The sequence below is a fragment of the Aquitalea sp. genome, from assembly GCF_030150775.1.
GTDB lineage: Bacteria > Pseudomonadota > Gammaproteobacteria > Burkholderiales > Chromobacteriaceae > Aquitalea > Aquitalea denitrificans.
Genome location: NZ_JASLFG010000030.1, coordinates 1 through 112,575 on the forward strand (window position 1 = coordinate 1; position 112,575 = coordinate 112,575).

The window sequence follows — 112,575 nt, forward strand, 5'->3', positions numbered from 1 at the left end:
GGCCATCTTCATGTACCAGTTTGCCTTTACCCGTGGCCAGCTGGGGCTGGGGGCGGCATCGGCCATGATGATGCTGATGACCATCGTCGCCGTACTGGTGCCGCTGATGTATATGGAAACAAGGAGCGCCAAACGTGGCTAAACACCTGACTCCCGGCCGCATCGTGCTGTATGCCGCACTGCTGCTGATGGCCATTTACTACCTGCTGCCCTTGTACGTGATGCTGTCCACCTCGGTAAAAACCCTGGACGACATCCGTGGCGGCAACCTGATTGCCCTGCCGCAATCCATCACCTTTGATGCCTGGAGCAAGGCCTGGTCCAGCGCCTGCACCGGCGTGGAATGTGGCGGCATGAAGGGCTTTTTCTGGAACTCGGTGAAGATGGCGGTGCCGTCGGTGCTGATTTCCACCCTGATTGGTGCGGTCAACGGCTATGTGGTGTCCATGTGGCGCTTCCGTGGCTCGGACGTGCTGTTCACCCTGCTGCTGGTGGGCTGCTTCATCCCCTTCCAGGTGGTATTGCTGCCGATGGCGCGCCTGTTGGGTGAGCTGGGCATTGCCAATACCACCAGCGGGCTGGTGCTGGTGCACGTGATTTACGGCCTGGCCTTTACCACGCTGTTCTTCCGCAACTTCTTCGTCACCATTCCGGATGAGCTGGTAAAAGCCGCACGCATTGACGGTGCCGGTTTCTGGACAATTTTTATCCGCATCCTGCTGCCCATTTCCGGCCCCATCTTCATGGTGTGCGTGATCTGGCAGTTCACCCAGATCTGGAACGACTTCCTGTTCGGCGTGGTATTTGCCGCCGGCGAAGCCCAGCCCATCACCGTGGCGCTGAACAATCTGGTGAACACCTCTACCGGGGTGAAGGAATACAACGTGGACATGGCAGCGGCCATCATTGCCGCCCTGCCCACCCTGTTCGTTTACATGGTTGCCGGCCGCTACTTCGTGCGTGGCCTGACAGCCGGTGCTGTGAAAGGTTGAACGATGGCTGCTCTCTCCATCAATAATGTGTGCAAGACTTACGCCAACGGCACCGAGGTGCTCAAGGGCATCGACATCGCCATCGAAGACGGTCAGTTCCTGATTCTGGTTGGCCCCTCCGGCTGCGGCAAATCCACGCTGCTGAACATGATTGCCGGGCTGGATGACATTTCCAGCGGCGATATCGAAATCGGCGGCAAACGGGTGAACGAGCTGTCGCCCAAGGACCGCGACATTGCCATGGTGTTCCAGAGCTATGCGCTCTACCCGTCGATGAGCGTGCGCAAGAACATCAGCTTCGGCCTGGAAATCCGCAAGATGCCGCAGGGCGAAATCGACGCCACCGTCGAACGCGTGGCACAGATGCTGCAAATGACCCACCTCTTGGACCGCAAGCCCTCGCAGCTGTCCGGTGGCCAGCGTCAGCGCGTGGCCATGGGCCGTGCGCTGGCACGCAACCCGTCCATCTTCCTGTTTGACGAGCCGCTGTCCAATCTGGACGCCAAGCTGCGGGTGGAAATGCGTACCGAAATCAAGCTGATGCACCAGCGGCTGAAATCCACCATCGTCTATGTCACCCACGACCAGATCGAGGCCATGACGCTGGGCGACCGCATTGCGGTGATGAAGGACGGCATCGTGCAGCAGTTCGGCAGCCCGCAGGATATCTACGACAATCCGGCCAATCTGTTTGTGGCGAGCTTTATCGGCTCGCCGTCGATGAACTTCATTCCGGCGCAGGTGGTGGAATCCGCCGGCGTGCTGGGGGTGAAAATCTGCGACGACCAGGGTTGCGTCATCCTGCCGCTGCCGCATGCCCAGGACAAGATGCAGCCGTGGCTGGGCCGCGAAGTCATCTTCGGCATCCGCCCGGAGCAAATCACCGATGCCCGCACCGCCTACCGCGAAGGGCTGCCGGTGATGGCCTGCCATATCGACGTGATCGAACCCACCGGGCCGGACACCCTGGTGTTTGTCTCGCTCAACAACACCAAGGTATGCTGCCGTACCCACCCGACAGAAGCCAAACTGCCGGGCCACAGCATGGAACTGGTGTTCGACGTATCCAAGGCCGTGCTGTTCGACCCGACCACAGAACAACGGATTGCCTGATGAGTCCTTTGCACGCAACACAACTGGCCCCCGAGGGGCCAGTTTTTTCTCCGGTAGCTGCCGGCCTGTGGCGGCTGCACGACTGGAATTTCTCCCCTGCCGAACTGGCAGCCTGGGTGGAGCACGCCATCAGCCTTGGCATCACCACTTTCGACCATGCCGACCTGTACGGCGGCTTTCGCTGCGAAGCGCTGTTCGGCCAGTGGCTGAAGGCCAACCCCGGCCAGCGCCAACACATCCAGCTGGTGAGTAAATGCGGCATCAAGCCGGCAGATGCCAGCCGTGGCTGGCAGGTAAAGCACTACGACAGCAGCCGCGCGCATATCCTGGCCTCGGTGGATGCTTCCTTGCAAAACCTGGGCACGGACTATCTGGACCTGCTGCTGATTCACCGCCCGGACCCGCTGCTCGACCCGGACGAAGTGGCCGAAGCCTTTGCCAGCCTCAAGCAAAGTGGCAAGGTGCGGCATTTTGGCGTATCCAACTTCAGTCCCAGCCAGTTTGCCCTGCTCGCCTCCCGCACAGCCTTGCTCACCAATCAGGTGGAAGCCTCGCTGCTGCATAACGCGCCCTTGTTCGACGGTACCTTTGACCAGTGCCTGCAGGCCGGCATCCGCCCCATGGTGTGGTCGCCGCTGGCGGGAGGCCGTCTGTTACAACCTGCTGCCCACCCGGCACTGCACGCTGCCCTGCAGCAGATGGCCGCCGAGTTGGCGGTCACTCCCGCCACGCTGGCACTGGCCTGGCTGATGCGCCACCCGGCCCGCCCCATCCCCATTTCAGGCTCGCGCCGCCTGGCTGCGCTGGATGAAGCGGCCGCCGCCTGCCGCCTGCAACTGGACCGCCAGCACTGGTTTGCCCTGCTGGCAGCGGCACAGGGCCAAGCGGTAGCCTGAGCGCTAATGCGCCATCGCTGTTTTAAACCTTTTTTTCTGCCTCACTTCACCTAAGCTCAATAAGCAGGACAATGACAAAGGGGATAAGACATGCAAGTGGCGGATATTTTTGAGCAAGCCTCGGGGCGACTGCCGATGGTGCCCAAGGTGGTACAGGAGCTGATTGAGAGCTTTCACAAGACCGATATCAATATTGATGAGATCAGCGACAAGGTAGGCCACGATCAGGTGCTCACCGCGCGGGTGCTGCGGCTGGCCAATACCGCCCGCTTTGGTGGCAGCCGCCGCGTGGGTTCGCTGGACGATGCGGTGGTGCTGCTGGGCTTTGATAACCTGCGCATTCTGGTGATTGCCTCCGGCATTACCGGTGCCACTGCCGGCATACCGGGCTTTGACATGAAAGGCTTCTGGCAGCGCAGCTTTGCCATGGCCAATACCGCCAAGCGGCTGGCCAAGCTGGCCAAGCTGGACGCGCAACTGGGTTATACCTGTGGCCTGCTGTCCAATATCGGCGAGCTGGTACTGCATGTGGCACTGCCGGAACAGGCGGTGCAGATCGACAAGATTGTGGCGGGCGGTGCCGACCGGGTAGCCACCGAGCGCATGCTGCTGGGCGTGGACCTGACCGAGGTGGGAGCCGAGCTGGCCCGGCGCTGGAACTTCCCGGACGACATCCAGCAAGCCATCCGCGATCAGCACGACCTGCTGGGCGACGTTTCTCGCTTTGCCATCGTGATCGGCCTGTCGGCCTATCTGGTGGCGGGCTTCAATCACGATATGAGCGAGGGCGACATGCTGACCACCCTGCCCTGGGCGGTGGTGGATAAACTGGGCATCGCGCGCGATGCACTGACCGGTAGCATCAGCGAGCTGAAAGAAGCCTGCAACGGCATTGACGACATGTTCTGAGCTGCCGTAGCAATACGAAAAAGGCTGCCCGCAGGCAGCCTTTTGCTTTCACGTCCAACAGGGCAGGCCTCAGCCTTCTTCTTCCTCGCTGGCAGCCTCGGCATGGCCCACCACGCCGACAAAGCGGAATTCGATCTCGGCCATCAGCTCGTCGATGCGGATCACGCTCAGCTGGATGCGGTCGCCACGCGCCAGTTCCGGCAGGCCCGGAATGCGCACCCGCATTGGCAGGCCGTCGATACGCACCAGGTCTTCCTTGATGAAGGTGGCCGTAACGTTGCTGACACCTTCCTGCGTAAACCAGCGCAGGCACCAGAAGTGTTCCAGCTTGTCCTGGAAACCCAGATAGGCGGAATAGGTGGTGTCAAAATCGCGCAGCAGGGCAAACAACATGGCATTGCCTTGCTCGAACTGCGGCTTTTCGCCACGAATCATCGCGGTGAGCTGGCGCTGGTTGACGAAGTCGGTGGCACGGCGCAGCGGCGAGGTGGCCCAGGCATATTGCGCCACGCCCAGGCCGATATGCGGCTCGGGGCGGGTGGTCATGCGCACCTTGCCCATGCTCTGGGCGCGATACATGGCCGGGATATCCGCTTCGGCCAGCATGCGGCCCCATTCGCTATTGGCCAGAATCATCAGTTCCGACACCAGCTTGTCCATCGGCGCACCACGCTTGCGCAGGGTGATCAGCACCTTGCCATCGACGACATCAAAGTTGTAGTCCATCTGCACCGGACGGGTGGGGTCGTACTTGCCACGGCGCTTTTCCAGCGCATTGGCAAAGTGCCACAGCCAGGTCAGCTCGCGCTTGAACGGGTAATCCACGCCCGGGTCGTTCAGCAGGGTGTCTTCGTTGAACTGCTGTTCCAGCTCGGCATGACGCAGGTTGGCGGCAATGCGCACCCGCTCGATGCGGCTTTCGTAGGCCACCGGTTCGAAGTCCGGCGTGACGTCCACATACAGGCTGAGTGCCGGGCAGTCCTGCCCTTCCTGCAAGGTAAAGGCCTGCACCACGTCGTCCGGCAACATGGTGATCTTGCCACCGGGGAAATACACGGTGGACAGGCGGCCCCATACCAGCTTTTCGATGTCCGAATCCACCGGCACGCCCAGCGTGGGGGCGGCAATGTGAATGCCCACACGCTTGTTGCCATCCGGCAGATCCACCACCGACAGCGCATCGTCGATTTCGGTGGTATTGGCGTCATCGATGGAGAACGCTGCCACCTCGGACAGCGGCAGTTCTTCCGGCAACTGCGGCGGGGCGTATTTGCCAAAGCCGCTGCCCTTGGGGAAGTACTCCATCAGGAAACCGGCCATCAGGTAGTCCGGCACCGAGCTGATGCCGCCCACGCTTTGCGCCAGTTTTAGCGGCGGCTGGTTCAGCTCGCGCGCGGCCTGATCAAAGGCCTTGAATTCCAGGGTGTTCTTGTCCGGCTTCCACAGCAAGGTCATCAACTGGCTGCGGATGGCCTCCGGCAGAGTGCCGGCTTTCAGCTCGGCCACCCAGCCGTCAATCTGCTCCTGCTCGCGCTTCTTGCGCTCAATGCCGGCCAGGGCTGCTTTCAGTGCTTCTTCCGGGGCTTTCTTGTAACGACCCTTGCCCTTTTTGTAAAAGTACATGGGTGCGCCGAATACGCGCAGGATGATGGCGGCGCTTTCCAGCGCAGAAGGCACATGCCCCCAGTAGTCGGCTGCCAACACATCGTGATCGAACTCTTCTTCCGGGCTGCACTCCCACAGGAAGTCCAGATCAATCTCATCAGCCATTTTTTCTGCAGTAGGAAGAAAATCTGCCAGAGTCGAGCTAAACTCGAGAAAAACATTGCTTGATTTGATCTTGGCCCGCTTGCCATGCTGCGTATCGACCTGCAAGCTGGCATCAGCACGGGAAACAATCGTGCCCACCTTGAAGGATCCGCTTTCTTCGTAAAATACGTTCATTTGCGCGCCAACTGATTCATCAAGCCCAAATTATAACATTTCGCATTCGGGCCCTGCGCTCCTTTGCGACACCCTGCGTCTCATTCATGTTCACGCAGCACTGCTGCAGCGCCATGCTGTCACACCAGACCATGTGCATGTCTGCAGAAACCGGATAACCACTATGAAGCTGGCAAGCAATGCTCACTTTTCGGCAAGAGAACATGCCGCCCGTGAAATCGACCGCATCGGCCACATGCTGGTCACCCGCTGGGATCGCTCGCTGGCCACGCACTTGCTTTCACTGGTGTGCAATCTGGAGCGCCATGTCGATGACCGCCAGGCCGGTCAGTTGCAGACCGAATGCATAACCCTGCGCGAGCTGCTGCAGCAATGGCTGCTACAAAACGACAGCATGCCCAGCGAGCCGGAACGCTACGACGAACTGCGCCATCACCTGGGCATTGTCAGCCAGTTGGCCATGATGGAAGACCGCCAGCAACAACCGGATCAGTTGCACGCCGGCCTGGCCCAAGCCGGCCCGCACATGATTTATCTGTGGATGCCAGATAGCGAAGCTGCTGCCAATCTGGCCGAGCAGCTATCCTGCTTCGGCTTCATTGTCCGCAGCATGTATCAGGCGTCCAAACTGGCACAGGCCCTGACTGAAGCTACCCCTGTTGCTGTGCTTGCCTATACCGACTTCAACGTTGCCGACCCCATTTTTACCCTGGCGCAGACCATCTGCGGACTCTGTCCGCTGCTGTTCTGCTCGCCGCGCCACGATTTCGAGGCCAGATTGCAAGCCGTACGCGCTGGAGCCGACGGCTTTCTGGGCTGGCCGCTATTGGCACACGAGTTGATCGATAACCTGAATTTTGGCGATCTGGGAGAAAAGCGCGATCCGCTACGGGTGATGATCGTGGAAGACATGGTATCGCTGGCCGATCTGTATGCCAGCGTCCTGCAGCACCATGGCGTCGATACCCTGCAATTGACCGAGCCGGCAGGCGTGCTGGACAACATTGTGCAATTCCGCCCGGACCTGATCCTGATGGATATGTACATGCCGGACTGCAATGGCGTGGAGCTGGCACAGATCATCCGCCAGCAGCGACTGCTGGACGGCATCCCCATCCTGTTCCTGTCGGTGGAAAAGCGGCAGTCCATCCAGCTGGATACGCTGACACTGGGCATTGACGGCTTCCTGACCAAACCGGTGGCACCGGAAGAGCTGGTGGTGACGGTGATCAACCGCGCCAGACGTTACCGCAAGCTGCGTTCCTACATTATCAATGACAGCCTTACCGGCCTGCTGAACCACTCGCATTTGTATGCCCAGCTGGAGTACGAGGTGCTACGGGCCAAACGCGACCAACGCGCACTATCGCTGGTGATGCTGGATCTGGACCACTTCAAGACCATCAACGATACCTACGGCCACCCGGCGGGCGACGAAGTACTGGTGAATCTGGCCCGTTTTCTGAAAGAGCGGCTGCGCCGATCCGATCTGATCAGCCGTTACGGTGGGGAAGAGTTTGCCATTGTGCTGCCCGGCACCAGCCAGGAGGATACTGCCCGCATCATGGATGCCTTGCGCCAATCTTTTGTACTGATCGAGCAACCGGGCAATCAGCGCACCTTCCGCCAGACCTTCAGTGCGGGCATCAGCTCACTGGCCACCGCCGGCGACACCACAGAACTGGTGCAGCAGGCCGATGACATGCTGTACCAGGCCAAACACAAGGGACGCAACCGTATCGAGGCCTATTCCTTCACCAGATGAGAACATGCCTGGCACCAGAGGAGTGGCAGCAGGGACTGTCGGCAGTATCAGACTGCGTCGGCCAGAATCAGCCGCACATTGTGTTCTTCCAGCAGCTTGGCTAGCGACTCCGGTGGCTCGGCATCAGTGAACACGGTGTGGAATTCACTGATATGGCCCATGCGCACCAGAGCATTGCGACCAAATTTGCTGTGATCAGCTGCCAGATAGCGGTGACGGGCATTGGCCATCATCGCCTGCGCCACCCGCACTTCGCGGTAGTCGAAATCCAGCAGCGAACCATCGGTTTCAATGCCGGAAACGCCGATGATGGCGTAATCCACCTTGAACTGGTTGATGAAATCCAGCGTGGCCACCCCGGTAATGCCACCATCGCTGGCCCGTACCACGCCGGAGGTGATCATCACGGTGAAATCCGGATTGGCCGACATGATGGAAGCCACGTGGATATTGTTGGTGATGACACGCAAACCCTTGTGGGTGATGGTCAGCGCCTGCGCTACCGCTTCAATGGTGGTGCCGATACTCATGAACAGAGAGGCATGGTCGGGAATGCTGCCGGCAATCATGTCGGCAATATGTGCCTTTTCGCTCTGGAATTTTCCTTTGCGCGCAAAGTAATCCTCGTTCTCCACGCTGCTGCCCAGGGCAGCACCTCCATGGTAACGGCGCAGCAAATTGTCTTCACACAGCTGATTGATATCGCGCCGGATGGTTTGCGGCGTTACATCGAGCAGTCTGGCCAGCTCCTCGATCGGCATGAAGCCGTTTTCGCGGACCAGTTGCAGAATCTTGTCATGACGGGGAGAGCGGCTCATAGGGATTCGATTCCGAAAATCATGTTTAGTTACTAACATATTTTTCGGTCAAAGCGCAAATGCTAGTACCTATCCACCCTTGACCCGTAGCAAACCGCCAGCAAAACCCACCCGGCCAGCAACAGGACCATGCCGGCACATCGCTAGCGCAACACCGCCTCCATGGCAGCAGCGGCCAGTACTGCCGTGGTATCCACAGCCACCATGCCGCAATTGACAGCATCCAGCACCAGCGGTAGCTCGGTGCATGCCAGGGCCACGCCATCACAGCCCTGCCCGCGCAGCGTGTCCACCACCTGTAGCAACTGCTGCAGGCTGTCGGCCCCCACCTTGCCTGCAGGTACCAGCTCCTCAAAAATCACCCGCTGGACAATGGTCTGACCGGCCTCGTCGGGAATGTATTCTTCCACCCCGACCGCCGCCAGCGGCGCACGGTAAAGATGCGACTGCATGGTCCAGCGGGTTCCCAGTACACCAACCCGACGCAAGCCCTGCTGCCGGCATTGTTCCGCCACCACGTCCAGCATGCTGATGACCGGCAAGGGTGCACGCTGGCGGATACCATCAATGCAGCAATGCACGGTATTGGCCGGAATCACGGCCACTTGCGCACCGGCAGCCGCCAGTCGCTGCAGGGATGCCACGATGGAATCCTCGACAATATCCCAGCGTGCCTGCAACTGGGCGGCATGCACCACGCCGAAGTCAGGCTGGTCCAGCACGAAGCGCGGATGATGGTGATGGCCACCGCACAAGCTGGCTGACAAGCGGTGCATTTTCGCCAGGCAATCCAGCGCACCGGGAACGGTGACGCCGGCAATACCGATGACTGTGTTATTCATGGGGGATGTGTCTCTTCAGGAATGGGCATCAGTCATGGTCTTGCTGACTGCTTGCGAGGTGACATTATGCCATTCAGGACACGACAGGAAATCGGTAATCGACATCGGCCTGGCATAGCGGTAGCCCTGCAACAAATGGGCACCGTGCCGGCATAGATAGTCCTCCTGCTGCAGGGTTTCCACACCTTCGGCCACCACGGCCAGGCCCAGCTTGGCCGCCAGTTGCAGAATACTGTCCAGGATATCTGCCGACAGGCTGTCACTGCCGATACCGGCCACAAAGCTGCGGTCGACTTTCAGCTCATCAACATCCAGTTTCTGCAAATAGGACAAGCTGGAATGCCCGGTGCCGAAATCATCGATGGCAATGCGCACACCCAGATCATGCAGTTGCTGTAACTGGGCATCGGTTTGCGGACCGGTAGTAATCAGCTCGCGCTCGGTCAACTCCAGGGTCAGCAGGATGTTGCCAGGCGGGAATGCCGACAGGAAGGCAGCGCAGTCGGCCGGCAAGGAGCCATCCGCCACATAGGCGGCACTGACATTGATGCTGATCTGAAAACCAGCGGGCAAGGAGAGCATGCCCAGTTGCGCGGCAGTCTGCTGCATCAGCGAGCGAGTCATGGCCACGATATGGCCAGTGCTTTCGGCAAAGGGGATGAACAGCTCCGGCAGCACCATGCCATCAACCGGATGCTGCCAGCGCATCAGCACCTCCACCCCGCACCACTGCAGATGCTGGGTATCAACCAGTGGTTGCAGATAAGGAATGAACTCCTGCTGGCGCACCGCCCGTTGCAATTCGCGGCTGGGTGCGCCGCTGCGCAGCAGCAGGCGATGAAAGCTCCAACTGAAGGTAGCACTGAACAGTAGCAGCAAAATGAGCTGATCCGGTTCCTGACTCAGCCGTTCCATCAACAAGTTGGTCATGGAGTAGTCCATGACAATGGCCAGCGGATAATTCGCCGAGTTCAGACTGCGCTGCTGCCAGTAAGGGCGGTCCGGCGGCGAAGTCATGCCGCCTTCTTCATCCAGCCAGCGGTCGCCAACATGCAGGTAAAACCAGGTTTCCTGCTCCAGATGCGCCAGTCTGTCCTTGAGATAATCACTATCCACCACGACCTGGATGCCGTTTACATCGCCACGCTTTGCCTCCAGCCACAACATCAGCAAGGGATGCCAGGGCGATAGCCGGTTACCGCGCCATAATTGCAGCCGCTCCTCACGCGGGTACTCCTGTGAATACACCGGTGCATGCCAGCCAATCACCGAATCGCAATACACCCTGCCCTCGTGATCAATCAGCCGCATCGAACGGACATAGGGCTGGATGGTGACCATGCGGCGTATTTCCGGGTAGATAGCATGACAGTCCAGATTGGGCTGCTGCAACATGGTCTCGCCGGTTTTCTGTGCCTGTTCCAGTATGTACTCGATCTTTTTCAGCTTGAAGGCATGTTGGGTCTCCAGCGTGTGCTGTATACCCGAATAAAACTGGTAAAGCATCAACAGGCCGCCCAGCATGAACAAGGCCAGCCCGGGCAGCATGGTGAGTATGATGCGCTGGCTGCGCCCCAGCGGCTCGAGGGAAGGTAATTGCACGGCATCTCCAATGGCAAACCATTTCAGGTCCCACTGTAGGCCAATAAAAAACCGCCGATAGCGGCGGTTTGGTTTGAAAGTGTATTAACTGATCAACTTGCCAGTCTTGCCTTGTGGCGGGCAATCTGGGCGCGTACCTGATTTGGCGCAGTTCCACCGACATGGTCACGCTGGGCCAGGCTGCCCTCAGGTGTCAGCACCTGATAGATGTCCTGCTCGATCAGCTTGCTGAACTGTTGCAGCTCTGCCAGCGACAGGTCGGCCAGATCCACGCCACGGCCTTCGGCGTAGCGCACACTCAGGGCAACGACTTCGTGGCTGTCGCGGAAAGGCAGGCCTTTTTTCACCAGGTAGTCGGCCAGGTCGGTGGCGGTGGCAAAGCCCTGCAGCACGGCAGCGCGCATGGCTTCCGGCTTCACGGTAACGCCACGCATCATGTCGGCGTAGATGCGCAGGGTGTCGATCAGGGTGTCCACGGTGTCAAACAAGGGTTCCTTGTCTTCCTGGTTGTCCTTGTTGTAGGCCAGCGGCTGTGCCTTCATCAGGGTGACCAGCGCAATCAGGTGGCCCACCACGCGGCCGGATTTGCCGCGTACCAGTTCCGGCACGTCCGGGTTTTTCTTCTGCGGCATGATGGAGCTGCCGGTGCAGAAGCGGTCGGCGATGTCGATGAAGCCGACGCGCGGGCTCATCCACAGGATCAGCTCTTCGGACAGGCGGCTCAGGTGCACCATCACCAGGCTGGCGGCGGCGGTGAATTCAATGGCGAAGTCACGGTCGGACACGGCGTCCAGCGAGTTGTGGCACACATCGTCAAAACCCAGCAGCTGGGCGGTGTAATGACGGTCGATGGGGAAGGTGGTGCCGGCCAGCGCTGCTGCGCCCAGCGGCAGGCGGTTGACGCGCTTGCGGCAGTCGGTCATGCGCTCGGCGTCGCGCGCCAGCATTTCCACATAGGCCAGCATGTGGTGGCCAAAGGTCACCGGCTGGGCCACTTGCAGGTGGGTGAAGCCCGGCATCACGGTGTCGGCGTGCTGCTCGGCCAGTTCCAGCAGGCTGGTTTGCAGTTCGGCAATGAAGCCGACGATGGCGTCGATCTGCGCACGCAGCCACAGGCGGATGTCGGTGGCCACCTGGTCGTTACGCGAACGACCGGTGTGCAGGCGCTTGCCGGCATCGCCGATCTTGTCGGTCAGGCGACGTTCCACATTCATGTGTACGTCTTCCAGATCCACACTCCACTCCAGACGACCGGCGCGGATGTCGTCCAGGATTTCAGCCATGCCACGTCGGATTGCCGCCACATCGTCGTCGGACAGCACGCCAGCCTTGTTCAGCATGGCGGCGTGAGCCAGCGAGCCTTCGATGTCGAATTCGGCCAGGCGTTTGTCGAAATCGATGGAGGCGGTGTATTTCTTGACGAGTTCGGAAACCGGTTCGCTGAAGCGACCGGACCAGGCATGGCTTTCTTGCATCTCGATGATTCCCTGCGGTGATTGTTCTGGGCTACCCCAAGGCAGCAGCGGCAATTATAGGGAAACCATCCCCGCAGAGCGAGTCGGGTCTTGCCCGGCTGTGGCATTACCGTGTCATGGCTGCTGCCTGCGGCCCAGACAGGCCACCAGATAATCGATCAGCACCCGCACCTTGAGCGGCAGATGACGATTGGATGGATACAACAGCCAGGCCATGCCACGGTAGGCGGTGGTGAATTCCCAGTCGTCCAGCACGGTGACAATCTGCCCGGCGTCCAGCGCCGCCCGGGCGGTAAATTGCGGCAGCGGCGCAATACCCAGGTGGGCCAGCACGCCCTGCAGGCGCAATTCGCTGTGATTGGTGGCATAGCGTCCACTCACCGCCACCGTCAGCTGTTCGCTGCCCCGCCGCAGCTGCCAGCGCTTGTCGCCCTCATGTTCGGCCAGATACAGGCACTGGTGCTGCGCCAGATCGCGCGGATGGTCGGGCAGGCCATGCTGCGCCAGATAGGACGGCGAGGCGCACAGCAACTGGCGGATGGGCAGCAGCGGGCGGCCCGCCATGCCGGGTGGCGGGTTGTCACCCACCCGCACGGTGAGGTCCAGCCCGTCGGACAGCGGGTCGACATCCCGGTCGCTGATGAACAGTTCCACATTCACCTGTGGATAAGCCGCCAGGAAGGCCGGTATCAGCGGTGCCACCACAAAGCGGCCAAAGGCCTTGGGCATGCTGACCCGCACCGTACCCTGCGGCTGGGCATGCTGTTGCTGGGCCAGCTGCACCGCCTCATCGGCGGCATCCAGCATGCTGCGGCAGCGCTGCAATGTGGCGTGGCCCACCTCGGTCAGCCGCAGCTGCCGCGTGGTGCGCTCCAGCAGGCGCACGCCCAGTGCCGCTTCCAGCCTGGCCACCTGGCGGCTGAGTGCCGACGGCGTCATGCCCAGTTGCCGCGCGGCAGCGGAAAAACTGCCACGCTCCACCACCAGTACGAAGGCCGCCATGTCTGGCAGCAGTGCGATCAGTCCATTTGTTCCCATGGCGCAAAATTCCTGTTCCAGCAGCACGGATTATCAAACACAAACAAGGCAATGATAATCCAGCCATTGCCCTCCCGTGAAAGTCCGTCATGTCTGCTCCGCACGCCCTGCATCAACGTTATCCCTTCCTGCCGGATCTGGTCCTGCTGCTGGTGGCCATGGTGTGGGGCAGCAGCTATGGCCTGGCCAAGCAGGCGCTGCTGTTCTACCCCGTCCTCGGCCTGCTGGCGCTGCGCTTCGGGCTTACCTTCATCCTGCTGCTGCCCGCTCAGCGGGCACTGGCCGATGCCGCCACCCGGCGCGCCACCGTGCTGGCTTCCCTGCCGCTGGGGGTGGGCCTGCTGGGCATTTTCCTGTGCGAAACCTATGGCGTGGCCCACACCAGCGCCGCCAATGCGGCGTTTCTGATCAGCCTGTGCCTGGTGCTGACACCTTTTGCCGAATGGCTGCTACTGGGGCAAAAGCCCGAAACCGATGCGCTGCTGGCTGCGGCGGTTTCGCTGTTTGGGGCCTGGCTGCTGAGTGGCGCGGCACATTTACAACTGAATGGCGGCGATCTGCTGATGCTGCTGGCAGCGGTATTACGTGCCCTGGTCACCAGCCTGACCCGCCGCCTGACACACGCCAGACCGGTAGCCACGCTGGCGCTGACCGGCTTGCAAAGTCTGGTGATCTGTCTGGGCTGCCTGCTACTGGCCGCCGCGCAGGGCGGCCTGCCCACCTTGCCCAGCCAGCCGGCCTTCTGGGGCAATGTCCTTTATCTGGTGCTGTTCTGCACCCTGTTTGCCTTCTTCGCCATGAATTACGCACTACGCCACAGCAGCGCCACCAGAGTTGCTCTGCTGACCGGCAGTGAACCGGTATTCGGTGCAGCCTTTGCCGTGTTGTGGCTGGGCGAATCATTACCGCCTGCCAGTTGGCTGGGGGGTGGGCTGATGGTAGTGGCCAGCCTGTGGGCGGTACGTCCGCGCCGCACGCTGCAATTGTCTAGGGCTTGATCCACGCTGCTTATGCTCGCGGGGTAGCCGGGCAGCTTGCTATGATGCAGGACACTACCCTGATTACCCTGCCCATGTACCAGCACCGTCAACCGCGCACCATTTTTGCCATCCCGGACTTCCGCAATCTGGGCGTGATGCTGCGCATTCTGCTATCGCTCAACCTGCTACTGCTGTGCTCAGCCTTATTCCAGAATGATGGCGATACCTTGCTGCCACGCATCCTGGGCCGGGCCAGCTGGGCGGAACCATCCATGCTGCTCAGCCTTGGGCTGCTGGGGCTGCTGTCGCCCTGGCTGGCGCGGCGACGCCACGCCAGCACGCTGGTTGCCGCCATCAGCATGCTGTGCGTGGTGGTGCAGGACCGGCTACTCAACCCGCAGGATCTGCCCCGGCTGGACCGCCCGCTACTGGCCGGCCTGCTGGCCCTGCTGCTGCTGCACTACTTCAGCCTGCGCCAGCGCGCGCTGTCCCCGGCACTGGGCGAGGCACGACTGGCTGCCCTGCAGGCACGCATTCGTCCGCACTTCCTGTTCAACAGCCTGAATGCGGCCATCGCGCTGATCCGCTCGCGGCCGGAAAAGGCGGAAATGGTGCTGGAAAACCTAGCCGACCTGTTCCGCGCACAAATGGCCGACCCCGGTCGCACCTCTACGCTGGAGCGGGAAATCGAGCTGGCCAGGATGTATCTGGCCATCGAGAGCGAAAGGCTGGGCGCACGCCTGCACGTCAGCTGGAATATCGATGCCGCCCTGGATGCCAGCCTGCCGCCGCTGCTACTGCAACCACTGGTGGAAAACGCCGTGCACCACGGTGTGGAACGCTGCGGCCTTGGCGGAGAAATCCGGGTGCGGGCGCAGATAAAGGGCGGGCAATTACTGCTGAGCGTCAGCAATCCACTATCCGCCAGCCCGGATGTGCCGCATCAGGGCAACCGCATGGCGCTGGACAATCTGCGCGAACGGCTGGCGCTGTTTTACGATGCCGAGGCCTCGCTGCAGGTGGCCGAGGCCGATGGCCAGTACCACACCATGATCCGCCTGCCCTACCAGCCGGCAGACCCGGCAGGGCAGTCCCCCTTTTTCCGCTAGCCACTCACGGAGCCAGACATGGGCAAAAACCGGCTGGAAGCCTTTAGTGACGGCGTCATCGCCATCATCATCACCATCATGGTGCTGGAGTTGAAAGTCCCGCACGACACCAGCCTGACGGCATTGACCGCCCTGTGGCCGGTGTTCCTGAGCTATGTGCTGAGCTTTGTCTATGTCGGCATCTATTGGAACAACCACCACCATTTCTATCATGTGGTGCGCCAGGTGGATGGACGCGTGTTGTGGGCCAATCTGCACCTGCTGTTCTGGCTGTCGCTGCTGCCGTTTGTCACCGGCTGGATGGGCGAGAACCACATGGCGGCGCTGCCGGTGGCACTGTACGGCGTGGTGCTGCTGATGGCCGCACTGGCCTGGTACCTGATGCAGCGGACCTTGCTATGCGTACCGGGCAATCGCGAGGTGCTCAGCCAGGCACTGGGTCGTGATATCAAGGGCCGCTTGTCACCACTGTTCTATCTGAGCGGCATTGCCCTGTCGTTTTATTCCACAACCCTGGCGGCCACGGTATATGCACTGATGGCCCTGTGGTGGCTGGTACCCGACCGGCGCATGGAGCACGCCGTCCGTCAGTAAATCTGACCTGCCGATCTGGCGGTGCTGCGACAGCTTTGCCGCAATCTCTCCGAAATCATCCCGGCTTGAATAAGCTGTCGCGGCAAGCAGAGGCTCGTCCGGCAGAACCCACCACCTGCCGGTGGTGGATTGCCGCAAGACGACTGGTCGGCTTATTTGAGCGTGGCCAGATAATTGACAATTGCTGCTCGCTGGCTGGCATCCGGCACCCCGGCAAACGGCATGGTATTACCGGGTACTGCTTGTTGCGGATTGGCCAGATAGGCAGCCAGATTAGTCTTGTCCCAGCTCTTGCCGTAAGTCTTCATCGCCCGGCTGTAGCGAAAACCGGGGAAACTCCCCGCCTTACGCCCCATGATGCCTTTCAGGCTGGGGCCGACGCCATTGCTGCCGGTTACGCTGTGACAGGCAGCGCACTGGGCAAACGCAGCAGGCGCAGTAGCCGGACTGGGCAAACGCAGCAGGCGCAGTAGCCGGACTGGCAGCAAATACCGACACCGGCAACAGGGCAGCAACAAACAGGATGGTACGCATGGGAATCTCCTTTGGAGTGGACAAAGGCCGCACCATGCGGGCGGCCTGATTGCATTACAGGCGGCCAGGACGCTGCAGATAGCGCAGCAGGTCATCCCCCAGCCGCAATGCCAGCGCGCCTAGCGGCCCGGTGGGGTTGTAACCGGAGTTATGCGGATAAACCGATGCCCCCACCACAAACAGGTTATGTGCATCCCAATGCTGCAGGTGGGGGGATACCACGCTGTTATGCGCAGATTCGCCCATGATGGTGCCGCCCACGATATGGGTGGTCTGGTAGATACGGCTGTCAAACGGTGTCACCAGCCCTTGCAGGCTACCAACCTTGTCCGCACCGCAATGCCGGGCGATTTCCATCATCTTGCCGCTGACGAAGCGGGCCATTTTCTGTTCGTTGTCGCGGTAATCAAAAGTCATGCGGATCAGCGGGCGGCCATAGACATCCCGATAGCTCGGATCCAGGCTCAGATAATTGCCACGGTGCGGATAACAACTACCCTCAATGCCCAGCGACATGGCGTGGGCATACCAGTCGGCATTGGCCTGTTTCCAAGCACTACCCCAGCGCGGTGTACCATCCGGCACCCGTCGCCCCTTGATGGGGCGGCCACTGAACTGGAAAGCCTGTATGGTGGCACCGCCAAGAAAGCCCAGGCCGGTATGGTCGAAATTGTCGTTATTGAAATCGTCGATGACGATCTGGGTGCTGCCACTGGCCAGGAAGGGATTGAACCATTTGTCCTTGAAGAACAGATTGACGCCGGCATTGACCTGGTAGCAGAAGTTTTTGCCCACCACCCCGGTATTGCTGACCGGATCGTATGGTTTGCCGATCTTGCTGTGCAGCAGCAACTGGGTATTGCTCATGGTGAAAGCCGCCAGCACCACTACATCGGCAGGCTGTTCGTACTCTTCGCCGGTCAGCAGATCCAGGCAGTGCACCGCAGTCGCCCGCTTGCCTGGTGCGTCATAGCGCAGTCCCAGCACCTGGGTATTGAGCCGGACTTCAAAGCTCTTGCGCTGGCGCAGCATGGGATAAAGCAAAATCTGTGGCGAGCCCTTGGCATTGGCTTCGCAGATAAAACGCTCGCAATGACCGCAATACTGGCATTGCCCCAGTTTTTGCCCATCCGGGTTGGTATACGCACCTGAAGAATTGGCAGCTGCCTGCGGGAAAGGGTGATAGCCCAGTTTGTCACAAGCCTGTTTGAACACCAGCCCGGACTCCAGCACATGCAAGGGGGCCTGTGGATATGTTCCGCTGCGCGGGGCTTCGAAGGGATTGCCGCCTGGCAGCTTCTGACCAGCGATATTCCCGGCCTGCCCGGATACCCCGAACAGTTTCTCGAACAAATCGTGGTACGGCTCCAGCTCGGCATAACTGACACCCCAGTCCTGCAAGGGCATGTCCGCCGGAATCGCCTGTTTGCCGTAGCGATGCAGATAATGGCTGCGCAGTTGCGGGTCGTACTCCGCCCAGCGCCACAAATGGCCGTTCCAATGATTGCCGGCACCACCCAGCCCCTGCCCCGGCAGGAAGGATTCCATCCAGCGTACCGGCAGCGCCGTCTGATCTTGCTGATGGCGCAAGGTATAGGTGTCGCGTGACCAATCCTGAATCAAGCCCTGGCGAACATCCCAGCGCAATTCGTCACGCTGGTTGGGCAGGCTGGATTCCGGTCCCTTGCTGTGGTCGCCACCGCGCTCCAGCACCAGTACATCCACTCCTTTGGCCGTCAGCTGGCGGGCAATCAGACCGGCGGTCAGTCCGCCCCCCACAATGACCACAGTTTTGCTTGCACGTATTTTCATGGCGACTCCCTAGCTGAAATCGGCAATGGATTTGGGGTTGGCAGCACCGGGATAGGGCTTGCCAAGATACTGGACCACATCCAGTGCATGGGTGGCCGGCAGGCCGGGGTAGCCAATCATTTTCCAGAACACCATGCCGACATTTCCGCCGTAGAGCGGATCGGCAAAACAGGCTTCGGTAAACAGCGGATACACCAGGCTGTTAAACCATAGCGCCAGGTCCAACTGCTCACCCGGCACCTGACCGGCAGCGAGCTGCTGCAGGAATTGTTCGCCCTGTACTGGAGTCAGCGCATCAAACAACTGGCCATAGGCTCGGTGGGCCGCACGATCTGCTTCTGCTAAGCCAGCCTTGAAATACTGTTCCGGCGTCAACGGCAACTGCGGGCCGCACTCGGGAGCCCCTTGCAGGAACGGGCCTTCCTGATAGCGTCGCGCACCCTGACCAAAACTGCCGGCCAGCTGCCGGTCGATATAGATGGCCAGCCCGCAATCGACACCATTTGGTGTATGAGCGTCCGCCGGACACATGAGGTTGAGCATGCTTTCAACAAACGCCGCTTCGTCCGGGCCAAAACTTTCATAGCCATATACGGTGTTGATGGCCGGCTTGCCGGATGTAGCGGCTGCAGCATCGGCTGATTGCAACAGCAAAGCGCCAGCCGTACCGCCGGCCAGTACCTGACCCAGTGGCAGGCTGCCGGATGCCGCCGCCAGCTGTTTGAGAAAATGCCGGCGGCTACTGCCGGCTAAATCGGGAGAGGGGGAATCGACAGAGTGGGTCATGGCATGCTCCTGTGGGGCTGTTGCGGAGTGTCATCTCTGCGGGCGCAAGGTACGCCCGGGCCGGCGGGCCACGTCGAACCATCGAGTTGACTGGCTGGAGCATGATTGCCCGGCAACGGCAAAAACAAGGGGCTGAAGGGGGCTGGCGATGGAAAAGGAAATTTCGCTGGCACAAGGGAAAAAAATGACGCGCAACAAATAATTCTTCAGCAGCCAACTCCAGAAAATGGGCAGGGACAGAACAGGCCGGCAGGGACAAAGATGCAAAACAGTAACTTCGGCTTGTAGCAAACAGCCAAGCATGCCGCTGGCCTGCTTGCTACGCAGCGCGGTTACCACAGTTACAGCACGCCTTCCGGCCAGCCCCCATCCATGGAGAAGCCCACTATGAGCCATCAGACTGTCGGTGAAGTCATCGTCGAAACCCTGCAACAAGCCGGGGTGAAAAACTGCTACGGCATTGTCGGTGACACCCTCAATCACATTACCGATGCCATCCGCGGCAGCAAGATCAAATGGGTACATGTGCGTCACGAAGAGGTCGCCGCCATGGCCGCCGGGGCGGAAAGCTATATGACCGGTGGGCTGAGTGCCTGCGCCGGCAGCTGCGGTCCGGGCAGCCTGCATACCATCAACGGCCTGCTGGAAGCACACCGCAATCGTGCCCCCGTCGTGATGATTGCCACTCAGGTGGCACTGACCGAGCTGGGCATGGAGTTTCCGCAGGAGGTGGATCTGGCAGCCATCTTCAAAAGCTGCAGCCATTTCTGCGCCACGCTCTATCACCCCTCGCAAGCCAGGCGCCTCACCGCACAGGCGGCGCAGGCCGCCATCAACCTGCGCGGCGTGGCCGTGCTGATCGTGCCGGGCGACCTTGCAGGCCAGCATGTGCCACCCGGCCTGCCCTTCTCTACCCATCATCCGCAGCCAGTCTGCACCCCATCCGATAGCGAGCTGGACCAGATGGCCGAGCTGTTGCTGTCTTCCGAGCGGCTGGCACTGTATTGCGGCTCGGGCTGCGCCGATGCCCATGACGAAATCGTGGAACTGGCGCGCCGGCTCAAAGCCCCGGTGGCGCACACCAGCCGGGCCAAGGATTTCATCGAACCGGACAATCCTTTCAATGTGGGCATGACCGGCATGCTGGGCATCGAATCGGGCTATCACGCCACGCAGGAGTGCGACACGCTGTTGCTGCTGGGGGCGGATTTTGCCTGGACATCGTTCTACCCGCACCGCGCCACCATCGTGCAGGTGGACAATCAAGCCACCCACCTGGGGCGGCGTCATCCGGTGAAGCTGGGCGTGGTCGGCGACATCCGCACCACCTTGCAAAAACTGCTGCCGCGTCTGCCGGAACGGCACGATGACAACTTCCTGCAGGAGTGCCAGAAGCTGCATCAGAAATCACTGCACTGGCTGGCGGAACAAGAAAAACCGGGGCACAACGGCCTGATTCACCCGCAATATCTGGTGAAACTGATTGACCAGATGGCCGCTGACGATGCCTTTCTGGTGGGCGATTCCGGCACCGCCATGGTCTGGCTGCTGCGCCACACCACCGCCAATGGCAAGCGCCGCACGCTGGCCAGCCTGATTCACGGCACCATGGCCAATGCCATGCCGGAGGCGCTGGGCATCAAGAATGCCTTCCCGCATCGGCAGGTGATTGCCATCTGCGGTGATGGCGGACTGTCCATGCTGATGGGGGATTTGCTCACCATTGTGCAAGAGGGGCTGGACATCAAGATCGTCATTCTCAACAACAGTGCGCTGGACTTTGTCGAGATCGAACAAAAAGTGGAAGGCCTGATGAACAGCTTTACCGACCTGCGCAACCCGGACTGGGTCAAGCTGGCCGAGGCGGTCGGCTTCAAGGGCCTGCGCGTGGAGCATGCAGACCAGCTGCCAGAGGCCGTGGCGCAATGGCTGGCCGAGCCCGGCCCCATGCTGCTGGACGTCAAGGTGAACCAGTATGAGCTGATCATGCCACCCACCGTCACCACGGAAGAAGTGCTGCACACCGCCCTGTATTCGGCCAAGGCCATCTTGTCCGGTCATGGCGGTGAGGTGGTAAAGCTGATCGAAAGCAATTTCCTGCGCCGTTAAGCCTTGGGCCCCGGTCGGCCTGGCCGGGGACTCTCCACACGGGCCGCCCACATCCGGTTGCCCGTTGCCTGATGGATCGCCAAGGAGCAGCCAATGACACCACCTCGCCCCTTATCCCCTGCCCGGCTGCTGTTACTGGCCTGGCTGTTGGGTGCCGTGTTTTACTTTCTGGACTATGTGGTACGCACCAGCCCGGCGGTCATGTTGCATCCGCTCAGCCAGCAGTTCGGCATCACGCCGCTGCAGGCGGGCAGCCTGCTGGGCAGCTATTTCATTACCTATTCCTTGTGCAGTCTGGTGGCCGGGCTGTCCATCGATCACCTTGGCCCGCGCACGCCGCTGGTGGCCGGCTGTGTGATTCTGGCCATCGGCTGCTTGTGTTTTCTGGCTGGCTCAGAAACCGGCGGCTATATCGGCCGCTTGCTGCAAGGCGCAGGCTGTGCCTTTGCCTGGCCGGGCTGCGTGTTCATTGCCACCCAGGGCTTCAGCCCGCAACGATTGGCCACCGTGCTGGGGATCACCCAGGCCAGTGGCAACCTGGGCGGCTATCTCGGCCAGTACGGGATTGGCCAGGCGCTGAGCAGCGGCCTGAGCATGAGCGCATACTGGACGGCACTGGCCGGCGCGATCTTGCTGCTGGCAATCGGGTTCATGGTGTTATTGCGGCCCGGCGCACACCCGCCGCCAAGTACTGCCGCGCCTGCGGCCACATCAACACTTGGTTTGCTGGAACCCTTCCGCATCATTCTGTCGAACCGACAATCGTGGCTGGCCGGGGTGATAGGTGGCCTGATGACCGTGCCTACCTCGGTGTTTGCCATGACCTGGGCGGTTGATCTGTTCCAGCACGACCGGCAGTTCAGCTATGCCGATGCGGTATTGGCCAGCTCGGTGGTGTCCTTGGGCTGGATTATCGGCAGCCCCTTGTTTGGCCTGTGGTCGGACCGGCTAGGCCAGCGCAAGCCGGTACTGTTGACCGGCGCGGTACTGATGCTGCTGGTGATGATGCAGCTGTTCCTGTTTCCGGACCTGTTACCCGGTGAAGCCAGCATGCTGCTGCTGGGTGTGGTATCCGGCGCCGAATTGCTGGTGGTGAGTATCAGCAAGGAGGTGAATCCGGACCGGGTGAAGGGCAGTGCCGCCGGCTGTGCCAATTTTCTGGTATTTGGCAGTGCCACCCTGGTGGGCATGGCCTACAACCTGTTCCTGCCCTTCAGCAACAGCAGGCCTGGCACCTTGCTGCAACACTTTCAGCAGTCCGGCCTGTTCTTCCTTGGCTGCACCCTGCTTGCCATCCTGCTGATTCCCGCCTTGCAGGAAACCGGCCACGGCCGGATGAGCGAATCCGGCCAGCCAGTGGCCTGAGCCAGCTGCAGGCAACAAAAAACCGCCACCCTCGGGTGACGGTTTTCCTGCCGGCAGGCTGGAGGCCGGATCAGCCGCTATTACGCAAACCAGCCGACGTACCGTTGATGGTGAGGTGAATGGCGTACAGGGCCTCGGCATCATCCGGATTGGCACGCAGGCGCTGCAGCAGGTCGGCCTGCAGCAGGTTGAGCGCATCCAGATACGGCAGGCGGGTTTCCAGGCTGCGGTGCAAGGTGGGGTTTTGTTCCAGCAGGCTGGTCTGGCCACTGATGGCAAAGAAAGCATCGTGGGTCTTCTGCCATTCCGCCTCAATCTGGCCAAACAGCTTGTCAGCCAGTGCCCGGTCCGACACCAGCGCGGCAAAACGGCGCGCAATGCCCAGGTCGGCCTTGGCCAGCACCTGTTCCATATTGGACAGAATCACCTGGAAGAAGGGCGATGTGCGATACAAGCCTTGCAGACGGGCCAGGCCTTCGTCGCCATGGCGGGCAATGAAACCGGCCACAGCCGAGCCGAAACCGAACCAGCCGGGCAGCATCACCCGCGATTGCGACCAGGAGAACACCCAGGGAATGGCGCGCAGGTCCTTGATGGATGCCAGGCTCTTGCGTGAAGCCGGGCGGCTGCCGATGTTGAGCTTGGCAATGGCGTTGATCGGCGTGGCTTCCAGGAAGTACTGCATGAAGCCTTCGGTTTCCACCAGCTGGCGATAGGCCTTGAACGCGGCTTCGGACAGCTCGTCAAACACCGGACCATCGGCCTCACAGCTGGGGTGGGTGGTGAGGCTGGCTTCCAGCGTGGCGGCCACCAGCGCTTCCAGGTTGCGGGTGCCGATGTCGGGGTCGGAATACTTGGAGGCAATCACCTCGCCCTGCTCGGTAATGCGGATGCGTCCGGCCACGCTGCCCGCCGGCTGCGACATGATGGCCTCGAAGGACGGGCCGCCACCACGGCCGACCGAACCGCCACGACCGTGGAACAGCCGCAGTTTGACCCCGGCTTTGTCAAAGCTCTGCACCAGGCGCTGTTCTGCCTTGTACAGCTCCCATTGGCTGGTGAGATAGCCGCCGTCCTTGTTGCTGTCGGAATAGCCCAGCATCACTTCTTGCAGCATGCCGCGGCTCTTGAGCAGCAACTGGTACCACGGCAGCGCAAACAGCGTGTCCATGATGTCGGTGGCGGCCACCAGGTCGGCAATGGTTTCGAACAGCGGCACCACATTGATGGTGGACACCGGCAGGCCGTTTTCCAGCCGGATCAGGCCGGTTTCCTTCAGGATCAGCGCCAGCGCCAGAATGTCGCTGACCGAAGCGCAATTGGAAATGATGCTCTGGCTGATGGCCTCGGTGCCGAACTGCTGCTGGATCCGCGCGGCTTCGCGGAAGATGGCCAGCTCTTTTTCGGTATCGGCGCTGTACTGCTGATACGGCGAGTACAACAGGCGCGGGGTGGCCAGTTCGCGCAGCAATACGCGGATGCGCGCGGCTTCGTCCAGCGCCGGGTAATGTTCCAGTCCGGCACTGGAAAACAGCTCGCTCACCACCGCTTCGTGCATGCCGGCAAACTGGCGCAGGTCCACCGGCATCAGGAAGAAGCCGAACACTTCCACCGCACGGCGCAGACGTGCCAGACGGCCATCGGCCAGCAAGTCGCTGCCATGGGCAATCAGTGAGTCGGCCACGGTGGCAAGGTCGGCCTGGAAGGCGGCGGTGTCACGATAGGCTTCGGCCACCGGCCAGCGGCCACGCACCGCCAGGCCCAGTTCGGCGGCCTTGCCCAACAGACGCGCTTCAATGGTGGCCAGCGCGCGGCGATAGGGTTCCTGCTCGCGGCTTTCCTTGTTGTCCGGGGTCTGGTCGGACAGGGCCTGCAAGGCCGGGCTCACGCTGACATGGCGCTCGGACAAGGACAGTTCGCGGTACAGCGATGCCAGCTCGGACAGGTAGTGCTCGAAGGCCTGGGTGGCTTGCAGGGTAAAGGCATGGCGCAACACGGTGGCGTTGACATTGGGGTTGCCGTCGCGGTCGCCACCAATCCAGCTGCCCACACGGATAAAGGGCGGCAACACCGGGCTTTGCCCCCAGGCGGCGGTCACTTCCTTGCCCAGACGGTCGTACAGCCGCGGCAGGGCGGAGAAGAAGGTCATCGGGTGGTAGGCCACACCGTTCTTGATTTCGTCTTCCACCGACAGCTTGAAATGGCGGATTTCCGAGGTCTGCCACAGCGACAGGATCACCCGCTTGAGCTTGCCATCCAGTTCGGTTTCTTCTTCCGGCGTAATGTCGGGCGAGCCGAGCTGGCTGAGGAATTTGTGCACCGCACGGTGGCCGTCCAGCACGCTCTGGCGCTGCACTTCGGTGGGGTGGGCGGTAAGGATAGCGCCGACATAGGCGTCCTGCAGGGTGTCGGACAGCTGGGCAAAGCTGACACCGTCTTCCTTCAGCCGTGCCAGCGCACGGTTCAGGCTGCCTTGTTGCGGGCGCGAGCCGGCAATCTGGTGGGCACGACGACGACGGGTGTGGTGCAGGTCTTCCGCAATATTGAACAACTGCGCATACAGGCCACAGGCGCGTACCAGGGCGGTGGTGGCCTTGGGCGACAAGGTGTCCGGCAGCGGCAATGCCCGCTGCTCGGGCGTGCGTGCCGCAATGGCCTTTACCTCCTGATATACCTGCGGTCCTTCCTGGGCATGCAACACTTCGCCCAAGAGGCGGTCCAGCCGCGCCAGGTCGGCACGTAGGGGAAGATCCTTGTCCAGCTCCGTCATGTCCTGTTTCCTTTGTCGAATCGTCTGGCCGACTTATCCGTTTGCGGTGGGTGTAGTACCGGAATCGCACAGACGACCTGTTTTTGATGGAAATGCAACCCGTTCAAGGCAGGCAAGTGCCTGGCTTCAACAGACTGCCGAGCAACCATCATAGGCAGCATTACAGCTGTAGTGTGTTCATTACCGAATTTTCCTGAATTTTTTCGCACATTTTGTGCACAACAGCAACGCGGGTTCACCCTTGCCTGCAACTGCCGCCGACAAATGGTTTTTCCTTGATCCCACTCCAGGCATAGCCATGACTGCATGCTAGAATCGGGCGAAAATTCATCGTCAGGACCGCAATTCATGGACAAGATCGTCATCGCCAGCCGCGAAAGCCGCCTGGCCATGTGGCAGGCCGAACACATCCAGGCCCGTCTGCAAGCGCTGTACCCGCACCTCACCGTCGAGATTCTGGGCATGACCACCCAGGGCGACCAGATCCTGGACAAGACCCTGTCCAAGATCGGCGGCAAGGGCCTGTTCGTGAAAGAGCTGGAAGTTGCCCTGGCCGAAGGCCGTGCCGACCTCGCCGTACACTCCATCAAGGACGTGCCGATGGTGCTGCCGGAGGGCTTTGCCCTGGCCGCCATCTGCGAACGCGAAGACCCGCGCGATGCCTTTGTCTCCAACACGTTTTCCAGCCTTGCCGAACTACCGGCAGGTGCCGTGGTGGGCACCTCCAGCCTGCGCCGCGAATCACAACTGCGCGCCCGCTATCCGCAACTGGTGATCAAACCGCTGCGCGGCAATGTGCAAACCCGCTTGCGCAAGCTGGACGAAGGCGAGTACGACGCCATCATTCTGGCCGCCGCCGGACTCAAACGCTTGGAACTACACGACCGGATTCGCGCAGAACTCGCCCCGTCCGAAAGCCTGCCGGCCGCCGGACAAGGTGCGCTGGGCATTGAAATCCGCGCCGACCGTGCCGACATGCTGGCCCTGTTGCAACCCTTGAACCACCCGGACACCCACGCCTGTGTCAGCGCAGAACGTGCACTGGCCCGCGAGCTGGGCGGCAGCTGCCAGGTACCGCTGGGCGCCTTTGCCACCCTGAGCGATGATGTGCTCACCCTGGGCGGTTTTGTGGCCCACCCGGATGGCTCGGTCATGCTGACCGCCACCGCCAGTGCGCCGCGCCAGTATGCCGACTCGCTGGGCCGCGCCGTGGCCAAGCGCCTGCTGGACGATGGCGCCAAGCCGCTGATCGACGCCGTACTGAAAGACCAGGCATGACAGCAGCCGGCCGCCGCATCCTGGTGGCCAGACCGTCCGCACAAAGCGGCCGTTTGCTGACCCTGCTGGCCGATGCCGGCTGGCAGGGGCAACCCTTCCCGGTCATGGACACCCAGCCTCGTCCTGATGCGCTGGCACACTTGCCACAACAAGCCGCACTGGCGGACTGGCTGTTTTTTGTCAGCCCCAGCGCCATCGACATCGCCTGGCCGGTACTGCAACAACAAGCTCTCAACGCCCGACTGGCTTGCGTGGGCCAGGCCAGCGCACGCCGCCTGGCCGGTCTCAGCGGGCAGGACATCCTGTTTCCCACCGCCGGCAGCGACAGCGAAGCCTTGCTGGCCCTGCCGCAGCTGGCTGATGTCAGCGGCCAGCACTGGCTGATCGTGCGTGGCCTTGGCGGTCGCGCCCTGCTGGCCGACACCCTGCGCGCACGCGGGGCCAGCGTCACCCTGGCCGAGGTCTACCAGCGGGTGGACGGCACGCCGGACTGGGCCTTGCTGGATAATGACCCGCCCGACGCCATGGTGATCACTTCCAGCGAAATGGTGGAGCAATTGTTCAGACTGGCTGGTCCGGCAAGAGCCGTGACGTTACAATGCCTTTTGTATTGCGTACCGCACCCGCGCATTGCCGAACGATTGCAGGCACTGGGCGCGACACGCATCGTGACAACCCGGGCCGATGACGAAGCGCTCGTCAACGGCCTCAGAGAATGGTTCTGCCGTCACCCATGAGCGAAACCCAGACTGTCGACACTCCCCGTCCCGCCCGCAAAAAACAGCTGAACCTGGCCCTGCTGGTGGCACTGGCCGCCCTTGGCCTGTCAGGATACCAGCTGTACAGCACCCAGCAGGAACTGGCTGCCGCACGCCAGGAACTGGCGGGCCGCATGGCCGAAGGCAATGGTGCCTCCAAGGAATTGCGTGGCCTGACCGAGCAGGCGCTCAGCGCCGCCCGCGCCACCGATGCCAAGCTGGCGGTGCTGGAAACCCGCGTGAATGAATCCGCCGGTCAGTACAACACCCTGAACGGCATGTATCAGGAGCTGACCAAAAACCGCTCCGACTGGCTGCTGTCCGAAGTGGAACACACGCTGGCCATTGCCAGCCAGCAGCTGCAACTGGCCGGCAATGTCACTGCGGCCATCTCCGCCCTGCAAATGGTGGACGCCCGCCTGTCCAAGTTCGACCAGCCACAGCTGATTGCCGTGAAAAAGGCAGTGGCCACCGACCTGGAAAAGCTCAAGGCCCTGCCTTATCTGGACAGCGTCGGCCTTACCGTCAAGCTGGACCGCCTGATGCTGTCCAGCAGCAGCATGCCGCTGGTGGTGGATGCCCATCATCTGCAAGACAAGCAAGCCGCCAAGCGCGTGCCCGCCACCGCGCCCTTCTGGGAACGCCTGGTGGCCGACATCAGCCAGAGCCTGGGCGAGCTGGTGCACATCCGCCGTATGGACAAGCCAGAAGCCTTGCTGCTGTCGCCGGAGCAGTCCTTCTTCCTGCGCGAGAACCTGAAAATGCGTCTGCTGGACGCACGCCTGGCCCTGCTGCAGCGTGACGGCACCACCTACACCGCCGACATCAATGCCGCCCAGGACTATGTACAGCGCTACTTCGACGGTGATGCCCCGGCCACGCGCCAGTGGCTGGCCACCTTGCAGGAGCTCAAGTCCGCTCCGCTGTCCGTCACCCTGCCCGACCTCAACGCCAGCCTGAAGGCGGTTCGTGACGCCCAAGGCAACAAGGGAGACTGAGCGGTGAAATTCGTCATCTGGATTACCGGCCTGTTTGCGCTGGCCGTACTGGTGGGGCTGGCCTCCACCCTGAATACCGGCTACGCCATCCTGTTCCTGCCGCCGTGGCGCATGGAAGTGTCGTTCAACCTGCTGCTGCTGGGCATCGTGGCCCTGATCGTGCTGGCTTATGCGGTGATGCGCGTCATCAGCATCACGGCCGGGCTGCCCGCGGAGGTCAAGCGCTTCCAGCGCCAGAAAAAGCTGAAAGCCGCCCGCCACGCGCTGCGCGAAGCGGGGATCGCCTTTTTTGAAGGCCGCTTCCAGAAAGCCGAACGTGAAGCGCTCAAGGCCATGGAGGACGAGTACGCGGCAGAAAACCGTGCGCTGGCCCTGCTGCTGGCCGCCCGCTCTGCCGGTGCTACCGGCGATCTGGACAAGCGCGATCAGTACTTGCAACAGCTGGATGCCCTGCCGGAACGCCTGCAACTGGCCCGCCACATGCTGGACGCCGAGCTGAAGCTGGAAGCCAAGGACGCACTGGGCGCACTGGCAGCCATCGAACGCGCCCGTGCGCTGTCGCCCAATCTCACCAATGCCCTGCGCCTGGAACTGAAAGTACGTTTGCTGCAACGCCAGCCGGATGCCGTACTGGCACTGACAGAAAAACTGCTCAAGGCCGAAGCACTGGAACCCTCGCAAGCGCGCCGTTATCGCCTGGCGGCTTACAGCCAGCAACTGACCGGTTTTGTCGGCAGCCGCGAAGTACGCGACTGGCTGCGCCGCATTCCGGAGGCCGAACGCCGCAACCCGGTGCTGGTGAGCGAGATCGTCAGTCGGCTGATTGCACTGGAAGACTTCGACTATGCCGCCACCCTGCTGGCCGAAGCACTGGCAGACGAAGATCAGGCCACGCCGGAACTGGCGCGCGAACTGGGCCAGTTGGCAGAACGCCTGTCGCCGGAAAAACGTCTGGAGCTGATGCGCAGTGCAGAAGGCTGGCTGAAAACCCGTCCGCGCGACTACATGCTGCTGCTGGCGCTGGGCCGTCTGGCAATGAACCAGCAACTATGGGGCAAGGCGCAGAGCTATCTGGAAGCCAGTAACTCTATCGAGCCCACCCTGTGTGCCAATGCCGAGCTGGCGCGTTTATTCGAAGCCACCGGCAAGGAAGAACAGGCCGCGCAGCATTATCATCGCAGCCTGGAACTGGCGCTGGCCAAGGGCGATTGACGCCCGCTCTCTCTCACAAAAAAGCCCGCAAACGCGGGCTTTTTTCTTGTTATCAGGCCACATGCTTACAGCCTGGAGCGCGTAATGGTTTCGCTGAACACCACCCGCTCAAGAACAGTCCGTACACGTGATGCATCTGCCGGCGGGTTTTTCACCGCCTCATAACGCAGCTTCAGGTAGTAGGCGGTATCCGGCTGCGGCTTGAAGCCTACGATTTCGCCATAGAACAGCTGCCAGGGCTGGTTTTCACTGCTGCGTACCTGCAGGCATTGCATCTGCCCGGCACCGGCACTGCAGTTCTTGCGCACGGCACTCACATACAGATACTGCGGCTGCTCCACCGCAGCCACCGGCTTGCTGACAACCGGAGCTGGCTGGCGAGTAAAGCGGTATTCCCCGCGGCTACCGTTCAGCACCAGCTCACCTGTTTTGCTATCCACTTTGTTGGTGAAGGGCTGGGACAAAAAGTCCAGATAAGCCTGCTCGGTCTGCATCATCGCCGGAGCACACATCATGCGGGTACTGGCCAACACCAGCTTGCCGACCGCATTGTGCTGGCCGCTAAAGCGGTTGCAACCGGCAAAGCCACTTACCCGGCCATCCCGCACCGACAGGGTAGGTAGTGGTGTGGCCACATTGGAGGATGCCAGTTGCCAGTCGCCAGTCGCCAGCAGGCAGATCAGCCTGTGCCCAGACCGGTGCAGACAGCAGCACAGCCAGAAGTAGCGTGGTGTGACGGAACATTGCAGTCTCCTTCAATTAACAAATACTAATATAAGAAGGCAATACGATGGCCAAAGTTCCCGATCAGCATGTGCGGATTGGTGTGGGCCGGTTTTGCCAGCCATGGAAAACCCGCTGCCGGCAAGCCAGGCCACACACGAAAAACCCCGCCGGGACGGCGGGGTTGCACGAGATGACACAGTGGGTGGCAGTGCTTAATGCACCACACCCTTCACCAGGTCTTCCACCACTTTCTTGGCATCGCCAAACACCATCATGGTCTTGTCCATGTAGAACAGTTCGTTGTCGAGGCCGGCATAACCCACGCTCATCGAACGCTTCACCACGATCACGGTACGCGCCTTGTGGGCTTCCAGAATCGGCATGCCGTAGATGGGGCTGGACTTATCCTTCTGCGCCGCCGGGTTCACCACGTCGTTGGCACCAATCACCAGCACCACGTCGGTATTGTTGAAGTCAGAGTTGATCTCTTCCATCTCCAGTACCTGTTCGTACGGCACTTCGGCTTCGGCCAGCAGCACGTTCATGTGGCCCGGCATACGGCCAGCCACCGGGTGAATGGCGTAGCGTACGGTGACGCCCTTCTCGTGCAGCAGCTCGGCAAACTCCTGCAAGGCATGCTGAGCGCGCGATACCGCCAGGCCATAACCCGGTACGATCACCACGCTGTCGGCATTGCTCATCAGGAAGGCTGCGTCTTCAGCGGAACCGGACTTGTAGTTCTTCGGGCCGCTATCACCAGCCGGGCCAGCACCACCCGACTCCGCACCAAAACCACCCAGCAACACCGAGACGATAGAACGGTTCATCGCCTTGCACATGATGTAGGACAGGATGGCACCGGACGAACCCACGCAGGCACCGGCAATGATCAGCACCGGGTTGTTAAGCGTGAAGCCGATACCCGCTGCCGCCCAGCCAGAGTAGGAGTTGAGCATGGACACCACCACCGGCATGTCGGCACCACCGATGGGGATGATCAGCGTCACACCCAGCACCAGCGCAATGGCCACCATCGCCAGGAAGGCCGCATGGCTGTCGGTGACGAAGTAGGCAATGCCGAAGCCCACCATGGCCAGCGCCAGCACCAGATTCAGCAGATGCTGACCACTGAAGTTGACGGCCTTGGAGCCAAAGCGGCCGGACAGCTTGCCATAGGCAATCACCGAGGCGGTGAAGGTAATGGCACCAATAAACGCGCCAATGAACAGTTCCACCTTCTGCACCGGGGTGTGTTCCACACCGCTATGGAAAATGGCAGCCACGGCAATCAGCACCGCGGACAGGCCCACCAGCGAGTGCATGGCGGCCACCAGCTCCGGCATGCCGGTCATTTCAACCGTCTTGGCCTTCCAGCCACCAATCACGGCACCAGCCACAATGGCCGCGGCAATCAGCCCCAGCACCGGCTTGTCCATGATGATGAAGGTGGTGCCCACGGCAATGATCATGCCGATGATGCCGAACTTGTTGCCGCGCAGCGCCGTCACCGGGCTGGACAGCCCCTTGAGCGCCATGATGAACAGCACGGCCGCCACCAGATAAAGTACTGCGGAAATATTAGCCATGGTTCTTCCTTACTTTTTCTTCTTCTTGAACATGTCCAGCATGCGCTGGGTGACCATGAAGCCGCCGAAGATGTTGATACTGGCCAGGAAGATGCCGATGGTACCCAGCACCGAGGTGAGGGTGATTTCGGAACCGTTGATGTCCACCACCTGCAGCATGGCGCCGACGATGATGATGCCGGAAATGGCATTGGTCACCGCCATCAGCGGGGTATGCAGCGCCGGGGTGACGTTCCATACCACGTGGTAGCCGACAAACACGGCCAGCACGAAGACGGTAAGGCTGGCGATAAAGGGATCGACCATCTTTGTTCTCCTTAGTTGGCCGCCGGGAAACGCACCTGGCCGTCGTGGGTCACCAGGGTGGCCGCCAGCAGGTCGTCTTCCAGATTGAGGGTGAAGCCTTCCTTGCTCAGCATCAGCGACAGGAAGGTCAGCAGGTTCTTGGCATACAGGCTGGAGGCATCCGCCGCCAGTTCGCCCGGCAGGTTGAACTGGCCCACCACGGTGACGTGGTTGTCAGTGACCACCACTTCACCGGGCTGGGTGCGTTCACAGTTGCCACCGGCTTCCGCGGCGATATCGATGATCACCGAGCCCGGCTTCATTGCGGCCACAATGTCGGCGCTGATCAGCGTCGGGGCCTTCTTGCCCGGAATCAGCGCGGTGGTGATGATGATGTCGGCGGCGCGGGCGTGCTTGCTCACCAGTTCGGCCTGACGACGTTTGTAGTCGTCCGACATTTCCTTGGCGTACACACCATCGCTGGCGGCTTTTTCTTCATCGGTCATCGGTACTTCGATGAACTTGCCGCCCAGCGATTCCACCTGCTCCTTGGTGGAAGGACGCACGTCGGTGGCTTCCACCACCGCACCCAGCCGCTTGGCGGTAGCAATGGCCTGCAAGCCGGCCACACCAACGCCCATGATCAGCACCTTGGCCGGTTTAACCGTACCGGCAGCCGTCATCAACATGGGCATGAAGCGCGGGTAGTAATGGGTGGCCAGCAGCACCGCCTTGTAACCGGCAATGTTGTTCTGGCTGGACAGCACGTCCATGCTCTGCGCGCGCGTGGTACGCGGCAGCAGTTCCATGGCAAAGGCGGATACCTTGCGCGCTGCCAGTTGCGGGAAGGTGCTGTTCTGGTACGGGGCCAGCTGGCCGATCAGCACCGCGCCGGTTTTCAGCTCGGCAATGCCGGCTTCGTCCAGCGGACGCACGGTCAGCACGATATCGGCCTGGGACAGCGCCTGGGCACGATCCGGGGCAATGCTGGCCCCGACATCAACGTAAGCCGCATCGGGAGCGGCGGCAAACTGCCCGGCTCCCTGCTCGACCACCACGGCGTGACCCATGGCAACCAGCTTTTTCACCGTTTCCGGCGTTGCGGCCACGCGTTTTTCACCAGCCAGCTTTTCAGCCGGAATAGCGATCTGCATGGTGTGAATCTCCTGCAATGTGAAATGACAAAAACAAAAAATAAAGATAGTGAACGCCCGTGCGAGGCAATTTCGAACGAGCGTTTGAATTATATTAAAACCATGAATGTTGATTTTGCGCAATGTTTTTACACAATTGCGACATTTGCCTACCATATACCGTCTGACAATCTGGTCAACACGGCAGGGTCTCCAGGCAGGATCACTGCAAAACAGGAGCAGGTACCGGCAGGGCGTCAGCATCACCATCTCCCGCCCTGCACCATCCGCCAGCCAGTTGGCAGACCGATATAAGTACAGGCAAGAGCAGTGCCGAGCATGGGAAAGCACCTCGTCGGAAGACACTAACGGTTCGCCAGCCAGCTTGTAAAGCAGGGTTAACCATTAACACCAAGGTGCTGTAAACAAAAATGAATTATCCGTGTAAGCAAAGGAGGATGCCAGGTGACAACCGGCTTATCGTGCATTGCACCATTGTGCAAAGCCGCTTGTCAGCTACCGCCAGAACAGCCTCGGCAGGCGACATGGGTGGACTTGGGGATCCACACACCCCGCCAAATATAAGAATATTATGAATTTCAATGCAGATAAAATGACAATCCCGCTGACCGTGATAGCCTGAGCAGCATCACGGTCAGCGGGAAAATATAGATGTGAAACTGCCGCATAAAAGCGACAGCTAGCGTACTCAAGCGTAATACACAACGATACCCAGCAGTAACAGTAGCGCATCCAGCAGCAACAGGTGCAGAGCTGAACACTCGCGCTGTAACAGCCGCCCCAGCCCGACCAGGCCAGCCAGCTGCAACAAGACAAAGCCCCACAGCAGAAGAGGAGACAGCGCATCGCTCTGCCACAAAAAGGCTGCGGCAACGACAGTCTGCAATACAAACTGCCAGAGTGCCGTCAGCATGGCCACACGTGTCAGCAGTGGGTTGTAACGCTTTCGTGCACGCTGCAAATCAAATGCAGGGCTGTTATCGCCAAGGCCATATGGCAACCAGCCCGGTGCCTTGAACCACACCTTCAATTTGTCCTGCCAACGCGGTGCACGCCGTGCCAACTGCCACAATGGTGCATAGCCGGAGGCTACTGCCCACAGTGGGTTCCAGCTGTTAAGCGGTGTGCGGGTGCCGTACACCGGGGCTTCATCCTCTTCAATGAAAGTGCCGAACAGGCGGTCCCAGATAATCAACATGCCACCGTAATTCTTGTCCAGATACTGGTCGTTCACCGCGTGATGCACCCGGTGGTTGGATGGCGAGGAAAACACCTTGTCGAACCAGCCCAGCTTGCCGATGTGCTCGGTATGAATCCAGAACTGATACAGCAGCACGATCAGCCCGGCCAGGGCAAACTGGGCCGGCGGCACCCCCAGCAAGGCCATGGGCAGATAGAAGGGCCAGCCCAGAAACGCCACCGTGCTTTCCTGCCGCAAGGCGGTGGACAGATTGAAATGCTGGCTCTGGTGATGCACGGCATGTGCCGCCCAGAACACCGCGCTTTCATGGCCGACACGGTGCAGCCAGTAATCACAGAAGTCGAACATGACAATGGCCAGCAGCCAGCCCCATGGCGTTGCCCACAGCGCAGCATGTGGAAGCAGGGCAAGATGTCGCCACACCAGCGCATACAGGCCGATCTGGAACAACATGCTGACACTGGCCACCAGCTGGCTGAGCAAACCCTGGCTCAGGCTGGCCAGCGCGTCACTCAGGCGATAGGTATTGCGGCCAATGGCCAGGCCGTAGCCGATTTCCACCAGCATCAGCAGCAGGAAAACCGGGAAGGCGTATACGGTGATTTGTTCCATCAGACTTGATCCGCAAGACATGGCAAAACGGCAGGAGAAGTGCCTGTACCCAACGGTACAGCAAAGCCAGGCGGAAGATTGTTGGAATTTTGTTGCGCCAAGCGCCAAGCTGCAGGCAGCCTGGCCGGGAGAAGCGGCTGGCAGGTGTTACTTGCCGATGCAGAAGCGGCTGAAGATCACACCCAGCAAGTCGTCCGGGGTGAACTGGCCGGTAATTTCCGACAGCGCGTTCTGTGCCAATCGCAGCTCTTCGGCGAAGATTTCCACCATTTCCCAGTCGGTATGCGCCAGCTCCATATGCTCGGCAGCACGGCGGATGGCATCCAGATGACGCTCGCGCGCCAGGAATACGCCTTCGCTGGCACCGCTATAGCCAATCAGCTCCAGCAGCCGCGCCTTCAGCAGGTCAACACCGGCATGGGTGCGGGCGGACAGGCGCAGCACGCTGCGGCCATCTTCTTCAGCCATGCCGATGCTTTCGCCGCTCAGATCGGCCTTGTTGTAGATGAACAGGCGCGGCAGTTGCGGCGGAATGCGCTCCAGAATGGCTTCCACTTCGGCAGTCACGCCTTCACGGCTGTCCACCAGCACCAGCGCCACATCGGCGCGCTCCACCGCCTGCCAGGTGCGTTCGATGCCGATCTTCTCCACCACGTCGTCGGTATCGCGCAGGCCGGCGGTGTCGATGATATGCACCGGCACGCCGTCGATGACGATTTCCTCCCGCACCGTGTCGCGGGTAGTGCCGGCGATATCGGTGACGATGGCAATATCGTCGCCCGCCAGCGCATTCATCAGGCTGGATTTACCCACATTGGGCTGGCCCACCAGCACCACGTGCATGCCTTCGCGCAGGATGGCACCTTGTCGTGCGGTGGCCTGCACCTGTTGCAGGCGCTGACGCAGTGTTTGCAGCTTGCCCAGCGCATCGGCCTGCTTGAGGAAGTCGATTTCTTCTTCCGGAAAGTCCAGCGTAGCTTCCACCAGCATGCGCAGGGTGATCAGCTCATCCACCAGCACGTGGATTTCATTGGAGAACGCGCCTTTCAGCGATTTGAGCGCGCTGCGGGCGGCGGTTTCGCTGGAAGCATCAATCAGGTCGGCCACGCTTTCGGCCTGGGCCAGGTCCATCTTGTCGTTCAGGAAAGCGCGCTTGGAAAACTCGCCCGGCTCGGCCAGCCGTGCGCCCAGTTGCAGGCAACGCGACAGCAACATATTGAGCACCACCGGCCCGCCATGGCCTTGCAGCTCCAGCACGTCTTCGCCGGTAAAACTGTTGGGGCCGGGGAAGTACAGCAGCAGGCCGTTGTCGATGGCCTCGCCATCTGCCGCGTAGAAATCGGTATAGGTGGCATAACGCGGCTTGGGTTGCTTGCCGCCGCTCAGTGCCGCAGCAAAGGGCAGCAGCTCACGCCCTGACACGCGGATGACCCCTACCCCGCCACGACCGGGTGCGGTGGCAATGGCACAAATGGTGACGGGAGCGTAGAGACTAGGCATGGCGGTTTCCTTGCTGCTGACAGGCTGACCGAAACAGCCGCTACATGGATGGCGACAGCGGCTTGGGTCAGCTTGCGTTGATTTTTTTACTGTATCAGAAAGAAAGCCCGGCCTTTATCTGGCCGGGCTTTGTCAGTCACTACCGTCCGTTTCAGGACTGCAGGGCGACTTTCTTGCTGTTTTCAATGCTCTTGTTGATGTACCACTGCTGGGCAATCGACAGGATGTTGTTGACTGCGTAGTACAGCACCAGACCAGCCGGGAAGAAGAAGAACATGGCCGAGAAGGCAACCGGCATGATCTTCATCATCTTCGCCTGCATCGGATCGGTCGGCGGCGGGTTCAGGAAGGTTTGCAGGAACATGGTGGCAGCCATGATTACCGGCAACACGTAGTACGGGTCTGGACGGGCCAGGTCGGTGTACCACAGGATCCACGGTGCCTGACGCAGCTCAACCGAAGCCAGCAGCGCCCAGTACAGGCCGATGAACACCGGAATCTGGATCAGCATGGGCAGACAGCCACCCAGCGGATTCACCTTCTCGCTCTTGTACATTTCCATCACGGCCTGCTGGAACTTCATGCGGTCGTCGCCGTATTGTTCCTTCATGCGTTCCAGACGCGGTGCCAGGGCCTTCATCTTGGCCATGGAGCGGTAGGACGCAGCGGTCAGCGGATAGAAGATGGCCTTCACGGTAAGGGTGAGCAGCACGATGGCCCAGCCCCAGTTCTGTACCAGACCGTGCAGCTTGGTCAGCAGCCAGAACAGCGGGGAAGCAAAGATGTGTACCCAGCCGTAGTCCTTGGAGTATTCCAGGCCGTCGGCAATCTTGGTCAGCACGCTGTAGTCTTCCGGGCCGGCATACAGCGGCACGGTGATGGAAGCGGTCTGGCCCGGATTGATGGTTTTCAGGTCAACCGTAGCGGCAGCAGAATACAGGCCGTTGTTGTCCTTCAGCTCGAAGTGGCAGGACTTGTCGTCCTTGCACACGCTGGCAGCATCCAGCGGCTTCAGGATCCAGGCGGTCATGAAGTAGTGCTGCAGCATACCCACCCAGCCATCGGTGGCGTTCTTGGTGTAATCGCCCTTGCCTTTGGCCAGGTCTTCGAAGGAAACCTTCTGGAACTTGTTGTCAGCGGTGTAAACAGCCGGGCCGGTAAAGGTGTGGGCAAAGCGGCCTTCGCCTTCCGGGGCCTGGCTATCACGCAGGAGACGATAATAGGCAGTCGGGGCAAGCGGCGTGCTGCCACCGTTGGTGATATCGAAGCGTACCGCGATATCGTAGCTACCCTTCTTGAAGGTATAGGTTTTCACCACCTGCACGCCATTGGCGGCCGGGGCGGTCAGCTTGACCTGCAGGCTGTCGCCGCTCAGGGTGTAGCTGGACTGCGTGGCAGTGTAAACCGTCTTGTGGGTGGGCAGGGCCGGATTGCTGGCAGCCACCAGGCCGGTCTGGGCCACGTACACGCGACCATTCTTGTCGGTGAGCAGCTCGAACGGCTTTTTGGCGTCCGTGGCGGAGTCGTGCTTCAGCAAATCCAGCTGACGCAGGTCACCACCTACGGTATCGATTTCGGCCTTGAGTACATCGGTGGTCACACGAATGCGCTGGCCAGCGATGAGCTTGGCTGCCTCAACAGGCTGGGCGCTGGCGGTATGGCTTGCCGGTGCGTCCGGCTGCGAAGCCGTTTGTGTCTGTGCCACCTGCTGCGGGGCAGGCTTGGGCGCAAAGTACTCCTGCCACAGCAGGAGGATGCCCATGGACAGAACGATGAAGATTATGAGTCGCTTGGAATCCATCTCTACGATACCGGAAAGTTCAGGGAACCGGGTCATAACCACTGCCACCCCAGGGGTGACAGCGCCCGATGCGTTTCATCGCCAGAAAGCCGCCCTTGCAGGCGCCATGCTTTCTCACCGCCTCGATCGCGTAACTGGAACAGGTAGGCACATAGCGGCACCGTGGTGCCAGCCATGGGCTGATGGCCAGTTGATAAAAACGGATCAGGAGGATGAGGAGGCGCGACATCGTGCCAGTTTAGCAAAGAGTGTAGACAAGGCGATGACAGCTTCTGCTCTGTCAGCGCGTGAAAAAGCCAGTTTGGCACGGACAATGTAGTCCTGTGCCGGCAAGCTTGCCTGATTCAGGCGAAACCACTCGCGCACGGTACGCTTGATGTAGTTGCGGCGTACCGCCCGTTTGTGGACTTTTCTGCCCACCACCAGGCCAACCCGGGCATGGCCCAGATCGTTGGGACGGGCATATACCTGAAACAAAGCCGTGCTGCGCGCTTGCCGCAAACTAAAAACGGATGAAAATTCATCCGTTTTTAATAGCCGGTGCACACGGCGAAAGCGATAAGTCATTACTGAACTTATACGGCCAGGCGCTTGCGACCCTTGGCGCGACGGGCGGCGATAACGGCGCGGCCACCGCGGGTCTTCATGCGAACGAGGAAGCCGTGAGTGCGCTTGCGACGGGTAGTGGAAGGCTGGTAAGTACGCTTCATGATAAAGAATTCCTGTTTCGAAACGGAAATAAACGCGTGATTTCACAAGAAAAACCGCCGCTTGTCAATGGCAAATTTTTAGCACACCTGTGGATAACTTTGCCGAAAACCGTTAGAATGTCGAAACTTAACGCACCCCACCCCCTGCGTAATTATTAAACGAAGCCGCCCGCCCAAGGGCAGCACGCGCGACAGGGGGATGGTGCAAGCCACTTGCCATGCATGAACACATGCCAGGGCTGCACCCGCGCCAGACACTATCGTCCGGCCATCCCACAGGGTGACAACCATGGCTCCTCCCGCCGCAACGCATATCGTCAACGGCGGGTTTTTGCTTTTACTTGCGTGTACTTAATGACCGAACTGGATCAATTCTGGCCTGCCTGCCTCGCGCGCCTTGAGGCCGAACTGTCTTCACAGCAGTTCAATACCTGGATCAAGCCGCTGGCGGCCGAAGCCAACGATGAAGGCATTGCGCTGTTTGCCCCCAACCGCTTCATCATGCAGTTCATCAAGGACCGTTTCCTTGGCCGCATCGAAGAACTGGCGGTAGAACTGGTGGGCGAAGCCCCGGTCGAGCTGCGCCTGGGCGCACCCAGCAACAAACCGCTGGCCGTGCCGGTAACCGTAGGCAGTGGTGAGCGCAAACCCGCCCCCGCACCTGCCGCCAACAGCATTCCCAGCCAGGCCAAGCAAGCGGCAGTAAAAGCCATTGGCGGCAGCCACGAAAGCACCCGGCTCAACCCCTCCTTCACCTTTGATACTCTGGTAACGGGTAAGGGCAACCAGCTGGCACGCGCTGCCGCGATGCAGATTGCCGAAAACCCGGGTGACCAGGCCTACAACCCGCTGTTTGTCTACGGTGGCGTGGGCCTGGGTAAGACCCACTTGATCCAGGCCATTGGCAACCACGTATTCCAGAAGAACCCGCAAGCCAAGATCCGCTACATCCACGCCGAACGCTATGTGGCCGACATCATGCGCGCCTACCAGCACAAAGCGTTTGACGAATTCAAGCGCTACTACCACTCGCTGGATTTGCTGCTGATTGACGACATCCAGTTTTTTGCCGGCAAAAACCGCACCCAGGAAGAATTCTTCTACGCCTTCAACGCACTGATCGAGGGCGGCAAGCAAGTCATCATGACCTGCGACACCTACCCCAAGCAGATAGAAGGCATGGAAGAGCGGCTGATTTCGCGCTTCTCCTGGGGCCTGACGGTGGAAATCCAGCCGCCGGAGCTGGAAATGCGCGTGGCCATTCTGATGAAAAAAGCCGAAGCCGACAGCATCAAGCTGGATCACCCGGTGGCTTTCTTCATTGCCCAGAACGTGCGCTCCAATGTGCGCGAACTGGAAGGCGCGCTCAAACGCGTGGTGGCCTATGCCCGCTTCACCAACCAGAGCATCTCGCTGGACCTGGTAAAAGAAGCGCTGAAGGACATCCTGGCCGCCGGCAACCGCCAGGTCACCGTGGACGCCATCCAGAAAACCGTGGCCGAGTACTACAAAATCAAGCTGTCCGACATGCACAGCAAAAAGCGCAGCCGTGACATTGCCCGGCCGCGCCAGGTGGCGATGGCACTGGCCAAGGAGCTGACCCAGCTTTCCCTGCCCAATATCGGCGACGCCTTTGGCGGCCGCGACCACACCACAGTGCTGCATGCCTGCAAGACCATTGCCGAAATGCGCAGTAATGACGCCGATATGGCGCACGATTACGATACGCTGCTATCCATGCTGCGTAACTGATATGTTGATTCAACCGATAACTGACTCTGGACACATTCGGGAGCCCGAAACATGCTGATCCTGCAAGCCGAACGCGATGCCCTTCTCAAGCCCCTGCTGGCCGTGACCGGTATTGTCGAACGCCGCCACACCCTGCCGATTCTTTCCAATGTCCTGATTGAAAAGAAGGGCGGACAGGTAGGCTTCCTGGCCACCGATCTGGAAATCCAGATCACCACCGCCAGCGCCGACGAACTGCCGGGCGAAGACTTCCGCCTGACCACCTCGGCCAAGAAGCTGCAGGATATCCTGCGTGCCATCCCGGACAAAACCACCGTCACCCTGGAACAACTGGATGGCCGCCTGACACTGAAAGCCGGCAAAAGCCGCTTCAACCTGCAAACCCTGCCGGCAGAAGACTTCCCGCTGCTGTCGGTGGGCAGCGCCAGCGAATCCAGCTTCAGCCTGAGCCAGCGCGAACTCAAACGCCTGATCTCCCAAGTGCAATTTGCCATGGCCGTGCAGGACATCCGTTACTACCTCAACGGCCTGTTGATGCAAACCGACGGCAACCAAGTAAAACTGATTGCCACCGACGGCCACCGCCTGGCCTTTGCCAGCGCCGACGTGGAAGCCACCCTGCCCAAGGCCGAAGTCATCCTGCCGCGCAAAACCATCCTGGAGCTGTACAAACTGCTGCAGGACAGCGACGACGAAATCAATATCGAAGTGCTGGCCAACCAGGTGCGCTTCAGCTTTGGCTCCACCGTCATCATCAGCAAGGTTGTCGACGGCAAGTTCCCCGACTACAACCGCGTGATTCCGCTGGATAACGACAAGATCTTCCTGATCGAACGCCTTACCTTCCTGCACGCGCTGCAACGCGCCGCCATTCTGGCCAACGAAAAATTCCGTGGCGTGCGACTGGTACTGGCAGCGGGTAAAATGTCCATTCTGTGTACCAACAGCGAACAGGAAGAAGCAGAAGAAGAACTGGAAATCGCCTATCAGGGCGGCGACCTGGAAATCGGCTTCAACATCAACTACCTGCTGGACGTGCTGACCAACCTGCCGGCCGATACCCTGCAGATGGCGTTTGGCGATGCCAACCGCAGCACGCTGGTGACCATTCCGGACTACAGCAACTTCAAGTACATCGTGATGCCGATGCGCATCTGATCAGCAAAAGCACAGCCAGAAGTGACTGCTGCCACAGGCAGCAGTTTTCGAGATTTTGAGTATAAGCGGCAAAGGGCGGTACAGCGCGGACGGGGACATCCTCCTCCGCCCCCTCCCCCACTGCAGGAAAGAAGCGGATGAGCGAACAGGAATACGGCGCGGATAGCATTAAAGTCCTCAAGGGTCTGGATGCGGTACGCAAACGCCCCGGCATGTACATTGGCGACACCTCGGACGGCACCGGTCTGCACCACATGGTGTTTGAAGTGCTGGACAACGCCATTGACGAAGCCCTGGCCGGCCATGCCGACACCATCAAGGTCATCATCAACCCCGACAACTCCATCACCGTATCGGACAATGGCCGGGGCATCCCCACCGACATCCACCCGGAAGAAGGACGTTCGGCGGCCGAAGTGATCATGACCATCCTGCACGCCGGCGGCAAATTCGACAGCAACAGCTACAAGATCTCCGGCGGCCTGCACGGCGTGGGTGTGTCCGTGGTAAATGCGCTGTCCGATTGGCTGAAGCTGAAGATCTGGCGTGATGGCAAGGTGCACGAAATGGAATTCCGCCGTGGCGACGCCGTGGCCCCGCTCACCGTCACCGGCCACAGCAACCACCGCGGCACCGAAGTCACCTTCCGCGCCAGCGAAGAAACCTTCGGCCTGGTGGAATTTCACTTCGACATCCTGGCCAAGCGCATCCGCGAACTGTCCTTCCTCAACCAGGGCGTAGGCATCAACCTGCTGGACAAGCGCAGCGGCAAGGAAGAAAACTTCGCCTTCTCCGGCGGCGTAGCCGGCTTTGTGGAATACATGAACCGCAACAAGACCGTGCTGCACCCCAAGGTGTTCCACGGCATTGGCGAAAAAGACGGCATGACGGTGGAAGTGGCCATGCAATGGAACGACTCCTACCAGGAAAGCGTCCAGTGCTTCACCAACAACATTCCGCAGCGTGACGGCGGCACCCACATGACCGCGCTGCGTCAGGTGATGACCCGCACGCTCAACCAGTACATCGAAGAACACGAAGTAGCCAAAAAGGCCAAGGTGGACACCACCGGCGACGACATGCGCGAAGGCCTTACCTGCGTACTGTCCGTCAAGCTGCCCGACCCCAAGTTCTCCAGCCAGACCAAGGACAAGCTGGTATCCGGCGAAATCGGCCCGGTGGTCAACGAAGTCATCAGCGAAGCGCTGAAAAGCTATCTGCTGGAAAACCCCAACGACGCCAAAACCATCTGCGGCAAGATCGTGGATGCCGCCCGCGCCCGTGAAGCCGCGCGCAAGGCCCGCGAAATCACCCGCCGCAAAGGCATCATGGACGGCCTGGGCCTGCCCGGCAAACTGGCCGACTGCCAGGAAAAAGACCCCAAGCTGTGCGAACTCTACCTGGTCGAGGGTGACTCCGCCGGCGGCTCCGCCAAACAAGGCCGTGACCGCAAATTCCAGGCCATCCTGCCGCTAAAGGGCAAGATCCTCAACGTGGAACGCGCCCGCTTCGACAAGATGCTGCAAAGCCAGGAAGTGGCCACCCTGATTACCGCCATGGGCTGCGGTATCGGCAAGGACGAATACAACCCGGACAAGCTGCGCTACCACCGCATCATCATCATGACTGACGCCGACGTCGACGGCGCACACATCCGCACCCTGCTGCTTACCTTCTTCTACCGCCAGATGCACGAACTGGTAGAACGCGGCCACATCTACATCGCCCAGCCGCCGCTGTACAAGGCCAAGCACGGCAAGCAAGAGCGCTACCTGAAGGACGACTACGAACTTAACCAGTACCTGCTGCAACTGGCACTGGAAAAAGCCGAACTCATCCCCGGCACCGACGCCGCCCCGCTGGCCGGCGACACCCTGGCCGAAGTAGCCCGCCAGTTCCTGCTGGCCCGCGCCGTGATCGAACGCGAAAGCCGCGTCATCGACCCGCTGGTGCTGGAAGCCATGCTCAAGTCCGGCCGCCTGTCACTGGAAAGCGAACAAGCCTCCAACAACACCATCGCCCGCCTGCGCGCACTGGTACCGGCGGAAGCCATCACGCTGGAACTGCTGCACGACGAAAAAAACGACGGCCACCTGATCAAGATCACCCGCAAACTGCACGGCAACGTGCTGGTAACCGTACTGGACCAGGACTTCCTGGAAACCGGCGACTACGCGGAACTCGCCAAAACCGGCGACCTGCTCAGCGGCCTGCTGCGTGACGGTGCCAGCGTACGCCGCGGCGAAACCGTGAAACCGATCAACGAATTTGGCCAGGCACTGGACTGGCTGCTGGCCGAAGTGAAAAAGGGCATGAACATCCAGCGCTACAAAGGCCTGGGCGAAATGAACCCGGAACAGCTGTGGGAAACCACCATGGATCCGAACGTGCGCCGCCTGCTGAAGGTACGCATCGAGGACGTGATGGGTGCCGACGACGTGTTCACCACCCTGATGGGCGACGACGTAGAACCCCGCCGCGCCTTTATCGAAGGCAATGCCCTGATTGCGCGGAATATTGATGTGTGATTTTGTCGGCTGACACCAAAAGTGAAATTTGTGTCAGATTAGTGAAAAAGTGCTGACGCAGATAATGAAAAGCCTACCGTAACCGGTAGGCTTTTATTTTTGATGAACTGGTTCGATGTGACAGAGATAATGAAATACAGCTGTTTTTTTAACGGCCGACGTCCCCCCGCTTTCAGTAGCAGAGCGCTTTAAAGTCCGACGTCACGGGCCCAGTGGAATGAAAGGGTAGATTTCACTTAGCTCATAATAATGGACATAGCCACTGCATTATCTTCAGCTTTTTGTATTTTTTCCTCTAACTCAGCAACTTTATTGGTCAACTCGGAACGCAAGGCTTCAATTTCCTCTGCTGCTTCTGTTACTTGATTTGCTTTATCTTGAATCGCCTTGGCATCGCGCGAAATGGCCTCAATAAAGGTCGCTGCATCTTCAGCAGAGCCGAACTCAAACGGTGAATAGAGAACGTATGGCTTAAACCACAGGATCGAGAAGAACGCTATGGCAACAGCGATGGGAAAGATAATGACAAATGAGGCAAGTGCAATCTGAATGCCTCCAGCGGTTTGAATTACTCCAACACCTAAAACCCCTTCTGTTAGCGACAGAAATAAAGATATAACCCAAAGGGGGGTCATGGAGCTCTTGTTTGACTGTTTAGAGGGTTTGTTATCCATGCAGATGGCCTAGTGAAATCTGATGCGAAATATACTGAATCCCCCCTGCTTCTCTACCTCTTCAGGGGGCATGACCGTTAAGTGAATACCGAAATTTCTAATATTCAGCAAAGATGATCCCTGCTCATTTCACGCTATCATTTTCACGTTTCTTCCCCCTCTGTGGAGAAAATAATTTATCCCGACTCAGCCCAAGACTCAAACCAGTCGGAAGTTTCTCAATAGCGATAAGTGCGACATTGTCGGTTATAATTCTATTATCGTTCAGAACAGCATATGACGGAAACCACAAAAGTGCTTCTTTGTCGAATTCATAGATTAATTGCCGCCCTATCATTCCCCGTGCTTTGAGATTCATAATTAATTTCGCTGCTTGAACTGCCGCAACTGGTAACGCATCGTGTGCCGCATAGTGCTGTTTTACATCCTTCCCTCTGAAAAGGAAGGACACCTGACAATCATCCTGATGCGTATGGATATCAAGCACCGGATTGCGCCGCTCAGCCAGCTTTGAGAGTAGCTTCCGAACCCATCCATGAATTGCTGCATAAGTGTTTTTGCCTGCCTCAGAAGCAATTGAGGTTATAAATGGATTCCAAACGATGGCCAGATAGACAAGGCTAAGCCTTATCAACTCTTGTGCGGATTCTGCTGCATTATGCGAAAGCTCTGTGTATTCGACCCGAAGTGGAGCATTGCTAATCACTTGCTCTAGCCACGCCACTTCTACTTCTCTTGGATCCGTCGCAAATTGAATCCAAGCATCAGCCGGTAATGCGGGGAGCATTCCTGGAGACGGTACTAATACTTTTGTATCGAGACCCAATCCTTGGAAGTTTAGTACCTCCCCCCCCACATAATACCCCATAACGGCAGCAATAAATTTTTTGCCGCCCTCAGCTACGAAGCTTGCACTTTCAAGAACTTGCCCTTTAGGCCTTCCTGGATCGTGATTGTGGAGAAGGATGTGTGGTGTCTTGTTGATTCGAGCTACCAGTTCTACTGGGTCGATGGGCACCAAAAGTTCACCGTCATCACCTCGAGTATCTGACCAGATCACCGCAGGCACAAGCTTTCCAAATACACCCTTCGAATGACGCCGAATTGCATCGTCTGCCCAATCACGAACAGCAGTTGTATCCAACAGATCAGACATAAGCACTTCCCGTGTCGTTCTTACTACTTTTCTAAGGAGGGAGCTTGATATGCAATCTACAACAGGACCGCTTCCAGCCTATATCGCGCTTTGGTGCTGAGTCGTACTCACTCCTAGCCTGAGAGATAGGTGCATTCTAGTGGCCACCGATCTGCCTTTAGTTTCAAAAGTCAGTATTTTCCGACAATTCACACCGGTGTCGAACAACGCTATGCTCCTCGGTGACAAAGTTAACTCCGCAGACATGGTGGACCTTCACGCTCGATGTGTCGAGACGCAAGGTTGGCTCCCGGTAATCGCGATCGGTGTTGACGTTGGAAAGGCTCATAAATGGAAAGTCCTCTTCCTGCTCCGCAGCCTTTTGTTTGGGGACCGCCTCCCATACCCAGTAATCAGTTTCGGGGCCATCCTCCGAATAATGACTTGTTTGTGCGGTGACCTGAGCACCCAATGGCAGATCAAGTTCCTCAACCCTAGCTGCGGAATGGAAGAGAACGACATTGCTGCCACCAGCGCGGCTTTGTGCGGATGGATAAATGATGCCGTCAATACGGGGAGAGGCTTTGCTAGCTAAATAATCAGCAATGGCTTGCGTGACTAAGTAGTCGAATACCTCATCGTCGGGCATGATTGGCATGGAAATGCGGTGGCTAAGCTGCTCTAAGAACTGGGCCTTCTCAAGTCTATTTTTGTATTCGGGGTCGAAGATGCTCCCGGGTACGATGATCGACCGTAACGCCTCAACATCAAGAAGGCTCACCGGCCGGATCAAGTCAAATCGCCCCATTACAACACGGCTTCCAACGGGGGGCCTGACCTCGGCCAGAGCCGCCCGAGGACGGGTGGCTCCATAGAATGCAGCAATACCCCGGGCATTCATCCGTCCTGCGGAGGCGGCTTGCGACGGTGGTGGGCCAACTTCCTTATCGGGCCGCGCGATTGCTTTCTCAAGGGCAGCATCGGACTGGAAAACGCGTGCTCGATGCAGTGCATTGATCTTCTCTCCAGGCCCCGCAACAATGACGATTCGCTTTTTCGATCGTGTTTTGAGATCACTTAATTCGTGGAACAGAACCTCAAACATGGCTTCGGCGTGCTGGTTGAAAAAACGGGTCTCTTGCTTGATGCTTCGCTCAAAGAACTCCCAGCCAGCTCTGAGCTCGGAAGGTTCAAGCTTACGCACCTCATAGTGAGCATCCGAGCAATAGGGGCTATCCTCACCAACTTGGTAGGCATTTGGATCACCGTACCGGTCATCGAGGACTGCTCGGATGTCTTCAGCTGGTTCCTCATCGATTATGGCAGCATCACCAATGACCGAGGCGAGGATATCTCCTCCTCTCTCCCAATCCCCCAAACCTTCTTTGCTCATCGCATAATCGTAGCCGGAAGGTTCGCTTGGGGTGAGTGAGTAGTGGTCCTCAATCACGCGTGAAAAGGTGTCAGCGAGATCACCAATGGTGATACAGGGTCCCTCTTGGCCGCAGTAATCACAGGTGGTAGCAACGCCATCACGGTGCACCTCACTCTGTAGGTAGCTTTCGCCAATACAGGCTGCACAGAGGTACTTACTTTCGGTTTCAAGTTCTTGATCAGTATCCATCGATACAGATGCTCCGAATAAGATCAAAGAGAAAAGCAAGGATTAACCTTGCATTTCTTATTTTAGCCAACTCAGACAGGATTCCGTACTGCACAGCAGTGTTGTTTTTCTGTCTTAGCCCCATCATTTTTGCAATTCTAGTATCAATAAACCGAACTAGTTTTACACGCCCCGACTTCCCTTTTTGACACAGCAGATGTTGCTTCATAACCTGACGATAGAACATCTATCTCCGGTAAAAATGAGCCCTTTTGCCCACCTCCTACATGAATTGAGGATGCGTTTTGGCATTCGTCAAGGAGACCTAGCTGAACTGGTGGGCTATGAGCAAAGCTATGTGTCTGCATTAGAAGTTGGTATCAAAGGACCACCACCACCCGCTTTCGTTAATAAGCTAATTAGTGCGCTTCATTTGGCCTCGCATGATCAGGAGCGTCTTCATGCTGCTGTGACAGCGTCGCAGCGCAAACTTGTGATTGATGTTGACGCGCCCCAAGAGGTGTATCACTTGGTAGCGGACTTGCACCAGCATCTAGCAACGCTACATCCGGCTCAAGTCCGCATGATTCGTGAAGTACTGTCGATGAGAGAGGTACTGGCTGAACCAGTGCCAGAGCCTGTACGCCGTTTGAAACGGCGCAAAAAGGAGGAAGCCAGAATGTAAAAACGGGACAAACCTTTCGGCTTGCCCCGCTGGTCCGATGTGGTGCACCGGTTTCGTCAACCATAGTATCTGTACCAATCCCGCCAGCGTCAAGCCACTTTCCACTTGCTGATACCGATTCGCTGCTGGTTGTTTTCCAGCGGCAGGGTGTTATTACGCCTGAAATCAGTAATACCGAAACCAAGATCCGGTACCGGTAGGGACGTTCACGTCTTCAGTCGATGCCGGCGGGAGTTGTTATGTCTAGTGTTTCTTGGAAACGTGAGTTATCAGGCCGCTTATTTGGCGGTTTGGAACATCAACGCGCTCGCGAAATTGTCCGGCCGACAGGAGGTATCCTTCGGGGTAAATTCCCCAGTCGTAAAACCGGTCGCATGGTGCATCACGAAGGCTTGTTAGAACGTGATGCCATCTACTTGTTTGAAACCTCTCCACTCATCGAAAGTTATAGCGAGCAACCTGCCACTATCTATTTTCCAGATGGGAAGCGGCTACGCCGCTATACGCCCGACTTTGCTCTTGATTTGAAAAATGGTGATCACGTTCTGGTTGAGGTCAAGTCGGTACGCAGCCTCAAACAAGTCAAAATTCGCCACAAGCTGGCGCAGGTCGAGATGTTTCTGCAGAAACAAGACCAAGTGTTTCTGATCCTGACAGATGCAGAGATTCGCCAGCAGCCTCGCCTGAATAATCTCAAGTGGCTCTATCAGCAAACACCAAAATCGATTCCTTCATTCGTCAAAAGTCGTATCGCCGTTGACCGTCTGGCAAAGCAGTTTCCGATGCCTATCCAACAGGCTCGTTCTCTCTTAGCAGACCAAGATTGTGATCCTTTCAGCTTGCTGTTGGGAGGTTGGTTGCACTGCGCGCTGACCGACACCGTGGACTACGAAACTTCTCTTCAATTGAGCATGGAGCATGATCATGACTGGTTTTACATTACGCAGCGGCATGGCTTTTGAGTGGAATGGGGTGGCTCATCGGATTGAGCGCCTTACACCTCAACAACAGGTGCTGGTACTACGGGAAATTGATGGACAGATCGGTATCTATGCTCGCGAAGAGCTGCTGACAGCCTACCGAGATGGGTGCATACAGATCGCCCAAACGGCTGTTCCTAAGCAAAAAGTGCGGGCCTTTAGCAGACCGTTGGCAGATTTACCGCCTCACATGAAAACCGAAGTATCTCGCCGTCTTGCTTACTTGCAGGCTCTTGAAGCAATGGGCTCATTTGTGACTACACCTCACTGCCTGAAACCTGTGATTGAGCAAGTTGCAAGCAGATTGCAGGATTCGAGCCCACCATCGACTACAACCCTCTATCGTTGGCATCGACGTTTCCAGATAGCCCAAGATGTTAGGGCATTGATCCCTCGCTATGACCGCAGGGGTAGTAGTGCCTTGCGCCAGCCAGACAAGGTTCTTGAGCTGTTTACCCAGGCTGTACAGGAAGCCTTCGACGCGAGTCCAGCGGCAAACGTCCGAAGCATCTATGACCGACTGAGAGGTAAGGTAGACCGTGAGAATCAGCTGCGGCAGGATGCATACAAGCTTGTCTTGCCAACACTTCGCACAGTTTATCGGATGCTGCGTCGTGTTGAGGCTTATGACTTCTCTGTTCTGAAAAACGGCCAAACTGCTGCCGACAAACGTTTCCAAATCTTCAAGAAGGGACCAAAGGTCGAACACATCCTGCAGCGTGTTGAAATTGACCACACCCCGCTCGACTATTTCCTGATCGATGATCTTTCCCGGCTGCCACTTGGACGGCCAACCTTGACTATTCTGATCGATGTTTATAGCCGCTTTCCAATTGGCTATTTCATCAGCTTCGGCACGCCATCCGTGGAGGCCGTCGTTGCAGCTCTTCGGCACGCCATCCTGCCCAAGAGGCCAGCAACTCCCGTCGTACCTGATGTCACGGTTGAACATGCCTGGCCTTGCTATGGCCTGATCGGAGAACTGGTGTGTGATAACGGACTGGAGTTTCATGGCCCCACGCTGGAAAGCATCGCGCTAGATCTTGGAATTGTTCTGTTGTTTTGTCCCAAGCACCAGCCGCGCTTCAAGGGTGTCGTCGAGCGTTTCCTCAAAACCGTCAACTATAACTTTGCCCACCAGCTACCAGGAACCAGCCTGGCTCGTTTTACCCAGCGCGGTGACTACGACCCGCAAAAGCATGCGGTGTTGACGCTAGGGGAGTTTACACACATGTTCGAAAAGTGGTTGCTAGACATATACGCACAGACCGTGCATCGCGGCATCCAAACCACTCCATGGGCCAAGTGGCACGAAGGGCTGGAACGCATGACGCCGGAGCTGCCTGGCAATATAGAAGACCTGCGCACTCGGATAGGTAAGGTAGATATCCGCAAGTTGCGGCAGGATGGTATCCATTTGCAGGGCATCCGCTACGCTGGCCCCACCTTGGAGCCGATTCTACGCTCCTGGGGTAGCGGCACCCCGGTTCGCATCGTCTATGACCCCAGTGATCTAGGCTCAATCCTGGTGTGGTCACCTGGAGAGGAAGATCCTGTCGTTGTCGAGGCGGTTGACCCCGGTTATGCCAAAGGTCTGACAGAGTATCAGCACAAGTTGATACGCGAGATGATTAAGGAAAAAGGTGAAACGGCCAGTAATGCCCAAGCTCTTGCAGAATCTCGCTTCCAACTCGCAACGGCAACCGATGAGCTTGTGCGCAGCCGCAAACTACGCCAGCGCAAGAAGGGTGCGCGAATCAACGGGGCCAGTAGTGCACAGCCTGAAGCTCGTATGTCAGCACCGCTGCCTGCGAGAAAAACGTCTCCTAAACCCCCAGTTATCAATCCAGAAAAATCATTCGCCCCTTCTAAATTGCCGACTTTCCATCTCGATCAGAAAAAGGATAGGCAATGATGCAAGACGAATTTTCGGCACTGACTCAGTTCAGCCAAGAATACTTGAGCTTCCCTCCATTCCTTGCCGCTTTTGAGGAGATTGAGCGATCCATCCAACTCTATCGCGCAGGCGCCATAACCCAGCATCTGCTGGTCACCGGGGAGTCCGGGACTGGCAAAACGACCTTGTGTCGTTTAATCAGCCAGAAATACCCACGTGTTGTCCTACCAGAACGCGACGTACAACCAGTGCTTTACATCTCTATCCCACCAGCAGCCACCATCGTCAGCGTGTCAGAAGCCATGCTGGCCAAGCTAGGGGACCCCAATCCGACGCTTGGTACCAGCTCCACCAAAACGGCCAGGGTTGTCCGGTTGGCACAGGCTTGCAGTGTTGAATTACTGCTTCTGGACGAGGCCAATCATATTCAGGACCGAGGGCAATCACCAACACAGTACCTAGTAGGCGACTGGATCAAGGGTTTAATGGATGGCCTACAGATCCCCGCCGTGCTACTGGGATTACCACGCGTGGAGAGCCTTCTCAGAGTAAATGAGCAGTTACGGCGGCGCTTCACGCGGCGAATGCGGATGGAGCTTGGACAAAGCCCTGAAAAGAGCATCGAACAGGAGTGCCTAGAGCTCTTTTATACACTGATACATAGCATGCCGATTCCATTTTCCATCGGTTCTGAAAGCTGGGATGCACTCGCTCATCGCTTGTATTTTGCAACCGATGGGCGAGTCGCTTACCTGAAAAAATTACTCACCGGTGCAATCCGGCTGAGTTTTGAATTAGACCTCAGTGAAATCAGGTGCCAAGAACTGGCTCAAGCATTTGAAGCAGAAATCTGGCCCCAGGGCATTGGCCCTCTCAATCCCTTCAGTCATGACTTCGCATTTCGCCGGCTTGATCGGCAGGGTGAGCCGTTTGAGCAAGGGGCAATAGCCTCTAGGCCAGGAACACGGAGGGCGTATGCTAAGCAGATCTAACTATCCGATTCGGCCTACGCCGCACCACGATGAAAGCATTGGTGGATATCTATGCCGTCATTTCGGCCTGAATGGGCACCGAGTACCCAGTGAACACAACAAGGTGCTTCGTGCTTTCTATCGTGCTCCGTTTGCCCAGGAACAAACTGGATACACAGTACGATTGATGCAGTTCCTAGCAGTACCAACTGACCAGCTCTGGATACAGCAACACCTCAATTGGTTACGAGAAGTACCCCTCCTGTCCCCTGTTCAGCGGCTTGGCATTCCAAAGGTCTGCCCTCTCTGTCTTCAGCAACAAGGGTACTACCATGCGCATTGGGACCTACCCTTTGTTAATGCATGCACGATCCATGGTTGTCGCCTTGAAAGCCAATGTACATGCGGGATGGCATGGACATGGCCTCGACTTGGGCCCGGATGGAGATGTTACTGTGGCCAATCTGCTGCTGAGTTACCTGTATGCAAAGCTCCTGCCTACCAACTGCAGCTAAGTACAAAAATCATCCGACAAGCACAGGACCAGCCAGCAGGGCTAGGCCCACTATACAAGCTACTTCACCAATTAGATCGACTACATTTTGCAGTAACACAAGTAACGGGAAAAGCGCATGGCGATCAGGATTATCGGCAAGCTGTCGTTTCACACTATATGTCTCACTGGCCAGATAGATTCGTCCACATGCTGCGGCAGCAATTGCGCGCAACATTTCGCTCCAGAAGGAATGAGCTCTTTGTATATGTAAAGGCTGACTCAGCTCTGCATCAGTTATACAAGCGACTAGAACGTACGCTGGCCCCGGATATCTGGATAGCGCTAGCTGAAAACTTGGCGTCACCTGTACCGCTGTTCATTCCACAAGTCATCGGTAACCCAGGCATTTCAACCACCGAGCGGAATCGCCGACTGCAAAAATTCTGCCGATGGTGGCGACTTGCAACTGATCTGATCACTCCGGCAACGAAATCTACTCTTCCGGCGCAGGATCACCTTAGTGTCAGGATTTCAGGCCCAGTACACACCACCCACTTGCTCGCCTTGCTTCATGCATGGATGGAGGCTGCTGATCGCGAGTTGCTGTCGTTCCCATTCCTACCTCTGATTAAACAGCTCTCACTAGACTCCATGCCTGACAAGGCATCCCCTATGGATTTGCTTTCTTGGCTATCCAGACAACTTGGAGCCTTCAACCGATCCACATTGGAAAAAATGAGCATGCAATCTACCGCGATTCTTGAGCAAGGTGCGACCTATGCTTCACTACAGATTGACTATTCGGCATCCGTCACATATCACCCTTGGCAAACGACACCGCAAATGGAAGCTGCCAGTACGCATCCGGCCAATCAGTGGAGAGTCTGGTGTTAGCTTCCTGACTAGGCTCGCTTGGGCCAATGGCTATGAATCGTTTAATCCCCTGCTGGGCAGACTGGTATCACTGATGGAACAACCTGCCCAGCTGCGGGCCTTGCTACATCTATCTCAGGAGGAATGGCAAAGATTGTATTTGCCTTGGCCCAAGCGTGTCCGGCCAACTGATGCGCAAGTACCAGATCAACGCGACCTAGCGATCAATTACGCCACGACGCGTTGGTGTCCCATCTGCATGCGTAGTAAGCCCCATCTAGATGCGCGCTGGAGCATTCGCCTGTACTGCATCTGTCCCAACCACCACAACCTGCTGATGGATGCCTGCCCAGAATGCGGAACCATGTTGTCTGCCGGGCAAGTCCTGAGTGGCCACTGCCACTACTGCGGACAATCTCTGGCCGAAAAAGTCTTTGAGGCGTCCGACGCCATCAAGATGGTCCAAAATACGTTTCAATGCTCGGTGGAGCGTGAAAACCAAATACCCATTTCGATCACGCCACAAGGCTGGGCGCGACTGATCCATCTTGTCGCCAATATCGAACTTAGAGCGCAAGGACAGAAAACCGGGCAACTGGCACAGCTGCATCGTATATCGGTACTGGCAGAGGTCTGTCACAAGCTCGGCTCATTGCTGGAAAACTGGCCCGACAACTTTCACCCTTGGCTAGACAAGATCAAAACCTCCGCGCCCAGCTCGTTCAGTCTGCGCCGCAGCTTCGGCCGCCTTTATCACTGGCTATACGTGGAACTGGACTCGCCCGAGTTTGACTTCCTACGCGAAGCATTCGAGGTATACCTGAAACAGCATTGGGAAGCCCCCATTACCCTACGCAATCATTGGCAAACGGAACTGCATGGGCAAGGCAACTGCATCACCATTCAGGAGGCTTGCCTGAAGCTACACGTGACACCGGCCGAGCTGAAACGGCTGCATGCTGCCGGCAGGTTGCAGGCCAACATCGTCACCAGCCGAAGCGGACGACAATTCTGGTCAATCCCCGAAGCACAGTTACCCCTTGTCAGGATAGAGCTAAGTGAAGGCCTTACCCTGGAAGCGACCGCCAAGTATCTCGGGCTCAGCAAAACCAGAATCCGACAGCTGGTTGCTTCACAGGTACTGCTCCCGCAATTCACTCCTGGCGAGCATGGCGCAAGCGTCTGGCGGTTTGCTTTGGACTCGCTGCGGGTACTGGTGGCGCACTGCCAGATACGGGGCATTGCGCCTTCATCTGCCCATCCCACCATCTCGCTGAACAATGCCCTGAAGACCATGCGGATTGACGGACGATGTTTTGCCGCTTTGCTACGCGCCATCATGAAACGCGAGGTATTGCTTGTAGAAGACATTACAGAAGCAAGCAAGCTCGGCCGCATCCTTCTCGACAAGCGAAGTCTTGATGACTGGTTATCGGCCTATCGGATCAAGCACGCGGGATTACTGACGATTCCAGAGGCGGCAAAACAGTTGGGAATCAAGGAGCAGGTTGCGTATCACTTGGTGCGACGACGATTACTGGCATCGACCATCCGCAATCAGACCCAACTCTGGATCACTGCGGAAGCTGTTGCGAATTTTGAACAGCAGTATGTGGCGCTCAGCACGCTGGCACGAGAAGCCAAAACATCACCGAAAGCGCTGCTTGCAAAGCTCGCCATCAAACCCATCACCGGGCCGACCGTAGACGGCTTCCGGCAGTACTTCTACCGGAAAGCAGACTTGCAAAAGTAGTCTCGGTTCTTCGGCTGACGGGGCTTATGGTGGGTTTGAGGATAGCAATCAGGATTTCTTGCCTAATCGATCTCAGGTTGGACAACATCCGGAACCGTAGGTGGAGCAATCTTGCTGATGAGTGTTTTCCAGCAATTTTGATCTTTTAGAACGCAACGATGCCTATGATGCATAAACCCATCTTTGACATGTCCGATAATTCCATTATCATATTGAATTTTCAATAAAAATTCTTACCGGGTTCCATCTTGATATGAAAGGTTGGCCACCCACGGGAGTGAATGCCATCCAATCATCTCCAGATGACCACCATACGTGGATTTTGTTAGGGCCGTTGCCTGCTCTCGGCCGTAGACCGCGCAGAATGTGAATAGAACACGTAGCAGCCAAAGGTGACCAGAGAACTACAGGTTCTGTTGTCATGGCTCGTTTGTCCCGCTGAGCACGATCACTCCCTACAGCACAGCTGTACCGCACCATGGCAAGTGTTGATATTTTGAAGAGATACGTCATCTGGGCATTCATTCGCACAGCCAAACACAAACTAAACACCCATCTTTACACATGGTGTAAAGATGGGTGTTGACCAGCAGGAAAACTGATTGTAGAGTACAACTATGGATGTTGAATTCGACGATAAAAACCTTGATCGCCTTGAGACCGATTCACAGTTTAGTGGTGGATTCTCTCAGGAGATCGTGCGTTCATACAGAAAACGAATGCAACAAATTCGAGCATTCAAAGATGAACGAGATTTCCTGGCTATTCGGTCCCTAGGATACGAAAAGCTGAAGGGTGATCGACTAGGACAATGTTCTATTCGACTTAACTTGCAATGGCGACTGATCGTTGAAATCAGAGGAGATCATCCTTGCAAAGTTGTCGGAATCATTGAGATCGTTGACTACCACTAGATGTTGGAGATTTACATGAACGCACGCGTACCTGCTGAAGTTTTCCCTCCAGGAGAATTCCTGCGGGAAGAGCTGGAGGCGCGAAACTGGCGGCAGCAAGAATTGGCCGAAATATTAGACCGTCCAGCTCGCCTAGTGAGTGAAATTATTGCGGGCAAGAGAGCTATTACGCCCGAAACAGCTAAAGGGCTTGCAGAAGCTTTTGGAACATCACCTGACTACTGGATGAATCTTGAAAGTCAATACCAATTATCCAAGGTTAGATCTCAAGATAATTCCGTTGCAAGACGAGCATTCTTGTACGAGCGCTTTCCAGTACGAGAAATGATTCGTAGAGGCTGGGTTCGTGCAAGTGATAGTATTGATGTACTAGAGAAGCAGTTCTGTGAGTTTTTTTGTGTACCTAGTATTGATATTGAGCCAGATCTTTGCCACAACGCAAAAAAGACTAACGCGTGGGATTCAGCCAGTCCATTGCAGGTTGCTTGGTTATTTCGTACAAAACAACTGGCATCGAAACAAATCATTCCTGTTTACTCAAAGAAAAAGCTTATTGATTCTCTAGATAAGCTGAAAAGCTTAACATTATCACCAGAAGAAGTACGGCACGTTCCTCGTATACTTGCCGAGGCCGGGGTTCATCTCATAATTGTTGAGCCTTTAGCTGGGTCAAAAATTGATGGCGCATGTTTCTGGATAGATGATAAAAAACCCGTTATTGGAATGACATTGCGATTCGATCGCATTGACAATTTTTGGTTTGTTCTCCGCCATGAGATAGAACACATTCTCAGAGAGGATGGCAAAAAGAACAACCATGTCATTGTTGATTCCGATATTGGGAATCATGAAGATAATCTTCCTGAAGAAGAAGTAATAGCAAATAAAGCTGCTGCTGAATTCTGCGTACAAGGGGAACAGTTAGACAACTTTATCGCACGTGTTCAGCCATATTTTTCTGAAGACAAAGTTTTACGATTTGCACAGAGAATTGAAGTTCATCCTGGCCTTGTTGTAGGCCAACTTCACCATAGACTAAACCGGCATGATTTTTTGAGAAAGTATTTAGTTAAAGTTCGTGCATTGATTCTTCCTACAGCAGACGTAGATGGCTGGGGAATGATTTCTGAATAGAAATGGAAAGGTCGGAGCGAAAATGACTGCGTATGCAAATCAGATGAAGGCTTATATTGAGAAATATATGGCAGAATCCGGTAATGAAGGTCTTCTAGATCCTCATGCAGTGGCTGAATGGGCCTATCATCGTGGTTTGCATAAGCCTAGTGTCAGAACAATTGTGGATGCAATTGCATCTGATATTGCAAGATTTTTTCGCGAAGAGTATAGAACAAGCCCAAATGGCCAACGCTATAGAGCAAAGCATGCCGTACGAGTCAAAACAGGAGACAAAACTATGTCTCTCTGGGCCGATATGGATGATCAAAGGGCCCCTCGAGAGCATTTTGTCAGATCTTTTGCTCAGAGGCGCCAACAAATCGTCGGTGACTGTTTTCAGCTAAAAACAGACGTGGATGTTTATAATGGAAAATTCCCGTCTCAAGCACCTATTCAAATTCCTTTAGATTTCACTTATGACGTTGAGGAACTACAACTTCCTATAAACGGAAAGAAAGCCGCGTAGCCTAGTTATCTTGGCAAGAGTGATATATGTCATTATTCTTGCCAATTAAAAAATCGTAGTAAAAATTATTGGATATCAAGGATTAATACCGTGTAGCGGCGCTGGTCCCTTATCAGCTTTCACTTGGCCATTACTGTTTGTAGTGGCCACGCATCTCAGGAGAGTGAATTAGGTTGCCGCTCGCATACTGCGGTCGATATCCCGTTCGACGTCCCCCAGATTTGGGAAGCACACACTGTTCCTGCCCGTACTGTAGTCTTCTATGTTGCCCTGACCGTGACTCCGAATCCAATTCCTAGCGACACCCCTCCAGGCAAACCGCTACGTAAACGCAAGTCCAACGCCGAGATATGGGCCGCCTCGTTGAAGGATTTGGCATCCCGTTTACTGGCCATAGCGCCCACTCAAGTGCCTGTGGTTATCGATCACTACTCGGCACGACTCTGTAAGCTATTGTCGGAACTGCGATCTCGGGAGTTTGCCGTCGATCGGGTGTGTAAACGGATGAACAAGGCTTTGTCTAAGGGGGATATCGGAAGTTATATCAACGACGCCTGCGAGCTGGCCGTAGTGAGCCACTTCTTGGATCGCTTTCCTGAGAATTTTCGCTATCAAGTGCCAGTGGAGGCTGGTAATCAGGGCACACCAAAGAATTTCGATTTCTCCTTCTCTGCAGAAGGCTTCGAGTTCAATGTCGAAGTGAAGTCCTTCACCCCGGAACCTATGGATCGACCAAGACGGCTTGTTAAGTCGTTCTTGCCGCGCAACTGGACCCATGAGCTTGTCAATCAAGGCGCCGAGTTCGAGGCCAACTGCATGCCAGCCATCACTCGCTTGATGACCACAGCTTCCGCGCAACTTCCGCGCAGCAACGGTGCACACAACGTGATGTTGCTGTGCTGCAACGATCTGGACGAGTTCGCAGATGTCTTGACGTGCCTTATCGGCCCACACGGCATATGCCACTCGACTGAATCGAATGGACTTCTGCCAGGCCTATCGAAGTTTCTACACATCGACACGGTCGTGATCTGCCACCTGGGATTTCAACATCTGTGTGTCTTGGAGCCTAACCGCCGAAGCAAGTTCTGCCCCAATGGCTCCGCCGATATGGATGGGGGCCAAGCTTGGACATACCCGAGTGCCCTTCCCATTTCTGTAAACTTGAGGCGCATACCGCTTGCCGATGCTCAGGCTTTGGCTCTGGGCCGGGCCTTCAACCTCCACGACGTCTACTTTTATTCCCGCCTTGATTCCATCGGCAGCAATTGCCAAGAGGCATTGTTCGACATCTTCAATACGCTGACACGTTCACTGGCCGTACAGCGGGAATGCTCATGACAGATTCACTGAGGGCGTCATCACGCAATCACACAGCTGCCATGACAGGCGGCAACTACTGCTCAGCCGTCATTTACGGCGTGCGGATGAATTTCCACTTTGAGTCGATTGTGGCGTCGAAAGGCTGCTTCGGGCTTGATCATCAACCGGCTGCTCTTTGCCGACCTCAAACAGAGTGTCAGCTTCAGACCTAGGTGCATATGTCACAGCTATTGTGTTTGGGTGGAATGACTGTCTGTCAGTGGTAACTATATACGGATGTTGGTGTCCATATAAAGTCTGTTAACCAATTAGGAGGGTAGATGAATTTAAAACCACCATTTCCAACTGATAATATTTATAAATTCTATGCGCTTTTTGGCTTAGCATTATTCATTACCTCTATTCTATCAATTTTGTACATAACAAACGTTACTAATGAAATAGTATTTCAAAACGCAGTTGAATATGAAAAAATAAAAAATGATCCACATCCGAATGCGGTAGATCTGATTAAGAAGAAGGTTATTGAAAGAAAAGTGGAAATAGCAAAATCTGATAAAGATTTTGAGAGTAGAGCAGTTGGAGTTCTTGCTGGAGTAGCGGTATTGTTAATGCTGTATGGATTTCATCGTTGGCATACCGTAATTCAACCAAAGCAAGATGAACTTTTAGAACTACAAATAAAAAAAGCAAAGCTTGAGTTGAGGCGGAGAAAGTAAAGACTTATTTTTTGTATGCTTTAGCTAGAGATATCACATGCTTTTGCTTCGCACTGGTTATTGATTTGTTTTTAACGCGATGCAATAAAGCAATAACATTCGTGCTGGCTGGAGACTGACACAGTAGTAGTAGGGGGAATAGTTAGGTTATGCATCCACGCTCGGCAGCATGGTGATGACCCACTGTGTCGTTTGTAGCCAGCGTTAGGCCCATTACCACTGAAACAGCCTCTCTGAAGATTTCACTCCTTTGGACATTTGGTGAGTTAGTAATAAATCCAATGAATGCTGATGTAGAACTGCGAGCGCTACAGTGAGAGCTTCGACTCTGATTTATTGTAGTCTACAAGGCTATCTGGTCGATATTTCATAACTATTTTCATTGCAATTTCTGACCATCTTTTGTTTTTTGCTAGTGCGCTTTCACTTTGATAATTTTTCTCTCTTCTTATTGTGTTAAAAAAATCATTGTTATAGTAAGAAATAGTTTTCCGATATATTACTTCCCCAAGTGGTTCTTTATGGTATCTGGCGATACACAGGGTGATTGTGTTTGGTTCGCCAGAGAGGTCGTTGCCTTTTCGGTGTTGAGGAAAGTAAAAGCGAATGCCCGACTTGAATGGGGCAAGCTGTGTGCTTTGGATTTTGCAGTCTGCATTTATTTTAAACCAGCCAAACTTATCATTGTTTATGGCTTCAATGAGTTTATTGTCATTGACTATTTGTCCCCATAAGTTTTGGTTTTCTGACCAGTAAATAACTGCATAAGGAAGATTGGCAGGTTGTACACCTTTGCTCTTGTAAGCCTCTCTTGATATAAACTCCTCAATTATTCTCTCAAAAAGCGTTTGGCCCACTGTTACCCCAATGCAAGTCGCAATGAGATCTCGCACAACCGCAGCCTGTTCAACAAGTAGACGAAGGATTTCTTTATTGAATTCATCGTTTCCACGATGCTCTCTCGTACCTATTGATATCTTTCCCCGAAGAGAGCAGGTTGAATAGCTAATCGGATTTGAAAGTGCGAGGCCGGGCACATCGAAAATATAGTGCTTCCCAAAAGGTCTTAGAGGGTAATTTTTGTTTTCGCCATCAATAGGTCCAAGATTGCGTATTTCAATTGGGTTGTTACATTCGGGACATACAGCTAAAAAGAGAGGCTTGCCGCTTTTTGTTTTTGCTGAATATGGGGGGCGCCGCTGAGTTCTAGTAAAGTAACTTACTTCCGTTAGTTCGAAATAATCTTGTCTACTGGGAGCTAGCTTGAATATGTCCATTCTGCTATCCTGTGGGATGCTGGCTTGTCAGTGCTTCAATAGAAGCTAACGTAAAATGGAATAATTAATCCAATGATAGTGCATTAAGGCTATAAATTAATCTGGAAAAGCTGGCTATTCAAATAGCATTTTAGCTATGCAAGGCCCAATATTCGTGCGAGACGTTCAAATTCAGAAAATTGATGCTGTCTTATGGCATCAATAAGCTGGGAAATTTGATTTTTTTGCATATTTTTAAATTCTGGACGCCTGCGACGGAGAATAGTCGTTAAAGCTCGAGTTTCTAACCTAGGGTGTGAGGTGACAACATGCATGATCGCGTCAAGAGGCTTGGTTGCAAAAAGCGCAGTTTGACCTGCGCGACGACGCTCAACTCCCATAAGGGTTGAAAGTTTGCATGTTTTGATTACCGCAAGCCCACGATTTCTATGAGCAATATCTCCGATGGCCTCGAAGATTAACCCTTCGTGGATTTGCAAATGATCTGAGTAGCGATGAAAGTAAGGGTGAACCCAAAGATAATCATGACCATTAGAAGGTAGTATGGTTTTTGTTATTAATGGACGAAGAAGAGGATTATGGTCTCCCTTATTTCGATTGCATCGTTTGCAGCAAGCAACCAAGTTCATTCGCTCATAGGTAAATTGCTTGAAGTCAGGGAGGCCTTTAGGCAAAATGTGATCTACTTCGTGGTGCCCTAATTCTTCAGAAATCTGTCTTCGACAGTAAGCACACGCTGAGTATTGTTCCCGCAACAACCACTTGCGCAATCGTTCTCTTGTCAACGCCAGCGTTTTCTTGGTCCAGTCACTGCTTTTGCCTTTGAAGTATTTCATGACCGCTGCTCTATCTTCAGCTGTCCACGCGCATGCAGGAAGTTGCTCGAATCCAGCCACCTAAATTACTCCACTTATCCCAGAAATCTTAATGATCGAATTAATAACCTGCCTGGCAAAATCTTCTTCTGGAAATGTTTTAAGAAGTGGAGTCAGCCGTTTCGCCAACGTAATGATCTGACTTTTATTACCTGAAACGCCTGCTGCGATTAGTGAGAGAGCGTTTTCGATATCCTCGACCACGGTGGTTGAGCGTGTGCTTTCTAGGCCAAAAATATCCTCAAGAACATCATTCGCTTGCCATCCCATTGGGATGTCAATCATTTCGCAATCGATCAGCCCTTCATTTCGAAGACGAAGCCCAACTAAGTCAGCTTCGCCCGTCATAAGACTGCTCACGATTAGAGGTGAATGCGTCGCTAGTACAACGTGACAGTTCTGATGTTCGGACAGTGCTTGTACTAGTTCATGAAGATATTCACGCTGCCACGCTGGATGCAATGCGCTCTCAGGCTCATCTACTAAAATAAGAGTTCGATCAGAGGCTGTAAGTGCTAGGGTTGTGAGCGATGAGAAGAGCCCCCATTGGCCGGCACTGAATGAGTCGATTGTGGCTTGTTTGTAATCTGTATGTAGGGGGTCGAACTGTAGTTGGCTAAGTGAAACATAGCCCACATTTAGAGCGAAACGGATTATTTTCGGATCAATTCCTAGGGACGTGTCTAAGCCGTTGACAAGATCAACAAAGACGTGAGGATTCTCGCGATTTGGTTTAGACAGCATTTTTGGGATCGTACGGTTCATGCCTTCCATTGCACGAAGTATGAACGAGTTTGACAATGCTTCTTCAATCTCTTCACGTCCATACTTTGATATCCGATTTGATGTCCGTGGATCATCGAGAAGTTTTTGCAGATACTCCAGGGGGCTGATATCTGCGCCAGAAGAGCCTGAAGAGAAAGCCCTCCGACGGAGAAATGCATTGAATCGGAGTGGTATGTGTGTTTTCTCAGAAAGCTTAGCCAGAAACTTTAATGTCTTATTAGAGATATTGGGATTAGCAAGAATACTGGCAAAAAGAACCTCTGCACTCTGGTGTCGGCTAACTATATTGCGTGCTGTGCGCGGGCCAATGTACTCGTATTCTGGAACGTCATACCGTGTTCGAAGGCCCACTGGACCAAAACGTTGCTTTGAAGGGAAGCGGTCGTTAGGGACTGAAGAAACTGCGATTACCCGTGAAGGAGGAGCATCACTCCATACAGCGTTGACACTGATAGTCTTGGAGTTGCGGGATCCAATAGAACTAGTGAGCGCATCATCCAATAACCCACGAAGGATCGTGCTTTTCTGCGTGCCGTTGATTCCAAGTAGAACAGTAATGCGATTTTTGTTTTTTGAATTGGGTGGTAAGGCAACGATCCGGTTTTGGTCGCGTGGCAAGTTGAATGAGCGCAAGAGCGTCATTTGTTTTCTAATTTAATCCTGTTAGGTTGTTCGGGATTGATTGGCCCCGGAATATCAAGGTAAGAGGCCTGCTGGTAAGTGTTAGCCCACTGGAGCATCTGTAGAATAGATGTCCGTTTCCTGCGAGCCTAGGATTTTAAAACGTCTATGATCGATATAGTTGACCAATATAAATAGCACTTCATTACTTCGTGTCCAAGTTCATGAGCCGGAGTAAACTGGGGTCACCTTTGTGATGCTAAGATGCTATTGTACTGAGTCGATGCTACATTCGCTTATGAGCTGTGTCAAAACCTTGGATCGTATACTTCCTCGTTCTCTAGCCCCTTCTGGCGCAGGCAGGGGAACAACCACACAGTCTTGTAGAAGCCCCCTGTTTGGCTATTTACTCTCGCTCTTGATTTCGAGTATCAGTCGTGATCGCCTCCATGACTGAAGCGAGTTCTTCCGACAGGTCTTTGTGATGGCGCTTCAGGTAGTCCGAAACGGCCTCGTTGCGCATCAGCCGTGAGATATAGCCTTTAGCAACGACCAGCACCAGCATGGTCTCACCCAGCGTCTCTTCCACAAGCTGGTAATCGTGGTGGAGCTTTTCCATCTCACGCTCCATGTGAGCGATGTCTTCCGATGTAACCTCTGAGTGTTTGGTCTTCTTCTTGTCGATCAACTGCTCTGGCCGGGTTGCCACCAGAATCATGTCGATATAGCTTTGGGTGTACCGGTTGGCCGAGAGCATCATCTCGGCCGCTTCTATCTGGCGCATCGGTTTCATTTTGCGTAGTACGCGAAACACATGCTGGCCGATCATCTTATCTTTGAGCAGCTCGACCACTTCCGGGGCGATGCCGTCCAACAGGTGCTGGCGTTCATGGATGCGATCGACATTGACATTGAGCACCTGAGCGATGCGTTCGGCCGGCACCCCTTTCTTGATCGCGGTGAGGATCATCCGGTGTTCCTGGACCGCACTGACCCGGTTGATCTGGCGGTTGTAGGTGAACCCTTCGTCGTCAGTGGATACCAGGCAAACGACTTCCTGATCACCCAGTTCCTTCAGCGCTTCCAACCGTAAATGGCCATCCAACAAGATGAAATGCTGGGCATCGCCGTTAACCCGCTTCTCCGGGTGGACAGCGAGCGGCTCGATGATGCCGAGTTCCCGGATCGAGGCCCGAATAGCTTGGTACTTGACCGACTTCAGCACGTCCTGGCTGACCAAGCGGGTCGGCAAGATATGCTGGATTGGCACCCGGATGGTTTCCGCCTCGAACCCCAAGCGCACCTGTGTCATGCTCGCCCCCCGCCACGTACCCGCTCCGCGAGCGGTTGCGGCATGTCCTGAATATTCTCGGCCCGGAGCAAGGTCAGGAAATGCTCGTCAGCCATCAGACGGCGCAAGGCGGTGGTGACGAACAGGAGGCGTTGGTCGTTGATCTCGGCCTTCTTGACCATCAGTCTTTGCCGCCGGACCTCCGCTTGGTAGGTTTTCACGAGCTTCTGCGGGGAAACATCCTTATTGCCGCGGCGGTGCCATCCTCTCCGATAGCCTTTACCGAATGCGTTCCGTTGCATGATCAGCCGCCGGACCCGCATCAACTGCTCCCCTTTGAGCATGCCTGTTTCGTAGGCCTGCATCATCGAGGTTTGAATTTCGGCGTCGCCCGACCTAGCAATCTGAGCCGCCATATGGATCGACAGCCAGCCGCTCTCGACGGCACCGATCAACCGTTCCTCCCCCTGGCGCAGCAGATAGATGATGGTGTTGATGTAGCTGGGGTCCAGACCGGTCTTTTGCGCGATCTGCAAGTTGGTATAGCCCCGGTCCTCCAGTATCCGGACGGCATCCAGCAGGTCGTGGTTGGAATGCTTACGCCGGGCCAGGTTCTCCACCAGGCTTATCAGGTAACGGTCGACTTCGGAGGCCTGAACCACGACACAGGGAATCTCCTTCTCCCCCAGCATCTGGTAGGCCTCGTAGCGCCCCTGTCCGCAGATCAGGTCGTAGTTCTGCCCGGTCTCGTCCGTCCTTCTTTCCGCAACGGTGATCGGCCGTTTCAGCCCCAGGGTGGCAATGTTCTCCACTAGGCGGGCAAAAATCTTCTTGTTGCGCACGCGCGGGTTGAGCACCCGGATCCGATCCAACTCGATCAGATGGATCTCCGATTCACTGTTTAGGTGGTGCAGGGCAGGTGGCAGGAGTGTCATGACAGCATCTCCCGCAGGGAAGTGCGCTGCGCCAGAGCGAACAGGGGCTCCAGTGTGTCGAACCGGTAGATCTCCAACCCGGCTTCGTTTTGCTGTGCCAGCCTCAGCTTCGGCAGGGTCATATCGATCGCCGGCAGCAGGTAGTAATCCAATGCTTCGGTACCATCCGGGGACATGCGCACCGCGACGGTGATGTCCGGGAACAACCCGGTGTCGAAGCGAATGATCCAGCGGCTCGAGCCGGCTGGGGTTTCCCGGCAGCGGCTGAGCACCAGGGAAACGGTAAATTCCTCGTTGATGGTGAGCAGATCGGTTTCCGGGTCTTTCACAACCCGCCCGCCCAAAGATTCGATGTGCTCGATGGTTTCCTCGACCAGGTGGGGGTAACGCTCCCGCAGGCTGCGATTGATCTCAAGGTAGCTGAAATCCCGGTCCGGGGTGTAGCCGATCAGGGCATAGCTGCGCAGCAGGCTGCCGAACCGGCTCTGGTAGGCGCTGCTGGACGGGCAGTTTTCTGCCTCGTCGATCACCAGGCCGGACAGGTAACCCTGCTGCCGGTATAGCGTGCGCAGCACATCCAGCATTTCTTCGTCCGACAGGCGATACGAGCGGGACAGGATGATGGCCTGGGCCGCATCGAACAGGGTTTTGTTGACGATGGGTTCAAACGCCCCGTCAGCCCGTACCCATTGCTCCGGGTTGTTCCGCACGCGTTGGTTTTTCAGCTTGAAGGAACCGTGGTTCCAGACGTTGTTGCCGATGTACTTCTCGTTGATCAATACCTGGTGCACCGTACCACGTGTCCACGGCCGCCCTAGGTCAGTCGGTATGCCACGCTGGTTCAACAGGCCGGCGATTTCCCGTTCGCTATGCCCTTCCTCCACGAAGGCGCGGTAGATGTCTCCAACGGTGGCCACTTCTTCCGGCGGGCCCGGGATCAGGATGATCCGGTCCGTCTGGATGCTCTTGTGCTCTCCTCGTGTCAGCAGGGCTTTGGGTGCCCCGGTGTGATCGACCAACTGCCGGCGCAATCCATAGCCGGCAGGGCCACCTTGCCGGTAACCCAGCTCGATCAACCGAGCTTGGCCGGCAAATACCTTTACCGATAGCTCACGGCTGTATTCCCCAGCCATGGTGCGTTTGACGCTCTTGATGATGCTCGACACCGGGCTGCCGTCATTGACGAACTGCTCCGCACAGTATTGGACGGACACACCGGCATGCTTGCAGCGAATCTCGTAACTGGCACTTTCGTCGGGATCCTGAAAGCGCCCCCAGCGGCTGACGTCGTAAACCAGAATGGTTGAGTAATCGGCAGCCCCTGTCTCGACGTCATCCAGCAGGTTCTTCAGCGCATCCCGGCCATCCAGGCGCAAGCCACTTTTCCCCTCGTCAGCGTAAGTGCGGACAATCTCAATGTTTCGTTGCTGTGCGTACAGGAACAGGGCGGCCGCCTGGTTTTCTGTGGAGTACTGCTGGTGCTCGGTCGACATGCGGACATATGCCGCTGCCCTGACGGGGTAGGGGTATTGCGTCCTTGCTGTACCGCTGCTCGACAAGTGGTTCATGGCGAGCTCCTGCTTTACTGGCCTGTTCAACGGATGGTGAGCCAGGCGTCCGGCATCGACGAGGCGATTGCCGGCGTGGTGGTTCCATTTCTCAATTTAGCGGGAGGAATCGGAAAGATGTTGCCGAAAAAGTGCAAGGTTTTGCCGAATGAGCCGACTAATGGCTCCGAAATAGATTATGCCGTTCAAATTTCAGAGGCTTTGCAGAAGGAGCTAGGACGATCCCATCGCGCAACCAAGACTGTGATGCGGTGGACGGGAGCCAGCGAGCGAACAGTGAAGAACTGGATAACAGGGGAGCGAGGACCGTCAGGGGGATATTTGGTGGCCTTGATTCGGAATTCAGATGAAGTGATGCAATGCATTTTGCATATCACGGATCGTCACCGCGAGGTCGTCTCGACCAAGCTGCCCGAGCTTGCCGAGCTCATGTACGAAGTGCTCGAACTGATCGAGCGAGCGACAGGGGAAGATCCCTAGCAGGAAAGAGCCATCAATGAACCATACGAACGCGGCGGGTCCGGCTGGTCATTCGGAACCGCCTACGCCAGGACCGTCCTGGACCGGACCAACATCTCTGGTAGATGGACTACCAAGAGTTCAGCAATACGATTTTTGTAAATGCTTGATTTGGAAGGGTCTTGGGAGTTTTTTCAAGTTTTGTGGCAAAAAATGGGGATTTTTTCACTTTCTGTGTCATGAAAGGCCCACTTCATTGCCACAAAAAGTGAAAAATTGCTTGATTTTCAAGACCTCGTTTTTCACGTTCTGTGTCAGTCGACAGATTTTGTATGTAGATATTTGCCATGGCTGAGCAGGTTCAAGGCACGGTTGTAGAGCGCCACATCTTCGGTGTTCAGCGCCTTGAGGCAGAAGGAAATATCTGTATGGCCAAAGAAGGATGCGGTTTTTTCCATGATGCTGCGCAGGGCGTTGAAATGAAAGGTATAGAGCTTGCCAGTATCGGGAGCCGCCGCCAATTGCAGTTCGGCGAGGGATGCAACGTGATGGAAGAATGGCGTGTCCTCGGTGGCGCGCAGGGTGTAGCTGCTGCATCAGCCCTTTCTTGAGGGTCTTGAGGGCTTCAAGCTGTTGGGTTTCGGCAGTGATTACATCGTCAAGACTGCTGAGGCAGGAGGCAATTCGTTGCTGCTCATCCAATTCGGGTAAAACAATAGAGAACTTAGCAACGTCTGAACCCGTTATATTTGGGTCCTTTCTACTGCTGCTGGCTATCCGCCTCCAGACTTCAACCTTAGCGTTCAACCAAGCGAGAACGTATGCAGGCACCGCCGCCTTTCGATCTAGCACCAAAACCGAAATTGCCTGATTAGTTGCAGCAGAGTTGCTCAAGCAACCTGTTCTTCCAATCTGGTTAAAGCCGCCATACATCGCAATCAAGACCGAACCCGCTGGATTGATCCGAGCCTTGGCTTTAGATGTAATTTTCTCTTCCGTCTCAACGATAAACGAATTGTTTAAGTCCGTTGTTTTGACCCAAGGAATAGAGCCCCCAGTAAAGAATTCCGGATTTGATCTGGAAGGGGTACTTCCTGAGGTAATTTTTGCAATATCATTTAGAGTCTTGCCTTCCCATTTCCCTGCATTTTGAAAATCCGGAAACCGTAGACGGGGTTGGGTCTCACCTTCGCGGGGGAAAAGCTGCTGCATCAGCCCTTTTTTATGGGTCTTGAGTGCGTCCACTTTTCGCGCTTGTGCAGTGATCAGTTCGTCCAACGAACTGAGACAATCGGCGATCTTTTGTTGCTCGACAACAGATGTAGCACCCACCGGCAAGGGAACGGGAAGTGCCATCAAATCACTGTCATTAATGCTCAAAGAGCCATTCGCCCTCGCACCGACCTGAATGAATTTACGCAGCCAGCGCCCATGCAGGTTGTCTGAGAATTGGTAGTTCAGAAACCGCACATCTGGCGAATCCCCGTTGATGCGAAAGCAGGTGAAGATGCTATTCGGGACTGCGGCCAACTCATTACCCGTGTACAAGGTGAGAAAGCCTTCGGGATACTCCTTGGTAGCACTCTTGTTGTAGGCAAAATCGTTTGGTTTCAAGAGCAAGTAATTTTTGTATGACTCCCCCGCGATCACCCGGCCAAATTTTTCTTCTTGGCTCACAAGCCCCACGCCAGTTGTGATGCTCATCGGCACACAAATGCTATTGCCTGCTTTCTGCGTACTGATGGTTGCAACCGCCCCAAGTTTTACTGTTGTCCAACTACTTGCGTGCCGGAACTCCGGAAACCGCAGCTTAGGCAGCAGCGCAGGCTTTGCCTCCTCTATCGTAGAGGTGGTTTTGTTGTTACTGCTCATACGCACTCAGTCCTGAAATATCGCGGCCATCCACGCCGTGTTGTCTGGTCGGATGTTGGCGTCAGGGAGGCTATCTGCCTTGCTTCTGGCACCCTTCCCGGCTGATAATCGCCTCGTGTCGTTCAATAGCGGCACCGGGATTGGCGTCCCGTTGGAATCTCGGGAACTGCGGCGTAAGCACAATGCGCTCCAGTTCTCACGCCATTGCTTTGCCTTTCGACGGCAGGCCTTGGCGGGAGTCTCTTCGGAGACGCCGGTTCCGAGATTCCGGTAACGCCAATCCTGCCATGTGCCTGCCACCCCCGATTGGCGTCGGGCGCGTAGGCCAAAACCTATTTCTCGGAGGGTTTTGTCATGAGCAGTACTCCGCAACCACCGCCGTCCCAGCCCCATTCCTTATCCCATCCTGATTCCGAGTTTGCTGCTTTTCTGCGCCAGGTCTGCCTGCCGCTGGGCCGTTTGCATGTTGGCCTGAATAATCTGCAACTGGCACTGGGCCCAGAGCAGGACCCGCGGGTAGAAGTACGCTGGCAACAGCTGTTAAATCTGTGCCGCCAACTGGAAGCCAGGCTGGATCGGGTGGAGACCGACCTGAACGGCAGTCTGCAGACCCTTGCCCAGTTGCTGGGCATGCTGGGCGATAAACGCAGTCCGCCGTTGTCCACCGAAGATGTTTACCGCATTTTGTCGCTTACCCACCAGCAATTACGCCGCGCCAGCGCAGAGCTGTATTTGCGTTAGCCCTGGCCACCCGGCAAGGCGGGCCGTGCGAACCTGACAGAGGCTGGCAGCGGGCAAACCGATGGTAAATCTGCCCCTCATCCCGCTGCGGGCAGTTGCAGTTAACAGTGGGGGCATACCGCACAGCGCTGGTCAGCACGGCATTCCGCAATAATGACATTTGTTTATTTTCATTATTTAACAGAGTATTACGCACCCAATATCTTGCCTTACCATAATTTAACAATTATTGTCGCATGGTAATAATTGTTAAGAGCCATCAAGCCATGCTTTTCTTCAGGCAAAGTGAAACAGCAAAGCCAGTCATTGGCTTTTCCTCCAGGGAAACCGTGGCCAGCAAGCTATGCCGGGTGCTGGTTTTTTGTCTGGATTTCCTGATCGAAAAAATGTGCGGCATCGGCATGCTGTGCCTGTTGATCGTCCTGATCTTGGGCTTTGGCTTTATCTGGAAGTAGGTTCACCCTGCACGTCCCTGCCTGCCACGCGGCAGATTCCACCTTTTCCGTTCGTTGTTTTCTCCGGCAGACCTTGTGGCCACGATGGCCATTTCATGCAATATGACTTCATTTCAGCAGCACGGCGGGCTTTCATCATGCGCCCTGCGATGGCCTGACATTATTTGGTCTGTTGGCAAATTGCTTATCTCCCCTTCCCTGTCGTGTCTGGCTGATATTTTTTAGCTATTGAATGAATTGAAAATATCAATTCATTCAGCATGGTTTTAATTTCTCCGATTTGATCTGTCGCAAATCTGCAGGAATCAATCTGCTGCATTGTTGCAGCAATTAAAAACCACATTCATATCAATGCTTTGTTTTATTCAATATGGCGTTGTTTTTCCCAGTGAAAAACTGCCAGGGGATTCTGCTGCCATTTAATAAGCTACTGCAGATTAAATATTCGCTACCGCGAATAGATATTGTTTAAGAACAGCATTGCACACCGCCTGATTATTTTTACATTTTGGAATTGAATTTTTAACGCCAACGGAGAAAACAATGCGCTACTTGCAATATATTGGTCTGGCTCTTCCCTTGATGATGGTAATTTCGGCTACGGCGGCACCCAGCATTCAAAGCGAGCCGATTCAGCCACTGTCCAAACCGCTGATTAAGAATCCGGCCATGGTGGAGTTGGGCAAGAAGCTGTTTTTTGAACCACGCTTGTCCAAGTCCGGCTTTATTTCATGTAATTCCTGCCACAACCTGGCCACTGGCGGCAGCGACAACCTGACTTCCTCGATTGGGGATCACTGGCAACAAGGGCCGATTCGTTCGCCCACCGTGCTTAATTCCAGCCTGAATGTGGCGCAGTTTTGGGATGGTCGCGCCAAATCCCTGCAAGAACAGGCCAGCGGCCCGATTGCCAACCCCAAGGAAATGGCATCCAACCATGTGTTGGCGCTGGATGTGCTGCGCTCGATCCCGGCCTATGTAAACGAGTTTGACAAGGTATTCGGCCACAAGCAGATCTCCATGCAGGAAGTTACCCGGGCGATTGCTGCGTTTGAGGAAACCCTGGTGACGCCGGATTCGCACTTTGACCAATGGCTGAAGGGCAACAAGAAGGCACTGAACACCCAGGAGCTGCGCGGCTATCAAACCTTCAAGACTGCAGGCTGCGTGGCTTGTCACAACGGCCCGGCAGTGGGGGGGAATTCCTTCCAGAAGATGGGCCTGGTAGCGCCGTATCAAACCAGTAACCCGGCTCAGGGCCGGGCTGGCGTAACCGGCAAGGATGCCGACCGCATGGCGTTCAAGGTGCCGTCGCTACGTAATGTGGCGCTGCGTGCGCCTTACTTCCATGACGCTGGCGCGCCTACGCTGGAAGCCGCTGTCACCACCATGGGCCAGTTGCAGCTGGGGCGCAGCTTCAGTCAGCAGGAGGTAGGCGATATCGTGGCCTTCCTGCATACGCTGACCGGCCAGCAGCCGCGTATTGTATTGCCGATTTTGCCAGCCTCCAGCAACAATACGCCGCGTCCGACGCCCTTCAACTAAAGCTTGCCCTGTTTCTGAAAACACCAAGGCCCGCGTAATGCGGGCCTGTTGGTTTTCTTGCGGATGAAGTTGCACTCAGTTGAGTGCTACCAGCTGGCCATTACGGAAGGCGTAGACGCTGATGGGCGAGTTTTTCAGGTCGTGCTTGTCGTCAAAGGCATAGCTGCCGGCCACGCCCTGGTAGGAGAAGGCCGCCAGTACCGGCTTGTACTTTTTCGGGTCGGTGGAGTTGGCCTTCTGCATGGCCTTGGCCAGCAGGATCAGGCCATCGTACATGGATGCGGCATAGGTCAGCGGTTCGCTGTTAAAGCGCTTCTTGTAGGCGGCCTTGAAGGTTTTGCCGACATTGCTCTGCTCCAGCACCGGGCCACCCTGCGGGCAATATACTTTGTCGTCCACGGCCTTGCCGCCCAGTTTCAGCATTTCTTCGTTGCAGATGCCATCGCCGCCCAACAGGTAGTTGTCCATGCCCAGCTGGGCCATTTGTTTGCGCAGCGGGCCGCCTTGGGCGTGGTAACCGGCGTAGAACACGCCATCCACTTTCAGGCCTTTTATCTTGGTAAGGATGGCGGTGAATTCCGTGGCCTTGTCATTGGTGTATTCACGGGTGGCAATCTGGATGCCATTGGCCTTGGCGGCCTTTTCAAATTCGTCGGCCAGTCCCTGGCCATAGGCGGTGCGGTCGTCGATGACGGCAAACTTTTTCACCTTGAGGTTTTTGGCGGCAAAGGTGGCCATGCGGGTGCCGGACTGGCTGTCGGTATTGCCGATGCGGAACACATAGGGGTAGCCGTTAAGGGTGACACGGGGATTGGACGCCACGGTGGCCATCACGATTTGTGCGTCGTTGAGCAGCTTGGAAATGGGAATGGCCACGCCGGAGTTGTACGGCCCCAGCACGGCACTGACATTGGCATCGACAAATCGCTGGGCCACGCTCATGCCCGTGCGCGGGTCGGCGCTATCGTCTTCGGACATCAGCTCGAAGCGGGTTTTCTTGCCCGCAATTACCAGGCCCTGGGCGTTGATGTAGTCCAGCGCCATGCGCGCACCATTTTCATCGTCCTTGCCCGTGGCGGCTTGCGGGCCGGTAAGCGGGCCGGTAAGGCCAATCTTGACCACTTGCTCATCCGCAGCAAAAGCCGGAACAGACAGCGTACAGGCAGTAGCCAGCAGCAGGCTGCAGTACAGGGGTTTCATGGTAACGGTCACGGCTTTCTCCTGATTTGGCATGACGCGGCATTACCGCGGGGAATGCTTCGAGTGTTTAACATTTCTGCCAGCATGGTTTTGCCCTGTGCGACAGCAGCATCGCTGCAGGCGACCATGCCCCGCCGGTATGGCATCCACGGGCAAGGGACTTTGCCATGCCGGTGTAAAAGAATAGCAACACATAAGAAATTACTGATTCAAGGCAAGGGCAGTGTTTTTCTTCTACCGGAAAATGGCAGTCTGCCGCGACTATCCGCTACCTGGCAAACAGGCAACACGCTCTGGGCTGCTGCACTTGCCATCTCCATTAAATGTTATTGGCATTTATCCTTTCTTGTAAAAATAAAGGCATAAAGTAAGTCGTTATTGGACTAAGTACAGTTGCTGTAACGTTTTAGTATTCAATATGCTCTTGTTCTGTATTGAACCGGTAGTGACAACTTGTCTTCATTTTGGGGGTTACGATGACCATCACGAAAAAATTGTTGCTGACTTTATCGATTGCACTGGCCGGCATGCTGCTGGTGGGTGGCTATGCCATCAGCGCACTGCACGCCGGGCAACAGCGCTTTGTCTATGTGCAGAACAACACCCTTCCCGACCTGAAAACCATGCAGGGTACTTTGCGGGCCGTGGCGGACATTCGCGCCAACACCCTGCGCCACGTGCTGGCGGCCACGGCAGAACAGAAAGCCACCGCAGAAAGCAATCTGGCCGAGGCCGACCAGCGCTTTGACAGATTGATGAATGAGTATCACATCAATGACAGCGCCAGCGCCGAAGATAGCCAGTTACTGGAGGCTGACAAGGCGATGATGGCGCAGTACCGCGAAGGGCGCAGCCGGATCCTCGCCCTGTCGCGCAACAACCAGACCGAGCAGGCCACGGCCATCATCAACAATGAATTTGCCAAGACGGCAGCCCTGCTGATGACTGCCGTGGAGGACCATGCCAGGTTCAATCACCGCCAGGCCGCGCTGCTGGTGCAGGAAAACAACCGAACCTACCAGCAGGTTTTTGCGGTGGCAGTGGGGCTGATGGCACTGGCGCTGCTGGTAAGCGGTGTCATGGGCTGGCTGCTGTACCGCAATATCAGCCGGGGCCTGAGCCAGATCGAACACACCATAGAGGCAGTCAGCGAGCAGCGTGATTTCCGCCTGCGTGCCCAAAGCAACAGCCAGGATGAAATCGGCCGTACCGCCACGGCGTTCAACCGCATGCTGGAAGGTTTGCAACAGGCCATGCGCCAGCTGGCCGACGGTGCGCGCCAGGTAAAGACTGCCTCGCAGGAGCTGTCGCAAACCGCTGGCGAGGTATCCATGGCATCCGGTGCGCAGAGTGAGGCATCCGCCAATATTGCCGCCACCATCGAACAGATGACAGTCAGCATCAATCATGTGGCTGCACAGTCGGTAGAACAGAGCGATGGTGCCAAATCAGCCCAGACACTGGTGCAGGACAGCAGCAGCATCATCGAGCAGACCATCAAGGACATCCACCAGATTTCACAGGTGGTAACGCTATCGGCCAGCAGCATTCACGAAATGGAAGCGCACAGCGGCGAGGTGGCTACGGTCATCAACGTAATCCGCGATATCGCCGACCAAACCAATTTGCTGGCACTGAACGCCGCCATTGAAGCCGCCCGCGCCGGTGAGCAGGGGCGTGGCTTTGCCGTGGTGGCCGACGAAGTACGCAAGCTGGCGGAACGCACAAGCAAATCAACCCAGGAAATCTCATCCACCATCGAAGCCATGCTGGGCAATGCCAGCCATGCAACCACGCAGATGCAAAAAGCGGAAGAGCTGGTAAAGGTGGGGGTAAACCGTGCCGATCAGGCCGCCGTTGCCATGCGGCACATTGGCGAGCTGGCCGGGGCTGCGGTACAGGGGAGTGATGCCGTGGCTGCTGCCATCCAGCAGCAGGGTGAGGCCAGCAACAATATAGCTGCCATGGTGGAACGCACGGCACAGGCATCGGAAGAAGCCAGTGCAGCGGCCCAGAACACGGCACTGAATGCTGCGCAACTGGATGCGCTGGCCAGGATGCAAAGCGATATTCTGGATCGCTACCAGGTTTGATAAGCACTACCGGTGCCGCTGTCGGCACCTGCTCTGGCAACAGATCCGCTCCCTCTGCCATCCAGGCAGGGGGATCAGGCTTTGGTGTTGATCATCGAACCGAGGGTGCTGCCCTGATTGGCCGGCTGGTCGGCTGCCGGTGCCGTGGCAGACGGGGTGCTGGAGGGCGTCTGACGGTTGGTGCTGTTGGTCTTGGGGGTATAGCTGTTGTAGCTGCTGACGGGCGAAATCGGCATGGCCATTGCGGTGGACTCCGGTGAAAGACTAAGTGCGGTTACGGTTGTATCCCGGCACAAACCAGCAAGGTCGGCAGGGTCTTGCCCCGATACAGCAATTTTGATGCCAGACCAAATTGCGGCAAAATTCCTCTTGTTTATCCTGGCTTTACAGTTCTTTACGCCCTTTTTTTCCGCCTGGAGGCAATCTTTGCCGCCATCCGGCAAGGCTGTATTCCCGGCCCCGCCCATGCAGCCGGGATACTGGCCGCGTCCGCCCCTTGCCGCCAGCTGGTTTTTCCCTACCGGGCTTTAATGTTGCCCGCAGCGCGGCCACCCCGTCCTCGCTGATGCTCCACCCGTTTTCCGGGAATATTTTCAGGAAAATCAATCACTCTTCCAGATCGGACTTCTCGTGTAGAGGGCAACGAACTGCTGTCATGTCGAACCCGGCAGCCCCGGCGCTGTTAGCCCGGCCATGCCTTACCTTTACCGGAGAAGCCACATGCACGCCCCAGCCCGATTTTCTTCCGCAAAATGGCAGCCCCGCTGCCAGCGGACCACCCGGCATCAGCCTGTTACCCGGCGCGGCCAGACCGACATCACGACCACGCAGCTAGCGAAGGAAGCGCTGACGGCAAAGGCCCTGGATAGCCTTATTCCAGAGCATCAGATGCACCGGCCTGCCTGTCATGTCGTGGTAAAAATCAGTCCGGCAGCGGGCTGCTGAGGCAGGAAACAATCATGGGAAACGACATGCCGCTCAAGGTAAATGGCCAGCGTTTGTGGGATAGCCTGATCGCCATGGACGAAATGGGGGAAAGCAGACCGGCGCTGTCTGCCGAGGATTTTGCCGCCCGCGCCCTGTTTGCCGACTGGTGCCATCAGGCCGGGATGAGTCTGGATGCCGATGCCATCGGCAACTTGTATGCGCGCCGGGCCGGACACGACAAGGACGCCAGCCCGGTGGTGATGGGCAGCCATCTGGATACCCGCCCTGGCGGTAGCTGTTTTGACGGCAGCTATGGCGTACTGGCCGCACTGGAGGTGGTACGCAGCCTGAACGATGCCGACATCACCACGACCAGACCGCTGGAAATTGCCGTATGGATCAACCAGGCCGGCGAGCGCTTTGCACCGGCCATGCTGGGCTCGGCCACCTTTTGTGGCGATGTGCCGCTGCTGCAGGCGCTGACAACCGAAGACGGGCGTGGCATCAGCGTGGCCACCGCGCTGTCCGGCCATGGCGGCGACCTGCCGCTGGGACGCCCCTTTGCCGCCTATTTTGAAGCCCACATCGAACAGGGGCCGGTGCTGGAACAGGCCGGCCTGCCCATCGGCATCGTGACCGGTGGCCAGGCCATCTGCTGGCTGGATGTGGAAGTGAACGGCAGTACAGCCCATGCCGGCACCACACCGATGGCACTGCGACGGGATGCGCTGCTGGGAGCCAGCGCCATGATAGGCCAGCTGGAAAAGCTGGCCACAGAACACCAGCCACACGGATTGGTCACGGTGGGGCAACTGCTGATTACCGCGGCAGCACGCAATACCATTCCGGGGCAGGTGCGCTTTACCGTGGATCTGCGTCACCCGCTGGATGTGCAGATCACCGCCATGGAACAACAAACCCGCCAGCTATTACAGCAGGTGGCGGCACAACGCGGGCTGGATGTCAGCATACGGCGGCACTGGTTCAGCATGGCCACGCCGTTTGACAGCGGCTGTATTGCCGCCGTGCGCCAGGCGGTAACGGCGCTGGCTTACCCGCACCAGGACATTGTCAGCGGTGCGGGCCACGATGCAATGAACCTGGCACGGCACTGCCCCAGCACCATGATCTTCATCCCCTGCCGCAAAAACCCTGCTCAGCACCAGGCCGAGTACGCAACACCGGACGATGTCCGCATGGGTGCCGATGTCCTGCTGGGCGCGGTACTGGCGCAGGCCGACAGCTAGGCCGATTGGGAAGCTGTCCCGTCCGGGGCCAGTTGTACCTGATTGCGCCCCTGCTGTTTGGCGTGATGCAGCATGCGGTCGCAGCAGGCCAGCAAGTCGGTTGCCTGCTGCAGGCCCTGCAGGACGGAGAGGGCGGCACCCAGGCTGATGGTAAAGTGCCCCAACCCGCCCCGGCTGCCGGCTTATACGCTGCGGCCCTCTGCCGGCGTCAGCAGCTGGTGCTGCAATCCTTCCAGAAAAACACTTTCCGCAGAGCCGAGCTTTTGTTCGCGGTTCCACAGCAGATAGATGTCCAGATCGGCAATGCCGTTGGCCGGAGGCAAGCGCCATAGCTCGCCCTGTTCCACATCGCGGGCTGCCACATGCTCAGGCAGGCTGCCGATGCCATATCCAGCGCGCACAAGCCGGCGTACTTCTTCCAGACTGGAGGCGGTAGCGATGATTTTGCCGGTATAACCCTGCTGGTCTCGGAAGATGGCAAGTGGAGACAGATTGCCGCCCAACTGGTCGCTGCTGAAACTGACAAAGTGCTGTCCCTGTAGCGACTCCAGTGTCAGATCGCCTTGCCCGAACAGCGGATGGCTGCGGCCGCAGTAAAACGCATAACGCTGGGTGATGAGGCAGCGCCGCTCCAGCCGTGCCTGCGGCAAGCGGCACAAGCCCAGCCCCAGCGTGGCGGTTTTTTGCAGCAGGCCGCTGATGATGTCGGCGCTGCGCATGACTTCCACTTCCAGCTCCACCCGTGGGAACTGCTGGTGAAAGCGGGCCAGATAGGTATCGTAGCTGTCCACCTCCAGCCCGGTAGCGCACAGGATGCGCACCTTGCCCTGCATGTTCTCGCTACGGTTTTCCAGTGCGGCGCTCAGTCGCGACACATTGCTGTAGATGTCGCTGGCGATGCGGAAAATTTCATCACCGGTTTCCGTCAGTGCAAAACGCGTCCCTTGCCGCAGTATCAGTGTGCATTGCAACTGTTCTTCCAGCCGTTTTAAAGCCTGGCTTACCGCCGACTGTGTGACATGCAGGCGGGCTGCAGCCCGGCTGATGCTGCTTTCCTGAGCGATTACCAGATAAGTCCGTAGCAGATTCCAATCCAGCCTGTCGTTCAGAAAACGCCGCCCTGCTGTCATGTTGGCCTGGGTTATTCCTGTGGTTTTTGCCATGTTCGGCCTACCTTTTTGTCATTAGCTTTGCTTATTTCAAATTTCAGTTTTGATAATTTTACTAATGATAATGCCCATGCGATAAACCCTCAACGCGCCACTAGAGCGCAGACCGACGTGCATGTCACCCGATCTCGAACACGTATCTACAAAGAGGAATCTCCCATGACCCAAGCCTCCAGCCAGTCGCGCCGAGCTGCGGCGGCAGCCTTCATTGGCACCACCATCGAGTTTTACGATTTCTACATCTACGCTACCGCGGCTGCGCTGGTGCTGGGGCCGGTATTTTTTCCCAGCCACGACCCCACGCTGAGCACGCTGGCTGCCTTTGCCACCTTTGCCGTCGGCTTTATCGCCCGTCCCATGGCCGGGGTGGTGTTCGGTCATCTGGGTGACCGCCTGGGGCGCAAGAAAATGCTGCTGTTCACCATGATGCTGATGGGCGTGGCCACCGCTGGCATCGGCCTGTTGCCCAGCTACGCCAGCGCCGGCATCTGGGCACCCATTGGCTTGGTAGTGCTGCGCTTCATCCAGGGCATTTCTGTAGGGGGCGAGTGGGGCGGTGCCGTGCTGATGGCCAGCGAACACGCTCCTGCCAAACGCAAAACCTTTTATGCCTCGTTTGCCCAGCTGGGCAGCCCGGCCGGGCTGATTCTGTCGCTGATTGCCTTTCGGCTGGTCACCTCGCTGGAGCAGGCCGACTTTCTCAGTTGGGGCTGGCGTCTGCCGTTTCTGGCCAGCGGCCTCTTGATGTGCGTGGGGCTGGCCATCCGCATCGGCGTGGATGAGTCGCCGGAATTCAAGGCGGTACAGGCCGAACAAAGCACGGCGAAATATCCGGTGCTGGAAGTGGTGCGCGATTGCTGGCGCGAAATCCTGTTCGCTGCCGCCGCCGTCACCATTGGCTCGGCCGGCTTCTTCTTCACCAACACCTTCATGATCACCTATGTGACCCAGTATCAGGGCATTGCCCGTTCCACCATTCTGGACACGCTGTTTTTGGTGACCATCCTGCAATTCCTGTCGCAGCCCTGTTCCGCGCTGCTGGCCGAGAAGATCGGCGAGGGGCGCTTCCTCAAGATCGTCTCCCTGCTGTGCGTGGTGCTGCCCTATCCCATGTTCCTGCTGGTGCAAACCGGCAACATCCTGCTGATGACCGTGGGCATCGCCATGGCGGTAGTCACCCTGTCCGGCCTGTATGCAGTGATTGCCGGTTATATGGTCGAGGCCTTCCCGGTGCGGCTGCGCTATTCCGGCATTTCGCTGGCCTACCAGCTGATCTGCGCCCTGGCCGGCGGCACCACGCCGCTGATCGGCACCTGGCTGGCCAGTCGCTTTGCTGGCCAATGGTGGCCGCTGGCGCTGTTCTTCTCACTGCTATCCCTGGTGTCTTTTATCGGCGTGGCCGGGCTGGCCCGCCTGCGGCGGCAGAGCACACCCGCCGAGCTGGTCTTTGTCCGTTAACCCCTGGAGAACCTCATGAATCAAGCGACCCGATTTTCCCCTGAAGAATGGCAGGCGCGTTGCGAACTGGCAGCGCTATACCGGCTGATCGCCCATTTCCGCATGACGGACATGATCGACACCCATATTTCGCTACGCATCCCCGGCCCCGAGCATCATTTCCTCATCAACCGCTACGGGGTGCTGTTCCAGCACATGCGCGCCTCCGATCTGGTGCGTATCGACCAGTATGGCAATGTGGTAGGCGGTGACGGTAACGTGCAGCGCGTCAACAAAGCAGGCTTTGTCATCCATTCCGCCGTGCACATGGCCCGACCCGACCTGCACTGCGTGGTGCATACCCATACCGCTGCCGGCATGGCGGTGTCGGCGCAGGAACACGGCCTGCTGCCGATTACCCAGCATGCGCTCAAGTTTTATGGCCGGCTGAGCTACCACGAGTACGAGGGCATTGCCCTGTCGCTGGAGGAACGCGAACGGGTGGTGGCCGACCTTGGCCCGCACAACAAGGCGCTGATCCTGCGCAATCACGGCCTGCTCGCCGGTGGCCGCTCGGTGGCCGAAGCCTTCCACGAAATCTACTTCCTGGAGCGCGCCTGTCAGGCGCAGGTACAGGCCATGGCCGGCGGCGCACAGCTGCACTACCCCAGCGAGGCGGTGCGCCAACACACCTCGGCCCAGTTTGCCCGTGACGACGAGGAAGAAATCATCGCCCTGGGCTGGCAGGCGGCGCTGGCGCTGATTGCCGATCAACAGCAAAGCTATGCCTCATGAGCGCGGTGGTTCTACTCACCGACGATGCCGAACTGGTCGAAGAGCTGCGCCAGGCCTTTGCCCAGGTGGCACCCGCACTGTGCGTGCTGCAAGCGCACCAGGCAGGTGCGGCAGAGGCCGAGGTTGCCGCCTGCTGGTTTCCACCCCCCGGCTCCTTGCAGGCACTACCCCGGCTGCGGCTGATTCATTCGGTCTCGGCTGGCATCGAGCATCTGGCCACAGCCGGCAGCTTGCCGGTACTGCCGGTGTGCCGGGTGGTGGACCCGGAACAGCGCCAGGGCATGGTGGAATTCATGCGTTGGGCGGTCATCCACTATCAGCGCCACTTCGACCTGGCACTGGCCAACCAGCGCCAGGCGCGCTGGCAGCGGCCACCACAATGCCCTGCCAAGCAATACCGGATAGGCGTACTGGGGCTGGGCTCGATGGGCAGTGCAGTGGCACAGGATCTGGCCGGGGCCGGCTATGTGGTGCGTGGCTGGTCGCGCAGCCCCAAGACGCTGGCCGGGGTGGACTGCTACCACGGTGACAGCGGCTTGCAACACTGCCTGGCCGGACTCGACCTGCTGATCAATCTGCTGCCGCTGACTACGGCCACCGCAGGCCTGCTGAATAGCCAGCTGTTTGCCGCACTGGCCCCCGGCGCGGTGCTGGTGAATGGTGGCCGTGGCCAGCATGTGGCGGCTGCGGATCTGGCAGCGGCCCTCGCCAGCGGCCAGCTGCGTGCGGCCTTGCTGGACGTGTTCGAGCAGGAACCGCTGCCAGCAGATCACCCCTGGTGGCGTACGCCGGGCATCACCGTCACCCCGCACATGGCCTCGGCCGCCTCGGCGCGCTGCATTGCCAGCCAGATAGCAGAAAACACACGGCGGCTGGCAACAGGTGAAACCCTGCGACATCGCGCCGACCCGGCACTGGGCTACTGAAGCCCCGCCGTGCAAACAAACATTGAGGAGAACGACAATGCTGACCGTGAATGGTCCACGCTTATGGAATAGCCTGATGGACATGGCCAAAGTTGGTGCCACCGCCGCAGGCGGCAATTGCCGGCTAGCCTTGTCGGCGGAAGACTTCGCCGGCCGCGCCCTGTTTGCCGACTGGTGCCACCAGGCCGGCATGAGCCTGGACACCGATGCCATTGGCAATCTGTTTGCCCGCCGCCCCGGCCGCGACCCGCAAGCCATGCCGGTGGTGATGGGCAGCCATCTGGATACCCAGCCAGCCGGCGGCCGCTTTGACGGCATCTATGGTGTGCTGGCCGCGCTGGAGGTGGTACGCAGCCTGAACGATGCCGGCATCACCACCGACAAGCCGCTGGAAATTGCGGTATGGACTAATGAAGAAGGCGCGCGTTTCACTCCGGCCATGCTGGGTTCGGCTGCGTTTTGCGGTGTATTGCCGCTGGACAAGGCCCTGGCAGCAGAAGACGCACAGGGCATCAGCGTAGCCACCGCACTGGCCGGACAGGCCGGCAAGCTGCCGCTGGGTCGGCCTTTTGATGCCTATTTCGAAGCCCATATCGAACAGGGGCCGATCCTGGAACAGGCCGGCCTGCCCATCGGGGTGGTGACCGGTGGCCAGGCCATCTGCTGGCTGGATGTGCTGGTCACCGGTAGCCCGGCCCATGCCGGCACCACGCCCATGGCCCTGCGCCGCGATGCCCTGTTCACCGCCAGTGGCATGATCTGCCGGCTGGAACAACTGGCGGACGAATTCCAACCACACGGCCTGGTGACGGTGGGGCAGCTGGACATCCCCGGCTCCTCACGCAATACCATACCCGGCCAGGTCCGCTTCACCATCGATCTGCGTCACCATCAGGACACGCAGATCGCGGCCATGGAACAACGCGCCCGCGCCGTACTACAGGACCTGGCAGCGGCGCGTGGCCTGACGGTCGACATCCAGCAGCACTGGTTCAGCGCCGCCACGCCGTTTGACTCCGACTGCATTGCCGCCGTGCGCCAGGCAGTGACGGCATTGGGCTACCCGCATCAGGAGATTGTCAGCGGTGCCGGCCACGACGCCATCCATCTGGCACGGCACTGTCCTACCACCATGATCTTCATCCCCTGCGTGGGCGGTATCAGCCACAACGAGGCGGAAGACGCATTGCCCGATAATGTCCGCATGGGTGCCGATGTCCTGCTGGGCGCGGTACTGGCGCAGGCCGACAGCTAGGCCGATTGGGAAGCTGTCCCGTCCGGGGCCAGCTGTACCTGATTGCGCCCCTGCTGTTTGGCGTGATACAGCATGCGGTCGCAGCAGGCCAGCAAGTCGGTTGCCTGCAGCAGACCCTGCAGGCTGGAGAGGGCGGCGCCCAGGCTGATGGTAAGGTGCCCCAGCCCGTCAGGCCGGTAGTGGTGTTCTACTTCGAGCGCCACCACCTGCTGCTGTACGCGCTGGGCAATGTGCAGCAGCTCATCCCGGCTGCCGGTTTGCAACAGGATGGCAAACTCCTCGCCGCCATAACGGAAAGCCCGGGCCTGGCCGCTGCGCAGGCAGCTGACCATGGCACTGGCGACATCGGCCAGGATATGGTCCCCCGCCGGATGACCGTAATGGTCGTTGTAAGGCTTGAAGTAATCGATATCCACCAGCAGCAGGGCAAAAGGGCGGCCATGCTGCTGTGCCTGCAGCCAGAACTCTTCCAGCTGCAAATCAAAGGCGCGGCGATTCCCCACCCGGGTCAGGGCATCGGTAGAAGCCAGCATCTGCAGCCGCTGATTGAGGGTGGACAGTTCGTGCTTGCGCCGACGCTGCTCCTGCGACGCGTAAAACGCCAGCCGCACGCTGGTGGTGGTGCTCCAGCTCATGAACAGGCAGAACAGCAACACCGGCAGGTAGACCAGCGAAAACACCAGCAAAGGCTTGCTGTCCTGCGGGTTCATCAGCGCCACATTGCCCATGATGGCCACGGAAATGGCCAGCGAGCTGACCACAGCACCCTTGAACGATACCCTGACTCCCAGATTGGCAAATACGATGAAGATCAGCGATGCATACAGGAAGGTCGGTACATCAGGCGAATGGCTGCGCTTGAGCAGCTCGAACCAGGACAGGGTGGCAATCAGGTCGTGCACCGGCATCAGCTGATCCATCAGCAGAATGTTGCGGCTGCGGCCGAATACCAGCCAGATATCCACCATGGCCACCAGCAACAGGCCGCTGCGCACCAGCAGCGAAACACCTGCCATATCGGGTATCAGCAGGGCATCGGCCAGTACATAGGAAAAGAAAGCCAGTGCGGCAATGATATTGGTCAGCAACAGAAAGGGCCGGTGCTGGCGCAGGATGTAATGCTCGAATTCCGGCCACAGGGACTGCGGAATGCGCACTCGCCAGCGAAAGCGGACAGCAGCAAGCAATTTGGAGGCGGCATTCATGACAGGAGCCCGGGCGGCCAGCGGTAGGGCCAACCTTGAAAAGACAGCGGCCAGTTTAGGACAAGCCCCCTGCCCCGTCTAGGCAAACGTCATGCCGGTGAAGCCGGCACTGGTCAGGGCAACAACACATAGCTCTTGCGCACGGTTTCCGCCACTTCCCATACCCCGCTGCTATTGGCGGGAAAATACAAGGCATCGCCCGCAGCAATGTCGATGGCCGCGCCGGTATCCGGAATGAAACGGCAGCGCCCCTGGATGAAATGGCAAAACTCGGCCTGCATGATCTGGCGTCGCCAGTGGCCAGGGCTGCACTCCCACACCCCGGCCTCCACCCCGTCCGGGCGCTCCACGGCATGTACACGGGTGGCGGCAACCGGCTCACCCAGCGGTACCGCTACCGGCACGGCTGCGGACAATGGGGTGCTACCGCTGTGCGGCAGATGGGTAATCGTCATGGTGCTCTCCTGTCTGATATCGGGATAAACCGGCTGGCTTACTGCATCAACCCTTCCATGAAACCGGCCACGCCCTGGGCCAGCCGGCGCTTCCACACCGGGCTGTCCGCTTGCTTCAGCGTGCGGTCCTCCCAGACAAAGCTCTTGATGATGGCGTTGTAGCCCAGCCAGCGCAGCGGCTCCGGCTCCCAGCCGTCCAGGCTGCCGGGCCGGCGTACCCAGGGTTGGCGGGTGAGCAGGGTGTCGCGGCCCAGAATCATGTCGGCCAGGGTACGGCCACCCAGATTGCTGGCCCCCACCCCTTCGCCGCCATAACCTCCAGCCCAGGCCACACCCTGGGCTGCATCACACACCATATGCGGTTGAAAGCGCCGTGCCACGCCCAGATTGCCACCCCAGCCGTGGCTGATACGGGCCTGCGCCAGCATGGGAAACAGTTCCAGCATCAACTGACGGCGCAGGGTGATTTCATCTGGCGTCAGGGTGAAGTCCTGGCGCAGTTTGCCGCCAAAGCGATAGCCGCCACGGGCACCAAACACCAGCCGGTTGTCGCGGGTACGCTGGCCATAACTGACCTGACGGCTGTTTTCGCTGAAGGCTTCGCCGTGGCGCAGGCCAATTTCTTCCCACAAGGCATCGGACAGCGGCTCGGTGGCAATGATCAGGCTTTGCACCGGCAGCTGGTATTGTCCATAGGGTGGCAGGGTGGTGGCATAGCCTTCCACCGCAGGCACCAGCCAGCGCGCCCTGACGCTACCGTGTGCGGTGCTCAGTTGCCCTGGCTGCAGTGCGGTGACGCGGCTGTGCTCGTACAGCTTTACCCCCATGCGCTCCACGCACTCGGCCAGACCACGCACCAGCCGCGCGGGCTGAATGGTGGCCACATGCGGCGAGTACACCGCACCATACGGCGTGGCCAGCCGCAGTTGCTGGTTCAGCTCGGCCACCTCCAGCCAGCGGTAATCCTCCTCGCCATGGCCATGTGTCCGCCAGTCAGCCAGTTGCTGACGCAGGCGGACTTCCTGCTCGGGATAGCGGGCGGCGCAATACAGCACTCCGCCCTTGCGGTAATGGCAATCGATGCCTTCTCGGGTGATGACGCGGCCTACTTCATCGGGAATGTCGTGTAACAGGGCACGGCTTTGCACCCGTGCCGCCGGGTCCAGCGTGGCCAGCAGACGGTCCTCGCCCAGCACTTCGCCAATCAGCCAGCCGCCATTGCGGCCAGAGGCACCAAAACCGGCAATCTCGGCTTCCAGCACCACGATATTCAGGTCCGGGGCCTGCTGCTTCAGGTAGTAGGCAGTCCACAGCCCGGTAAAACCGGCACCGATAATGGCCACATCGGCCTCGATATCACCCGGTAGCGCCGCACGGGGCGTCAGGCTGTCGCCCAGTTGTTCCATCCACAGGCTGATGTGTTGTGTTGCGGCCATCTGTTGTCCTCCCGACATGATGGTGCGCAGCTTAGTCTGGCCGGACAGCCTCTGTCGTCGCAGCGGACCCGCGCGGAGAACGGCGCAGCCAGGCGGCGGGCGACTGCCCGGTATGCTGGCGGAAACAGCGGTAGAACACCGACAGCGAATTGAAACCGGCGGCAAAAGCCAGTTCCTCCATGCGCGCCGTGCTGTCGGCAGCGGCCAGCTGACCCAGCAGATGCTGCAGGCGGGCCTGGTTGACGTAGCGGTAGAAACTGAGTCCCAGCACCTGATTCAGCAGATAGGACAGCTGGTTGCGGCTGTAGCCGGTCGCTGTCGCCACGGCGGCCAGGGTGCAGTCGGCCTGCAGATAGGGCTGCCGGCGGTGGAAGTAACTGTGCAGGTCTTCCGCCATGCGCCCCAGCTGTCGTGCGGACAAACCCAGCTTTTGCAGTGGGTTGCTGGCGCTGGCGGCAGCATCGCCCTGCCTGGCACCATGCTGGCTGGCATATTGCAAGGTTGCGTACTCGCGCACCTGCCAGATCAGCCCGTCACGCACGGTAATGGCCTCGCTGCTCTGGAAAGACGCCAGCCCGCCACGCAGCACCAACTGGTACTGGATGAAGGCGGTATCGCCATCCACGCGGATGCGGTCTACATGCTCCAGCCGTTCAGCCTCGCCCTGCGGCAGCGAAGCCTGCACGTAATCATGCAACTCGGCCAGCCGAAACACCCGGTTCTGCAGAAAGTCGTGATAGCTCACCTCCGGATGGTAGAGCGTCAGGATGTCTTCCAGCCGGCGTTGTTTCCATGCCAGATGATAGCGCTCCACCACCGCACGGGTATGCGCTGCCACCGCCTGTTCTGCCCGCAGGCTCATGGCTGCAAGGCTCCCGCTTCCGGGCCAAACTGCAGCGCCGCCAGCCGCGCATACAAGGGCGAGCTGTGCAGCAGTTCCTCATGCCGCCCCTGTGCCACGATGCGCCCGTCTTCCAGCACCACGATGCGGTCGGCCTCTTTCACCGTGGCCAGGCGGTGGGCAATCACCAGCGTGGTGCGATTGGCTGCGGCACGCTCCAGCGCCTGCTGTACCAGTTGTTCGGATTCGGCATCCAGCGCGCTGGTGGCCTCGTCCAGCAGCAGGATGGGCGGGTTTTTCAGGATGGCGCGGGCAATGGCGATGCGCTGGCGCTGGCCGCCGGACAAGCGCACGCCGCGCTCGCCAAGGTAAGTGGCATAGCCTTGCGGCAAGGCCAGAATAAAGTCATGCGCCGCCGCAGCACGGGCGGCGGCGAATACTTCTTCGTCGCTGGCATCTGGCCGGCCATAGCGGATGTTTTCCAGCGCGCTGCTGCCAAAAATCACCGAATCCTGCAGCACCACACCAATATGCTGGCGCAAATCGGCCAGCGCCAACTGGCGAATGTCCACCCCGCCCAGGCTGATTGCCCCCTGTTGCGGGTCGTAAAAGCGCAGTAACAGCTGGAACAGCGTGGACTTGCCCGCACCGGACGGCCCCACCAGCGCCACGTGCTCGCCGGGGGCCAGCTCCAGGTCAATGTGGCTGAGCGAGGGCTGCTCCGGGCGCGAAGGGTAAGCAAAGCCCACCTGCTGCAAGCGCAGCCGCCCTGCCGTCGGCAAGGCATGCGGGTGCTGTGGCTCGGTCACCGGCGAAGCCAGTTGCAGCAGCTCCATCAGCCGCTCGGTGGCCCCGGCGGCGCGTTGCACCTCGCCCCACACCTCGGCCACCGCGCCAATCGCCCCGGCGGTCACCACCGCGTACAGGATGAACTGCGCCAGCAGGCCGCCGCTCATCTGCCCGGCCAGCACTTGCTGCGCACCCAGCCACAATACGAACACGATGGCACCGAAAATCAGCATGATCACCGCCACCGTCAGCAGCGAGCGGGCGCGGATGCGCGCCAGCGCGGTGGCAAAGCTCAATTCCACCGAGCCGACAAAGCGGCTGGCTTCCGCCGCCTGCTGGTTGAAGGCCTGCACGGTGGGAATGGCGTTGAGCACTTCACCGGCCATGGCGCTGGAATCGGCAATGCGGTCCTGACTGGATTTGGACAGCGCCCGCACGCGGCGGCCAAACAGCACGATGGGCAGCACCACCAGCAACAGCGTCACCAGAATGTAGCCGGTGAGGCTGGGACTAGTCATGGCCAGCATCACCAGCCCGCCCAGCATCAGCAGTACATTGCGCAAGCCCATGGACAGACTGGTGCCGATTACCGTCTGCACCAGCGTGGTATCGGTGGTGAGGCGCGACAGCACTTCACCGGTCTGGGTGGTTTCGAAATACTGCGGACTCATGCTGATGACGTGGCGATACACGGCGCTACGCACGTCCGCCGTCACCCGCTCGCCCAGCCAGGACACCAGATAAAAGCGCCCGGCGGTGGCCAGCGCCAGCACCACCGCCACGCCAAACAGCATGAGGAAGTACTGGTTGATGTGACCGGCATTGCGGCTGGAAAAACCCTGGTCGATCAGCACGCGGAAGGCCATGGGCAACACCAGCGTGGAAACGGCGGCCAAGGTGAGCGCCAGCAGGGCCAGCCAGGCACGACGGCGATAAGGGCGCATGAAGGGCAGCAGCCCCAGCAAGGGGCTGATGCGTTGCAACAAGGGGCGGGCAGGCGTAGCAGAGGACATGAACAGACCGGTAGGAAAGCAAGGCTGTCAGGCTACACCATGCCACCGGCTACGGCCATTCGGGCAGGTCTGCACCTGCTACTTACAATGGCGCAGCGTCCCTGAGGCAAGGAGGCGCAACGCAGCAGCAGGGTTTTGCACACATACCCAAGGGCGGCTGACAAAATAGCGCAGCGCCCCGGGGGCAAGGCGCGCCGACGCAGACAGTACACCGCGTACGGCAAGGAGGCGCAACGCAGCAGCAGGGATTTTGCCAGCCGCGTTTATTTCAGCTTGCAGGTCTTGATGCCAAACGGCAGATACGCCGGACACCAGCCAATCAGCCCGGTGGCCAGCGGCACCACGCCAATCCAGCCCCACACCGGCAGCAGACCGGCCACGGTGGCAATGATCAGGGCAACACCAATGACAATGCGCAGGATGCGGTCGATTCCGCCTACATTCGGGGACATATTATTCTCCTCAGTCAGGGGCCATGCTGGATGGCGATGAGGAGATGCTAGACCTTGCCGCCGCCCACTTCAGTGACTAGGTCACACAGCGGGGCAAACTGGCCGCAAAAACCACAGTCGGCACTTACTTGGCAGCCAGTTGCTGCAGAGCGGTGGCATGCAGCACCTGCAACTGGCCACGACCCAGCCGTATCCAGCCGCGGCGCTCGAATTCCTTGAGCTGGCGGCTGATGACCTCGCGTGCGCTGCCCAGCTCTGCCGCCAGTTCCTGATGCGTGATGCTCAGAACAGTCTGGCCGCGAGCGCGTTGCAATAGGCAGGCGGCCAGTCGCTGGTCGATGCGACCAAAACTTACCTCTTCAATCAACAACAGCAGGTCGGCAATACGGCTGCCATAGGCGCGGAACACAAAGTCGCGGAAAGCCGCCGAGTCGGCCAATAACTGGCGGAAGGCCGGAATCGGCAGCGCCTGGGCGCAGATGGCGGTTTCGGCCACACCTTCGGCATCGTAATCGGTACCGCTCATCAGGCAGGCGGTAGTGACAATGCAGGTCTGCCCGTTTTCCACCCGGTACAGCGTGATTTCGCGGCCGTTTTCGCCCACTTTCTGTACCCGGATCTGCCCCTCCTGCAAAAACAGATAGGCCTGACAGGGGCTGCCTTCGCGGAACAGCACCGTCCCGGCCGGGGCCTGCATGACATGGCTGTGGGCCAGCAGCCGGGCGCGGCTGGCGTCGTCCAGTGCGTCCAGAATGGCAAAGTCGCGCGTCCAGTCGCTCATGCGGTCGTTTCCTGTAACAGGCCACGCGCTTGCAGTTCCTGATACACCCGTAGTGCCACCCAGGCGTCGTTGCCGGCATAAGCCTGCTGCGCCGGGCTGAGCGGCAGGCGCGACCAATTGGTGGTGGACAGTTTTTTCGATTTGCGGAAGTACTGGCCGAACAAGCGGGCTACTGCCTGTACGGCACCCACGGTGATGCGGGCATCGTCCGAGGGCAGCAGATTGCCCAGGTCGATCAGCCCGCCGCACTCCACCCCCAGCCGGCTTTTCAGCAAGGCCCGGTCGGATACCAGGTCAAACCCCACCAGCGGGCGCTGCGGGTCGGCCAGCAGGGTCTTGATTTCTTGCGGCAACACGCCCTTCACCACCGGCACCAACCAGGCGCACTGGCTGTCTGCCAACTGGATCAGATGCGGGCCGTCCGATTCCTCGCCCTTGCGAAAAGTCGGTTTCGATTCGGTATCAAAGCCCAGCAAGGGCGCAGCCAGCAAATCCGGCAGGGCGGCGGCCAGTGCCTCCGGGCTGTCCAGCATGCATACCTGCTCCGGGGTCAGCGCCGGAAACAGCGGCATGGTCTTGATTTCTTCGCGGGGGATTTGCCGGGTAAGGGACATGGATGACCTTGCATGCAGAGCGCCGCCCGGCAACAGGCCGGCGGCAAAGCTGCATGATACGGAATCCCCGGCGCTATTTCATCCTGCATGCCCGGTGGATGGTGGCTTGCCGTAGTCACTAGTCATGACCGGCACGATGGCAAACCCTGCTCCTGCGCTTGCCAGACTACGAAATTTCTTAACAAAGGAATGGAATGGACAGATCAAGCCTGGCGGCCATTGAGGCGGGCTTTTGCAGCATGGTAGCGTCGACACTCGTTGCGCCCTGCACGCAGACCGCGCCACGACACTGGCACCGATACCGGCGACGCCGATCGGCTGAATCCACCCAGCACATGATGCTGCCAAACGGACCTCTCCCAGCCATGATCAGCCTGTTTGATGACTTCAATATCGTACTGCACGCCGCTTTTGTCGGTTTCATCACCTTGTTTCCGGTGGTGGACCCGATTGGCACCGCCTTCATCGTCAACCCCTATTTCCGCCATCTGCCGCTGAAAGAACGCAAGCTGGCCATTCGCAAGATTGCCTGGTACGCCATGCTGACGGTGATTGCCGCCTTGTTCATGGGGCGCTGGATCCTGATGCTGTTCGGCCTGTCGATTCCGGTGGTGAAACTGGCCGGCGGCATCATGATTTGCAAGATGGGCTGGACATCGCTCAGCAGCACGGCCAGTAGCCAGGACAAGTCGGCCAATAGCGCGGAAACGGCAGCGGTCGATGCCGGGCAACTCAGCAGTGTGGACAATGATCTGTTCTACCCGCTGTCCTTTCCCCTTACCGTCGGGCCGGGCACCATCTCGGTGGTGCTCACCCTCAGCGCGCACAGTTACAACGAAAGCTATGTCCGCTCGGCACTGAGTACCAGCGGGTTGATCATCGGCATGGCCGCCATGAGCGTGCTGATTTACCTGTGCTATCTGAATGCCGGGCAGCTGGTGGCGCGGCTGGGTGCGGCATCGGAAAACATGATCAATCGCTTCATGGCCTTCCTGATTTTTGCCGTCGGCCTGCAAATTGCCTGGGGCGGGCTGCATACGCTGATCGGGCCTGCAACTTGAAGCATACCGACAGGGTAAACCTGGCAACCCCGCTATCCGTCAATACACCACGCAGCTCACCTTGATCTCCCCGACCGGTTACCATGCGGCAGCAAACACGGTGACCGGCTCTTCATCTGTCCTGTAACTTAGGAGGCCCCTACCATGTGCACCACCTTCATGCTGACTGACCAGCACGGCAAGGCTTATCAGGGACGTACGCTGGAATTCGGTCAGGAACTGGATTTTGTCCTGTCCTACTACCCACGTGGCACACCCTTCAACGGCCAGGTTCCGCCGGGCTTTGCCGCGACGCACTATCTGGCAAACCATGCGTTTCTCTCCATCGATCTGCGCCTGAGCGCAGAGCGCCTGCCAGCGGTTGCCGGCATCAACGACGCCGGCCTGAGCGTAAACATGAACATGTTTGGTGAAACCGCGCTGCCCACCCCGCAGCAGGACAGCAGGACCTTGATTGCCGTGTCGGAAGTGGGCAGCTGGCTGCTGGCAAACTGTGCCAATTGCGAGGAAGTGCGCCAGGCCGTCAGCCAAACCCAATTCTGGGTCGATCGCTTGCCGATCCTGGAGAACATACCGGCTCCCTTCCACTACGCCGTTTTCGACGAGCAGGCGCGCGGCCTGGTGATCGAGTTCGACCGCGGACAGGCACTGGTCCATGACAATCCGGTCGGCGTGATGACCAATGGCCCCGCGTTTGATTGGCATCTGACCAATCTGGACAACTACGCTCATGTTTCCAACCTGGGCAAACGCGAGCAACGCTTTGGCCGCCATACGGCGCGCACTGAAGACGTGGGCAATGCGCTGGCAGGCTTGCCGGCAGACGATACCTCTACCGGGCGTTTTGTGCGGGCCGCTTATTATGTGCAATTCTGCCGCACGCCACAGTCAGCGGACGAGGCCATCGCCATGGTGGCCAAAATTGCCAACAAGTTCGACCGGCCTCGCGGTGCCAGCAATCTGGTAGATGCCAGCAGCAGCAAGATAGAAGAGGAATGGACGACCTTTACCACACTGACCGACCTGAGCCGTCGCAGATTGCTGATCCGTCCGGACGATGCCGTCAACTACCTGCAACTGGCGCTGGATGACTTCAGGGACACCCATGAAGTCCGGCGGCACGATTTTGGCCCCTTCCTGCGCCAGCACATCCGCCTGAGCCAGCCACGGCTATAAGCAAGCCTGCCCATATCGTCGACTGTGGGATAGCCCATCGCCAGCCCCGTCTGCAAACCAGCCAGCGCTAAGCTTGTGGCGGCTTGAAGACAGGCAGGCGTTCCGCCAGATGGTCCACCAGCATGCGCACCTTGGGCGAGAGCTGGCGCTTGTGCGGATACAGCGCCCAGATGCCTTCGTCCGGCTCCTGATAGGCGGCCAGCAGCTCCACCAGCGCGCCGCTGTGCAGATGACTGGCCACGTAGTAATCCGGCAGTTGGACGATGCCCACCCCTTGCAGCGCGGCATGGGTCAGCGCGTGGCCGCTATTGCAGCGCAGGCTGCCCTTCACCCGCAGCAGGCGGCGCTTGCCGCCTTCCTGCAAATGCCAAAAGTCGTTGCTGCCCAGCAGGCAGTTGTGCTGCTCCAGCTCGGACAGGCTGTTGGGCAGGCCGTGGCGCTGCAAATAGGCCGGGGCGGCGCACACATGCTGACGGCGACTGGCCAGTCGCCGCGCCACCAGGCTGGATTCGGCCAGATGGCCCAGCCGGATGGCCAGGTCATAGCCTTCGGCCACCAGGTCCAGCACCTGATTGCTGAGGTTGAGCTGAATCTCCAGCGCCGGGTATTGCTGCAGAAAGTCGGTAATCAGCGGGGCAATATGGCTTTCGCCGTAGGCCACCGGTGCGGTGAGCTTGAGCCGGCCCTGCGGCACCGCCTGATGCAAGGACAGCGCGCGTTCGGCCTCGTCCAGCCCGTCCAGCAACTGACGGCAATGCTGCAGGTATAGCTGGCCGCTTTCGGTCAGCGTCAACTGCCGGGTGGTGCGGTACAGCAGTTGCACATGCAGGCGCTGTTCCAGCCGGGTGACTTCGCGGCTGACCTGCGCCACCGACAGGTCCAGCGCCCGTGCGGCACGGGTAAAGCTGCCCAGTTCGGCCACGCTGACGAATTCGCTTACCCCTTGCCATGCCGCCATTATTACTCCTGAGAAAAAATCATTTACCGATTAGGCAGATTATCTGCAAAAACAGTCGCAATACAATGGCGCTTTACTGCTGCCAGCCAGCATCCCTACTCAACCGCCCCGCAAAACGCCACATGCATGCCGTTGCGGGGCGGCATATCCCGTCAGGAGATCGCCATGAGTCAAGACATCATCAAGTGCAAGGCCGCTGTAGCCTGGGCCGCCGGTCAACCGCTGTCCATCGAGGAAGTGGAAGTCGCCCCGCCCAAGGCGGGTGAAGTACGGGTGAAACTGGTGGCCACCGGGGTGTGCCATACCGATGCCTACACCCTGTCCGGTGCCGACCCGGAAGGCATCTTCCCCTGCATCCTGGGCCATGAAGGCGGCGGCATTGTGGAGTCGGTGGGCGAAGGCGTCACCAGCGTGGCGGTGGGTGACCATGTGATTCCGCTGTACACGCCGGAGTGCGGCGAGTGCAAGTTCTGCAAATCCGGCAAGACCAATCTGTGCCAGAAAATCCGCGCCACCCAGGGCAAGGGGCTGATGCCGGACGGCACCACGCGCTTCTCCAAGGACGGCCAGCCCATCTACCACTACATGGGCACCTCCACCTTTGCCGAATACACCGTGCTGCCGGAAATCTCGCTGGCCAAGGTAAACAAGGCCGCGCCGCTGGAAGAAGTGTGCCTGCTGGGTTGTGGCGTCACCACCGGCATGGGCGCGGTGGTGAACACCGCCAAGGTGAAGGCCGGCGATACCGTGGCCATCTTCGGCCTGGGCGGCATCGGCCTGTCGGCCATCATCGGCGCGCGCATGGCCGGGGCCAGCCGCATCATCGGCATCGACATCAACGAGAGCAAGTTCGAACTGGCGAAAAAACTGGGTGCCACCGACTGCATCAACCCCACGCTGTTCGACAAGCCGATTCAGGACGTGATCGTGGAAATGACCGATGGCGGCGTGGACTTCTCCTTCGAGTGCATCGGCAACGTCAATGTAATGCGCTCGGCGCTGGAATGCTGCCACAAGGGCTGGGGCGAGTCGGTCATCATCGGCGTGGCCGGTGCCGGTCAGGAAATCTCCACCCGTCCCTTCCAGCTGGTGACCGGCCGGGTATGGCGCGGTTCGGCCTTTGGCGGCGTGCGTGGCCGTTCCGAACTGCCCACCTATGTGGAACGCTATCTGAAGGGTGAATTCCGCCTGGACGACTTCATCACCCACACCATGCCGCTGGAAGAAGTGAATACCGCCTTCGAGCTGATGCATGAGGGCAAGAGCATTCGTTCCGTCATTCATTACGGCAAGAACTAAGCGCTGTGCTGCCGGGCCGCAACTGTTGCTGGCCCGGCGTGTTCCCGGGAGACAGAAATGAATCTGGAAAACATCAGCAGCACCATGTGCTTTGGCGGCTGGCACAAGCAATACCTGCACGATTCGGCGGTACTGGGCTGCCGCATGCGCTTTGCCATCTACCTGCCGCCACAGGCAGCCCGTGGCGATAAGGTACCGGTGCTGTACTGGCTGTCCGGCCTGACCTGCAGCGATGAAAATTTCATGCAGAAAGCTGGCGCGCAGCGTATTGCCGCCGAGTTGGGTATCGCCATCGTGGCCCCGGACACCAGCCCGCGCGGCGAGGGCGTGGCGGACGATGCGGCCTACGATCTGGGCCAGGGGGCGGGCTTTTACCTCAATGCCACCCAGGCACCGTGGAACCGCCATTACCGGATGTACGACTATGTCAGCTGCGAACTGCCGGCGCTGATTGAAGCGCATTTCCCGGTCAGTCAACGCCGTGCCATTGCCGGCCATTCCATGGGAGGCCACGGTGCGCTGATCTGCGCGCTCAAGCGGCCGCAGGATTATGTATCGGTATCGGCCTTCAGCCCGATTGCCAACCCGGTGAATGTACCGTGGGGGCAAAAAGCCTTTGCCGCCTATCTGGGTGAAGACCGTCAGCAATGGCTGCAGTGGGATGCCTGCCACTTACTGGGTCAGGTACAACAGATCCCGCCACTGCGGGTGGATATCGGTCTGGCCGATGGTTTTCTGGCAGAACAGCTCAAGCCGGAGGCGCTGGAACAGGCCGCCCGTGCCGGCGGCCATGCGCTGCAGTTGTTCCGCCACCCCGGTTATGACCACAGCTATTACTTCATTGCCAGCTTTATCGAGGAACAGCTGCGCTTTCATGCCGGGCATCTGGCTGGCTAAATCTGCTGGAGATGCAAAAACAGCCGGGATACCCGGCTGTTTTGCTTGCTGCCATCACTCGGTCAGATACCAGCGGCCTGCCGCTGTTCCTTGCGGGTAACCAGGCTGACCAGCACAAAGCTGAGCACGCTCACGGCCAGGCTCAGATAGATGGGCACGTTGGAATCCAGCCCATAGCTGATCATGGCCATGATGGCGGTGCCACAGCCCAGCACCATGCTGCTGATGGCCCCCGGTGTAGTGGCTCGCGGCCAGAAAATCGCCCCGAGCAAAGGCACCAGCATACCAGCCACCAGCAGGTTGTAAGCCAGGGTCAGTGCGGTAATAACATCACTCACCAGCATGGCCAGTGCCAACACCAGGACACCAACCAGCAGGGTGACAATGCGGTTGGTCCACAGGCTGCAACCATCACGACCACTGAGGTCTTCGGTCAGCGTGGTGGACGCCGCCAGCAAGGCCGCACTGGCCGTAGACATCATCGCCGCCAGCGCGGCAGCAATCACCAGTCCGCGCACCCCGTCCGGCAAGCCTTCTTTCACCATGGAGGCAAAGGCATTGCCCGGCACCGCCAGGTCCGGCAGCAATACCTTGGTGGCCATGCCGATGGCTGCGCAAATCAGGCCGTACACGATGCAGTAAATCCCGGCGATACTGCCGGCATAGCGCGCCACGCCCTCACTGCGCGCAGTGAATACACGCTGCCAGATGTCCTGGCCGATCAGGATGCCAAAGAAGTAGATGACAAAGTAGGTGATGATGGTTTCACCGCCGATGGCAGTAAAGCTGAAGTAGGACGCCGGCAGCTTGGCCGCCAGTTGCTCCCAGCCGCCCACCCGGTATAGGCAGATAGGCAGCAGGATGAACATCAGGCCGATGGTCTTGATCAGGAACTGCACGATGTCAGTCAGCGTCAGCGACCACATGCCGCCCACGGCGGAGTACACCACCACCACGCCGCCGCCAATCAGTACCGCCAGCCAGAACGGCAGGGTAAACAGCACCTGCATCACGGAGGCAATGGCCAGCACCGAGGTTACGCTGAGCATCACCGCATACATCAGCATGACCAGTGCACTGGTGCGGCGTGCCACGGTGTTGTAGCGGCGCTCCAGCACCTGGGTAACGGTAAACACTTTCAGCCTGAGCAGGGGTTTGGCCAGAAACAGGTTCAATACCAGGATGCCGCACCCCAGCGCCGCACACAGCCAGAAACCAGAAATACCGTACAGGTAGCCCAGTTTGACCGTACCGACGGTGGAGGCACCGCCCAGCACGGTAGCGGCCATGGTCGCCATGTAAAAGCCCGGTCCCAGGTTACGACCTGCCACCAGAAATTCCTCCCGGCTGGTGGCGCGGCGCATGCCCAGCCAGCCCAGCAATAACATGCCGCCGATGTAAACGAACACGACGAAGATATCGAGTCCCATATTTGTCTCCTGCAGTCTGACTATGAGCAATCAACGGGTTGATTGTCTGCAATGAATGCTGCGCAGCTCGCAGCCTGGTGATGGTCTAGCGCCGGAAAGTGACACCGGGCAGTACGCACAGCATCTCGAACAGCAGATTGGCTGCCAGCAAGGCGGTATTGCCGGTAGTGTCGTAGGGGGGGGAAACCTCGACCAGATCACAGCCCACCAGGTTCAGGCCATGGCAGCCACGCACGATTTCCAGCGCCTGCACCGAAGTCAGGCCGGCAATCTCCGGCGTACCGGTTCCCGGTGCAAAGGCCGGGTCAATACCGTCGATATCAAAACTCAGGTAGACCGGCCCACCGCCCAACTGCTGACGCACCTCCTGCATCAGGCCTTCCAGCGCACGGTTCCAGCAGGCTTCAGCCGGTACTACGCGGAAACCCTGACGCCGTGCCCAGTCAAAATCCTCAGCGGCGTAACCGCTGCCGCGCAGGCCGATCTGCACCACACGGCCCTGTGCCAGCAAGCCTTCTTCCTGCGCACGGCGGAAAGTGGTGCCGTGGGCAATCTTTTCACCGAACATTTCGTCATTGATGTCGGCATGGGCATCGACATGAATCAGTCCTACCGGGCCATGCTTTGCCGCGATGGCGCGCAGGATGGGCAGGGTGACGGTGTGGTCACCGCCCAGACCCAGCGGGATCACGTCGTACTGCAGCAGGTCGCGGTAGCCCGCCTCGATGCGCGCCACACTGTCCAGCAAGTTGTAAGGGTTGGTGGCGATATCGCCGATGTCGGCCACTTGCAGGGTGTCGAAGGGAGCGGCTCCCGTGCCCATGTTGTAAGGGCGCAGCAGCACCGATTCATTGCGGATTTCGCGCGGACCAAAACGGGTGCCGCTACGGTTGGAAGTACCGATATCCAGCGGCAGGCCGACAAATACGGCATCCAGGCCGGCTGCGGTTTCTACCTTGGGCAGGCGCATCATGGTGGCGATGCCGCCAAAACGCGGCATGGCATTGCCGCCCAGCGGCTGATTGCGTTCAGCGATTGACATGCAGACTCCTGAAACTGAGGTTGAACGAGGGCTCAGTCTATTCAGGTGGCAACTTGGGAAAAATCACCGTATTCCACTGTTTACATTGATAAATCTGAATGTGTGTAATGACCGGACTGACTCACCGCCACCACCGGGGAAAAACCATGCTCAACACCCTGTCCAGCCTTGATTTACGCCTTATCAGGGTTTTTCGTGCCGTTGTCGATGCCGGCGGCATTTCGGCCGCCCAATCCACTTTGAACGTCAGCCAGTCCACCATCAGCAATCAGTTGGCCGCGCTGGAAACCCGGCTGGGCTACCGCCTGTGCGAGCGTGGCCGCGCCGGTTTTGCCCTCACCGCCAAGGGCAGCCAGCTGCTCAATGCCAGCCGCCAGCTGCTGGATGCAGCCGAGGCCTTCTGCGTGGAGGCACGGCAACTGGAACGCAAGCTGGTGGGACAATTAAGAATTGGTGTGGTGGGGCATACCACCATGCGGGCGCATGCGCGGCTGTCGGAAACCATCCGGCGCTTTCGCCAGCGCGAAGAGGCGGTGGAACTGGTGCTGTCCATGCTGGCACCCGGCACCCTGGAAGAAACGCTGATCAACGGCGAAATCCATATGGGCATCGGTTATTTCTGGCACCGCGCCCCCAGCCTGCAATACCTGCCGCTGTTCACCGAACACCAGCTGGCCTATTGCAGCCAGGAACACCCGTTATTCCAGCAGGCAGGCAATATGCCGGTGGAAGAAGCCGCCCGGCATGACTGGGCCTGGCGCAGCTACCCGCTGCCGGACATCCCGCTGCCAGTGGAAAACTGGCGCATCACCGCCCGAGCCGACAATATGGAAGCCATGGCCGTGCTGATTCTGTCCGGCCATCATCTGGGCTTTCTGCCCGAACACTTCGCCCGCCCCATGGTGGAGCAGGGCCTGCTGCGCGCGCTCAATCCGACACTGCTGTGTTACCACCCCACCTTTCACATGGTGACGCGGCAGAACTCTCGGCAAAGCGAGGTGATCCGCGCCTTCATGCAGGATTTGCTGGCCGCGCATCAACTTCCACCCTCCCACTGAGCTGCGCGGTCCGCTGCAGGCCGACCATCGGCTCAGGCCAGATCCAGCCAGTTGGCTACCCTGGGCCAGATTTCCAGCGCAGCCCGGCGCGACAGCAAAATGCTGCCGTGCCGGTAGCCCGCGGCGATACCGTCATGCCCGGCCAGCAGGTAACGATGATGCGAGCCCGATAAGGCCTGGAAGAAACAGCGGCAGGCCGTGGGAGGGGCAATAAAACGGTCCTGATCAGCACACACCGCCAGCACCGGATACGGCAAATGTGCCAACGCTGGCAGATAATCAAAGCCATCGCGGCCAATAAAACGACCTGCCAGATTCCAATCAAACCACTGGGACATCAGATAAAACGGTTCATCCTGCACACCAATGCCCAAACGCTTGCCCGGCACCCGCCCCAGGCAGGCTGACAACTGGCGGGCCAATCTCAGCAACAGACGCCGCGACAGCGATGGCGCGGCATGGCAGGCCTGACAGGCAAACAACACCAGCTTGCCAAGCAGCAGCTGCCACTGTGGCTGGCGCAGCAAACACATCAACAGCGCCAAACCGCCGCCGCTGTGGGTCACCGCATGCAAGCGGCTCACCTTTTCCTGCTGCTGCAGGTAGTTCAGAACAGCCGGGATATCGCAGCAGGCGATGGTTTCAAAATCAAACGGCTCCAGCGCGGGCGGACTGCTACCATGCCCCCGCCACTCCATCACCCAGCAGATGGCACCGAGCCCCGCCAGATAATGCGCCAGTCCCAGACAGATACGTTTGTCGGAAAACGTACCATGCGTCATGAAAATATGTGTTGCTGTCGACGATATGGCAGGGTTTGAGCCTGTCACTTTCCAAAGTGAGATCTGTGCTTTATCTGCTGTTGAGATGATGATGTGCTGCATCACGCCATCTTTTCAATCATCATATTGCAGCAATTGGAATGACTGACTCCGGCTTGCTGATTTCCTGGCTGAGCTGAAAAGCAAAAATCGCCTGAATCAAGGGTATGCAGCCGTTCCAAGAAAACCCAGAGTAATAAAAAAATTAGGCGGCCAGTAGCCGCCCAATCCATTTACGGTGCCAGTCGCACCCGTTGCCAACTGGCATCAGCCTGCAACAGATACACCACGCGGTCATGCAGGCGGCTGGGCCGGCCCTGCCAGAACTCGACGCGATCAGGAATCACGGCGTAACCACCCCAATGCGGCGGACGCGGCACACTGAGCGGGTGCTTGACGCCAAACATGGCGGCACGGCTGACCAGCACGCTCTTGGAGCTGATTTCCGTGCTCTGCTCGCTGGCCCAGGCCCCCAGCCGGCTGGTATAGGGACGGCTGGCAAAATAGGCATCCGACACTTCCGGTGCCACCTGCTCCACCCGGCCTTCAATACGTACCTGGCGTTCCAGCTCCGGCCAGAAAAAGGTAATCGAGACAAAGGGATTGGCCGCCAGCTGCTTGCCCTTGCGGCTGAGATAGTTGCTATAGAACACCAGTTGGCCGTTCTCCACGCCTTTCAGCAGCACAATGCGCGCCGTCGGCCGGCCATCTTCACCCACCGTGGCCACATTCATCGCCGTGGGTTCGTGTACTTGTGCGGTCATGGCTTCGTTCAGCCACAGTTCGAACTGCGCCACGGCATCAGGCAGGCAGTCTTCCGGCGACAATTCCTTTTTCGAATAATCCTGGCGGATATCGGCAAGATTCAGCGACATGCGGCTCTCCTGGTTCGGTATGCCGCCATGGTAAGGCAGAAGCAGGATGCAGGGGTAGCCGAATGCCCGTTGCAGCGCGCACGCAGCAGCGATGGAAAAACCCCAGAGTTAGGGACGTTAGCTGTAACTTAGGCTAGAATACGGCATTTCCCCTGCAGCCCTTTTCCGCTCATGCATCTGGTTGCCTTTGGCCTGAATCACCATACCGCCCCGCTGTCGGTCCGCGAGAAGCTTGCCTTCCCGGCCGAGGTGTTGCCCAACGCACTGGAGAGCCTGGTGGGTTCGCAGGCGGCGCGTGAAGCAGCCATCGTCTCCACCTGCAACCGTACGGAAATCTACTGTAACAGTAACGACCCCGAGCAAGCCTTGCGCTGGCTGTCGCAATACCACGGCCTGCCGGTGGAAGAGCTGCGCCCCTATCTGTACCAGCTGGATGCCAGCAGCGCCGCCCGCCATGCCTTCCGCGTGGCCTCCGGGCTGGATTCCATGGTGCTGGGTGAAACGCAGATTCTGGGCCAGCTGAAGGATGCAGTCCGGGCGGCGGAAAATGTCGGCACCCTGGGTTCGCTGCTTAACGGCCTGTTCCAGCGCACCTTTGCCGTGGCCAAGGAAGTGCGCAGCAGCACCGCCGTCGGCTCCAGCTCGGTGTCGATGTCCGCCGCCGCAGTGAAGCTGGCCGAGCAGATCTTCCCCACCATTGGCGAGCTGAACATCCTGTTCATCGGCGCCGGGGAAATGATCGAACTGGTGGCCACCCACTTTGCCGCCCGCGAACCCTCCTGTATCACCATTGCCAACCGCACGCTGGAGCGGGGGCAGAAGCTGGCGGAACAGTTTGGCGGCAATGCCATCACCCTGTCCGAGCTGCCCGATGTGCTGCACCGCTACGATGTGGTGGTCACCTCTACCGCCAGCCAGTTGCCCATCGTCGGCAAGGGCTTGGTCGAGCGCGCCATCAAGGCGCGTCGTCATCGTCCCATCTTCATGCTGGATCTGGCCGTGCCACGCGATATCGAAATCGAGGTCGGCAAGCTGGACGATGTCTATCTGTATACCGTGGACGACATTGCCAGCATCGTGGAAGTGGGCAAGGAAGCGCGCCAGAGCGCGGCGGAAGAAGCCGAGTCCATCATTCAGGCCCGCGTGGCCGAATTCAACGACTGGCTGAAAAAGCGCGAAACTGTGCCGCTGATCCGCGCCCTGCGCGACGAGGCCGAGCGCACCCGCCGCCACGCACTGGAAGCGGCCCTCAAGCAACTGGCCAAGGGCACGGAGCCGGAAAAAGTGCTGGAAAGCCTGTCACAGCAACTCACCAACAAACTGATGCACCCGCCCACCCAGGCCCTGTCCTCGGGCAGTGGCGCTGAGCATGCGGCCGTGGTCGATACCATCGCCCGCCTTTACCGCTTACACCCGGAGTCGTAATGAAACCGTCGATTGCGACAAAGCTGTCGCAGTTGGCCGATCGTCTGGAAGAAGTGACCCATCTTCTGGCCAGCGAGTCGGCAACTGCCGATATGGATCAGTTCCGCAAACTGACCCGCGAACATGCCGAACTGACCCCGGTAGTGGAAACCTTCCAGCAATACCAGCAGTGCGAAACCGATCTCGCCACCGCCGGCGAGATGCTGTCCGACCCGGACATGAAGGAATTCGCCCAGCTGGAAATCGATGAAGGCCGCGAGAAAATGGCCGCGCTGGAGGTGGAGCTGCAAAAGCTGCTGCTGCCCAAAGACCCCAACGACGAAAAGAACATCTTCCTGGAAATCCGCGCCGGCACCGGCGGCGACGAGGCGGCCTTGTTTGCCGCCGACCTGCTGCGCATGTACACCCGCTTTGCCGAACGCAACCGCTGGCAGGTGGAAATCGTCTCCGCCAGCGAATCGGACCTGGGCGGCTACAAGGAAGCCATCGTCCGCATCATCGGTTTTGGGGCCTACTCCAAGCTGAAGTTTGAATCAGGCGGCCACCGCGTGCAGCGCGTTCCCGCCACCGAAACCCAGGGCCGCATCCACACCTCGGCCTGCACCGTGGCGGTGATGGCCGAAGCGGATGAACTGGTGGACGTGGTACTGAACCCGGCCGACCTGCGCATCGATACCTTCCGTGCCAGTGGTGCCGGTGGCCAGCACATCAACAAGACCGACTCCGCAGTGCGCATCACCCACCTGCCCACCGGCATTGTGGCCGAGTGCCAGGATGGCCGTTCGCAGCATGCCAACAAGGCCAGCGCCATGCAGGTGCTGGCGGCGCGCATCAATGACATCCAGCGTCGCGAGCAGCAGCAAAAAGAGGCAGCTGAACGCAAGAGCCTGATCGGCTCCGGTGACCGCTCCGAGCGCATCCGTACCTACAACTATCCGCAGGGCCGCATTACCGACCACCGCATCAATCTGACGCTGTACAAGCTGGATTACGTAATGGATGGGGACCTGGTCGAGCTGACCGATGCCCTGATCACCGAGCAGCAAGCAGAACTGCTGGCTGCGCTGGGCGACTGACCCAACTGCAATCGGTTTGCTCCGCTGCACGCATCGTTGTACACTCGGACCCGGAAAAGCAGCCCTTGCCTGCAAGGAGCCCGGATCAAACGGTCCCGCCGCTTTTTCTCCGAATCTTCAGGCCACGCAAGTGGCCTTTTTTCTTGCCTGCACACCAGGCTGGGAGAACGCGGGAAATAAAAAATCGGCCAGGTCACAGAGGCAGGACCCGGCCGTTCCCAACGTGGAGATGGGTGGAAAACCATGATGTGGCGGTCGCTACGACCCACCACGCAAGACAGTATCGGTGCCGGGATACCTCACCGGCAGATAAGCCATGCAAGCAAGACATTGCTTGCACAATAAAGCGGGTAAGGGCTGCTTTGCGAAACAAAATGCTTCATCTGGAGACAGCCGTGCTTTGCATTGAATTATCAAGGCAATAGCCGCAAGGATAACCAGCCCCTGCCCGACTGGCAAAGCAGTTATAATCATGCCAGCCATGAATAAACAGCATGAATCCGATGAAACTGCCTCCACTGAATGCGCTGCGTGTATTTGTTGCCGCGGCTGAACACCTGTCCTTCACCCGTGCAGCGGCCGCCCTGCACCTGACTCAGGGCGCTGTAAGCCGCCATGTGCAGACGCTGGAAGAGTTTTACGGCACCAGCCTGTTCATCCGCCAGGCACGCGGCCTGGCACTGACTGCCGAGGGCGAGGCGCTGGTCAAACCGGCGCGCGATGCCTTCCAGCTGCTGCATGAGGCCAGCGAAATGCTGCGCCTGCGCCAGAGCGGGCTGCGAGTGCGCATACCGCCAACCCCGGCCATGCGCTGGGTGCTGCCCAATCTACCGGATTTCCAGACCCGCTATCCGGAATACACCCTGCATCTGATTACCCAGCTGATTCACGACAAGCCGTTCAACCGGGCCGAATACGACCTGGCCATCATCGGCATGCCGCGCCCGGAGGTGTATACCGACATGCGCATCGAGTGCATCTGCCGGGAGAAACTGGTACCGGTATGCGCGCCGGCCCTGCTGGAGGGCGCACATCCGCTGCGTACGCCGGAAGATCTGCAATACCACACCCTGCTGCACCCGTGGCGGGATCAGGATGTATGGGATCGCTGGCTGAAACTGGCCGGGGTCAGCAACATCAATCCGGAAAGCGGCGTCACCTTTGACGCACTGGAGTACGCACTGCATGCGGCCGCCGCCGGCATGGGCGTGACACTGGCACAGGTTTCCATGGTGAATGACGATATCCAGCGCGGACGGCTGGTGATTCCCTTCGACACCGTGCTGGAGACGGAGTGGGCGTATTACCTGATGTACTCGCACGAAATGGCACAACAGCCGAAAATCCGTGCCTTCCGCGACTGGCTGATTGCCACGCTGGAGCGTAGCGAGGCCATCAGCCGGACCATGTAGCCTATCGGGCTACACGCAATATCACACGCTGGCGGTGTCCTGTTGCTGCAACCAGAGTTCGAATGCAGACAGCGCAGCTTCCAGCTCGGCCAGCAGGGCTTGCGCCTGCGCCACCTCGCCGGCCTTGGCAGCCTTTTCCACCGCCTCGGCCGCATTGCCCATCTCATTGGCACCCACCATGCGGCTGGCTCCCTTGATACGGTGAGCAGCCCAGGCCAGTTGCTCGGCACTGGCATCGCTGGCCGCCTGGCGCAGGGCCTCCATGTCTTCCTGGTTGGCTTGTGCGAAGTCGTGCAGGATTTCCAGCTCCACCGCCAGCTCGCCATCGCTGTAGACCTCCAGCACGGAGCGGTCTACCGGACACGGCGTGGCGGGCATAGGGATATCGGGGACAGGCTGCATGGCATTCTCCGGCAATTTGCTCAGCCACTTTTCCAGCATGGCAGAAAGGATATTGATGGCCAGCGGCTTGGTCAGGAAATCATCCATGCCTGCAGCGCTGGTCTTGTTCAGTTCTTCCTGCCCGGCATTGGCCGTGCAGGCGATGATGGGCAGGTGCCCACGGTCCAGATGCTCGGCTTCATAGGCCCGGATCAACCGTGCCAGCTCGTAGCCGTCAGTCACCGGCATGTGGCAATCGGTCAGCAGCAGGCTGTAGTGACCAGCCTGCCACATGGCGTAGGCCTGGGCACCATCTTCGGCACACTCGGCGGTATAGCCCAGTTTTTCCAGCTGCCGCAAGGTAAGCTTGCGATTGGTAGGATTATCCTCGGCAAACAGGATGGGCTGCAGCACGTCATGCTGTCCACCGCCAACCACGAGGGCAGGTATCTCGCCCTCGGTCTCACCCGCCGGCAGTTCTGTAATGTCCACGATATTGGCCACCAGCAGTAGGGACGCGCGCGTACCCTGTCCCGGCTGGCTTTCCAGTTCCACATGCCCGCCCATCAGGCCTGCCAGGCGCCGGCAGATGGCCAGCCCCAGACCGGTGCCTCCAAAACGGCGGCTGGTATCGGACTCGGCCTGGGTAAACGGCTCGAACAGGCGGCTTAGATTGTCCTGTGAAATGCCGATACCACTATCGATGATGTCAAAGCGTAGTGTCTGGGCAGAAAACTCCTGCTCCAATACCTCGACTTGCAGGGTAATACCGCCGTTGGCGGTGAACTTGACGGCATTGCTGACAAAATTCTGCAGAATCTGGCGCAAGCGCAAGGGGTCAAGCAGCAGGGCCGGGGCCAGCTTTTCGTCAATATCCAGCTTCAGCTGCAAACCCTTGGCGGCGGCTGTTTCGGCATACAGGGTGCGCACCTGTTCCAACAATGGCTTGACTGCCGTGGGTGTCAGTACGACTTCCAGCTTGTCCGCTTCGATCTTGGAGAAATCCAGGATGTCGTCAATCAGTCGCAACAAGGTACGGGCTGACTCCTGGATGGTGTCCACGCTGTCTTTTTGCTCCGCATTCAGCGGGGTCATGGCCAGCAGTTCCAACATGCCCAGCACCCCGTTCATCGGGGTACGGATTTCGTGGCTCATGGTGGCCAGAAAAGAGCTCTTGGCCCGGTTGGCTGCATTGGCCTGGTCGCGCGCCATGCGCAGTTCAAACTCCGCCAGCTTGCTCTCGGTAATATCCAGGCAGGCGAGGATGGTGCCTTCCCGTGGGCGGTCTGGGAATAGCAGCATGCCTTCAAACAACACCCAGATGGGGCGGCCATCGGCATTGATGCATTCCAGCTCACAGCGCAGCTTGCTTTGGTACTGCACCATATTGTTAAGCTGGCTGGTCAGGTCGAACCAGCTTTGATCCGAGGCCAGCAATTCCATCAGATGCATGCCTGGCAGGCTGGTTCCACCCTTGCCAAAAATGTCTTCGGCCATGCGATTGGCACGGACAATCTGCATCTGTTCATTCAGCCGCAGCAAGCCGACTGGCGAGGCCGAGTAAATGGCTTCTTCTTCCTGCAGTACTGAGCGCAGCTGGGATTCGGACAGCTTGCGCCGGTCTTCTTCATCGAAGAAACCAAGAATATTGGCATAGGCACCAACCAGTGGCTGTATGCCCTTGCCCAGCAGGGCCAGGTCTGGCTGTAACAGACAGATCAGCGCCGAAACATCGTCATCCATGGCCACCGGCAGGGTGATCCAGGGTGGCATCTCGGCCAGCCGCTGCAATAACCAGGTCAGGGGTTCGGCTTCGTGGGCCACCATCTCCAACGACGGCAGGGTGGCAGGCCAGCTACCGGCCTGCAGGTGGATTTCAAAACGGTCGTCAGGGAATTCCGCCAGCACCAGCATGAAACCCTGCTCGGCACGGCTGAAGCGCATGAACTCATGCAGCAGTCGATCCAGCACCTCCTTGCGCGGCCACCGGCTGAGCATGAGGTTTTCCACGTGGGAGATGGCAGAGAGCATGCTCAGGTTATGCTCCAGCGAATGTTCGGCAATACGGCGCTGATGCTCGTCCCGCACAATCAACATGAATTCCTTGTCGGTATCAGTCGTGCGGAAAATGCTGACGGTAATGCCGGCGAAGAACAACTCGCCATCAAGCTTGATACCTTCCCCCTGCAAGGTCTGGCTGCCCTGTTCACTAACCATCAGCAAGGTATCTGCCAGCGCCTGCGGCAGCCGAAGCAGCTGGTTGATCTGCTGCCCTGCCAGCGCATCCCGCCCATTGCCGAACAAGCGTTGCGCACCGGCATTGGCTGACAATACCAGGCCTTGCTGGTCAATGGTCAGGATGGCATCACCCGCCGCGTCCAGCATGCGCTGCAGGCGGTTCAGCGGCTTGAGGACACGCTTGGTCATGCTGTACAGCAGTATCAATCCCAGTCCCAGTATGGCAATGCCAAGCAAGCCATCATGGATCAGTTGCCGGCGGTAATCCTGCAACGCCTGTTCAATCTGTTCGGCACACAGCCGGTTGGTATGCTGGAACAGCGCCCAGCTTTCCTGCTGCACCTTGTCCACCTGCTGCTGCATGGCCGGCTGCATGCCGGCTAGCTGCTGGTGCGACTGCAACAAGGCCAGCTGCTGCTTGTTGAGCATGTGCAGCCGCAAAGCGGCATCCGATATCCGGCGCAGGCTGTCCAGCAGCTGGCGATCATCAATATGGGCGGCATCTGCACGCAGCTGCTGCAACATCAGATTGCTCAGATCCAGCCGCGACTGCAAATCCCCTTCCTCGGTTTCACTCAGCGGTGCATCCAGCTCGCTGCGCAACAGCTGCGCCGCTGCCGCTGAACGCAGGACATGACCGATGCTCCAGCTGTCCTGGGCAATATCCATCATGATGTACAGGCCGGGGGGTGCATTCCACTTCATTTGGCCGTTCATGCCGATCAGCACATCATTGATGGCATCCTGCAGATGGCGCGAGGACAGCTCTTCGCCATAGCCCAGCGTTTCATCCGCCCCCCACGCCGGGCCGATCTGCATGTCGATCTCGGGCCGCAAGGAGCGGAAGCTTTCTAGCTGCAAGGTGACGTCTGCCATCTTGGCATGCTGGTCGCTGACAATATCTTGCTGTCCGGCCAGCACGGCCTGGCTCATCCAGTAATCAGCCTGCGAACGCAGCAAGGCCAGCTGGCTACGCTCTTTGGGATAGGGAGGGGTTTTGCGGTACAGCAGGTTGCGGCTAAGTATGGCTTCTCGGCGCAGCAGATCGGCGGCGGTGTAGAACTTGCTGCGGATCTGATGCACTTCGGACAAGGCCACAGCTTGCTGATAATGCTGCCACGATGCCGCCAGCAGCCGAGCAACCCAGCCAATCTGGAAGATCCCCAGCAATACCACTATGGCAATGACCGCACGGCCAATCGATAGGGTCTGGCTTGCCTTGTTGTTGGTGTTGGCCATGTTATCCCCTTGCAGGCAAGGTCACTCAGCCGGGCTGATCTGCGGCATCTGCGGCGTCACCATCAACTGCCGCAGACTCATGCACGGTTTCTATCACCAGCTGATGTACCCCGTAGCGGTCGCTGTAATTGCGTAACACCGCCAGCTGGTTGGCAGAAATGCTGGCACCGCGTGGCAGCAGCAGATGTCCCGTCTTGCTGCGCAAATCCTCGGCCAGAATGGATCCGGATTTGGCGCTGTGCAAAGTCACCGTTTCATAGGGGACATCAGCCAGGTCTTCAGGCCGCTGTTCGAACAGGCGACGGAAGACCTTCTTGTCGTAATCCGTGCCGGTATCCACACCGTAATAGCTGAATGGATCCACCTCTGGCCTGGCCCGGCGCAGGGCCAGGTTAATGGCCTTTTCCACATCCACCGGCTTTGGCGGCTTTACGACAAAACCATCGGCATGCAGTTGCACGGCGACGGTAACATTGCTGCGGTCAGCGTGACCGGAAAGAATGATGAACGGCAGATTGGACACATTGGCGGTATGGCCGCAGCGCAATTCTTTCAGCAAATCCAGTCCGTTCATCGGCTTCATTTCCACATCGCACAGCACCAGATCCACCATGCGCATGTCCAGCGTGCGCATCGCTGTGCTGCCATCTGGTGCCTGAGAAATGTTTTCTGCCCGTATGCCCATGGCCTGCAAGGACTGGCTTACCAGCGTCCTGACCAGTGACTGATCATCAACGACCAGTATTTTCAGTTTTTCCATCTCGACCGACATGATTCACCCCTTGCATGTCATCACACATTGCGCCACCGGTCTGGCTTGTGGGCAAGCCGGCAGTCTGCTGTTGTTCTAGATAAGATGATAGTTCGTCCACACCCAGCTGTAGTGCAATCTGCTCACCACTGACAGCGCACTGCTCATAGCCGGCTGCCGTAATGGCTTCCAGCTCAACTTCGCCATCGACATGACTGATGATCAGCCGGTCCTGCTGCAATCCACAGCATTGCAGCAGGACCGCTACATCCTGCGGTTGCAGTGCCAGCTGCTGCAAAGTAACTGAGGACAGCCGCAAGCCATCCAGCGGCAGGCGCAGCAGATTGCTGACCGTCAGCCTTCCTTCACCGACTTGATCTGCCAGTAAAGGAAAGCCAAAGTATTTCAGCTTGGCAATATTCTCGAAACACACTGGCGAGCAGCCATCATGCAGGCCATCCGCCAGCAGAAAGCCAATCTGTCCGGTTGACAGCCCATGCTGTCGCAGCAAGGCACTATAGCGATCAAACAGGTTTTCATGCGCCAGGCAGCTGGCATCCAGATACAGACTGAACAGAACACCCTGCCGCCAAGGCTGGGGAATGCTGACCAGTATCTGCACCAGTCGCTCCATGACCATTTCCAGTATCAATACCGGCAATTGCGGGTTGACCGACAGCTTGCGGTACAAGACAGCATCCAGTGTCAAGAATCCATGCGGCAACTGGATACCCGCCACCTGCATTCCGCGCACCTGGCGCTGCGCCAAGCCCAGCACCGGCTTGAACTCAAGTGACAGCGGCCCGGCAGAACAGTCCTGCCACAGCTGCAGCGGGTCTACTGCCAGGGCGGCACCACGCTGCTCCATATCGGAAAAGACAGCATTCAATCGTTGCAGGAACTGATCGATGCTGTAGGGCTTGCACAGGAAATGCACACTGGCAATACCCTGCCCATGCGCCATGTCGGCAATGGTATGCAGCGTCCGGCTGTCATAACCAGAAATAATCAGCAAGGAAGCACGGCAGCCAATGGCACTGAGATTTTTAATGAAGTCGATACCACTCATGCCCGGCATGCCGATATCGGTAATGATCAGATCGTAGCTGGTTTCTGCTGCACTGCGCAGCGCTTCGGCCGGATCGCTGAACTCATCGATCTGCGTGGCCTGACGACTGAAAAAACCGGTCTGGCGCGAAATGAGTTTGCGCAAAATGACCTGATCTTCCAGGATGAGCAGTTTCATGGGCTGCTGCATGACGGTTTCCCTCGGCAATTCACACTAAGATGGCGGGGCCGGTATAAGCGTGGATATTTACATTTTTGGTATAGCAGTTTGCCGAGGATCGAGGCAAGCATTACCACTAATATTCTTGATAAAACTCGCGCTCAATTAAACAAATAATCGAATTACCTGTAGTTTCACGATAATTTTGTGTGTTTTTGCCTGATATGGCTAACCACACGTAAAAACTGGCTCCCACATATTTTACAAGCCATTGGCATTCGTACGGTCAGTCTCAGGTACCACCGCCTTTGCCGGTGCAGCATCCCAACGCTCAGGCTCTACCACTGAGCAATAGAGAGCCACACAGCGTGTGCAGCGGCCTGAAACGCACAAAGCCCAGCTCTAATGAGCTGGGCTTCTGTAAGGGGAGTCTGGCGGTGTCCTACTTTCACATGGCGAATGCCACACTATCATCGGCGCTAAGGCGTTTCACGGTCCTGTTCGGGATGGGAAGGCGTGGGACCACCTCGCTATGGCCGCCAGACATAAACTGGTACAAACTCAAGAAGCCGTTTGGGTATTCGTATCGAATGCGCCCTGCATCCGGCATCACTTAGCGATGCCAGCTGCAGATACTGAGCGAATGCTCCGCTGAGCGAATCGAAGATTCGCACGCATGAGATTCGCACGTTAAAGTCTTTCAAATGATAGGATCAAGCCTCACGAGCCATTAGTATCGGTTAGCTTCACGCCTCACAGCGCTTCCACACC

95 protein-coding genes and 1 rRNA gene are annotated in these 112,575 nt (G+C 58.1%); 45 read left to right on the forward strand and 51 right to left on the reverse strand.

Features of this window, described 5'->3' with window-relative positions:
* The first annotated feature begins 134 nt into the window (after positions 1-134).
* The 4 genes from QVF59_RS09860 (at position 135) to QVF59_RS09875 (ending at position 3,910) form a co-directional block, all read left to right on the forward strand.
* Positions 135-992 (forward strand): carbohydrate ABC transporter permease, encoded by an 858-nt coding sequence (locus tag QVF59_RS09860; RefSeq protein ID WP_287879292.1) that lies wholly within the window; start codon positions 135-137, stop codon positions 990-992.
* A gap of 3 nt (positions 993-995) precedes the next feature.
* Complete coding sequence (locus QVF59_RS09865) at positions 996-2,105, forward strand: ABC transporter ATP-binding protein (RefSeq protein WP_287879293.1); 1,110 nt, start codon at positions 996-998, stop codon at positions 2,103-2,105.
* Entirely contained in the window at positions 2,105-3,001 is an 897-nt protein-coding gene (locus QVF59_RS09870) for an aldo/keto reductase (RefSeq protein ID WP_287879294.1), read from the forward strand. The genes QVF59_RS09865 and QVF59_RS09870 overlap by 1 nt, the downstream gene beginning before the upstream one ends.
* A gap of 90 nt (positions 3,002-3,091) precedes the next feature.
* Positions 3,092-3,910 (forward strand): HDOD domain-containing protein, encoded by an 819-nt coding sequence (locus tag QVF59_RS09875; RefSeq protein ID WP_089082983.1) that lies wholly within the window; start codon positions 3,092-3,094, stop codon positions 3,908-3,910.
* Between the two features lie 69 nt (positions 3,911-3,979).
* Here the strand turns inward: QVF59_RS09875 and QVF59_RS09880 are convergent, their stop codons facing one another.
* The gene (locus tag QVF59_RS09880; protein ID WP_287879295.1) at positions 3,980-5,854 is read right to left on the reverse strand and encodes a ribonuclease catalytic domain-containing protein; all 1,875 of its coding nucleotides are present in this window, start codon (positions 5,852-5,854) and stop codon (positions 3,980-3,982) included.
* Between the two features lie 163 nt (positions 5,855-6,017).
* Here QVF59_RS09880 and QVF59_RS09885 point away from each other — a divergent pair, with 163 nt between their 5' ends.
* Positions 6,018-7,619: a GGDEF domain-containing response regulator gene (locus QVF59_RS09885; RefSeq protein ID WP_287879297.1), complete on the forward strand. Its 1,602-nt coding sequence runs from the start codon at positions 6,018-6,020 to the stop codon at positions 7,617-7,619.
* A 47-nt stretch (positions 7,620-7,666) separates the two neighbouring features.
* Here the strand turns inward: QVF59_RS09885 and QVF59_RS09890 are convergent, their stop codons facing one another.
* The 5 genes from QVF59_RS09890 to QVF59_RS09910 form a co-directional block, all read right to left on the reverse strand.
* Positions 7,667-8,437: a DeoR/GlpR family DNA-binding transcription regulator gene (locus QVF59_RS09890; protein ID WP_089082985.1), complete on the reverse strand. Its 771-nt coding sequence runs from the start codon at positions 8,435-8,437 to the stop codon at positions 7,667-7,669.
* 143 nt (positions 8,438-8,580) lie between these two features.
* A complete protein-coding gene (locus QVF59_RS09895) occupies positions 8,581-9,279 on the reverse strand; it encodes an aspartate/glutamate racemase family protein (protein ID WP_287879299.1) in 699 nt (232 codons plus the stop codon).
* Between the two features lie 15 nt (positions 9,280-9,294).
* Positions 9,295-10,881, reverse strand: a complete 1,587-nt coding sequence (locus QVF59_RS09900) for an EAL domain-containing protein (protein ID WP_159880340.1) — start codon at positions 10,879-10,881, stop codon at positions 9,295-9,297.
* A gap of 92 nt (positions 10,882-10,973) precedes the next feature.
* Entirely contained in the window at positions 10,974-12,356 is a 1,383-nt protein-coding gene (gene argH / locus QVF59_RS09905; protein WP_287879302.1) for an argininosuccinate lyase, read from the reverse strand.
* Positions 12,357-12,470: 114 nt separating this feature from the next.
* Positions 12,471-13,394, reverse strand: a complete 924-nt coding sequence (locus tag QVF59_RS09910) for a LysR family transcriptional regulator (RefSeq protein ID WP_287879304.1) — start codon at positions 13,392-13,394, stop codon at positions 12,471-12,473.
* A gap of 89 nt (positions 13,395-13,483) precedes the next feature.
* On the opposite strand from QVF59_RS09910, the gene QVF59_RS09915 reads away from it, so the two are divergent.
* Genes QVF59_RS09915 through QVF59_RS09925 form a run of 3 tightly spaced genes read left to right on the forward strand, consistent with a single transcriptional unit; the run spans position 13,484 to position 16,077 of the window.
* Entirely contained in the window at positions 13,484-14,392 is a 909-nt protein-coding gene (locus tag QVF59_RS09915; RefSeq protein WP_159880346.1) for a DMT family transporter, read from the forward strand.
* Between the two features lie 41 nt (positions 14,393-14,433).
* Positions 14,434-15,483, forward strand: a complete 1,050-nt coding sequence (locus tag QVF59_RS09920; RefSeq protein WP_287879309.1) for a sensor histidine kinase — start codon at positions 14,434-14,436, stop codon at positions 15,481-15,483.
* An 18-nt stretch (positions 15,484-15,501) separates the two neighbouring features.
* Complete coding sequence (locus tag QVF59_RS09925) at positions 15,502-16,077, forward strand: TMEM175 family protein (RefSeq protein WP_159880350.1); 576 nt, start codon at positions 15,502-15,504, stop codon at positions 16,075-16,077.
* Between the two features lie 152 nt (positions 16,078-16,229).
* Here the strand turns inward: QVF59_RS09925 and QVF59_RS09930 are convergent, their stop codons facing one another.
* The 3 genes from QVF59_RS09930 to QVF59_RS09940 all read right to left on the reverse strand — a co-directional run bounded on the left by QVF59_RS09930 (position 16,230) and on the right by QVF59_RS09940 (position 19,209).
* Positions 16,230-16,565: a c-type cytochrome gene (locus QVF59_RS09930; RefSeq protein ID WP_287879314.1), complete on the reverse strand. Its 336-nt coding sequence runs from the start codon at positions 16,563-16,565 to the stop codon at positions 16,230-16,232.
* Between the two features lie 100 nt (positions 16,566-16,665).
* A complete protein-coding gene (locus QVF59_RS09935) occupies positions 16,666-18,423 on the reverse strand; it encodes a GMC family oxidoreductase (protein ID WP_287879317.1) in 1,758 nt (585 codons plus the stop codon).
* 9 nt (positions 18,424-18,432) lie between these two features.
* Positions 18,433-19,209, reverse strand: coding sequence for a gluconate 2-dehydrogenase subunit 3 family protein (locus tag QVF59_RS09940; RefSeq protein WP_287879319.1), 777 nt, complete (start codon positions 19,207-19,209; stop codon positions 18,433-18,435).
* Positions 19,210-19,596: 387 nt separating this feature from the next.
* Between QVF59_RS09940 and QVF59_RS09945 the strand changes: the two genes are divergently transcribed.
* The gene (locus QVF59_RS09945) at positions 19,597-21,318 is read left to right on the forward strand and encodes a thiamine pyrophosphate-dependent enzyme (protein WP_287879320.1); all 1,722 of its coding nucleotides are present in this window, start codon (positions 19,597-19,599) and stop codon (positions 21,316-21,318) included.
* A gap of 93 nt (positions 21,319-21,411) precedes the next feature.
* A complete protein-coding gene (locus QVF59_RS09950; RefSeq protein WP_287879323.1) occupies positions 21,412-22,683 on the forward strand; it encodes an MFS transporter in 1,272 nt (423 codons plus the stop codon).
* Between the two features lie 70 nt (positions 22,684-22,753).
* On the opposite strand, the gene ppc is transcribed toward QVF59_RS09950, so the two are convergent.
* Positions 22,754-25,453 (reverse strand): phosphoenolpyruvate carboxylase, encoded by a 2,700-nt coding sequence (gene ppc / locus QVF59_RS09955; RefSeq protein WP_287879326.1) that lies wholly within the window; start codon positions 25,451-25,453, stop codon positions 22,754-22,756.
* Positions 25,454-25,801: 348 nt separating this feature from the next.
* On the opposite strand from ppc, the gene hemC reads away from it, so the two are divergent.
* The 4 genes from hemC to QVF59_RS09975 are packed head-to-tail and all read left to right on the forward strand — an operon-like array spanning position 25,802 to position 29,699.
* A complete protein-coding gene (gene hemC, locus QVF59_RS09960) occupies positions 25,802-26,731 on the forward strand; it encodes a hydroxymethylbilane synthase (protein ID WP_159880362.1) in 930 nt (309 codons plus the stop codon).
* Positions 26,728-27,468, forward strand: a complete 741-nt coding sequence (locus QVF59_RS09965; protein ID WP_287879330.1) for a uroporphyrinogen-III synthase — start codon at positions 26,728-26,730, stop codon at positions 27,466-27,468. The genes hemC and QVF59_RS09965 overlap by 4 nt, the downstream gene beginning before the upstream one ends.
* Positions 27,465-28,487 (forward strand): uroporphyrinogen-III C-methyltransferase, encoded by a 1,023-nt coding sequence (locus QVF59_RS09970; protein WP_287879332.1) that lies wholly within the window; start codon positions 27,465-27,467, stop codon positions 28,485-28,487. Before QVF59_RS09965 ends, QVF59_RS09970 begins: the two co-directional genes overlap by 4 nt.
* A gap of 3 nt (positions 28,488-28,490) precedes the next feature.
* A complete protein-coding gene (locus QVF59_RS09975) occupies positions 28,491-29,699 on the forward strand; it encodes a heme biosynthesis HemY N-terminal domain-containing protein (protein WP_159880368.1) in 1,209 nt (402 codons plus the stop codon).
* 65 nt (positions 29,700-29,764) lie between these two features.
* Here QVF59_RS09975 and QVF59_RS09980 read toward each other — a convergent pair whose 3' ends face one another.
* The 10 genes from QVF59_RS09980 to rpmH all read right to left on the reverse strand — a co-directional run bounded on the left by QVF59_RS09980 (position 29,765) and on the right by rpmH (position 39,274).
* Positions 29,765-30,448: a DUF4377 domain-containing protein gene (locus QVF59_RS09980; RefSeq protein WP_353851336.1), complete on the reverse strand. Its 684-nt coding sequence runs from the start codon at positions 30,446-30,448 to the stop codon at positions 29,765-29,767.
* Between the two features lie 189 nt (positions 30,449-30,637).
* Positions 30,638-32,011: an NAD(P)(+) transhydrogenase (Re/Si-specific) subunit beta gene (locus tag QVF59_RS09985; RefSeq protein WP_287879333.1), complete on the reverse strand. Its 1,374-nt coding sequence runs from the start codon at positions 32,009-32,011 to the stop codon at positions 30,638-30,640.
* Between the two features lie 9 nt (positions 32,012-32,020).
* The gene (locus tag QVF59_RS09990; RefSeq protein WP_045848133.1) at positions 32,021-32,317 is read right to left on the reverse strand and encodes a proton-translocating transhydrogenase family protein; all 297 of its coding nucleotides are present in this window, start codon (positions 32,315-32,317) and stop codon (positions 32,021-32,023) included.
* 11 nt (positions 32,318-32,328) lie between these two features.
* The gene (locus QVF59_RS09995) at positions 32,329-33,450 is read right to left on the reverse strand and encodes a Re/Si-specific NAD(P)(+) transhydrogenase subunit alpha (protein WP_287879342.1); all 1,122 of its coding nucleotides are present in this window, start codon (positions 33,448-33,450) and stop codon (positions 32,329-32,331) included.
* A 688-nt stretch (positions 33,451-34,138) separates the two neighbouring features.
* Complete coding sequence (locus QVF59_RS10000; RefSeq protein WP_287879345.1) at positions 34,139-35,263, reverse strand: sterol desaturase family protein; 1,125 nt, start codon at positions 35,261-35,263, stop codon at positions 34,139-34,141.
* 147 nt (positions 35,264-35,410) lie between these two features.
* Positions 35,411-36,763, reverse strand: coding sequence for a tRNA uridine-5-carboxymethylaminomethyl(34) synthesis GTPase MnmE (gene mnmE, locus QVF59_RS10005; RefSeq protein ID WP_287879348.1), 1,353 nt, complete (start codon positions 36,761-36,763; stop codon positions 35,411-35,413).
* 151 nt (positions 36,764-36,914) lie between these two features.
* A complete protein-coding gene (gene yidC, locus QVF59_RS10010; RefSeq protein WP_287879351.1) occupies positions 36,915-38,564 on the reverse strand; it encodes a membrane protein insertase YidC in 1,650 nt (549 codons plus the stop codon).
* Positions 38,565-38,583: 19 nt separating this feature from the next.
* Positions 38,584-38,793, reverse strand: coding sequence for a membrane protein insertion efficiency factor YidD (yidD, locus tag QVF59_RS10015; protein WP_045848138.1), 210 nt, complete (start codon positions 38,791-38,793; stop codon positions 38,584-38,586).
* Positions 38,769-39,131, reverse strand: a complete 363-nt coding sequence (gene rnpA / locus QVF59_RS10020; RefSeq protein ID WP_159880382.1) for a ribonuclease P protein component — start codon at positions 39,129-39,131, stop codon at positions 38,769-38,771. The genes yidD and rnpA overlap by 25 nt, the downstream gene beginning before the upstream one ends.
* 8 nt (positions 39,132-39,139) lie before the next feature.
* On the reverse strand, positions 39,140-39,274 hold the full coding sequence (rpmH, locus tag QVF59_RS10025; RefSeq protein ID WP_011137953.1) for a 50S ribosomal protein L34: 135 nt from the start codon (positions 39,272-39,274) through the stop codon (positions 39,140-39,142).
* A gap of 354 nt (positions 39,275-39,628) precedes the next feature.
* On the opposite strand from rpmH, the gene dnaA reads away from it, so the two are divergent.
* The 3 genes from dnaA to gyrB all read left to right on the forward strand — a co-directional run bounded on the left by dnaA (position 39,629) and on the right by gyrB (position 44,712).
* A complete protein-coding gene (gene dnaA, locus QVF59_RS10030) occupies positions 39,629-41,026 on the forward strand; it encodes a chromosomal replication initiator protein DnaA (RefSeq protein ID WP_159880384.1) in 1,398 nt (465 codons plus the stop codon).
* A gap of 51 nt (positions 41,027-41,077) precedes the next feature.
* The gene (gene dnaN, locus QVF59_RS10035; protein ID WP_287879373.1) at positions 41,078-42,184 is read left to right on the forward strand and encodes a DNA polymerase III subunit beta; all 1,107 of its coding nucleotides are present in this window, start codon (positions 41,078-41,080) and stop codon (positions 42,182-42,184) included.
* A 137-nt stretch (positions 42,185-42,321) separates the two neighbouring features.
* The gene (gene gyrB / locus QVF59_RS10040) at positions 42,322-44,712 is read left to right on the forward strand and encodes a DNA topoisomerase (ATP-hydrolyzing) subunit B (RefSeq protein WP_287879376.1); all 2,391 of its coding nucleotides are present in this window, start codon (positions 42,322-42,324) and stop codon (positions 44,710-44,712) included.
* 236 nt (positions 44,713-44,948) lie between these two features.
* Here the strand turns inward: gyrB and QVF59_RS10045 are convergent, their stop codons facing one another.
* The 3 genes from QVF59_RS10045 to QVF59_RS10055 all read right to left on the reverse strand — a co-directional run bounded on the left by QVF59_RS10045 (position 44,949) and on the right by QVF59_RS10055 (position 48,145).
* Entirely contained in the window at positions 44,949-45,386 is a 438-nt protein-coding gene (locus QVF59_RS10045) for a hypothetical protein (protein ID WP_287879377.1), read from the reverse strand.
* 124 nt (positions 45,387-45,510) lie between these two features.
* Complete coding sequence (locus QVF59_RS10050; protein WP_287879379.1) at positions 45,511-46,542, reverse strand: hypothetical protein; 1,032 nt, start codon at positions 46,540-46,542, stop codon at positions 45,511-45,513.
* Between the two features lie 163 nt (positions 46,543-46,705).
* Positions 46,706-48,145: an RES family NAD+ phosphorylase gene (locus QVF59_RS10055; RefSeq protein ID WP_287879381.1), complete on the reverse strand. Its 1,440-nt coding sequence runs from the start codon at positions 48,143-48,145 to the stop codon at positions 46,706-46,708.
* Positions 48,146-48,386: 241 nt separating this feature from the next.
* Between QVF59_RS10055 and QVF59_RS10060 the strand changes: the two genes are divergently transcribed.
* From QVF59_RS10060 to QVF59_RS10105, 11 genes are all read left to right on the forward strand, one after another.
* Complete coding sequence (locus tag QVF59_RS10060) at positions 48,387-48,809, forward strand: helix-turn-helix domain-containing protein (RefSeq protein WP_287879509.1); 423 nt, start codon at positions 48,387-48,389, stop codon at positions 48,807-48,809.
* A gap of 239 nt (positions 48,810-49,048) precedes the next feature.
* Positions 49,049-49,771, forward strand: a complete 723-nt coding sequence (locus tag QVF59_RS10065; RefSeq protein ID WP_287879382.1) for a TnsA endonuclease N-terminal domain-containing protein — start codon at positions 49,049-49,051, stop codon at positions 49,769-49,771.
* The gene (locus tag QVF59_RS10070; RefSeq protein ID WP_287879384.1) at positions 49,734-51,704 is read left to right on the forward strand and encodes a TnsB C-terminal domain-containing protein; all 1,971 of its coding nucleotides are present in this window, start codon (positions 49,734-49,736) and stop codon (positions 51,702-51,704) included. Before QVF59_RS10065 ends, QVF59_RS10070 begins: the two co-directional genes overlap by 38 nt.
* Positions 51,701-52,678 (forward strand): TniB family NTP-binding protein, encoded by a 978-nt coding sequence (locus QVF59_RS10075; RefSeq protein ID WP_287879387.1) that lies wholly within the window; start codon positions 51,701-51,703, stop codon positions 52,676-52,678. The genes QVF59_RS10070 and QVF59_RS10075 overlap by 4 nt, the downstream gene beginning before the upstream one ends.
* A complete protein-coding gene (locus QVF59_RS20925) occupies positions 52,662-54,047 on the forward strand; it encodes a TniQ family protein (protein WP_502866805.1) in 1,386 nt (461 codons plus the stop codon). The genes QVF59_RS10075 and QVF59_RS20925 overlap by 17 nt, the downstream gene beginning before the upstream one ends.
* A complete protein-coding gene (locus QVF59_RS10085; protein ID WP_287879389.1) occupies positions 53,932-55,779 on the forward strand; it encodes a TniQ family protein in 1,848 nt (615 codons plus the stop codon). The genes QVF59_RS20925 and QVF59_RS10085 overlap by 116 nt, the downstream gene beginning before the upstream one ends.
* A 617-nt stretch (positions 55,780-56,396) precedes the next feature.
* Complete coding sequence (locus tag QVF59_RS20840) at positions 56,397-56,693, forward strand: type II toxin-antitoxin system RelE/ParE family toxin (protein ID WP_353851335.1); 297 nt, start codon at positions 56,397-56,399, stop codon at positions 56,691-56,693.
* 15 nt (positions 56,694-56,708) lie between these two features.
* Entirely contained in the window at positions 56,709-57,827 is a 1,119-nt protein-coding gene (locus QVF59_RS10090) for a HigA family addiction module antitoxin (protein WP_287879391.1), read from the forward strand.
* A 22-nt stretch (positions 57,828-57,849) separates the two neighbouring features.
* Positions 57,850-58,335 carry a hypothetical protein gene (locus tag QVF59_RS10095; protein ID WP_287879394.1) on the forward strand — a complete coding sequence of 162 codons (486 nt, stop codon included), beginning with the start codon at positions 57,850-57,852 and terminating at the stop codon, positions 58,333-58,335.
* Between the two features lie 123 nt (positions 58,336-58,458).
* On the forward strand, positions 58,459-59,676 hold the full coding sequence (locus tag QVF59_RS10100; RefSeq protein WP_287879396.1) for a hypothetical protein: 1,218 nt from the start codon (positions 58,459-58,461) through the stop codon (positions 59,674-59,676).
* A gap of 302 nt (positions 59,677-59,978) precedes the next feature.
* Positions 59,979-60,377 (forward strand): hypothetical protein, encoded by a 399-nt coding sequence (locus QVF59_RS10105; protein ID WP_287879398.1) that lies wholly within the window; start codon positions 59,979-59,981, stop codon positions 60,375-60,377.
* Positions 60,378-60,685: 308 nt separating this feature from the next.
* On the opposite strand, the gene QVF59_RS10110 is transcribed toward QVF59_RS10105, so the two are convergent.
* The 6 genes from QVF59_RS10110 to QVF59_RS10135 form a co-directional block, all read right to left on the reverse strand.
* On the reverse strand, positions 60,686-61,654 hold the full coding sequence (locus QVF59_RS10110) for a hypothetical protein (RefSeq protein WP_287879400.1): 969 nt from the start codon (positions 61,652-61,654) through the stop codon (positions 60,686-60,688).
* 134 nt (positions 61,655-61,788) lie between these two features.
* Positions 61,789-62,490 carry an HNH endonuclease gene (locus QVF59_RS10115; protein ID WP_287879402.1) on the reverse strand — a complete coding sequence of 234 codons (702 nt, stop codon included), beginning with the start codon at positions 62,488-62,490 and terminating at the stop codon, positions 61,789-61,791.
* Between the two features lie 60 nt (positions 62,491-62,550).
* Positions 62,551-63,957, reverse strand: a complete 1,407-nt coding sequence (locus QVF59_RS10120; protein WP_287879404.1) for an ATP-binding protein — start codon at positions 63,955-63,957, stop codon at positions 62,551-62,553.
* A gap of 385 nt (positions 63,958-64,342) precedes the next feature.
* Positions 64,343-65,248 carry a plasmid partitioning protein RepB C-terminal domain-containing protein gene (locus tag QVF59_RS10125; protein ID WP_287879406.1) on the reverse strand — a complete coding sequence of 302 codons (906 nt, stop codon included), beginning with the start codon at positions 65,246-65,248 and terminating at the stop codon, positions 64,343-64,345.
* Positions 65,245-66,162, reverse strand: coding sequence for a plasmid partitioning protein RepB C-terminal domain-containing protein (locus QVF59_RS10130; protein ID WP_287879408.1), 918 nt, complete (start codon positions 66,160-66,162; stop codon positions 65,245-65,247). Before QVF59_RS10130 ends, QVF59_RS10125 begins: the two co-directional genes overlap by 4 nt.
* Positions 66,159-67,730 (reverse strand): recombinase family protein, encoded by a 1,572-nt coding sequence (locus tag QVF59_RS10135; protein WP_287879410.1) that lies wholly within the window; start codon positions 67,728-67,730, stop codon positions 66,159-66,161. Before QVF59_RS10135 ends, QVF59_RS10130 begins: the two co-directional genes overlap by 4 nt.
* Positions 67,731-67,766: 36 nt before the next feature.
* On the opposite strand from QVF59_RS10135, the gene QVF59_RS10140 reads away from it, so the two are divergent.
* Entirely contained in the window at positions 67,767-68,210 is a 444-nt protein-coding gene (locus QVF59_RS10140) for a hypothetical protein (protein WP_287879412.1), read from the forward strand.
* A 216-nt stretch (positions 68,211-68,426) separates the two neighbouring features.
* On the opposite strand, the gene QVF59_RS10145 is transcribed toward QVF59_RS10140, so the two are convergent.
* Positions 68,427-70,061 (reverse strand): restriction endonuclease subunit S, encoded by a 1,635-nt coding sequence (locus QVF59_RS10145; protein ID WP_287879415.1) that lies wholly within the window; start codon positions 70,059-70,061, stop codon positions 68,427-68,429.
* A gap of 354 nt (positions 70,062-70,415) precedes the next feature.
* On the opposite strand from QVF59_RS10145, the gene QVF59_RS10150 reads away from it, so the two are divergent.
* Positions 70,416-70,802: a hypothetical protein gene (locus tag QVF59_RS10150; protein ID WP_287879418.1), complete on the forward strand. Its 387-nt coding sequence runs from the start codon at positions 70,416-70,418 to the stop codon at positions 70,800-70,802.
* A 998-nt stretch (positions 70,803-71,800) separates the two neighbouring features.
* Positions 71,801-72,802, forward strand: coding sequence for a cytochrome-c peroxidase (locus QVF59_RS10155; RefSeq protein WP_287879421.1), 1,002 nt, complete (start codon positions 71,801-71,803; stop codon positions 72,800-72,802).
* A gap of 75 nt (positions 72,803-72,877) precedes the next feature.
* On the opposite strand, the gene QVF59_RS10160 is transcribed toward QVF59_RS10155, so the two are convergent.
* Complete coding sequence (locus QVF59_RS10160) at positions 72,878-74,014, reverse strand: branched-chain amino acid ABC transporter substrate-binding protein (protein ID WP_287879423.1); 1,137 nt, start codon at positions 74,012-74,014, stop codon at positions 72,878-72,880.
* A gap of 464 nt (positions 74,015-74,478) precedes the next feature.
* On the opposite strand from QVF59_RS10160, the gene QVF59_RS10165 reads away from it, so the two are divergent.
* Positions 74,479-76,095 carry a methyl-accepting chemotaxis protein gene (locus tag QVF59_RS10165; protein WP_159880404.1) on the forward strand — a complete coding sequence of 539 codons (1,617 nt, stop codon included), beginning with the start codon at positions 74,479-74,481 and terminating at the stop codon, positions 76,093-76,095.
* A 74-nt stretch (positions 76,096-76,169) separates the two neighbouring features.
* Here the strand turns inward: QVF59_RS10165 and QVF59_RS10170 are convergent, their stop codons facing one another.
* Positions 76,170-76,337 (reverse strand): hypothetical protein, encoded by a 168-nt coding sequence (locus QVF59_RS10170; protein ID WP_159880406.1) that lies wholly within the window; start codon positions 76,335-76,337, stop codon positions 76,170-76,172.
* Between the two features lie 717 nt (positions 76,338-77,054).
* Here QVF59_RS10170 and QVF59_RS10175 point away from each other — a divergent pair.
* Positions 77,055-78,269 (forward strand): Zn-dependent hydrolase, encoded by a 1,215-nt coding sequence (locus tag QVF59_RS10175; RefSeq protein WP_287879428.1) that lies wholly within the window; start codon positions 77,055-77,057, stop codon positions 78,267-78,269.
* Here QVF59_RS10175 and QVF59_RS10180 read toward each other — a convergent pair.
* The gene (locus tag QVF59_RS10180; protein ID WP_287879430.1) at positions 78,266-78,433 is read right to left on the reverse strand and encodes a nucleotidyl cyclase domain-containing protein; all 168 of its coding nucleotides are present in this window, start codon (positions 78,431-78,433) and stop codon (positions 78,266-78,268) included. The two genes, QVF59_RS10175 and QVF59_RS10180, sit on opposite strands and share 4 nt — an antisense overlap.
* Positions 78,434-78,451: 18 nt before the next feature.
* Positions 78,452-79,432: a LysR family transcriptional regulator gene (locus tag QVF59_RS10185; protein WP_287879432.1), complete on the reverse strand. Its 981-nt coding sequence runs from the start codon at positions 79,430-79,432 to the stop codon at positions 78,452-78,454.
* A gap of 165 nt (positions 79,433-79,597) precedes the next feature.
* Here QVF59_RS10185 and QVF59_RS10190 point away from each other — a divergent pair, with 165 nt between their 5' ends.
* From QVF59_RS10190 to QVF59_RS10205, 4 genes are read left to right on the forward strand one after another with little or no spacing between them, the layout of a single operon-like run.
* Positions 79,598-80,896 (forward strand): MFS transporter, encoded by a 1,299-nt coding sequence (locus QVF59_RS10190; protein WP_287879435.1) that lies wholly within the window; start codon positions 79,598-79,600, stop codon positions 80,894-80,896.
* 15 nt (positions 80,897-80,911) lie between these two features.
* A complete protein-coding gene (locus QVF59_RS10195) occupies positions 80,912-81,670 on the forward strand; it encodes a class II aldolase/adducin family protein (RefSeq protein WP_287879437.1) in 759 nt (252 codons plus the stop codon).
* Complete coding sequence (locus tag QVF59_RS10200) at positions 81,667-82,596, forward strand: 2-hydroxyacid dehydrogenase (protein WP_287879439.1); 930 nt, start codon at positions 81,667-81,669, stop codon at positions 82,594-82,596. Before QVF59_RS10195 ends, QVF59_RS10200 begins: the two co-directional genes overlap by 4 nt.
* A 37-nt stretch (positions 82,597-82,633) precedes the next feature.
* Positions 82,634-83,851: a Zn-dependent hydrolase gene (locus QVF59_RS10205; protein WP_287879440.1), complete on the forward strand. Its 1,218-nt coding sequence runs from the start codon at positions 82,634-82,636 to the stop codon at positions 83,849-83,851.
* Here QVF59_RS10205 and QVF59_RS10210 read toward each other — a convergent pair.
* The 8 genes from QVF59_RS10210 to QVF59_RS10245 form a co-directional block, all read right to left on the reverse strand.
* On the reverse strand, positions 83,848-85,056 hold the full coding sequence (locus QVF59_RS10210; RefSeq protein ID WP_159880407.1) for a GGDEF domain-containing protein: 1,209 nt from the start codon (positions 85,054-85,056) through the stop codon (positions 83,848-83,850). The genes QVF59_RS10205 and QVF59_RS10210 overlap by 4 nt on opposite strands.
* A 113-nt stretch (positions 85,057-85,169) precedes the next feature.
* Positions 85,170-85,511, reverse strand: a complete 342-nt coding sequence (locus QVF59_RS10215; RefSeq protein ID WP_287879442.1) for a cupin domain-containing protein — start codon at positions 85,509-85,511, stop codon at positions 85,170-85,172.
* Positions 85,512-85,549: 38 nt separating this feature from the next.
* Positions 85,550-86,947: an NAD(P)/FAD-dependent oxidoreductase gene (locus QVF59_RS10220; RefSeq protein ID WP_287879445.1), complete on the reverse strand. Its 1,398-nt coding sequence runs from the start codon at positions 86,945-86,947 to the stop codon at positions 85,550-85,552.
* Between the two features lie 31 nt (positions 86,948-86,978).
* Complete coding sequence (locus QVF59_RS10225) at positions 86,979-87,809, reverse strand: AraC family transcriptional regulator (RefSeq protein WP_287879448.1); 831 nt, start codon at positions 87,807-87,809, stop codon at positions 86,979-86,981.
* Positions 87,806-89,590, reverse strand: coding sequence for an ABC transporter transmembrane domain-containing protein (locus QVF59_RS10230; protein WP_287879451.1), 1,785 nt, complete (start codon positions 89,588-89,590; stop codon positions 87,806-87,808). Before QVF59_RS10230 ends, QVF59_RS10225 begins: the two co-directional genes overlap by 4 nt.
* Positions 89,591-89,853: 263 nt before the next feature.
* A complete protein-coding gene (locus QVF59_RS10235) occupies positions 89,854-90,042 on the reverse strand; it encodes a YgaP family membrane protein (protein WP_159880412.1) in 189 nt (62 codons plus the stop codon).
* A gap of 124 nt (positions 90,043-90,166) precedes the next feature.
* The gene (locus QVF59_RS10240; RefSeq protein WP_287879486.1) at positions 90,167-90,823 is read right to left on the reverse strand and encodes a Crp/Fnr family transcriptional regulator; all 657 of its coding nucleotides are present in this window, start codon (positions 90,821-90,823) and stop codon (positions 90,167-90,169) included.
* Positions 90,820-91,437, reverse strand: coding sequence for a 3'-5' exonuclease (locus tag QVF59_RS10245; protein WP_159880414.1), 618 nt, complete (start codon positions 91,435-91,437; stop codon positions 90,820-90,822). The genes QVF59_RS10240 and QVF59_RS10245 overlap by 4 nt, the downstream gene beginning before the upstream one ends.
* 365 nt (positions 91,438-91,802) lie before the next feature.
* On the opposite strand from QVF59_RS10245, the gene QVF59_RS10250 reads away from it, so the two are divergent.
* Positions 91,803-92,498: a MarC family protein gene (locus tag QVF59_RS10250; RefSeq protein WP_287879488.1), complete on the forward strand. Its 696-nt coding sequence runs from the start codon at positions 91,803-91,805 to the stop codon at positions 92,496-92,498.
* A 144-nt stretch (positions 92,499-92,642) separates the two neighbouring features.
* Positions 92,643-93,674 carry a linear amide C-N hydrolase gene (locus QVF59_RS10255; protein WP_287879490.1) on the forward strand — a complete coding sequence of 344 codons (1,032 nt, stop codon included), beginning with the start codon at positions 92,643-92,645 and terminating at the stop codon, positions 93,672-93,674.
* A gap of 67 nt (positions 93,675-93,741) precedes the next feature.
* Here QVF59_RS10255 and QVF59_RS10260 read toward each other — a convergent pair whose 3' ends face one another.
* Complete coding sequence (locus QVF59_RS10260) at positions 93,742-94,632, reverse strand: LysR substrate-binding domain-containing protein (protein ID WP_287879491.1); 891 nt, start codon at positions 94,630-94,632, stop codon at positions 93,742-93,744.
* Positions 94,633-94,797: 165 nt separating this feature from the next.
* Between QVF59_RS10260 and QVF59_RS10265 the strand changes: the two genes are divergently transcribed.
* On the forward strand, positions 94,798-95,931 hold the full coding sequence (locus QVF59_RS10265; protein WP_159880418.1) for an S-(hydroxymethyl)glutathione dehydrogenase/class III alcohol dehydrogenase: 1,134 nt from the start codon (positions 94,798-94,800) through the stop codon (positions 95,929-95,931).
* Positions 95,932-95,994: 63 nt separating this feature from the next.
* A complete protein-coding gene (fghA, locus tag QVF59_RS10270; protein WP_420837528.1) occupies positions 95,995-96,828 on the forward strand; it encodes an S-formylglutathione hydrolase in 834 nt (277 codons plus the stop codon).
* 62 nt (positions 96,829-96,890) lie between these two features.
* Here the strand turns inward: fghA and QVF59_RS10275 are convergent, their stop codons facing one another.
* Both QVF59_RS10275 and speB read right to left on the reverse strand, forming a co-directional pair.
* A complete protein-coding gene (locus QVF59_RS10275; protein WP_159880420.1) occupies positions 96,891-98,258 on the reverse strand; it encodes a sodium:solute symporter family protein in 1,368 nt (455 codons plus the stop codon).
* Positions 98,259-98,343: 85 nt separating this feature from the next.
* Positions 98,344-99,300 carry an agmatinase gene (speB, locus tag QVF59_RS10280; RefSeq protein WP_287879494.1) on the reverse strand — a complete coding sequence of 319 codons (957 nt, stop codon included), beginning with the start codon at positions 99,298-99,300 and terminating at the stop codon, positions 98,344-98,346.
* Positions 99,301-99,407: 107 nt separating this feature from the next.
* On the opposite strand from speB, the gene QVF59_RS10285 reads away from it, so the two are divergent.
* Entirely contained in the window at positions 99,408-100,358 is a 951-nt protein-coding gene (locus QVF59_RS10285) for a LysR family transcriptional regulator (protein ID WP_287879496.1), read from the forward strand.
* Positions 100,359-100,390: 32 nt separating this feature from the next.
* Here QVF59_RS10285 and QVF59_RS10290 read toward each other — a convergent pair whose 3' ends face one another.
* Positions 100,391-101,140, reverse strand: a complete 750-nt coding sequence (locus QVF59_RS10290) for an alpha/beta fold hydrolase (RefSeq protein ID WP_287879498.1) — start codon at positions 101,138-101,140, stop codon at positions 100,391-100,393.
* A 272-nt stretch (positions 101,141-101,412) separates the two neighbouring features.
* On the reverse strand, positions 101,413-102,054 hold the full coding sequence (pdxH, locus tag QVF59_RS10295) for a pyridoxamine 5'-phosphate oxidase (RefSeq protein ID WP_287879499.1): 642 nt from the start codon (positions 102,052-102,054) through the stop codon (positions 101,413-101,415).
* A gap of 171 nt (positions 102,055-102,225) precedes the next feature.
* Here pdxH and hemA point away from each other — a divergent pair, with 171 nt between their 5' ends.
* The 3 genes from hemA (at position 102,226) to gcvA (ending at position 105,967) form a co-directional block, all read left to right on the forward strand.
* Entirely contained in the window at positions 102,226-103,479 is a 1,254-nt protein-coding gene (gene hemA, locus QVF59_RS10300; RefSeq protein WP_159880424.1) for a glutamyl-tRNA reductase, read from the forward strand.
* Positions 103,479-104,555, forward strand: coding sequence for a peptide chain release factor 1 (gene prfA / locus QVF59_RS10305; RefSeq protein ID WP_159880425.1), 1,077 nt, complete (start codon positions 103,479-103,481; stop codon positions 104,553-104,555). The genes hemA and prfA overlap by 1 nt, the downstream gene beginning before the upstream one ends.
* Positions 104,556-105,049: 494 nt before the next feature.
* The gene (gcvA, locus tag QVF59_RS10310; protein WP_287879501.1) at positions 105,050-105,967 is read left to right on the forward strand and encodes a transcriptional regulator GcvA; all 918 of its coding nucleotides are present in this window, start codon (positions 105,050-105,052) and stop codon (positions 105,965-105,967) included.
* Between the two features lie 21 nt (positions 105,968-105,988).
* On the opposite strand, the gene QVF59_RS10315 is transcribed toward gcvA, so the two are convergent.
* The 4 genes from QVF59_RS10315 to rrf form a co-directional block, all read right to left on the reverse strand.
* On the reverse strand, positions 105,989-109,825 hold the full coding sequence (locus QVF59_RS10315; RefSeq protein WP_287879504.1) for an ATP-binding protein: 3,837 nt from the start codon (positions 109,823-109,825) through the stop codon (positions 105,989-105,991).
* 25 nt (positions 109,826-109,850) lie between these two features.
* Positions 109,851-110,597 carry a response regulator gene (locus QVF59_RS10320; protein WP_159880429.1) on the reverse strand — a complete coding sequence of 249 codons (747 nt, stop codon included), beginning with the start codon at positions 110,595-110,597 and terminating at the stop codon, positions 109,851-109,853.
* Positions 110,557-111,822: a response regulator transcription factor gene (locus QVF59_RS10325; protein WP_287879506.1), complete on the reverse strand. Its 1,266-nt coding sequence runs from the start codon at positions 111,820-111,822 to the stop codon at positions 110,557-110,559. Before QVF59_RS10325 ends, QVF59_RS10320 begins: the two co-directional genes overlap by 41 nt.
* 411 nt (positions 111,823-112,233) lie before the next feature.
* Positions 112,234-112,348, reverse strand: a 5S ribosomal RNA gene (gene rrf / locus QVF59_RS10330).
* Positions 112,349-112,575 lie beyond the last annotated feature (227 nt).

Excerpts from the sequence above, each read along its gene's own strand:
- QVF59_RS09865 (WP_287879293.1), top strand. The coding sequence starts at position 996 with ATGGCTGCTCTCTCCATCAATAATGTGTGCAAGACTTACGCCAACGGC.
- QVF59_RS09870 (WP_287879294.1), top strand. The coding sequence starts at position 2,105 with ATGAGTCCTTTGCACGCAACACAACTGGCCCCCGAGGGGCCAGTTTTT.
- QVF59_RS09875 (WP_089082983.1), top strand. The coding sequence starts at position 3,092 with ATGCAAGTGGCGGATATTTTTGAGCAAGCCTCGGGGCGACTGCCGATG.
- QVF59_RS09880 (WP_287879295.1), bottom strand. The coding sequence starts at position 5,854 with ATGAACGTATTTTACGAAGAAAGCGGATCCTTCAAGGTGGGCACGATT.
- QVF59_RS09885 (WP_287879297.1), top strand. The coding sequence starts at position 6,018 with ATGAAGCTGGCAAGCAATGCTCACTTTTCGGCAAGAGAACATGCCGCC.
- QVF59_RS09890 (WP_089082985.1), bottom strand. The coding sequence starts at position 8,437 with ATGAGCCGCTCTCCCCGTCATGACAAGATTCTGCAACTGGTCCGCGAA.
- QVF59_RS09895 (WP_287879299.1), bottom strand. The coding sequence starts at position 9,279 with ATGAATAACACAGTCATCGGTATTGCCGGCGTCACCGTTCCCGGTGCG.
- argH (WP_287879302.1), bottom strand. The coding sequence starts at position 12,356 with ATGCAAGAAAGCCATGCCTGGTCCGGTCGCTTCAGCGAACCGGTTTCC.
- QVF59_RS09910 (WP_287879304.1), bottom strand. The coding sequence starts at position 13,394 with ATGGGAACAAATGGACTGATCGCACTGCTGCCAGACATGGCGGCCTTC.
- QVF59_RS09915 (WP_159880346.1), top strand. The coding sequence starts at position 13,484 with ATGTCTGCTCCGCACGCCCTGCATCAACGTTATCCCTTCCTGCCGGAT.
- QVF59_RS09920 (WP_287879309.1), top strand. The coding sequence starts at position 14,434 with ATGATGCAGGACACTACCCTGATTACCCTGCCCATGTACCAGCACCGT.
- QVF59_RS09925 (WP_159880350.1), top strand. The coding sequence starts at position 15,502 with ATGGGCAAAAACCGGCTGGAAGCCTTTAGTGACGGCGTCATCGCCATC.
- QVF59_RS09935 (WP_287879317.1), bottom strand. The coding sequence starts at position 18,423 with ATGAAAATACGTGCAAGCAAAACTGTGGTCATTGTGGGGGGCGGACTG.
- QVF59_RS09940 (WP_287879319.1), bottom strand. The coding sequence starts at position 19,209 with ATGACCCACTCTGTCGATTCCCCCTCTCCCGATTTAGCCGGCAGTAGC.
- QVF59_RS09945 (WP_287879320.1), top strand. The coding sequence starts at position 19,597 with ATGAGCCATCAGACTGTCGGTGAAGTCATCGTCGAAACCCTGCAACAA.
- QVF59_RS09950 (WP_287879323.1), top strand. The coding sequence starts at position 21,412 with ATGACACCACCTCGCCCCTTATCCCCTGCCCGGCTGCTGTTACTGGCC.
- ppc (WP_287879326.1), bottom strand. The coding sequence starts at position 25,453 with ATGACGGAGCTGGACAAGGATCTTCCCCTACGTGCCGACCTGGCGCGG.
- hemC (WP_159880362.1), top strand. The coding sequence starts at position 25,802 with ATGGACAAGATCGTCATCGCCAGCCGCGAAAGCCGCCTGGCCATGTGG.
- QVF59_RS09965 (WP_287879330.1), top strand. The coding sequence starts at position 26,728 with ATGACAGCAGCCGGCCGCCGCATCCTGGTGGCCAGACCGTCCGCACAA.
- QVF59_RS09970 (WP_287879332.1), top strand. The coding sequence starts at position 27,465 with ATGAGCGAAACCCAGACTGTCGACACTCCCCGTCCCGCCCGCAAAAAA.
- QVF59_RS09985 (WP_287879333.1), bottom strand. The coding sequence starts at position 32,011 with ATGGCTAATATTTCCGCAGTACTTTATCTGGTGGCGGCCGTGCTGTTC.
- QVF59_RS09990 (WP_045848133.1), bottom strand. The coding sequence starts at position 32,317 with ATGGTCGATCCCTTTATCGCCAGCCTTACCGTCTTCGTGCTGGCCGTG.
- QVF59_RS09995 (WP_287879342.1), bottom strand. The coding sequence starts at position 33,450 with ATGCAGATCGCTATTCCGGCTGAAAAGCTGGCTGGTGAAAAACGCGTG.
- QVF59_RS10000 (WP_287879345.1), bottom strand. The coding sequence starts at position 35,263 with ATGGAACAAATCACCGTATACGCCTTCCCGGTTTTCCTGCTGCTGATG.
- mnmE (WP_287879348.1), bottom strand. The coding sequence starts at position 36,763 with ATGCCTAGTCTCTACGCTCCCGTCACCATTTGTGCCATTGCCACCGCA.
- yidC (WP_287879351.1), bottom strand. The coding sequence starts at position 38,564 with ATGGATTCCAAGCGACTCATAATCTTCATCGTTCTGTCCATGGGCATC.
- yidD (WP_045848138.1), bottom strand. The coding sequence starts at position 38,793 with ATGTCGCGCCTCCTCATCCTCCTGATCCGTTTTTATCAACTGGCCATC.
- rnpA (WP_159880382.1), bottom strand. The coding sequence starts at position 39,131 with ATGACTTATCGCTTTCGCCGTGTGCACCGGCTATTAAAAACGGATGAA.
- rpmH (WP_011137953.1), bottom strand. The coding sequence starts at position 39,274 with ATGAAGCGTACTTACCAGCCTTCCACTACCCGTCGCAAGCGCACTCAC.
- dnaA (WP_159880384.1), top strand. The coding sequence starts at position 39,629 with ATGACCGAACTGGATCAATTCTGGCCTGCCTGCCTCGCGCGCCTTGAG.
- dnaN (WP_287879373.1), top strand. The coding sequence starts at position 41,078 with ATGCTGATCCTGCAAGCCGAACGCGATGCCCTTCTCAAGCCCCTGCTG.
- gyrB (WP_287879376.1), top strand. The coding sequence starts at position 42,322 with ATGAGCGAACAGGAATACGGCGCGGATAGCATTAAAGTCCTCAAGGGT.
- QVF59_RS10045 (WP_287879377.1), bottom strand. The coding sequence starts at position 45,386 with ATGGATAACAAACCCTCTAAACAGTCAAACAAGAGCTCCATGACCCCC.
- QVF59_RS10050 (WP_287879379.1), bottom strand. The coding sequence starts at position 46,542 with ATGTCTGATCTGTTGGATACAACTGCTGTTCGTGATTGGGCAGACGAT.
- QVF59_RS10055 (WP_287879381.1), bottom strand. The coding sequence starts at position 48,145 with ATGGATACTGATCAAGAACTTGAAACCGAAAGTAAGTACCTCTGTGCA.
- QVF59_RS10060 (WP_287879509.1), top strand. The coding sequence starts at position 48,387 with ATGAGCCCTTTTGCCCACCTCCTACATGAATTGAGGATGCGTTTTGGC.
- QVF59_RS10065 (WP_287879382.1), top strand. The coding sequence starts at position 49,049 with ATGTCTAGTGTTTCTTGGAAACGTGAGTTATCAGGCCGCTTATTTGGC.
- QVF59_RS10070 (WP_287879384.1), top strand. The coding sequence starts at position 49,734 with ATGACTGGTTTTACATTACGCAGCGGCATGGCTTTTGAGTGGAATGGG.
- QVF59_RS10075 (WP_287879387.1), top strand. The coding sequence starts at position 51,701 with ATGATGCAAGACGAATTTTCGGCACTGACTCAGTTCAGCCAAGAATAC.
- QVF59_RS20925 (WP_502866805.1), top strand. The coding sequence starts at position 52,662 with ATGCTAAGCAGATCTAACTATCCGATTCGGCCTACGCCGCACCACGAT.
- QVF59_RS10085 (WP_287879389.1), top strand. The coding sequence starts at position 53,932 with ATGCTTCACTACAGATTGACTATTCGGCATCCGTCACATATCACCCTT.
- QVF59_RS20840 (WP_353851335.1), top strand. The coding sequence starts at position 56,397 with ATGGATGTTGAATTCGACGATAAAAACCTTGATCGCCTTGAGACCGAT.
- QVF59_RS10090 (WP_287879391.1), top strand. The coding sequence starts at position 56,709 with ATGAACGCACGCGTACCTGCTGAAGTTTTCCCTCCAGGAGAATTCCTG.
- QVF59_RS10095 (WP_287879394.1), top strand. The coding sequence starts at position 57,850 with ATGACTGCGTATGCAAATCAGATGAAGGCTTATATTGAGAAATATATG.
- QVF59_RS10105 (WP_287879398.1), top strand. The coding sequence starts at position 59,979 with ATGAATTTAAAACCACCATTTCCAACTGATAATATTTATAAATTCTAT.
- QVF59_RS10110 (WP_287879400.1), bottom strand. The coding sequence starts at position 61,654 with ATGGACATATTCAAGCTAGCTCCCAGTAGACAAGATTATTTCGAACTA.
- QVF59_RS10115 (WP_287879402.1), bottom strand. The coding sequence starts at position 62,490 with ATGAAATACTTCAAAGGCAAAAGCAGTGACTGGACCAAGAAAACGCTG.
- QVF59_RS10120 (WP_287879404.1), bottom strand. The coding sequence starts at position 63,957 with ATGACGCTCTTGCGCTCATTCAACTTGCCACGCGACCAAAACCGGATC.
- QVF59_RS10125 (WP_287879406.1), bottom strand. The coding sequence starts at position 65,248 with ATGACACAGGTGCGCTTGGGGTTCGAGGCGGAAACCATCCGGGTGCCA.
- QVF59_RS10130 (WP_287879408.1), bottom strand. The coding sequence starts at position 66,162 with ATGACACTCCTGCCACCTGCCCTGCACCACCTAAACAGTGAATCGGAG.
- QVF59_RS10135 (WP_287879410.1), bottom strand. The coding sequence starts at position 67,730 with ATGAACCACTTGTCGAGCAGCGGTACAGCAAGGACGCAATACCCCTAC.
- QVF59_RS10145 (WP_287879415.1), bottom strand. The coding sequence starts at position 70,061 with ATGAGCAGTAACAACAAAACCACCTCTACGATAGAGGAGGCAAAGCCT.
- QVF59_RS10150 (WP_287879418.1), top strand. The coding sequence starts at position 70,416 with ATGAGCAGTACTCCGCAACCACCGCCGTCCCAGCCCCATTCCTTATCC.
- QVF59_RS10155 (WP_287879421.1), top strand. The coding sequence starts at position 71,801 with ATGCGCTACTTGCAATATATTGGTCTGGCTCTTCCCTTGATGATGGTA.
- QVF59_RS10165 (WP_159880404.1), top strand. The coding sequence starts at position 74,479 with ATGACCATCACGAAAAAATTGTTGCTGACTTTATCGATTGCACTGGCC.
- QVF59_RS10170 (WP_159880406.1), bottom strand. The coding sequence starts at position 76,337 with ATGGCCATGCCGATTTCGCCCGTCAGCAGCTACAACAGCTATACCCCC.
- QVF59_RS10175 (WP_287879428.1), top strand. The coding sequence starts at position 77,055 with ATGGGAAACGACATGCCGCTCAAGGTAAATGGCCAGCGTTTGTGGGAT.
- QVF59_RS10185 (WP_287879432.1), bottom strand. The coding sequence starts at position 79,432 with ATGGCAAAAACCACAGGAATAACCCAGGCCAACATGACAGCAGGGCGG.
- QVF59_RS10190 (WP_287879435.1), top strand. The coding sequence starts at position 79,598 with ATGACCCAAGCCTCCAGCCAGTCGCGCCGAGCTGCGGCGGCAGCCTTC.
- QVF59_RS10195 (WP_287879437.1), top strand. The coding sequence starts at position 80,912 with ATGAATCAAGCGACCCGATTTTCCCCTGAAGAATGGCAGGCGCGTTGC.
- QVF59_RS10200 (WP_287879439.1), top strand. The coding sequence starts at position 81,667 with ATGAGCGCGGTGGTTCTACTCACCGACGATGCCGAACTGGTCGAAGAG.
- QVF59_RS10205 (WP_287879440.1), top strand. The coding sequence starts at position 82,634 with ATGCTGACCGTGAATGGTCCACGCTTATGGAATAGCCTGATGGACATG.
- QVF59_RS10210 (WP_159880407.1), bottom strand. The coding sequence starts at position 85,056 with ATGAATGCCGCCTCCAAATTGCTTGCTGCTGTCCGCTTTCGCTGGCGA.
- QVF59_RS10215 (WP_287879442.1), bottom strand. The coding sequence starts at position 85,511 with ATGACGATTACCCATCTGCCGCACAGCGGTAGCACCCCATTGTCCGCA.
- QVF59_RS10220 (WP_287879445.1), bottom strand. The coding sequence starts at position 86,947 with ATGGCCGCAACACAACACATCAGCCTGTGGATGGAACAACTGGGCGAC.
- QVF59_RS10225 (WP_287879448.1), bottom strand. The coding sequence starts at position 87,809 with ATGAGCCTGCGGGCAGAACAGGCGGTGGCAGCGCATACCCGTGCGGTG.
- QVF59_RS10230 (WP_287879451.1), bottom strand. The coding sequence starts at position 89,590 with ATGTCCTCTGCTACGCCTGCCCGCCCCTTGTTGCAACGCATCAGCCCC.
- QVF59_RS10235 (WP_159880412.1), bottom strand. The coding sequence starts at position 90,042 with ATGTCCCCGAATGTAGGCGGAATCGACCGCATCCTGCGCATTGTCATT.
- QVF59_RS10240 (WP_287879486.1), bottom strand. The coding sequence starts at position 90,823 with ATGAGCGACTGGACGCGCGACTTTGCCATTCTGGACGCACTGGACGAC.
- QVF59_RS10245 (WP_159880414.1), bottom strand. The coding sequence starts at position 91,437 with ATGTCCCTTACCCGGCAAATCCCCCGCGAAGAAATCAAGACCATGCCG.
- QVF59_RS10250 (WP_287879488.1), top strand. The coding sequence starts at position 91,803 with ATGATCAGCCTGTTTGATGACTTCAATATCGTACTGCACGCCGCTTTT.
- QVF59_RS10255 (WP_287879490.1), top strand. The coding sequence starts at position 92,643 with ATGTGCACCACCTTCATGCTGACTGACCAGCACGGCAAGGCTTATCAG.
- QVF59_RS10260 (WP_287879491.1), bottom strand. The coding sequence starts at position 94,632 with ATGGCGGCATGGCAAGGGGTAAGCGAATTCGTCAGCGTGGCCGAACTG.
- QVF59_RS10265 (WP_159880418.1), top strand. The coding sequence starts at position 94,798 with ATGAGTCAAGACATCATCAAGTGCAAGGCCGCTGTAGCCTGGGCCGCC.
- QVF59_RS10275 (WP_159880420.1), bottom strand. The coding sequence starts at position 98,258 with ATGGGACTCGATATCTTCGTCGTGTTCGTTTACATCGGCGGCATGTTA.
- speB (WP_287879494.1), bottom strand. The coding sequence starts at position 99,300 with ATGTCAATCGCTGAACGCAATCAGCCGCTGGGCGGCAATGCCATGCCG.
- QVF59_RS10285 (WP_287879496.1), top strand. The coding sequence starts at position 99,408 with ATGACCGGACTGACTCACCGCCACCACCGGGGAAAAACCATGCTCAAC.
- QVF59_RS10290 (WP_287879498.1), bottom strand. The coding sequence starts at position 101,140 with ATGACGCATGGTACGTTTTCCGACAAACGTATCTGTCTGGGACTGGCG.
- pdxH (WP_287879499.1), bottom strand. The coding sequence starts at position 102,054 with ATGTCGCTGAATCTTGCCGATATCCGCCAGGATTATTCGAAAAAGGAA.
- hemA (WP_159880424.1), top strand. The coding sequence starts at position 102,226 with ATGCATCTGGTTGCCTTTGGCCTGAATCACCATACCGCCCCGCTGTCG.
- prfA (WP_159880425.1), top strand. The coding sequence starts at position 103,479 with ATGAAACCGTCGATTGCGACAAAGCTGTCGCAGTTGGCCGATCGTCTG.
- gcvA (WP_287879501.1), top strand. The coding sequence starts at position 105,050 with ATGAATCCGATGAAACTGCCTCCACTGAATGCGCTGCGTGTATTTGTT.
- QVF59_RS10315 (WP_287879504.1), bottom strand. The coding sequence starts at position 109,825 with ATGGCCAACACCAACAACAAGGCAAGCCAGACCCTATCGATTGGCCGT.
- QVF59_RS10320 (WP_159880429.1), bottom strand. The coding sequence starts at position 110,597 with ATGTCGGTCGAGATGGAAAAACTGAAAATACTGGTCGTTGATGATCAG.
- QVF59_RS10325 (WP_287879506.1), bottom strand. The coding sequence starts at position 111,822 with ATGAAACTGCTCATCCTGGAAGATCAGGTCATTTTGCGCAAACTCATT.